Below are 83,273 nucleotides of genomic sequence, written 5' to 3'. Positions count from 1 at the left end.
ATGCGGGCCAGCACGGAGCCGACCTCGGCGATCTCGTCCTCGGCCACCAGGATCTCCGTGAGCACGCCCGCGAAGGGCGACGGGATCTCGGTGTCGACCTTGTCGGTCGAGACCTCGAGGAGCGGCTCGTCCGCGTCGACGGAGTCGCCGACCGCCTTGAGCCAGCGGGTGACGGTGCCCTCGGTGACGGACTCGCCCAGCGCGGGAAGGGTCACGTCGCGGCCGCCTGCGGCCGGGGCAGCGGTGGGCGCCGGTGCGGCGGGAGCCGGGGCCGGCTCCTCGACCGGGGCGGGCGCGGCCTCGGGCGCCGGGGTCGCGGCCTCGGGGGCCGGAGCGGCGGCAGGCGCCTCGCCGGCCTCGCCGATGCGCGCGAGGATCGCGCCGACCTCGGCCTCCTCGTCCTCCTGGACGAGGATCTCGAGGAGCGTGCCCGCGAAGGGCGACGGGATCTCGGTGTCGACCTTGTCGGTCGAGACCTCGAGGAGCGGCTCGTCCGCGGCGACGGTGTCGCCGACGGCCTTGAGCCAGCGGGTGACGGTGCCCTCGGTGACGGACTCGCCGAGAGCGGGAAGGGTGACGTCGTTGCTCATGGGTTCTTCTTCCTCAGTCGAAGCGGATCAGTCGTGGGCGTGCAGGGGCTTGCCGGCGAGCGCGAGGTGCGCCTCTCCGAGAGCCTCGTTCTGCGTCGGGTGGGCGTGGATGAGCGGGGCGACGTCCTCGGGGTGCGCCTCCCAGCTCACGATGAGCTGCGCCTCGCCGATCTGCTCGCCCACGCGGGCGCCGAGCATGTGGACGCCGACGACGGGTCCGTCCTGGACGCGCACGAGCTTGACGAAGCCGGTGGTGCCGAGGATCTGGCTCTTGCCGTTGCCGCCGAGGTTGTACTCGAGGGTCTGGACCTTGTCCTCGCCGTACTGCTCCTTGGCCTTGGCCTCCGTGAGGCCCACGGACGCGACCTCGGGGTCGCAGTAGGTGACGCGCGGGATGTTCGCCTCGACGATCGGCTGCGGCGCGAGGCCCGCGATCTGCTCGGCGACGAAGATGCCCTGCTGGAAGCCGCGGTGCGCGAGCTGCAGGCCGGGGACGATGTCGCCGACCGCGTAGATGTTGCCCACGCCCGTGTGGAGGCGCTCATCGGTGAGCACGAAGCCGCGGTCGACGCGGATGCCCTGCTCCTCGTAGCCGAGGTCCGCGGTGCGCGGGCCACGGCCCACGGCGACCAGCATGACGTCGGCCTCCAGGACGGTGCCGTCCTCGAGGGTGACCTTGACGCCCGCATCGGACTGCTCGACGCCCTGGAAGCGGACGCCGACCTTGAAGTTGATGCCGCGCTTGCGGAACGCGCGCTCGAGCCCCTTGGACAGCGCCTCGTCCTCGTTGGGGGCGAGGTGGGGGAGCGCCTCGACGATGGTGACGTCCGCGCCGAAGGACTTCCACACGGAGGCGAACTCGACGCCGATGACGCCGCCGCCGAGCACGATCGCGCGCTGCGGGACCCACTCCATGCCGAGCGCCTGGTCGGACGTGATGACACGGCCGCCGATCTCGAGGCCGGGGAGCGAGCGCGCGTACGAGCCCGTGCCGAGGATGATGTTCGAGCCGGTGTAGCGCTCGCCGTCCACCTCGATGGTGTCGGGGCCGACCAGACGGCCGTGGCCCTCGATGACGTGGACCTTGCGCGACTTCACGAGGCCCTGGAGGCCGCGGTAGAGGCGGTCGATGACACCCTGCTTGTAGGAGTTCACCTTGGTCATGTCGATGCCGTGGAGCTGCGAGTTGACGCCGTACTTCTCGCCCTCGCGCGCGTTGTCCGCGAGCTCCGCGGCGTGAAGAAGGGCCTTCGTCGGGATGCAGCCGTTATGGAGGCACGTGCCCCCCACCTTCGACTCCTCGACCAGTCCGACCGTGAGGCCGAGCTGGGAGGCGCGCAGGGCAGCGGCATAGCCGCCCGACCCGCCGCCGAGGATGAGGACATCAAACGAGCGTGGGGTGGACTCGGACACTATGGGATCTCCTTGTAAGGGATGTCTGTACCGCCTCATCTTGCCACGGTGCGAGTCGCCCGAGAACCGTGCGCGTTGCGCGCCGTGACGATACCCGGTGGCTACGCTGGGCTCATGGGTCTGTTCTCGTGGATGTCGCGGTCGAAGCACACATCGTCTCCCCAGGGAGGGGGGCGAGATGCGAAGGCCGAGACCATCGCTCACCTCAAGGACTTCGTCGCGTCCCACACCGGTTGCGAGGCCTTCATCGAGCCGCCGACGCGCGTGACGCAGACGACCATGGTCATCGTCGCCGACACGGGCGAGTGGACGCGCCGACGGGTCCCCGACGAGGCCGCCGCGCGCAAGCTCGCGCAGCAGCTCTCGCTGCCCGCCTTCGACGTCAACCTGTCGGGCTACCCGTCGCGCATGCGCGAGTGGAACGAGAAGCAGCGCAAGAGCCACGGCTGACGCCCGCACGACGCGCGCCGACAGTCACAACGGAGGGCGTCCCGGTTTCGCGGTGTGTCGCCACGGTTGCGGCCCGACACGCCCGCGATCCGGGACCAGCTCCGTTCGGACTGTCAGAGGAAAGGCCCGGCCCCCTCGCGGGGGCCGGGCCTTCGCGGCGTTCAGCGCGTGATCACGCCTGCGCGCGCTCCTCGAGGAAGCGGAACAGGGTGCGCAGCGAGTGCCCGGTCGAGCCCGCGACGTTCTCGGCCCACGGCTTGCCCTCGTTGTAGGACGGGCGCGCGATGTCGAGGTGCGCCCACGGGGTGTCGCCCACGAACTCGCGGAGGAAGATGCCGGCGGAGAGCATGCCGCCGCCCTGCGGGTCGCCGATGTTCTGCAGGTCCGCGATCTTGGAGTCGATCGACTCGCGCAGGTGCTCGGGCAGGGGCATCGCCCACATCGCCTCGTCGACCTCGTTCGCGCGGGCCACGATCTCGTCGCGGATCTCGGCGGTGCCCATGACCCCCGAGGTGCGGGTGCCGAGCGCGACGCCCTGCGCGCCGGTGAGGGTCGCGACGTCGAGCAGCACGTCCGGGTTCTCCTCGCGTGCCTTGACCAGGCCGTCGGCCATGACCAGGCGGCCCTCGGCGTCGGTGTTGAGCACCTCGACGGTCTGACCGCCGTAGATGCGGATGACGTCGGAGGGACGCTGCGCGGTGCCGGAGGGCATGTTCTCCGCGATGCACAGCCAGGCGGTGACCGCGATGGGGAGCTCGGCACGCGCTGCCGCGATGACGGCGTGCAGCACCGTGGCGGCGCCGGTCATGTCGGACTTCATGGTCTCCATCGACTTCGACGGCTTGAGCGAGATGCCGCCGGTGTCGAACGTGATGCCCTTGCCCACGAGCGCCACGGTCTGCGTCGCACCCTCGGGCTTGTAGGCCACCTTCACCAGGCGCGGCAGGCGGGAGGAGCCCATGCCGACGGCGAGGATGCCGCCGAAGCCCTCCGTCGCGAGGCGGTTCGCGTCCCAGACCTCGACCTCGGCGCCGACCTGGGCGCCCAGCTGCTCGGCGACCTCGGCGAACGAGCCGGGGTAGAGGTCCAGCGGCGGGGTGTTGACGAGGTCGCGGATGCCCGCGGCGGCCTGCACCAGGATGGTGGCGCGCTCGATCGCGGCCTCCGAGGCGCCGGCGACGACCCACTCGGTGTCGGTACCGGCGTTCTCGTCGGACTTGTAGTCGGTGAACGTGTACGCGCCGAGCACGGCGCCCTGCGCGATGGCGACGGCGTCCGTGTCCGATGCGATCGGGAGCGCGACGACGACCTTGGACGGCTTCTTGCCGACCTGGCGCGAGGCCTCGCCGGCGGCGGCACGGAGGTCCGCGTCCGAGCCCGAGCCGATGCCGACGACCACGATGCGGCGGGCCTCGGTGCCGGCGCCCGGCACGACGGTGACCTTGCCGGCCTTGGAGGAGGCGTCGAGGAGCTCGGCGCCGGCGGCGATGGTCTCGCGCGCCTCGTCGGAGAGCAGCGGGTGGGCTGCGACGGTGCTGTCGGCCGTCCAGCCGACGATGATGGCGTCGGCCTCGAGGGACGCGACCTGGTCCTGGGTGGTGGTGATGGAGGTCATGGCGTCGAGCCTAGCCCCGGTAGTTTGGGACTCGTGTACGTCCCCCTCTACCGCCATGTCCTCTCGCACGTCGACGCCGAGCGTGCGCACCGCTTCGGGGTCGCCGCGATCGGCCGCAACGCCTGGGCCTTCCGGACCATGCGTGCCGTCGGCCTCGTCGCCCGGCCCCACCGCGCGGGTGCGGTGGAGACGCTCGGGCTGACCTTCCCTGCCCCCGTGGGTCTCGCGGCGGGCATGGACAAGGACGCGGAGGCGGTCGCGGGGCTCGCGGCCGCGGGCTTCGGGTTCGTCGAGGTGGGGACCGTGACCCCGAAGGGCCAGCCGGGCAACGAGAAGCCGCGCTCGTGGCGCGAGAAGGACGTCAGCGGCCTGCGCAACCGCATGGGGTTCAACAACGAGGGCGCGGATGCGATGGCGGCCCGCCTCGCGGCGCTGCGCGCCACCGCAGCCGGCCGACGCATCGTGCTCGGCGTGAACCTGGGCAAGAACAAGACGACGGCACCCGAGGACGCGGCGGCAGACTACGCGTACTCGGCGCGGCTGCTCGCGCCGTATGCCTCCTACCTGGTGGTGAACGTGTCCTCGCCCAACACCCCTGGCCTGCGCGACCTGCAGTCCGTCGAGACGCTGCGTCCCATCCTGGCCGCGACCCGTGCGGCCGCGGACCAGGCGGTCGCCGACCGCAAGGTGCCGCTGCTGGTGAAGATCGCCCCCGATCTTGCGGACGACGACGTGGACGCCGTCGCCGCGCTCGCTCTCGAGCTGGGGCTCGACGGCATCGTGGCGTCGAACACGACCATCGCGCACGACCGCGGACCAGGCGGCCTCTCCGGCCCCGTGCTGCTGCCGCGCCTTCTCGAGGTGGTCGCGCGCCTGAGGGCGCGCGTGGGTCCCGACATGTGCCTCATCGGCGTGGGCGGGATCTCCTCCGAGCCGGACGCGCGCGCGGTCCTCGCGGCAGGGGCCACGCTGCTCCAGGTGTACACGGCCTTCGTCTACCAGGGCCCGTGGTGGGTCGCGCGTCTCAACCGGTCGCTCACCGCCTCCTGATCCCGCCTCCGGAGCCGGGACGCGCACCTGCACCCCTAGGCCGCGACGAGCTCCTGCGGGCCGCTCACCTTGCGCGCGTCTCGCACGGTCCCCCTCGCAGCCACGCCCCACCCGGCGAGCAGCAGGGCGAACAGCGCGACCGCGACCGCATCGAGAGCCACCGCGCCGGTGTGCGAAGCGAGGGACGATGCCCCGGTCACCATGGTCCCCACGGGGAACGTGAACGCCCACCACGCGAGCGAGAACGGCAGGCCCTCCCGCGCCGTGACCGCGGTCACCGCGCCCGCGATCGCGAGCCACAGCAGCGCGAAGCCCATCACCGGGATCCCGTACAGCAGCGCGAACAGCGTGAGCGCGTGCTCGGTCACCCCCAACGCCGGGCCCGCATGGTCCGCGAGCAGACCCGCCGCGGTCACCGACTGGCCCAGCGGTCCCAGCACGATCCACATGGTCGGCACCGTCCGCAGCTCGGCGCGCCCGTGGTGGGCGAGGCGGGACCAGACCTGGGGGATGAGGGCGAGCGCGGCAAGCGCGGAGGCGCCGAACATCGCGTAGCAGGCGAGCGCCATGGTCTGCGCCGCCGTCCCCTCGAGGTGGGGCAGCAGCAGCGCGCCGGCGGCGGCGGACACCATGGGCGGGACGACCGGCATGAGCCACGCTCCCGTCGCGGCGTCGGCCTCGACGCGGTGGCGCGTGAAGGCGAGCACCGGCACCCCCACCGCGGTGGCGAGCCCGAGCGCCGTGCCGAGCGTCCAGAGCGCGATGTCGATCGCGAGCGCCGCGTCCCCGAGCACGGGCGACGCGACCAGCAGCGTCGCGGTCCCGAAGGCGAGCAGGCCCATCGCCGGTGCGCCGTAGAAGTGCGCGACCGCGGGGTCGAGGAGGTATCCGCGCAGCGCCGCGGGGTCGCTGCGCAGGTGCGCGACCGTGCCCGCGACGGCCGCCACCAGCAGGATGCCGGCGAGCGCCCATGCGGTCCACGCGAGCGCCGCGAGGCCTGGGAGCCTCACCGGGAGGGAGTGCGCCGCGGTGGCGATGATCGACGTCCCCATCACGGCCGCGAACCAGTTCGGCGGGACGGGCACGATGCGGGAGATGGTCATGGACCCACCATCCCAAGCGCAGCATGCGGTCGGTAGTGCGAGAATCATGGCGAACCACAAGCACAGGTTGTGACGGAGGATGCATGGCGGCGACGTCGATCGAGGAGCTGCGGATGCTGGTCGAGGTCGAGCTTCGGGGGAGCCTCACCGGCGCCGCCCAGCAGCTCGGTGTGAGCCAGCAGGCGGTGTCGCAGCGGATGCGCGCGCTCGAACGACGCTGGGGCCTCGCATTGTTCTCGCGCACCGCGCGCGGCACCGCCCTGACCGACCACGGCGTGATGGTGGCGGGCTGGGCGGGCACGGTGCTGCAGCACGTCGACGGCTTCGAGTCGGCCGTCGCGGCTCTGAGGTCGGACCGCGCGGCGCATGTGCGCATCGGCGCGAGCCTCACCGTCGCCGAGCATCTGCTCCCGGGCTGGCTCGTCGCCTATGCGGCGGAGCCGGACGCGGCGCAGGTGGAGCTCACGGCGGTCAACAGCGCGACGGTCGCCGAGCGCGTCCGTGCCGGCACCTACGACCTCGGCTTCGTCGAGACGCCGGAGCCGCCCGCGCGGCTCGCGGCGCTCGTGGTCGCGCACGACGAGGTCGCGATCGTGGTCGCCGCGGGGCATCCCTGGGCGCGTCGCACCTCGGTGTCGGCCGCCGAGCTCGCGCGCACGCCGCTCCTCAGCCGCGAGCCGGGCTCCGGCACGCGGCTCACCCTCGAGCGTGCGCTCGAGAGCGTCCTCGGGCCGGACTCCGTGGCCGCGCCGGCGGCGGAGCTGTCGACCACAGCAGCGATCCGGGCGACGGTGCTCGCGGGCGGGGGAGTGGCCGCGCTGAGCGAGCGCGCCGTTCGCGACGACGTCGAGGCGGGCCGCCTGCATCGTGTCCGTGTCGACGGGCCGCTGCTCACGCGCCCGCTCGCGGCCGTGTGGGACCCCCGTCGCCGCCTGTCGCCTGCGGCGTCACGCATCCTCGCCATCGCCGACAGCGGGCGCTGACCCCGCCTCGGCGAGGCGGCGCAGCACCTCGGCATCGGGGGTCTGCGAGAAGTCGAGGTACCACTGACCCACCGCCATGAGCCGGTCCGGGATGAGAGCTGCGAGGGCGAGATCCGCGCTGCCGTCGCGCATGAGCGCGTGGAGGGAGTCGGGCGCGGCGACGCCCGCGGCGACGATGACCCGCGTCGCCCCGGCCGCGCGCGCGACGCGGGCCGCCGCCCTGGCCGTGCCTCCCGTCGCGATCCCGTCGTCGACCACGATCGCGGTGCGTCCGCCGAGCGGTACCCGGGTGCGGACCGCGCGGTACCGCGCCACCGCATCGTCCAGGCGCGCCCGCTCCCGCGCCTCGACCGCCGCGACGTCGGCCTCGTCGAGCTGGAGCGCGCGCATCGAGTCCTCGTCGACCACCCGCACCCCGCCCTCGCCGATCGCGCCGAAGCCGTACTCGGGGTTGCCCGGCGCGCCCAGCTTGCGCACCACGCACACGTCGAGCGGGAGCCCCAGGCCGCGCGCGATCGCGGCGCCGACGGGCACCCCGCCGCGCGGCAGCGCGAGCACCACGGCCTCGGTGCCTGCGCCCTGCGTCACGAGGGGCGACAGGAGCCACGTGAGCCTCCCGCCCGCATCGTCGCGGTCGCGCAACATGTCCACGCCTCCAGTGTGCGCCCGGGGCGGGAACAGACGCGAGGGTCCGTGCGTTCCCCTCATGCACGCACCTGCCAGGCGTGCACGCATTGTTTTCTCCTTTGATGCAGCGAAGGCCCCGGGGTCACCCCCCGGGGCCTTCGTCATGCGGGACGGCTCAGCGGTGCGCGGGGCCGGCCTCCGTGGTGCGGGCGGGGTCGCGCTCGACCACGTCTCCCAGGACCTCGTCGATCCTGGTCATGAGCTCTGCGGGGATCTCCACGCCGGAGGCCTTCGCGTTGTCGCGCACCTGCTCGGGGCGCGAGGCGCCGATGATCGCCGCGGCGACGTTGTCGTTCTGCAGCACCCACGCGATCGCGAGCTGCGCCATGGTGAGGCCCAGCTCGTCCGCGATGGGCTGCAGCCCCTGGACGCGCGTGAGGATGTCCTCGCCCATCCAGCGCTCGATGAAGCGCGCTCCGGACTTCTCGTCGGTCGCGCGCGAACCCGCGGGGGCCGGCTGGCCGGGCTTGTACTTGCCGGTGAGCACGCCCTGCGCGACGGGCGACCAGACGATCTGGCTCACGCCCACCTCCTTCGAGGCGGGCACCACCTGGTCCTCGATGACGCGCCACAGCATCGAGTACTGGGGCTGCGAGGACACGAACGGGATGCGCAGCTCCTTCGCGAGCGCGGCGCCCGCGCGGATCTGGTCCGCGGTCCATTCGCTGACGCCGATGTAGTGCGCCTTGCCGGCGTGGACGATGTCCGCGAACGCGCTCATCGTCTCCTCGAGCGGCGTGTCGTAGTCGTAGCGGTGCGCCTGGTAGAGATCGACGTAGTCGGTCTGGAGCCGCTTCAGCGACCCGTTGATGGACTCCATGATGTGCTTGCGGGACAGGCCCATGTCGTTGGCGCCGCCGGGGCCGGTGGACCAGAACACCTTGGTGAAGATCTCGAGGCTCTCGCGCCGCTCGCCCTTGAGCGCCTCGCCCAGGACCACCTCGGCCTGGGTGTTCGCGTACACGTCCGCGGTGTCGAAGGAGCTGATGCCCACGTCGAGGGCGGCCTGCACGCACGCCTTCGCCTGGTCGTTCTCGACCTGTGATGCGTGGGTGATCCAGTTGCCGTAGGTGAGCTCGGTGATCTTGAGCCCGGAGTTGCCGAGGTAGCGATAGTTGACCATCCCTCGACCCTAGGACACATCTCCGGCACCAGGGTGCGCCGCGAAGCGCGAAGGGCGCCCAGGGCACAGGGATGGACCTGTGCCGAGGACGCCCTTCGGGACGATGCGGTTCAGACGGGGTACTCGCCCCGCTTGACCTTCGGCTTGGGCGCGCGGAAGCGTCGCAGGTTGAGGTGGCGCGCGATGACGTAGAACGTCCAGCCGCGGGGGAGCTTGTTCTCGCCGAACTTCGCGATGAAGCGCTTCTTGAGGCGGCGCGTCATGATGAAGGTCTCGATGCCGACCACGAGCACCATGAAGTAGAACAGCGCGATGAGCGCGACCGCCGCGGCGCCCGTCACCGCGAGCGACAGGATCACGAAGACGATCGACAGGGGGAGCAGGAACTCGCCCGGCGCGGTGCGCGCGTCGACGTAGTCGCGGAGGAACCGGCGCTCGGGGCCGCGGTGCTCGAGCGGCATGTGCCGCTCGTCGCCCTCGCGCATCGCCTGCCACTCCTTGTCGCGCGCCGTCCGCTGCTGCTCGCGCTGCTGCTTCTTGGCCGCCTTGGTGTCGGCGATGACCGGGCGCCTGCGCAGCGCCTCCTGGTCCTTGCGCTTCGGGGTCGGCTTGCCCTTCTTACCGGGGACCTCGACGCCGGGGAGGTCGGTCTCGGGGGTGTTCTTGTCGCTCATGGTGTCTAGATCAGTCCTTGGCAGGGTTCTTGGCGGGAAGCGCGAGCATACGGTCGAGCGCGATCTTCGCGAGCCGCTGGGTCTCGTCGTCCACGACGATGACGTTGGGCACATCGCCGGCGACCAGCGACTCGAGCGCCCACACGAGGTGCGGGAGGTCGATGCGGTTCATCGTCGAGCAGAAGCAGACCGTGTCCTCGAGGAAGTGGATGTCCTTGTCCGGGTGCGCGTTCGCGAGGCGGCGCACCAGGTTGAGCTCGGTGCCGATCACCCAGGACGAGCCGGGCTCGGCCGCGTCGAGGGCCTTGATGATGTACTCGGTCGAGCCGACCATGTCGGCCGCCGTGACCACCTCATGCGTGCACTCCGGGTGCACCAGCACGTTGATGCCGGGCACCTCCTCACGGAAGCGGTCGACGTGCGCCTTGCGGAAGCGGCCGTGCACCGAGCAGTGGCCCTTCCACAGGATCATCCGGGCAGCCTCGACCGCCTCGGGCGTGTTGCCGCCCAGCGGCTTGCGGGGGTCCCAGACGATGCAGTCGTCGAGGGACAGGCCGAGCTGCAGGACCGCCGTGTTGCGTCCCAGGTGCTGGTCGGGCAGGAACAGCACCTTGCCGTCGCCGTCGACGCCGCCCACCTGGCCGAAGGCCCAGTCGAGCGCGACCTCGGCGTTGGAGGACGTGCAGACCACGCCGCCGTGCTCCCCGCAGAACGCCTTGATCGCGGCGGTCGAGTTCATGTACGTGACGGGCACCGTGCGGGAGGCGATGCCGGCCTCCTCGAGCTGGGCCCAGGCATCGTCCACCTGGTTGATGTTGGCCATGTCGGCCATCGAGCAGCCGGCTGCCATGTCCGGCAGGATGACCTGCTGCACGTCGGACGTGAGGATGTCCGCGGACTCCGCCATGAAGTGCACGCCGCAGAACACGATGAACTCAGCCGCGGGACGCGCGGCCGCGTCGCGCGCGAGCTTGAACGAGTCGCCCGTGACGTCCGCGAACTGGATGACCTCGTCGCGCTGATAGTGGTGACCGAGGATGAACACGCGGTCACCGAGCGCCTCCTTGGCGGCGCGGGCGCGGTCCACCAGATCGGGATCCGAGGGCGACGGCAGGGTGCCCGGGCAGTCGACGCCACGCTCCGACAGCGGGTCGCGACGCTCGCCCAGGAGCATCAGCGCAGACGGCGAGGGCTCGTGGAAGGTCTGGGTCATTCGCACATTGTCGCATGCATGGCAGGGCACACTTGAGGCCATGCGTGCCGTCATCGCCGCCCAGAGCTGGCCCCGTGGGGGTGCTGGGACACTCCCTCCTCCCGACACCGCCCGGATCGTCCGAGATGCCTGGTCCGCCACTGCTTCGCACGTGTCGCTCGACGTGGTCCCGACGCCCTCGGGCGGCCCGCGCAGCGCCGATGCGCTGATCGGCACGGAGCATCGCGTCGGCGGGGCGCTCGCTCGCCGGGTGGGCCCGGCGCTGGTGCTGGCGCCGGCCTCCGGCGCCCGCTGGGAGCCGTCCGCGCTGCGCGCCGCGCTGCTGGGGCTCGCCGCGGCGGGGGAGAAGGGGCCCGTGGTGGTCCCGCTCGGCGATGAGGCGCCCGCCGGGGACGCCGTCGACGTCTGGGGCGGCGGGCTCGAGGCCGCGCGCGCCGCCGTGGCGGACCTGGATGTGGTCGCGCTCGTGGGCGCGGACCGCCCGCTCCTCGGGTTCACCGGGATGAGCGCCGCCGTGCGCGACGGACGGGAGCACGATGCGGCGCTCGCCCTCGCGGCGCAGGAGCAGGAGGAGCGCTGGACCGCGGTGGCTCGCGAGGCCGATGCGGTCGCGTCGCGTCGCGCGCTGATCGGCCCGTCACGCCTGTCCGACCAGCCCGGCTCGGGCGCCGCCGGAGGGCTCGCCTACGTCCTCGGTGCGATGGGAGCGCGGCTGGCGCCGGCGGCGGCGGCCCTCGCGGCCCTCACCGGCCTCGAGGCGGCCGCAGCGGACGCGGATGTGGTGGTCGCCGTCGTCGGGCGCCTTCATGCCTCGGACCTGGACCACGGCGCCGCCTCGGCCGCAGCAGCCCTGGCTGCGCGTCGCGGCGTCCCGTGCGTGGTGGTCGCCGCCGAGCTCGGCGTCGGCATGCGGGACCTGATGGCTGCGGGCATCGTCTCGGCGCACGAGGGAGCCCCGGGGGAGGACGGTCTCAGGGATCAGATCCGCCGCGTGGCGCAGACCTGGACGCCGAATCGGTGACATGTCCACCAATTCGCGAGCCGGGGGTACGGAATACCTGCGGACCGGCGTACGCTTGAATCAACACCGAGAGAGAGGAGGCGTCAGTGACTGATATCGCAACCGAGACCAAGTCGCACGGCGTCGTCATCACCGATGCTGCGGCGGCCAAGGTCAGGAGCCTGCTCGAGCAGGAGGGCCGCGACGACCTTCGACTGCGCCTCGCGGTGCAGCCCGGCGGTTGCTCGGGCCTCATCTACCAGCTCTACTTCGACGAGCGTGCGCTGGACGGGGACGCGATCCGCGACTTCGACGGCGTGGAGGTCGTTGTCGACAAGATGTCGGTCCCGTACCTCGACGGTGCGACGATCGACTTCGCGGACACCATCGAGAAGCAGGGTTTCACCATCGACAACCCGAACGCCTCGAGCTCCTGCGCGTGCGGAGACTCCTTCAGCTGATCTGATTCAGCGCAGACGGACGGTGAGGGCTACGCCTTCACCGTCCGTTTCGCTTTCCCCCACGAACTCGTTGCCGGTCATGCGGGCCCATGCGGGCACGTCGATCCGTGCAGCGAGGTCGGTGCACAGCACCGTGAGCTCGGTACCGGGCTCCCGACCACGTGCCGCCTTCGCGAGCTCGATGATCGGCAGCGGGCACAGCAGCCCGGTCGCGTCGACCGTGACGTGGGCGCCGTCCCCGACGGCCGCATCGTCCGCGGTCACGTCACAGCTCCGGCGCGCCGGCCTCGGCGCGAAGATCGGCGAGCACCCGGGGCATGAGGGCGAGCAGGCGCGAGACGTCCGCGTCGGTGACGCCGGGGTGCAGGCCCAGCCGCACGTTGCCGTGGCTCAGCGCACCGACCGCGGCGAGGACGCGGCTCGGCTCGAGCGTGCTGGTGGTGCACGCGGAGCCGGATCCGACCGCGATGCCCTCGCGATCCAGACGTGACAGCAGCGCCTCGCCGTCGACGTAGAGGCACGAGAACGTCACCACATGGGGGAGCCGCTCATCCGGGTCGCCGACCACGTCGACGCCGGGCCACGTCGCGGCCGTCGCCCGCACCCGGTCGACGAGCCCTCGCAGGCGCCCCTGCGTCGCGTCGCGCTGCTCGAGGCGCTCCTGGAGCGCGACCGCCGCGGCGAGCACCGCGGGCACGAGCAGCCCGCCCGGCGCCCAGTCGTCGCCCTCGGGCCACGCGGGCAGCCAGCGCGTACGCGGGCGCATCGCGACCACGCCGAGACCGGCAGGGCCGCCCCAGTCCGCGGGGTTGGCGACCATGGCGTCCCAATGCTCGGGCGCAGGTCCGTGACCGATGCTCGCGGTCGCGTCCACCACGAGCGGCACCTTGGCGGCCGAGGCCGCCTCCATGACCGCGTCGAGCCGCTGCACGGTGCCGATCTCGTGGTTCGCGTGCTGCACCGCGGCGAGCGCGACGTCGGGAACGCCGAGCTCGTGCGACAAGGCGTCCAGGTCGACATGGCCGAGCCGGTCGACCGGCACCGTGGTGACGCGGCCTCCGGTGAGGTGGTGCGCGGCGTGCAGCGTCGCGTCGCGCTCGACCGCCGAGGCGACGATGCGGTCGCGCCCCCGACGCGCCGTGAAGACGCCCGCGAGCACACGCTCGATCGCCAGGTGCGGCGACTGCGACAGGAAGGTGTGCTCGGGTCGCGAGCCGAGCGCCTCGGCGAGCGCCTCGCGCGATGCATCGACGAGCTGCCTGGCACGTCGCGACTCGGTGTGCAGACGGCTCGGGTCGGCCCACCCGTCCGCGAGACCGGAGTGGAACGCCTCGAGCGTCCTGTTCGTCATAGGGGAGGACCCCGAGGCGTCCAGGAACATGCGTGCGGCCTGCATGGCTTCACCGTACAGCGCGCTACACTGCCCGTGTGTCCCTGCTTTCACGTCCCCGCGTGCCCGGAAAAGCCCTGGCAGGCATCGCTGTCCTGGGACTGACGTCCCTCCTGGCAGGATGCGCCAACGGCATCGAGAACGGCGCCCTCCCGAGTTCCCCTGACATCACCAACCACACGGGTCGGATCATCACCCTGTGGAACGGCTCCTGGATCGCCGCGCTCGCCGTCGGCGCCATCACGTGGGGCCTGATCCTGTGGTGCGTGGCGGTCTACCGCAAGCGCAAGGGGGACAACAAGCTCCCCATGCAGACGCGTGCGAACATCCCGCTCGAGCTGATGTACACCATCGTCCCGCTGCTCATGATCGGCGTGCTGTTCAAGTACACCGCCGAGGACATCGCCGCGATCCAGGACACGTCGGCCGAGCCCGACATCCAGATCAACGTGGTCGGCAAGCAGTGGAGCTGGGACTTCAACTACATCGACGACGATGTCTACGACCCGGGCGTCCAGGCGACGCTCACCGGCGAGGAGGGTGTCGAGGAGACGCTCCCCACGCTCTACCTCCCGGTCGACGAGAACGTCGAGTTCACCATCGAGTCGCGCGACGTCATCCACTCGTTCTGGATCCCCGCCTTCCTCTACAAGGTCGACGCGGTCCCCGGCCGCACCAACACCTTCCAGGTGACCCCCACCGAGGAGGGCACGTATCAGGGCAAGTGCGCCGAGCTCTGCGGCGAGTACCACGCCTCGATGCTGTTCAACGTCAAGGTCGTCTCCCGCGAGGAGTACGACGCGCACATGGATGAGCTCCGCGCTGCGGGCTACGAGGGTCAGATCGGCGTCGACGAGTACAGCCGCGACCAGGTGGTCCAGCTCACCGAGGAGCACGAGGAGGCTCAGTCCTGATGGCCACCGTCCCCTACGAGGCCGCTGACACCCAGCGCACCGTCTCCATCCCCGCCGCGCCCACGCGTCGCGGCTCGCTGGTCATCAAGTGGATCACCTCCACCGACCACAAGACCATCGGGTACATGTACCTGATCACGTCGTTCTTCTTCTTCGTCGTGGGCGGTCTGCTCGCGCTGCTGATCCGCGCCGAGCTCTTCGAGCCCGGCATGCAGGTGGTGCAGTCGGCCGAGCAGTACAACCAGCTGTTCACGATGCACGGCACGATCATGCTGCTGCTGTTCGCCACCCCGCTGTTCGCGGGCTTCGCGAACTTCATCATGCCGCTGCAGATCGGTGCGCCCGATGTCGCGTTCCCGCGACTCAACATGCTCGCGTACTGGCTCTACCTCTTCGGCGGCGTCATCGCGATGGCGGGCTTCTTCACGCCCCAGGGCGCGGCGTCGTTCGGCTGGTTCGCCTACGCGCCGCTGTCGAACTCGATCTACTCGCCCGGCGTGGGCGGGGACCTGTGGGTCTTCGGCCTCGCGCTCGGCGGCTTCGGCACCATCCTCGGCTCGGTGAACTTCATCACCACCATCGTCACCATGCGCGCGCCGGGCATGACCATGTTCCGCATGCCGATCTTCACCTGGAACATCCTGGTGACGTCGATGCTGGTGCTGCTCGCGTTCCCCCCGCTCGCGTCGGCGCTGTTCGCGCTCGGCTCGGACCGCGTGCTCCACTCGCAGGTCTTCAACCCGGACAACGGCGGCGCCATCCTGTGGCAGCACCTGTTCTGGTTCTTCGGCCATCCCGAGGTGTACATCATCGCGCTGCCGTTCTTCGGCATCGTCTCCGAGATCTTCCCGGTGTTCTCGCGCAAGCCGCTGTTCGGCTACCACGGCCTCGTGTACGCGACCATCGCGATCGCCGCGCTGTCCGTGACCGTGTGGGCGCACCACATGTACGTCACCGGCGCGGTGCTGCTGCCGTACTTCTCGTTCATGACGATGCTCATCGCGGTCCCGACCGGTGTGAAGTTCTTCAACTGGATCGGCACCATGTGGAGGGGCAAGATCACCTTCGAGACGCCGATGCTGTGGTCGATCGGCTTCCTGGTCACGTTCCTCTTCGGCGGCCTCACGGGCATCATCCTGAGCTCGTCGGTGCTCGACTTCCCGCTGTCCGACTCGTACTTCGTGGTCGCGCACTTCCACTACGTGGTGTTCGGCACCGTGGTGTTCGCGATGTTCGCCGGCTTCTACTTCTGGTGGCCCAAGTTCACCGGCAAGATGCTCGATGAGCGGCTGGGCAAGATCCACTTCTGGCTGCTGTTCGTCGGCTTCCACACCACCTTCCTGGTCCAGCACTGGCTCGGTGCGTGGGGCATGGCGCGTCGCTACGTCGACTACATGCCCGAGGACGGCTTCACGTGGATGAACCAGCTGTCGACCATCGGCGCGTTCGTGCTCGCCGCCTCGACGCTGCCGTTCTTCTGGAACGTCTACATCACCTCGCGCAAGGCGCCCCGGGTGGAGGTCGACGACCCGTGGGGCTTCGGCAACTCGCTCGAGTGGGCGACGTCCTGCCCGCCGCCGCGCCACAACTTCACGTCCATCCCGCGCATCCGCTCGGAGCGCCCCGCGTTCGACCTGCACCACCCCGGTGCCGCGGCACGGGACCACCACCAGGCCGAGCGCGACTCGACCGACCACGCGCCGGTCGCGTAAGGAGGATCCAGCATGCGTACCGAAGCCAACGTCTTCATCGTCCCCGGAGCCTTCTTCTTCCTTGCCGGCACCGCGTACGGCATCTTCACCCACTGGTCCGAGTGGGTCGGGTTCCTCGCGATCTACCTGACCGGCGGCATGTTCGCGATGGTCGCGGTGTACTTCAAGATGCTCGAGAAGCGTCACGGGAAGCGCGCCGAGGACCGTGAGGACGCCGAGATCTCCGAGGATGCGGGCGTGCAGGGCACGTTCGCGCCGTGGAGCTGGTGGCCGCTGCTGTGCGGCGCCGGCGCAGCCCTCGCGTTCGTCGCGATGGCCGTGGGCTGGTGGATCATGGCGCCCGCTGCCGTGGTCGGCGTCTTCGGCCTGGTCGGCTGGGTCATGGAGTTCTCGCGCGGCCAGCACGCGCACTGACCTCAGGCGTTCTCGGAAGCGGCCCGTCCCCGGTGGGGGCGGGCCGCTTCCGCGTGCGGTCCCGGTCGCGGTTGATCATCATCGGCACCCGACCTAAGGTGCCAGCAGGGCGTCGGGGAGATGCCCGGAACGGAGCCGCTCGTGTCCTTCCAGGCGTATCTCGACGCGGTCGAGGCCAAGACCGGCCTGACCCCGCGCCAGCTTGTCGATCTGGCTCATGCCAAGGGATGGGGGCCGGGCACCAAGGCCACGCCTATCGTGGAGTGGCTCCGCGACGACTACGGCCTCGGGCGCGGGCATGCGATGGCGATGGTGCACGTCATCACCAAGGGGGACGCGGTCGATCCCAAGCACGTGGGCTCGGGCGGCACTCACGCGGATCCCTCCGCCCGGCTGTGGCTCGACGGCAAGGACTCGAAGCCCGCCGGCTACTGAGGCGGGCCGCACGCGCGGCGCGGCCCCGTGTGCCATCATCGGCGCCATGCTGATCCGTGACCTCGACGGCGATCCCGGGCTCGAGCTCCTCCCGTTCGTGGTCGACGCCTTCGACTGGAGGGGCAACCAGGGCTGGACGCTCGAGTCGGTCCTCGCCCATCCGCACGTGTCGGCGTATGCGGCCGAGTGGGGGTCCAGGGCAGGTGACCTGGCCCTGGTCGCCGTGGACGATGCGGGGTCACCGGTGGGCGCGGGGTGGTGGCGGTTCGCGGAGCCGGGCCGTCCCGGCTACGGCTACGTCGCGGCCGACATCCCCGAGCTCGGGCTCGGCGTGTCGCGCTCCCACCGCGGCCGCGGGATCGGGAGCGCGCTGCTCGACGCGCTCGTGGCTCGGGCCCGCGAGACAGGGCTGCGCGGCCTCAGCCTCAGCGTCGAGGACGGCAACGACGGTGCCCGGCGCCTGTACGTCCGGAGCGGCTTCGTCACGGTCGGCAGGTCCGGCGAGGCGGACACGATGGTGCTCGACCTCGCGCCCTGAACGCGCGATGTCGGTGCGCCACGCCACAATGGTGACCGTCGCATCGTCCCCCACGACGGGAGCCCCCATGCCCGAGCCCGCGCACGTCGCCGACACCCACGACCTGATCCGGGTCGAAGGTGCCCGTGAGAACAACCTCAAGGACGTCACGGTCGCGATCCCCAAGCGCCGTATCACGGCGTTCACCGGGGTGTCCGGCTCCGGCAAGAGCTCGTTGGTCTTCGACACCATCGCCGCGGAGTCGCAGCGCATGATCAACGAGACCTATTCGGCGTTCGTGCAGGGGTTCATGGACACGCTCGCGCGGCCCGATGTCGACCGGCTCGCGGGGCTCACCACCGCGATCATCGTGGACCAGGAGCGCCTGGGCGCCAACGCGCGCTCGACTGTCGGCACGGTGACCGATGCGAACGCGCTCCTGCGGATCCTCTTCAGCAGGCTGGGCGACCCTCACCTCGGCTCCCCGCAGGCGTACTCCTTCAACGTGCCCTCGGTCTCGGGCCAGGGCGCGATCTCCGTCTCCGGGGGCAAGAAGGAGGTCCGGCCGTTCTCGCAGCTGGGCGGCATGTGCCCGCGCTGCGAGGGCATGGGGAACGTCTCCGACATCGACCTCGGCCAGCTGGTGGACGAGTCGCTGACGCTCAAGGAGGGCGCGATCACGGTCCCCGGCTACACCGCCGACGGCTGGGCCGTGCGGCTCATCGCCAACGTGGTGCCTGGGGACGTGCCGGTCAAGGACTTCACCGCGAAGCAGCGCGAGGAGTTCCTTTACGCGAAGCCCCGGAAGGTCAAGGCCGAGGGCATCAACCTCACCTACGAGGGCCTGGTGCCCAAGATCCAGAAGTCGATGCTGTCCAAGGACGTCGACTCGATGCAGCCGCACATCCGTGCGTTCGTGGAGCGTGCCGTCACCTTCCAGACGTGCCCCGAATGCGTCGGCACGCGGCTCGCGGAGGGCGCCCGCGCATCGCGGATCGCGGGCGTGAGCATCGCCGACGCGTGCGCGATGCAGATCACCGACCTCGCGACGTGGGTGCGCTCGCTCGAGGAGCCGACCGTCGCGCCGCTGCTGCGCTCGCTGGCGGACCTGTGCGAGGGCTTCGTGGAGATCGGGCTGGGCTACCTCTCGCTCGACCGGCCGTCCGGGACCCTGAGCGGCGGCGAGGCGCAGCGCGTCAAGATGATCCGGCACCTGGGCTCCTCGCTCACCGACGTGACCTACGTGTTCGACGAGCCGACCGTGGGCCTCCACCCGCATGACATCCGCCGGATGAACGACCTCCTGGTACGTCTGCGGGACAAGGGCAACACCGTGCTCGTGGTCGAGCACAAGCCCGAGGCGATCGCGATCGCGGACCACGTGGTGGACTTGGGCCCCGGTGCCGGCGCCGGGGGAGGGACCGTGTGCTTCGAGGGCAGCGTCGCCGCGCTGCGCGCGAGCGGCACCCTCACCGGTCGTCATCTGGACGACCGCGCCCGGCTCAAGGAGGCGGTGCGCGACGCCACCGGGACCATCCAGGTGCGCGGCGCGGCGTCCCACAACCTCAAGGACGTCGACGTCGACATCCCGCTGGGCGTGCTGTGCGTGGTGACCGGTGTGGCGGGATCCGGCAAGAGCTCGCTGATCCGGGACTCCATCCCGGCCGGGGAGGACGTGGTCTACGTCGACCAGACGGCCATCAAGGGCTCGCGGCGGTCCAACCCCGCGACCTACACCGGACTGCTCGAGCCGGTCCGCAAGGCCTTCGCCAAGGCCAACGGGGTGAAGCCCGCGCTGTTCAGCGCGAACTCCGAGGGCGCGTGCCCCGTGTGCAACGGCGCGGGCGTGATCTTCACCGACCTGGGCCCGATGGCGACCGTGTCGTCGACGTGCGAGGAGTGCGAGGGGCGTCGCTTCCAGGCGTCGGTGCTCGGGTACACCCTGGGCGGCCGCTCGATCGCCGACGTGCTCGAGATGCCCGTCACCGAGGCGCGCGAGTACTTCGCCGAGGGCGAGGCCCGCACGCCGGCCGCAGCCGCGATCGTCGAGCGGCTCGCGGCGGTGGGGCTCGGCTACCTGAGCCTGGGACAGCCGCTGTCGACGCTGTCCGGCGGGGAGCGGCAGCGCCTCAAGCTCGCGGTCCACATGGGGGACAAGGGCGGCGTGTACGTGCTCGACGAGCCGACCACCGGGCTGCACCTCGCGGACGTCCAGCACCTGCTCGGGCTCCTCGACCACCTGGTGGACTCCGGGCGCTCCGTCATCGTGATCGAGCATCATCAGGCCGTCATGGCGCATGCGGACTGGATCATCGACCTCGGACCGGGTGCCGGCCACGACGGCGGGCGCATCGTCTACGAGGGGACCCCGGCGGACCTGGTCGCCGCGCGGTCGACCCTCACGGGCGAGCATCTCGCCGAGTACGTGGGGGCGTAGCCCGTCAGGAGGGGTCGGTGTCGCGCGGGGCGAAGCCCGCGACGCCCACCAGGCGGGCGATGACCACAGCCACGTAGAGGGTCCCGAGCACCGCCTCGAAGGACCATAGCGAGCGCGCCCACGGTGTCACCGGGACGATGTCGCCGAAGCCGAGCGTCGCGAGCGTCACGTAGCTTCCATAGGTCAGGCCCTGCCAGGTGAGGGTGCCGGTCGCTGCGTTGGGATCGGCGAAGCTGCCGGGGTGGGCGAGCTCGATGAGGCTGGACACGACGCCGAAGACGCCGCCGAGCAGCAGGTACGTGCACACCGCCACGAGCAGGAGGTCGATGGTGCGGACGCCCGGAGGCGGGCTCACGAGCGAGCGCGCAAGAGTCACCACGAGCGCGAGCTGGAGCACCCCCATGCTGGCGAGCATCGCTGCGACCGCGGTCGCGTCCTGCTGCTCGAACGCGTACCACGTGGTCCCCACGACCAGGCCGAGCGAGGCGATGAAGAGCGGCCAGTACCGGCGGCGGTCGGCGTTCGCGCGGCGGATGCTGAACACGACGATGCCGATGTAGGTCAGCAGGTAGACGAGCGTCCACGCGGTGCCCCCGTACGTCACCGGGTACCCGAACTGCAGGACCACCAGCGTGACGAGCAGCAGCCACATCATGGGGCGGTGCTCGATCTCGTCCTCGGCGGTCTCCTCGAGGTGCGAGCCGGTGGTAGCCATGCTCCCACCGTAGCGTCCTCCCTGGTGCCGGAGCAGGAGCGGGGCTGGGACGCACGCTGGGGCGGCCTCCCCTGCGGGAGACCGCCCCTGCGGACGATGCGCGGGCGCCTAGGCGACGATGAGCCCCTGCGTGGCCGTCGCCGTGATGAAGCGCTGCTGGACGTTGGCCCAGTCCACGACGTTCCACCACGCGTTGACGTAGTCGGCCTTGACGTTCTTGTACTGCAGGTAGAACGCGTGCTCCCACATGTCGAGCATGAGCAGCGGGATGAGGCCCACGGGGACGTTGCCCTGCTGGTCGTAGAGCTGGACGATGATGAGCTTCTTGCCGATCGTGTCCCACGCGAGGATCGACCAGCCGGAGCCCATGATGGTCATGGCGTTGTTGGTGAAGTGCGCGCGGAAGCCGTCGAACGAGCCGAAGTGCTCGTCGATCGCCGCGGCCAGCTCGCCCTCGGGCTTGTCGCCGCCGTCGGGCGACATGTTGGTCCAGAACACCGAGTGGTTGGTGTGGCCGCCCAGGTTGAAGGCGAGCGCCTTCTCGAGGCCCGCGATGGCGCCGAAGTCGCCGGACTCGCGCGCGCCCGCCATCTTCTCGAGCGCGGTGTTCGCGCCGGCGACGTAGGCGGCGTGGTGCTTGCTGTGGTGGAGCTCCATGATCTCGCCCGCGATGTACGGGTCGAGGGCACCATAGTCGTAGCTGAGGTCCGGCAGCGTGTAGTCGGCCATTCTTCCTCCAAGGTCGGGCCGCGCTGCCAGGGAGGCGACGCGGCCGGTTTTCCGGGAACGTTCCGAGCCTAGCGGTGACCGGGGACGGAACGTGATGGGACATCCACTCCAACCGGGCCGCATGCCAGGGCATTCCGACACCCCGCAAGCCCTCCCCGAAGTGGTAGGTGATGGTCGGTTCCAGCAGAATCCGCCGCCGCAGTGGTCGCTGGTTGTCGTGAGCACGTGTCGCTGCCTTGCCGGTCGCCTCGCCGCACCGGCGACCAAGGACCACCGCTGCGACGCGTGGACTGCCGCACGCCGGCATCGACCTACCGCTTCGGGGTGGGGAGCGCCTCATGCATCGTCCCCTGGAACGCCGAAGGGGCGCCCGGCAGATGCCGGACGCCCCTTCGATCGGATACCTCAGTGGTGCGCGTGCTGCGCCTCCGCGAGCTCCTCCGGGGTGACGGGGGAGATGCGCTTCTCGAAGTAGAGGCGCGAGAGCCGCTGCTTGAAGCGGTCCCAGCGGTAGCCCTTGCGGCGCACGCCGCGGTCGTTGTACTCGGGCTCGATCTCGAGCGGCGCGATGTCGTCGTAGGACACGAGGACCCAACGCTCCTGATCGGTGAGCGGCTCGTGGACCTCCTGGTACTCGCCGTGCTCGTGACGGACGATGCGGCCCGTCTCCTTGCCGTGCAGCACCAGCTCGCGGTCCTTGCGCTGGAGACCGATCGCCAGGCGGCGGGTGATCCAGAACGCGAGGACCGGGATCACGAAGATGCCGATCCGGAAGAAGTAGGTGAGGTCGTTGAGCGACAGGTGGAACAGGTTCGCGATGATGTCGTTCGAGCCCTCCATCACGAGGATCACGTAGAACGAGATCAGCGCGACGCCGATGCCCGTGCGGACCGGCGCGTTGCGCGGGCGGTCGAGCACGTGCTTCTCGCCGCGGTCGCCCGTGGCCCATGCCTCGATCCACGGGTACAGCGCCAGGAAGCCGAAGAACAGGCCCGGCAGGATCAGCGCGGGGGTGAGGATGTTGAGGGACAGCGTGTAGCCCCAGAACTCCCACTCCATCGGGATGACGTCGAAGAGCCAGCCCGGCATGAGGCGGAGCGCACCGTCGACGAACAGGATGTACCAGTCGGGCTGGGTGCCCGCGGACACCGGCGACGGGTCGTACGGGCCGTAGTTCCACACCGGGTTGATGGTGAAGATCGCCGCGACCAGCGCGATGACGCCGAACACCACGAAGAAGAAGCCGCCGGCCTTCGCGGTGTACACCGGGAAGAGGGGGAGGCCCACGACGTTGGTGTCCTTGCGGCCGCCACCCGGGTACTGCGTGTGCTTGTGCAGGAACACCAGGAACAGGTGCAGCGCGACGAGCACGAGGATGAGGCCCGGAACCAGCAGCACGTGCATGGTGAAGAGGCGGGGGATGAGGATCTCGCCGGGGAACTCCCCGCCGAAGATCCAGTACGAGATGTACTCGCCGACGATCGGCACCGAGCGGGTGACGCCCTCGATGATGCGCAGGCCGTTGCCGGAGAGCACGTCGTCGGGGAGCGAGTAGCCGGAGAAGCCGGCCGCGAGCGACAGGATCATCAGGGTGAAGCCGACGAGCCAGTTGAGCTCACGCGGCTTGCGGAACGCGCCCGTGAAGAACACGCGCGCCATGTGCGTGACGATCGCCGCGGTGAACAGCAGCGCCGACCAGTGGTGGATCTGGCGCATGAGGAGGCCGCCGGGGACCTCGAAGGACATGTGCAGCGTCGAGGCGAAGGCCTCCGACATCTCCACGCCCTTCATGGTCGCGAGCGGGCCGTCGTACTCGACGATGGTCATCGACGGCACGAAGAAGGCTGTGAGGAACACGCCCGAGAGCAGCAGGACCACGAACGAGTACAGCGCGATCTCGCCCAGCATGAACGACCAGTGGTCGGGGAACAGCTTGCGCGCGAAGAACTTGACGAAGCCTCCGATGGAGGTGCGCTCGTCGACCCAGTTCGCGGTGCCGGCGGCGGCGGTGTTGACGCGAGCGCCCATCAGTGGCTGCTCCCCTCGGAGTCGTCGGCGTGCATGCCGTCGGACGTGTCCTTGAGGCGCGTCCAGTAGGACGGGCCGATCGGCTCGTGGAAGTCGCTCTGCGCGACGATGTAGCCCTCGTCGTCGATCGCGATCGGGAGCTGCGGGAGCGGGCGCTTGGCCGGCCCGAAGACCACCTTGGCGCCGTCCGAGACGTCGAACGTCGACTGGTGGCAGGGGCAGAGCAGGTGGTGCGTCTGCTGCTCGTACAGCGCGACGGGGCAGCCGACGTGCGTGCAGATCTTGGAGTACGCGACGATGCCGTCGAACGACCAGTCCTCGCGGCCCTCAGGGATCTTGAGGTCGCGCGGGTCCAGGCGGAGAAGGAGGACGACGGCCTTGGCCTTCTCCTCGATCTTGTGGTGCTCGAGCTCGTTGAGCCCCTCGGGGATCACGTGGAACGCCGAGCCGATGGTGACGTCGGACGCCTTGATGGGCGTGCCGTCGGGGTCACGCGTCAGACGCATGCCCTTGCGCCACATCGTGTGGCCGAAGTTCGACGTGTTCCAGTCGGCGCCCATGTTGCCGATCTGCGGCCACAGGACCGCGAGCGGGGCGAGCAGCAGCGCGGACAGGCCCGTGCCGACCAGGACCGGGCGACGCTTGACGCCGATGCCGGAGTCCTCCGCGCCGTCCTTGAGGTTCTGGATGGCCCCGGCGCGCGCCTCCTCGGAGGAGCGGAGCTCGTGGCGCTCCTCGACCATCTCGTGGTCCCGCATGAGCGTCTTGGCCCAGTGGATCGCACCGAAGCCGATGCCGATCATCGCGAGGAAGATGCCCAGGCCGATCATCATGTTGACGAACCGGATCGAGTCGATCTCGTCCGTCATGTCGAGGGCCATGTAGGCGCCGACGGCGACGATGGTGCCCACGATGGACACCCCGAACAGCGCGGCGACCTGGCGCTCGGCCTTCTTCTCCGCCTTCGGGTCGACGTCCGCGCGGCGCGGACGGTGGTAGGGGAGGCCCGGGTCCTCGAAGGACTCCGGGGTGGTGTGCTCCGACTCGTGCGAGGTCGGGTTCTCAGTGGTGCTCATGAAGAACGTGCTCCGATCCACACGGTGCTGGCGATGATGAGTCCGAGGGCGACGAGCCACCCCCACATGCCCTCGGCGACGGGGCCGATGGTGCCCAGGCGGAGACCGCCGGGGGAACCCTCGTCCTGCGCCTTGAGGTAGGCGATGATGTCGCGCTTGCCCTCGGGCGTGATGTTGGCGTCGTTGAACACCGGCATGGACTGCGGGCCGGTGAGCATCGCCTCGTAGATGTGGGTGGGAGTGGTCTCCCAGAGGTTCGGCGCGTACTTGCCCTGCGTGAGGGCACCGCCGCCGCCGACCGAGCCGTGGCACATCGCGCAGTTGGTGCGGAAGAGCTCCATGCCCTTGGCCGCGTCGCCCAGCTCGGGGTCGACCTGCTCGGCGGTGGGGATGGCGGGACCGGCGCCCAGCGAGGCGACGTAGGCGGCGAGCTGCGAGATCTCCTCCTCGGAGAACTGCGTGCGCTTGGCGATGGCCTGCGGGCCCGAGGACTGCATGGGCATGCGGCCGGTGCCGACCTGGAAGTCGACGGCCGCGGCGCCCACGCCCACGAGCGACGGCGCGACGCCGTCGGTGCCGGTGGCGTCGAGGCCGTGGCACGAGGCGCAGTTGGCGGCGAAGAGCTTCTGGCCCTCGGCGGCGTCCTCAGCGGTCGTCGCGGTGGCGGCATCGGCGGACGATGCGGTGGAGACGGCCGCTGCGACGCCCGTGATGAGCGCGAGCAGCAGCAGGACGAGGACGACCGGGGCCGCGCGGTGGTAGCGGTGACGTGCGAGTGCGTTCACGGTGGGCCCCTTACTGCAGGATGTAGATCACGGCGAAAAGCGCGATCCACACCACGTCGACGAAGTGCCAGTAGTACGAGACCACGATGGCCGTGGTCGCCTCATGCGTCCCGAACTTCTTCGCTGCGAACGAGCGCGCCAGCACGAACAGCATGGCGATGAGACCGCCGAGCACGTGGAGGCCGTGGAAGCCGGTGGTGAGGTAGAAGACGGAGCCGTACGGGCTCGACGAGATGGTGAGGCCCTCGGAGATCAGCATCGCGTACTCGTACACCTGGCCGGCGATGAACACCGAGCCCATGATGTAGGTCAGCACGAACCACTCATGCATGCCCCAGCCCTTGAGCTGGTAGAGCTTGCCGGTGCGGCGGCGCTGGTAGCGCTCGGCCGCCCACACGCCCGCCTGGGCCGTGAAGGAGGAGAGCACCAGCACCGAGGTGTTGAGTGCGGCGAAGGGGATGTTCAGCAGCTCGGTCTTGTCGGCCCAGACCTCGGGTACCTGAGCCCGGAGGGTGAAGTACATCGCGAAGAGGCCCGCGAAGAACATCAGCTCGGAGCTCAGCCACACGATGGTGCCGACGGCTACCTGATTGGGCCTGGTCGCGTGGATGGGCGACGGCGCAGTCGTGGCGTGGGACATAGGTCCCATTAAAGCGTACGGAGCAGCCGGGACTCACCAACCAACGTGCAGGCGTGCCGCGGTGTTCCCGTGGCCGTCCCGGTATGCCCGTGCCGGGGCGCCGGATGGGCCGGGAGCAGGGGCGGGCCGTGCCAGAATGGGCGCCATGAGCGACGTGGTCAAGCACGAGTCCGGGGACGTCTCCGTCCGCAAGGCACGCATCCTTCTGTACAGCGACGATCGCAACGTGCGGGAGAAGGTGCGCTTCGCGGTGGGCCCGACCACCCACGGACAGCCGATCGAGTGGACCGAGACCGCGACCCACGCCGCGGTGACGCAGCAGCTGGACGAGGGCTCGTTCGACCTGGTGATCCTCGACGGCGAGGCCGCGAAGGTCGGCGGCATGGCCGTCGCCCGCCAGATGAAGAACGAGCTCTACACGTGCCCTCCCATCCTCCTGCTCGTGGGACGTCCCGGCGACGCCTGGCTCGCGACGTGGTCCGAGGCGGATGCGGCCGTGTCCCACCCGCTCGACCCGTTCGTCCTGCGCGACGCGGTCGACGCCTTCTTCGCGCCCGCGAGCGCCTGAGGCGCGCGACGATGGCGACGCTCCAGGACCTGCTCGCGCGCCTCGTCGAGCATGAGGACCTCACCGCGGAGGAGACCGCGGCGGTGATGGACTCCGTCCTCACCGATTCCGCGTCGCCCGTGGCGATGGGTGCGTTCCTCGCGGCCCTGCGCGTCAAGCGCGAGACGCCTGCCGAGGTCGCCGGCCTCGCCCAGGCGATGCTCGCCCACGCCGTGCGGTTCGAGGTGCCCGGCCGCACCGTCGACATCGTCGGCACGGGCGGCGACGGTGCGCACACCGTGAACATCTCGACGATGGCGTCGATCGTCATCGCCGGAGCCGGCCCGACGGTGGTCAAGCACGGCAACCGGGCGGCCACCTCGAAGTCGGGCTCGGCTGATGTGCTGGGCGCGCTCGGCGTGCGGCTCGACCTTCCGGTCGACCGGGTCAAGGAGCTCGCGACGGAGGTGGGCATCACCTTCTGCTTCGCGCAGGTGTTCCACCCGTCGATGCGGTTCGCGATGCCCATCCGCAAGGAGCTGGGCGTCCCCACCACCTTCAACATCCTGGGCCCGCTCACCAACCCCGCGCAGCCTCAGGCGACCGCCATCGGGTCGTCGTCCCTGCGCGTCTCGCCCGTCCTGGCGGGTGTCATCGCGCAGCAGGGGCGGGAGGCGCTGGTCTTCCACGGCGACGACGGCCTCGACGAGCTCGCACCCACCGGTGCCGCCACCGTCTGGGAGGTCCGTGGCGGGGGCGTCACCGAGCTCCGCCTCGACCCGGTCGGGGATCTGGGCCTGGCGCGTATCACCATCGACGACCTCCGCGGTGGCGAGGCGGAGGAGAACGCGGCCGTGGTGCGTCGTGTGCTCGCGGGCGAGCCCGGCGCCGTCCGCGACACGGTGCTGCTCAACGCTGCGGCGGGCCTTGTCGCGGATGCCACGCTTTCGGGCACGTCGAGCGGCACGCTCGTCGAGCGTTTCGAGGCGGGCCTGGAGCACGCGGCACGAGCCGTGGACTCCGGCGCGGCGGCCGATGTGCTGGACCGCTGGGTGGCCGCGACGCAGGCGTAGCCGCCTCGACCGTTCGTGGCCTGCTCGACACCGGACGTTTGCCTGGACGTCACCTGCCCTTAGACTGCGGCGGTGATCGATTCTGTACGCGAGGACCCCGCTTCGCCCGACATGGTGAGTCCGCGGCCCTCGTGGAGGTCGTGGCTGGGTTCCGGCGCGGCGCGGGAGATCGTGTTCGTGCTCCTGCTCTACGGGATCTACTCGCTCGCGCGCCTCGCGGCGCAGGGCGACTTCGGGGTCGCCACCGCCACGGCGACCGACATCCATCGCTTCGAGCACTGGCTCGGCATCGACATCGAGCAGTCGTGGAACCGCTGGGCGGCCGGCACCCCCGGTGTCGCCTTCGCCACCGCGCTCTGGTACGCCACGTGGCACTTCGTCGCGACCATCGGGGTCCTCGTGGTGCTGTGGACGCGGCATCGTCCGCTCTACCGGCCGCTGTTCGTGGCGCTTGCCGGCACCACGCTCACGGCGCTGGTGATGTTCATCGCGCTTCCTACCGCTCCGCCGCGGCTCATGCGCGGCTTCGTCGATGTGCTCGAGGAGACCGGGCGGATGGGCTTCTGGGATCGGGGCCCGCAGGGTGCCGACGGGCTCTCGAGCACCACGAACGAGCTTGCGGCCTTCCCGTCGTTGCATGCGGGGTGGTCGCTGTGGGTCGCGCTGGCCGTGTGCATCATGACGCGCCGCGTCTGGCTGCGCGTCGTGGCCGTGTCCTACGCGCTCATCACAGGCGCGGTGGTGATCCTGACCGCGAACCACTGGGTGATCGACATCTGGGCGGGGTGGGCCATCACCGGCGTGTGGGTGGTCGTGGCCATGAGCGTCTACCGCAGGCGCGGCGCCACCGTGACGGCGGGGGCGACCCTCGCACCAGCGGCCGCCGCCGCATAGGAGCCCGCCTCACCCCTCCGCACGCTTGGCGAGCGGGCGGGCGTCGCGGTCCGCGCGGCGGGCCTCGACCCAGCGGGCATGGCGCCCGGCGCCGTTGACGGGGTTGGACCACTCGCCGTCGACGTAGAGCAGCCGCGTGCCCGGCGCCTCGATCCATCGGGCGACCAGCTCGCGCTCCTCGACCAGGACCTCCTGGGCGACGTCGAGGTCGTCGGTGAGCGTGCGAAGGCGATCGGCCGCGTCCCACACGCCCTCTGTCACGCGTTCCGTGCCTGCGAGCGCGCCGCGGCGGAAGGCCGCGACGTCCCATGAACCGTCCACCGGTCGCACCGCGACGATCGAGCACCGCGCGAGCGCGGCGAGCCGCTGCGCCCGCATCGCGCCGTCGACCACGGCGCTCACCCCGTCCCGGAGCTCGGCGGCACGCTCGTAGTCGAGCGACTCGGCGCGTTCGGCGATCTGCTGCTCGAGGGCGCTCACGACGGGTGATGGATCGGTGCCGAGAGCGTCGCGCATCGCGGCCGTGGTCTCGTCGTAGCCCGACCCTTCGCCGCGCACGCACGGTGCGGCGCATGCGCCCAGGTCCTTGAGCAGGCATGCGCGGGCGTTCGCGCGCGGGGTGATGGGCAGGCGGGTGGTGCACGTGCGCACCCCGAGCGCCGATTGGACCGCCTCGATCGCGAGCCTCGCGTCCGCGCCCGAACGCATCGGTCCCAGCGAGCCCTCGGGTCCGGCGACGGCGCGCGACACCGCGAGCCGCGGATAGCGCTCCTCGGTGATGCGGACCCAGGGCGTGCGTTCCGGCCGGGCGGAACGGCGGTTGTAGCGCGGGCGGTGCTCGGAGATCAGGCGTACCTCGCGCACGTTGGCCTCGAGCTCCGTGGCGCACACCAGCGTGTCGACATCGACGGCGAGCTCGAGCATGTCCCGTACCGACCGACGCTGCTCGCCGGTGGTGAAGTAGGACTTCACGCGCGAGCGGAGGTTCTTCGACGTGCCCACGTACAGACGCTCGCCGCGGGGGCCGCGGAAGACGTAGACGCCGGGCTTCGCGGGCACGCGGTCGGCCATGGTGGCCTTCTTGCGGATGCGCTCGGGCATGGGGTTCCGCAGCGACTCCAGGTCCTCGCGGTGCGTGATGCCGAACGCCGCGACGCGCTCCAGCATCCGATGCAGGATCTCCGACGTCGCGCGCGCGTCCTCGAGGGCGCGGTGGTTCGGCTCGACCACGGTGCCGAAGACCCGCGCGAGGGTCGACAGCTTCTTGTTGGGCGCCTCCTCCTTGGTGGTGGCGCGCCGTGCGAGCGTGACGGTGTCCACCACCTGGTTGCCCGGCCACCGGTAGCCGTGGGCGCGGCACGCGGCACGCAGGAAGCCCGTGTCGAAGGGCGCGTTGTGGGCGACCAGGACCGCATCACCCAGGAACTCGAGGAAGGAGGGCAGGACCTGCTCGATGCGGGGCGCGGCGACGACCATCGCGTCGGTGATGCCGGTGAGCGCGACGATGAACGGCGGGATGGGGGAGCCCGGGTCCACGAGCGTCTGGAACTCGCCGACCACCTCGCCCCCGCGCGTCTTGACCGCGCCGATCTCCGTGATGCCGGCCTTGTCGGGCGAGGTGCCGGTGGTCTCGAGGTCGACCACCACGAACGTGGTGCGATGCAGAGGCTCGCCGACGTCCTCGAGCGAGCGCTGCTGATGGAGCAGCTGCTCGACGGTCTCGGCGGGGGAGGTCACACGACGACGGTACGGCCACCCACCGACAGCGCCGTCCACGGGCCGTCGCACCAGCCATGACGTTGCGATGTCGGACCCCCTCCCTAGCGTGGGACGCATGGTGATCGACCGTGATCCGTGCCCCATGCACGGCGTGCCGAGAGGACGCGGCGCGCACCGGCGCAGCACCGGAGGAAGGGAAGGGCATGGCCATGCTGATCGACTGCGACTCATGCGAGATGAGGGGCAGGAGCTGCGGCGACTGCGTCGTCTCCTTCCTCACCATCGAGGTGCGGCCATCGGACCGCTCGACGGTCGAGCTCGATGAGGAGCAGGCGCATGCGCTCGACGCGCTCGCCGCAGGCGGTCTCGTGCCGCCGCTGCGCCTCGTGAGGCCCCCGCGAGCCTCCTGACCGTCCTGTGCGCCGACGTCGCGCACAGACGCGCCGCGCGAGCCGTGGTGCTCGGCGCGGCGCGTCGACCGACGCTGCGCGTGCCGTCAGTGCGCCGCGCCGTGGCGGCGCAGCATCGTGCCATCCGGATCGTAGGACAGGCGGATCGTGTCGAGCCTGTCGTGCGCGGCGCCGACCAGGACGCCCTCCTCGACGGGGTGCTCCACGAAGTTGGCGTACTGGTGAGCGCTCGCCCAGGGCTCGAGAGCGGCGAGCGCGGTCTCGACGGCGCGGGTAGCCGCGGCGAGGTCCGCCACGGGGGTCGCGGGTGCGACGGCGACCGCCGCGACGGCGCCCGCGAGCCCGGTGAGGGCGGCATCGTGCCCGGACTCGGGCGACAGCGCCCCGCCCAGCTGGCGTAGGTCCGCCGCGACGACGCCCGCGCAGGCCGGGGCCTCGAGCGCCTCGAGCCACGCGTCGACCGCTGCCTCGCCGAACGAGGCGAGCACGACGCCTTCCGCGGCGCCCTCCGAGGGGTCCGGGGGGTCCATGGCCAGGTGGCCGAGCGCGTCAGGGGAGACCGGGGCGACGTCGTCCATCACGGGCTCGAGCGCGCGCAGCGGCGCAAGCAGCCGGTCGGCGAGCGCGACCGGGCCTGCCACCGCGGCCTGGACGAGCACCATCCGCGCGCCACGCAGGTGCGGCGGGAGGGGATCGATGTCGGGGAAGGTCAGCACGCGCGCGACCGTGGTGATCTCGCGGGGAAGGACGGGGATGAGGCGGGCCCAGGCCTTGAGCACCTCCGCGGCACGCTCGCGCGGCCACCAGAGGCTGCCGGCGACCAGCTCGGGGACCTCGACCAGGCGCAGCGTCAGCTCCGTGACCACCCCGGCGCCGCCGCCTCCGCGAAGCGCCCACCAGAGGTCGGCGTGCTCCGACGGCGAGGCGATCACCACGGCGCCGCCGGGAAGGGCGACGCGCGCCGCCAGGATCGACCCCGCGCCCAGGCCATGCAGGCGCCCCAGCCAGCCGAGGCCGCCGCCGAGGCAGTAGCCGACCACGCCGACGGTGCGCGACGAGCCGGCGAGCCCGGCAAGGCCGTACGGGGAGGCGGCGTCGGACACGTCCCCCCAGGTGGCGCCCGCGCCGACGGTCGCGGTACGGGCGACGGGATCGACGGCGACCCGCGAGAGCGCGCTCGTGCGCAGCAGGATGGCGCCGTCGAGCGGGCCGAGCGCGACCGCGCCGTGGCCCGACGACTGCGGTGCCACGCGCACCCCCATGCGGGTCGCGAGCCGCAGCGAGCGAGCGACGTCGGCCTCGCTCGCGGCGAGCACCACCGCGACGGGGCGCTGGTCGGCGCCGAGCTGCCACGCGGCGCGCGCCGCGTCCCAATCGGGATCGGAGCGGCGGACGATGCCGCCGTCGAGACGCCCGGCGAGCTCGTCGAGCGCGGCCTCGAGCGCGGTGCCGACGAGGCGGCTCGACAGGGTGGTGCGACGGGGATTGGAGACGGTGGTGCGCTCGGGGGCGGCGAGCGACGGCGCATCGGTGGACAGGGACATGGTGAGAACCTCCGGTCTGGATTCCGGATCATGCTCGCGCTGTCCGGAATGTCCTGCCAGACCCGAGTTGTGGTGCCACCAGCGCGGGGGGCATAGGGCACGCCATGCCGTCGCACGCGACGATGCCCGCGTTCCGTATGGAAGGCGGGCATCGTGGGGTCGGACGGGCGTCCGCGCGGTGTCGGCGTGCGGGTGTCAGCGCGCGAAGCGCGCCCCCACGGGTCGGGGCCTGGGCGAGGCGATCGGCACCAGCACGAGCTCGAGCTCGGCGCGCGCAGCCGCGTCGCGTCGCGGGAACCGTGCGCCGATGGGGTGCCGGGGCCGGAGCGCTCGCCGGTAGAGCCTCACGTGCGTGGTGGGTTCGCCTCCGCGGCGGAAGCGCGCGCCGATCGGCGCAGGCACGCGGCGCGAGCGGGCTACCGGCAGCTCACGCGTGACGGATGCGACGGCGGTGTCGGGTGCTGACGTGGTGGAGATGACGTAGGGCATGTGATCCTCCGGGTCGGTGGTGCCTCCAGGCTCACCGGAGGACCCCGCCCATGACAGCCCCGACTTGTGGTGCCACTACCCCTGGGGGCATACGGCACCTCGTGCCCCCGCCGGCGCCCGTCAGCGCGCGGACGTCGCGTACAGCGCCTCGACGTCGGCCGCGAAGTCGCGCAGCACCTGAGCACGCTTGACCTTGAGCGACGGCGTCAGGTGCCCGGCCTCGACGGTGAAGTCGGTGGGCAGGATCTCCCAGCGGCGGATCGACTCGGCGCGCGAGACGGCGCCGTTCGCCCTGGTGACGGCGTTGTCGAGGTGCTCCCGCACCACGGGGTGCTGCGCTGCCTCGGCGGCGGGCATCGGGGGCAGCCCGTGGCTGGTGAGCCAGCCCGGAAGGGCCTCCTCGTCGAGCGTGAGGAGCGCCGCGATGAACGGCTTCGCCTCGCCCACCACCACGCACTGGCTGACGAGCGCGTACCCGCGCACGCGGTCCTCGAGCACGGCGGGCGCGACGTTCTTGCCCGCGGCGGTCACGATGATCTCCTTCTTGCGGCCCGTGATGGTGAGGAAGCCCTCGGCGTCGAGCTGCCCGATGTCGCCCGTGTGGAACCACCCGTCGCGCATCGCCTCGGCCGTCGCCTCGGGGTTCCGGTGGTAGCCCTGGAACAGCATGTCGCCGCGCATGAGCACCTCGCCGTCCTCGGCGATGACGGTCTCGAAGCCGGGCAGGGCGGGTCCGACGGTGCCGATCTTCGACCGGGTGGTGCGGTTCACGTGGGCCGCCGCGGTCACCTCGGTGAGACCGTAGCCCTCCATGACCTGGAGCCCGAGCCCGTTGTAGAAGTGGCCCAGGCGCTCGCCGAGCGGTGCCGAGCCCGAGATCGCGTGGACGGCCTTGCCGCCCAGCACCTCGCGGATCTTCGCGAGCACCAGGCGGTCCGCCACCGCGTGGCGCGCCTTGAGGGCGAGCGACGGGCCCGGGTCCGTGTCGAGCGCGCGCGAGTAGTCGATCGACTGCTTCGCGGCCCACCGGAAGATCCGCACCTTGCCGCCGGCCGCGGCCTTCTGCTCGGCCGCGTTGTAGACCTTCTCGAACACGCGCGGCACCGCGAGCAGCAGCGTGGGCTGGAACGTCGCGATGTAGGGCACGAGCTTGCGCGAGTCGGGGCAGAAGCCGATGGTGGTGCCGCACGCGAGCAGCACCACCTCGACCAGCCGCGCGAGCGAGTGGGCGAGCGTGAGGAACAGGACGGAGCTCGACTCCTCGCGCAGGAGGACATCGGGGAGCGCCTGCTGGATGCCGCGCGTGTGGACCACGAAGTTCCGGTGGGTCAGCACAGCGCCCTTGGGGCGGCCGGTGGTGCCCGACGTGTAGACGATGGTCGCGGGGGTGTCGAGCGTCGCGAGGGCGGCCCGCTCCGCGACGAGCGTGTCCGGGATCCCGGCGCCACCGGCCCGCAGGTCCTCGACGCAGCCATGGTCGATCACAAGGATGTCGCGCAGCGGGCTCTCGGGGTCGCTCGCGACCTGGTGCGCGAGCGCCGCGTGCGCCTCTGTCTCGACGAACAGCACCGCGATGTCGGCGTCGGACGTGATCCAGTCGATCTGGGAGGCCGACGATGTGTCGTAGATGGGGACGGGGAGGGCCCCCACCGTCCAGATGGCGACGTCGAGGATGGACCACTCGATGCGGGTACGGGCCATGATCCCGACGCTCTGGCCCGGCTGGATCCCGCGCGCGATGAGCCCCTTCGCCACCTCGGTGACCCAGGCCTGCGCCTGCGCGCCCGTGACGTCGATCCACTCGTCGTCGGCATCGGTGTGACGCATCACCACCCTGTCGGCGTGGGTGCGCCACGCCTGCGAGATGAGGGCGACGATGTTCTCGGCGTCGTCGGTGTGCGCGGGCTGGCTCATGCTTTAGGACTCCCATGGCAGTAGGGGGGACGCGTCAGACGATAGCCTTGACTGAGTCCCAGCGAGGTAGCGGAAGGCCATAGAGAATGCATGCAATCGGCGTAGACATCGGCGGCACCAAGATCGCGGTCGGTGTGGTCGACGAGGACGGCGCCATCATTGCCAAGACCAAGCGCAAGACCAAGCCGCAGGATCCGGCCGGGATCGACGCGGCCATCGCCGATGCGGTGGCCGAGCTCGCGGTCGACCACGAGTTCCACGCGGTGGGCCTCGCCGCGGCAGGATTCGTCTCCTCGGACCAGGAGAACGTGCTGTTCGCGCCGAACATCGCGTGGCGCGACTACCCCCTCGCCGCGAACGTGGGCGCGCTCATCGGCCGTGACGATGTCGCCGTGGTCGTCGAGAACGATGCGAACGCGGCCGGATGGGCCGAGTTCGCCTTCGGTGCGGCACGGGACGCGAAGCACATGGTGCTGCTCACCATCGGCACGGGCCTGGGTGCCGCGCTGGTGGTCGACGGCAAGCTGGTGCGTGGCGCGTACGGCTTCGCGGCGGAGCTCGGTCACCTGCGCGTGGTCCCGAACGGTCATCCGTGCGGCTGCGGCCTCCACGGCTGCTGGGAGCAGTACGCCTCCGGCTCCGCGCTGACCCGCGAGGCGCGCCGCGCCGCGATGGACCGCCCGGTGCGCGCCGCCGGCCTGCTCGAGCTCGCGGACGGCGATGCGGCTGCGATCACCGGCCCGCAGGTGACCCAGATCGCCATGGACGGCGACGAGCTGGGGCTCGAGCTCCTCGCCGAGCTCGGCCGCTGGATCGGCGAGGGCTCCGCGTCCCTCGCCGCCGCGCTCGACCCCGAGCTGTTCGTGATCGGCGGTGGCGTGGTCGCCGCCGGCGACCTGCTGCTGCACCCGGCCCGCAAGGCGTTCGAGGCGAACCTGCCCGCGCGCGGCCACCGCCCCATCGTCCCCATCGTCGCCGCAGAGATGGGCAACGATGCCGGCATCGTCGGCGCGGCCGACCTCGCCCGCATCGCCTCCGCCAACCGCTAGGAACCTCCCCGGACATCATGAGCGACACCTACTACCGCCTCTTCAAGCACGTGCTGCTGGGCCCCGCGCTCAAGGGCGTGTACAAGCCCTGGGTCGAGGGGCAGGAGCACATCCCCGAGACCGGGGGCGCGATCCTCGCCTCCAACCACCTGTCCTTCTCGGACTCGGTGTTCCTGCCCGTGGTCATCAGCCGCAAGGTGGTGTTCCTGGGCAAGGAGGAGTACTTCACCGGCAAGGGCGTGAAGGGCTATGCGACCAAGGCCTTCATGGAGGGCGTGGGCACCATCCCCGTCCACCGCGGCGGTGGGCGGGCGTCCGAGGCGGCGCTGCGCACCGGCCTCCAGGTGGTGCAGGGCGGCGAGCTGCTCGGCATCTACCCCGAGGGCACGCGCAGCCCCGACGGCCGGCTCTACCGGGGCAAGACGGGCGTCGCACGCCTCGCGATCGAGTCCGGCGCTCCCGTGATCCCGGTCGCGATGATCGACACGCACATCGCGCAGCCCATCGGCCAGAAGGTGCCCAAGCGCCATCCGATCGGCGTGCGCATCGGTGCTCCTATCGACCTGTCGGAGTTCGACGGCCGTCAGGAGGACCGCGCCGCGCTGCGCGAGGCGACCGATCGGATCATGGCGGCCATCGCGGAGCTCTCCGGCCAGGAGTACGTCGAGCGCGACGCCGCGATCGTCAAGCGCGAGCTCGCGAAGGAGCAGCAGTCCTCGGAGGCGGGGGAGTAGGTCTCCCGTCCCGGCTCCCGGCGCCTTGTCGCGCGCCTAGAATGACCACGAAATCCGCAAGACACACAACGAAAGGTCCGTCATGTCGGTTCGCCGCGTTGCACTCCTGACCGCCGGTGGGTTCGCCCCCTGCCTCTCCTCCGCGGTGGGAGGCCTGATCGAGCGCTACACCGAGATCGCCCCCGAGGTGGAGATCATCGCCTATGAGCACGGCTACTGGGGCCTGCTGCTCGGCAAGAAGATCGTGATCGACGACGAGGTCCGCAAGCACGCGGGCCTGCTCCACGAGTTCGGCGGCTCGCCCATCGGCAACTCGCGCGTGAAGCTCACCAACGTCGCGGACTGCGTCAAGCGCGGCCTGGTCAAGGACGGCGAGGACCCGCTCGCGGTCGCCGCGGAGCAGCTCAAGGCCGATGGCGTCGACGTCCTCCACACCATCGGTGGCGACGACACCAACACGACCGCCGCGGACCTTGCCGCGTACCTCGCGGAGAACGACTACGGCCTCACCGTGGTGGGCCTGCCCAAGACCATCGACAACGACGTGGTGCCCATCCGCCAGTCGTTGGGCGCGTGGACCGCCGCCGAGGAGGCCGCGAAGTTCGGCCGCAACATCATCGGCGAGCACCGTTCGGGCCCGCGCATGCTGATCATCCACGAGGTCATGGGCCGTGCGTGCGGCTGGCTCACCGCCGCCGCCGCGATGAAGTACCGCGAGGACCTCGAGACGCGCACGTTCCTCCCGGGCATCGGCCTCACCAAGGAGCGCTGGGACATCCACGCCGTGTACGTGCCCGAGCAGAGCCTCGACATCGACGCCGAGGCCGCGCGCCTGCGCACCGTCATGGACGAGGTCGGCAACGTCAACATCTTCCTGTCGGAGGGCGCCGGCGTGCCCGAGATCATCGCGGAGATGGAGGCCTCGGGCCAGGAGGTCAAGCGTGACCCGTTCGGCCACGTGCGCCTCGACGAGATCAACCCCGGCCAGTGGTTCGCCAAGCAGTTCGCGGAGAAGCTGGGCGCCGAGAAGGTCATGGTCCAGAAGTCGGGCTACTTCTCGCGTGCCGCTGCGGCGAACGCCGAGGACCTGCGTCTCATCAAGTCGATGACGGACTACGCGGTCGAGTGCGCCCTGCGCGGCGAGCCCGGCGTGATCGGCCACGACGAGGAGGACGGCGACCGCCTCAAGGCGATCCCGTTCCCGCGCATCGCGGGCCACAAGCCGTTCGACACCACGACCCCGTGGTACGTCGAGACCCTCGAGGCGATCGGGCAGGCGTAATCAGATGACAGAGGCTGCCCTGGCGGCGGCGGGCGTCGACTCGTACCTCTCCAAGGAGGCGAGGCAGCAGCCGCAGTGGCCCGATGCCGCTGCGCTGCGACGCGCGACCGACCGTCTCACGCAGGTCCCCCCTCTGGTGTTCGCGGGCGAGGCGGACCGGCTGCGCGCGCAGCTGGCCGCCGCGTCCCGCGGCGAGGCCTTTGTCCTCCAGGGCGGCGACTGTGCCGAGATCTTCGCGGAGGCCACGGCCGACCGCATCCGCAACAAGATCAAGACCATCCTCCAGATGGCCGTGATCCTCACGTACGGCGCCTCCACGCCCGTGGTGAAGATCGGTCGCATGGCGGGCCAGTACGCGAAGCCGCGCTCGTCCGACACGGAGACCCGTGACGGCGTGACGCTGCCCGTGTACCGCGGCGACATCGTCAACTCCTCGGGGTTCACCGAGGAGGAGCGGATCCCGAACCCGGATCGGCTGGTCGACGCGTACCACGTGTCCGCGTCGACGCTGAACCTGATCCGCGCCTTCACCCAGGGCGGCTTCGCGGACCTGCGCCGCGTCCACCAGTGGAACAAGGGCTTCGCGGCGAACCCGGCCTACGCCAAGTACGAGCAGCTCTCCCAGGAGATCGACCGTGCGGTGCGCTTCATGGGCGCGGCGGGTGGCGACTTCGAGGCGCTCAAGACGGTCGAGCTGTTCTCGAGCCACGAGGCGCTGCTGCTCGACTACGAGCGGGCGCTCACGCGCATCGACTCGCGCTCGGGTCTCGCGTACGACTGCTCCGCCCACTTCCTGTGGATCGGGGAGCGCACGCGTCAGCTCGACGGCGCGCACGTCGAGTTCCTGTCGAAGGTGCACAACCCCCTTGCGGTGAAGCTGGGCCCCACGGCCACGTCGGCCGATGCCGTAGAGCTCGCGGAGCGCCTCAACCCGGAGAACATCCCGGGCCGCCTCACGTTCGTCGCCCGCATGGGTGCGGACAAGGTGCGCGAAGCGCTCCCCGGCATCGTCGAGGGCGTGCGCGACTCGGGCGTGACGGTGACGTGGCTCACCGACCCCATGCACGGCAACACGTTCACGTCGGACTCGGGCTACAAGACCCGGAAGTTCGACACGATCCTCGACGAGGTCACGGGCTTCTTCGAGGTGCACGAGGCGCTGGGCACCGTCCCGGGCGGCCTGCACGTGGAGCTCACGGGCGACGACGTCACCGAGGTCATGGGCGGCACCGAGAAGATCGACGACGAGGGGCTGGCCCGTCGCTACGAGACCAAGGTGGACCCGCGTCTCAACCACCAGCAGTCGCTGGAGCTCGCGTTCCTCGTGTCGGACCTGCTGGCCCGCCACAACGCGCTCCGGCCGCATGAGGTCGAGGAGCTCGCGTAACCCGCGCATCGACCAGCGGCACGACGACAGAGGCCCCGTCCCGGTGATCCCGGGCGGGGCCTCTGTCGTCGGACGATGCGCCGCGTCAGTTGTACTTGAACGTGATGGTGGTGCCGCGTTCGACCTGGTTGCCGGGGATGAGCGACTGGTCGACGATCGACCCCTTCGAGCTCCACGGCCAGAAGGCGTACAGCTGGACGTCGAGCCCGGCCGCGCGTGCGGCGCTCTCCGCCGCGTCGACATCCATGCCGACGTAGTCGTCGACGGTCACGAGGGGAGGGCCGTCCGACACCGTGATGGTGATGGAGTCGAGGCGGTGCCCGGTCTCGTCCGCCGCGGGGGACTGGGCGAAGACGATGCCCTTGTCGGCCTCGTCGGTGCGCTCGTGGTCGACCGTGACGTCCAGGGCGTACTCGTCCTCGAGCAGCGCGACCGCGTCCGCCTCGGTCATGTCGGCGACGTCCGGGAACTCGATGGGCGCAGGGCCGTCCGAGACGACGAGGTCCACCGGGGTGTCGTGCCGCACCGACTCGCCCGCGGCGGGGGAGATGGACATGACCTCGCCGACCGGGACCGTGTCGGAGCTCTTGCCCGCGACCTCCCCGAGCGGCAGGCCCAGCTCCTCGAGGCGCGCCTCGGCATCGTCCTGCTGCTCGCCCACGAGCTTGGGGACGGTCGTCATGCGGGGTCCGTCGGAGACCGTGATGGTGACCACCGCGTTGTTGAGCACGCGTTCCTGGGCTGCCGGCGTCGCGGAGATCACGATGCCCTCGGGGACGTCGTCGTCGAACGTATGCTCGACCGACGGGGTGAGGCCGGCGCCGCGGATGATCGCGGTGGCATCGTCCTCGGTCTCGCTCACCACCGACGGGACCGTGGTGTACGCGCCCGGGCCGATCGAGTTGTACCACCACAGCCCGCCGCCGCCGAGGACCAGGAGCGCGACGACGACGGCCGCGATCCACCAGCCGGCGCGCCGTTCGGTGCGCTTGGGATCGCGCGCCTCCGGGTCGTCGTCGGGCAGCGCCGCGAGGTCGGTGCCGACGGCGGGGAACGGGTGGCCGAGGCCGATGGGGAGGGCCACGGTGCTCCCGGGGGATGCGGTGGTGAGCACCGCCGTGGCGTCGTCGTCCTTCACCACCGGCGTCGCGCCCGAGGGCGGGTCGGCGCGCCGGTCGAGGGTGGGCTCGTCGAGCAGGCCATGCGTGCGCCGCATGAGCTGCAGCGCCGCGCCGGCGTCCTGCGGGCGCTGGTCGGGGTCGCGTGCGGTGAGCGCGGCCACGAGGTCGTCGATCTCGGTCGGCAGCCATGCGACGACGCTCGAGGGCGCGGGCACGTCGTCGTGGACGTGCTTGGTCGCGACCTGGATCGCGGTGGTGCCCGTGTGGGGCTGGCGTCCCGTGATGAGCTCGTACAGGAGCACGCCGGCGGCGTACACGTCGGTGCGCGCGTCGGAGACCCCGTTCGAGATCAGCTCCGGCCCCAGGTAGGCGACCGTGCCGAGGATGGTGCCGGAGGTGCTCGACGTCACCTCGGTGACGGCGCGTGCCAGGCCGAAGTCGGCGACGCGCGGGCGCCCCTCGGAGTCGATGAGGACGTTCTCGGGCTTGACGTCCTGGTGGACCAGGCCCTGGCGGTGGGCGGAGCCGAGGGCGTCGAGCACGTGCTCGACCGTGGTGAGGGCCACGCCGAGAGGCAGGGTGGCCTCGTGCGCGAGGACCTCGCGCAGGTTCTCGCCGTCGACGTACTCCATGGTGAGGTAGGAGATGTCCTCGTCGACCCCCTGGTCGTACACCCGCACCACGCCCGGGTGGGTGAGCCTTGCCGCCGCCTTGGCCTCGCGGCGGAACCGCGCGACGAACTCGCGCGAGTTCGGGTCGACCTCGAGGTGGCGGTGCATGACCTTGAGCGCGATGTCGCGCTCGAGCCTCCGGTCGAAGGCGAGGTACACGGTCGCCATCCCCCCGGCGGCGATGCGCTCGCACACCTCGTACCGGCCGTCGATCACGCGGCCGAGCAGGGGATCGGTGAGGGTGCTGGACACGGGGTCCATTCTAGGCGGGACGTCGGGCGGGTCCGACGGTGCGTGCGCGGCGCGTCCCGCGGCTCGCGCACGCACCGCGGCCGGTTCAGCGGAAGCGGGACATGAGCGCCTTGACGCTCGCGACGTAGCCGACGGTGTCGTGGTGGTACCCGTGGTCGATGACCGCCGCGGCGCCCTGGTAGTAGCCCGCGATCGCGTCGTCGACGCTGGTGAAGGTGCGGTCGAGCGCGCGCAGGATCAGCACGCCCGCGAGCACGTTGTCGCGCGGGTCCAGGAGATCGAGGCGACGTCCGGCCATGTCCGAGGCCCACTCGCCCGAGGTCGGGATCACCTGCATGACGCCCACGGCGTTCGCGGGGGACACGGCGCGCATGTCGAAGCCCGACTCCTGGTACGAGATCGCCTGCGCGAGCGCGGGGTCGACGCCGTGCTCGCGTGCGGTGGCGACCACGATGTCCTGCATCTTCTCCCGGGACGGCACGGTGCGGCTCAGCAGCACCGCCTTGTTCTGGTTCGCGGCCCGCACCACGTCGTTCGCATAGGTGCGGCCCGCGAAGGTCGAGCCCACGAGCGGCTCGGTGGCGTCGCCGGGCACCGCGAGCCGCTGGCCGACGCGGATCAGGGAGGCGTTCGCGAGGGAGTTCTGCTGGGCGAGCACCGCGACGGTGGTCCCGTGGCGCTGCGCGATCGCGGCGAGCGTGTCGCCCGTCTTGACGGTGTAGTAGGACGATGCCGTCGCCTGCGGGGTGCTGCGCGCCTTGGTCGCGGTGGAGCGCGCGGGCGTCGAGGAGGTCCCCGGGATGGTGAGGCGCTGGCCGATCGTGATGAGGGAGGCGTTCGCGAGCGTGTTCGCCTTCGCGAGCGCCGCGACGGTGGTGCCGTGGCGGTGGGCGATCTCCGAGAGGGTGTCGCCGGCCTTGACCGTGTAGCCGGTGCTCGCCCGCGCGGGGGTCGCGGCGGGCTCCGGAGCCTGCCGAGCCTGGCCGCCGCCGCCGATGGTGAGGCGCTGACCGGGGAAGATGAGCGAGGAGTTCGCGAGGCGGTTGTCGCGCGCGAGGGTCGCGACGGTGGTTCCGTGGCGGTGGGCGATCTCCGAGAGGGTGTCGCCGGCCTTGACCGTGTAGGTGGCGGACAGGCTCGTCACGCTCGAGCGCGCCGCGGAGGGCTTGCCGTCGGGCACGGTGACGGTCGTGCCCACGTAGATGGTCGCCCGCGCGTCGAGGTCGTTCGCGGCCACGATCGCGGGGATGGTGCTGCCGTAGCGGTCGGCAAGCGCCGAGACGGTGTCGCCGGGTTGGACGCGGTGCTGCTCGTCCGCCCAGGCGGGGGAGGCGGACGCGAGGCCGACCACCGTGGCAAGAGCGGCGGTGGTCGCGGCGGGGCGGGTCTGCGCGAGGGGGGACGTCGCTGCCATGCGTGCCTCCAGTGTGAGTGATGGTGCCGATGTGACAGATGTGACAAAAGTGACGGTAACCCCCGGACCGCGCAGGCCGCAAGACGTGCGCCAGGTGTCAGTACCCTGGAGCCATGACTGACGCCGCCTGGCTTACCGTGCCCGACTTCGCCGACCGCCTGGGGACCACCCCGAGCAAGGTGCGCGAGATGCTCCGCGAGGGCGAGCTGCTCGCGGTCCGCCGCGGTGAGCGGCAGACGATCCAGGTGCCCGCCGGGGTGATCGTCGACGGCGAGCGCGGGCCCGAGGTGCTCGCGACGCTCCGCGGCACCCTTACGCTGCTGAGGGACGCGGGGATGGACGACGCCGAGGCGGCGGAGTGGCTCCTCGCCGACGAGCCCGAGCTGGGCATGGCGCCCCTCGACGCGCTGCGCGAGGGACGTCGCGCTCACGTGCGCCGCATCGCGCAGTCGCTCCTGTAGCGCGCCGTCGCGGGGCTCGGGAGGGCCCTGGGGCTCAGGCGGTGCGGTCGACCGCCGCGTCGACGAGCGCGAGCACCGGTGCGGGCGCATCGAGCGTCTCCGTCAGCGCCGCGCGGGCGAGGCCGGCCTGCGCCGAGATCTCGCGCTCGGCGGCTGCCAGCGCACCCGAGGACCCGATCGCCGCGATCGCCGTGGCGGTGGCCTCCGCGGTCGCGGAAGGGTTGCCCAGCACCGCGTGGACGGCGTCGCGCTCCGCGCGGTCCCCGTGCGCGAGCGCGTGCCACACGAGGAGCGTCCGCTTGCCCTCGCGGAGGTCGTCGCCGACGGGCTTGCCGGTGGTCTCGGGGCTGCCGGTGAGGCCGAGCACGTCGTCGCGCAGCTGGAACGCCACGCCGAGCGGGAGCCCCGCCGCGCGCAGCGCCACGACCGTCGCAGGGTCCGCACCCGCCGCGGCCGCACCGAGCGCGAGGGGGAACTCGGCGGTGTAGGAGGCGGTCTTGGCGCGCATCACGGCGCGGATGTCGCGCTCGAGCGAGCCGAGGTCGGCCCACGGCGCGGCCGCGACGCGCATGTCCAGGTGCTGGCCCGCCGTGACCAGCGCGGCCATCTCGTCGAACAGGTCCGCGACCGTGTCGCCGGCACGGCGCGCCGCGACCGAGGCGCCGCGCATGGCCGCGACGAGCGCGACGTCTCCCGCGAGGATCGCACCTGCCCGACCATAGGCGGCTGAATCGCCCGGCCACTTGGCCTCGCGGTGGAGCTGCTCGAAGGCACGATGCGCGGACGGACGGCCCCGCCGGGTGTCGGAGCCGTCGAGCACGTCGTCGTGCAGCAGCGCCGCCGTCTGGAACAGCTCGAGCGCTCCCGCGAGCTGCTCCGCGGGGAGCCGGTCGCCGCCGCCCGCAGCCTCGAAGGTTGCGAGCAGCAGCCGGCCGCGGAACACCTTGCCGCCGTCGGAGGAGACCATCAGCTGCTCGGCGAGCTCGTGCCCGGCCTCCAGGCCGGGCGCCATGGCCTGTGCCGCCCACGCGAGCAGCTCGGCTGTGCGCTCGGCGATGACGGCGCGGGTGTCCGTGGGTGTCGCGTGCATGGCATCAGGGTAGGGGTGGGGGAGAGCGCGATGTCCCCAGGCCGCGCCGGTCGGTCCTCCGTCCACGGCCGTGAGCGGCGCCGACAGGATCGGGTCCCATGGCGGCGACGCTCGTGCCATGACGACGATCACCGGTCCTGGCGAGCTCGCCTCGCTCGTCCCCTCCCTCATCGGCTTCCAGCCCGAGGACTCCGTGGTCGCCGTGCTCATCCGCGAGCGCGGCGAGCTCGGGGCGCTCGTGCGGCTCGACGAACGTGACCTGGTGGGGGAGGACGGCCATGAGGTCGCGCACGCGCTCGCGGTCCACGCGATGCGTGAAGGCGCGCGCCGGGCGGTGGTGCTCGCGTACACCGAGGACACGGAGACCGTGCTCGACGCGATCGACGTCGCCATCCGCGCGCTCGAGGAGACGGTCGCGACGGTCGAGGGTTGGGTGGTGGCGGGCGGCCGCTACTTCAGCCCCGGCTGCGAGGACGCGCGGTGCTGCCCGCCGGGCGGCAGGCCCGTGCCCGCGGGAGGGCGGGGGCCCGTAGGCGACGTGCGGCTGCGCCGCGATCCAGGCTCGTCGAGGGCGCCCGCGCCGCAACGGCGCCTCGCCGCTCGCGCCGCACGCCGGTGGGAGGCGCGGGCGGCGCGGGACCTGTCCGCGTGGCGCCAGGCGTCCGCGTCGCGATGGCGGCGGGCCCTCGACGATGCGCCCGACGGGCCCGCGGCCTGGGGTGCGCTCGCGGCGGGTCTCGCCGACGTCCGCGTGCGCGACGCCGTGCTCCTCATGCTGGTCCCGGACGCCGAGGACGCGGTGCGGGACGCTCTTGCGGGCCACGACTCCGACGCGGTCGCACAGGCGTTGGGGCACGGCCTTGTCCCTTCCGCTCCGCCGCGCCCCGAGCGCGCCGATCAGGCACGACGGCTGCTGATCGCGGTGCTCGAGCATGCGCCTGGACGCCTGTGCGCGCCCGCCGCCGCGACCTTGGCCGTGATCGCCTGGTGGTGCGAGCCCCCGGCCGTCGCACGCGCGTGGTGCGCGATCGCGCTCGACCACGATCGGGAGTATCGTCTAGCGCTCCTTGTGCTCGCGCTCATCGACACCGGGCCCCGCGCGCTCTGATCGGCGCCGGCCGCCGCCGGACGCGCTCATCGATGTGTCGCGGTGGGAACCAACCGCTTGACGTGGGCGTTACAATCTAATGGATTTGCGCGAGGCGATCAGCGGGGCCTCACCATCCACTCCGTGACAGGTCGAGAGGGAAGCCGTGTCGCCACAGCTGCACAGTCGCGCCGACGGCGCACCCGGAGCCGGCCAGCCGCGCGCCCGGGTGAACCCTGCCGACGCATCCCGCGCATCGTCCGACGCTTCGCTGCCTGCTCACGGCAGCTCTACCGAGAAGGAGAAGGCCACGACTACGTCAGCCGCATCCAAGTCCCCCGGCGCTTCGACCACCACCGCGCGCAAGCGCGCGGCGAAGGCCGAGCCGGAGGCCACCGAGGAGACCACCGACACCGTCGCGGCTCCGAAGCGCAAGGCCGCACCCAAGCGCACCACCAAGGCGACCCCGAAGACCGCCAAGGGTGCGAAGGGTGCCGAGGACGTCGAGGACGCCGAGCCCACCGACCTCGAGGAGGTCGAGCCCGGCGACGAGGAGGTCGAGGCGGGCGAGGACGCTTCCGACGCGGAGTCGAAGCCCGCCGGCAAGGAGGACGAGACCGAGAGCCGTGGCTTCGTGCTCGGCACCGGCGACGACGATGCCCCGGTCCAGCAGGTCATGACCGCGGGCGCCACCGCGGACCCGGTCAAGGACTACCTCAAGCAGATCGGAAAGGTCGCGCTCCTCAACGCCGAGCAGGAGGTCGACCTCGCGAAGCGCATCGAGGCGGGCCTGTTCGCCGAGGAGAAGCTCGGCTCGGGCGAGAAGCTCGCCCCGAAGCTGCGCCGCGAGCTCGAGTGGATCGCGAACGACGGCCGTCACGCCAAGAACCACCTGCTCGAGGCGAACCTGCGCCTCGTGGTCTCGCTCGCCAAGCGCTACACGGGTCGCGGCATGCTGTTCCTGGACCTCATCCAGGAGGGCAACCTCGGTCTGATCCGTGCGGTCGAGAAGTTCGACTACACCAAGGGCTACAAGTTCTCGACCTACGCGACGTGGTGGATCCGCCAGGCGATCACGCGTGCGATGGCGGACCAGGCGCGCACCATCCGTATCCCGGTGCACATGGTCGAGGTCATCAACAAGCTCGCGCGTGTCCAGCGCCAGATGCTCCAGGACCTGGGCCGCGAGCCCACGCCCGAGGAGCTGGCCAAGGAGCTCGACATGACGCCCGAGAAGGTCGTCGAGGTCCAGAAGTACGGCCGCGAGCCCATCTCGCTTCACACCCCGCTCGGTGAGGACGGCGACTCCGAGTTCGGCGATCTGATCGAGGACTCGGAGGCCGTGGTCCCCGCCGACGCGGTGGGCTTCACGCTGCTCCAGGAGGAGCTCAGCAAGGTCATGGACACGCTCAGCGAGCGCGAGGCCGGCGTGGTCGGCATGCGCTTCGGCCTGACCGATGGTCAGCCCAAGACGCTCGACGAGATCGGCCGCGTCTTCGGCGTCACGCGCGAGCGGATCCGCCAGATCGAGTCCAAGACGATGTCGAAGCTCCGCCACCCGTCGCGTTCGCAGGTCCTGCGCGACTACCTGGACTGAGCCTTCGGCACCGATCTTTCGGCACGCCACCTTCGAGGCGCCCTTCCCCGCATGGGGGAGGGCGCCTCAGCGCGTAGGAGGCGCCTGCGCATCGTCCCGAGGTGCCAGCCCCGTGACGGTGCGCTCGTCCTCCCAGACCTCGACGCCGCGCAGCCCGGGCAGCCGATCGCGCGTGAAGACGGGGTCCCGGCCCGCGCGACGCTGCGCGGAGAAGTCCTTGAGCAGCGCGAAGGCGTGGCGTGACAGGGGTGCGAGCGCGAGGAGGTTGACCACCGCGAGCACCCCGAGCAGGAGGTCGGCGAGCGACCAGACCACCGAGGCCGAGACGATGCCTCCCACGAGCACCGCACCCACCACCAGCACGCGGTACAGCCACAGCGCCCACGCGCGTCGCGTCATGAACTCGACGTTCGCCTCGCCGTAGAAGTACAGGCCCAGGATGGTGCTGAACGCGAGCATGAAGACGATGACCGAGAGCAGCGCGCCGGCCCAGCTGCCGAGCGAGCCGACGATCGCGTCATGGGTGAGCGCGATCCCCGGATCCGCCTCGGCGAGGTCGGGACGGGTCACAAGGATGATGAACGCGGTGATGGAGCAGACGAAGAAGGTGTCGAAGTAGACGCCCAGGGTCTGCACCAGACCCTGCTTCACGGGGTGGGTGGTGGCGGCGCTCGCAGCAGCGTTGGGTGCGGTGCCGAACCCGGCCTCGTTCGAGAACATGCCGCGCTGGACGCCCGTGAGGATCACCGTGCCGATCGCGCCGCCCGCCACCGCCTGGCCGGTGACGGCGTCGTGGAGGATCGAGCCGAGCACGGGGCCGATCGCGTCGACGTGGAGCGCGACGATCACCACGCCGAGCACCAGGTAGAGGACGGCCATCGCCGGGACGAGCGTCTCCGTGACCACGGCGATGCGATGGGTGCCGCCGAGCACCACCGCCGCGGTGGCGATCGCGACCAGGCTCGCGACGGCGGGTCCGACCCACGCCGGGGCGCCGCCGGTGACGCTCGAGGTGACCGTCTCGACGATGGTGAACGACTGCAGCATGTTGACCGCGAAGGGCGCCGCGACGATGAGCACGATCGCGAGCACGAAGCCGAGCCAGCGCTGCCCGAGGCCCCGCTGGATGTAGTAGGCCGGGCCCCCGCGGAAGCCCGTGGCGTCCCGATGCTTGTAGAGCTGCGCGAGCGTCGCCTCGACGAAGCCCGTGGCGGACCCGAAGATCGCCATGAGCCACATCCACGCGACCGCGCCCGGGCCGCCGACGGCGATGGCGGTGCCCACCCCGGCGATGTTCCCGATGCCCACGCGCGATGCGGCGGACACGGTGAACGCCTGGAAGGCGGACAGCGACTGCGCCCGCCCCGCCTCGTCGGTCGGGGTGCGATCGGTGAGGCCACGGATCATCTGCGGGAGCATCCTCAGCTGCACCGCGCCCGATCGCAGCGTGAAGGAGACGCCGAGCACCCCGACCAGCGGGAGCACGAGCCAGGTCCACAGGGTGTCGCTGGAGCCGACGATCCAGTTCTCGAGGTCGCTCATAGGACTCCCACGGTAGGCGAGCGTCCGTGTCGGTGCCGGGTCAGGCGCCCAGCACCTTCGCCTTCGCGGCCGCGAACTCCTCGGGGGTGAGCGCGCCGGTCGAGTGCAGCGCGGCGAGCCGCTCGAGCGCCTCCACCGCCGCGAGGTCGGGCGAGGCCGCGGCCGCCGCCTCGCGCGGACGATGCCGGAGCACGATCCCACGCAGGTCCGGCGCGCTGACGCCCTCGGCCTCGCACAGGATCGGGGCGCCGTCACGGGGCTCGATCAGCGCATACGACGCGCCCTCGCGCTTGGGGACCGCGAAGGCGAGGAAGCCGAGAGCCACGAACCGACCCGCGGTGACACGTTCCTGGATCATCGCGGCACCGTCCACGGTGACCTCGGCGAGGTCGGCCCATGCCAGCATCGTGCCGGGTCGGTCGAGCGCGGGGGCCACCTCGAGCCCCGCGGGCCCGGCCCACAGGAAGGCGGGGTCGCCCTCCACGGCGACCACCAGGCCTCTCGCGTGCTCGCGGAAGGCGCGGTGCGCCTCCGGGAGCGCATCGAGCGCGGGCGAGATGTCGTCGAAGTCGACGGGACCGCTGGAGCGGGAGGCGCGGCGGGCCTCGTGGCGGGCCGCATCCAGGGCCCTCTCGCGGCCACGCTCCCGCATGCGTCGCTCGTACTCGGCCTGCTTGGCACGCTCGCGCTGCCAGCGCTGCTCCTCGCGGCTCAGCTCGGTCCCCGTCATCGTCCCCCCAAGGTGGCGCGCGTGGCGCGCGTCGCGTGCTCCGAACGTAACCCATGCCCGGGGCGATAGCATCGTGCCGTTCGAAGCCCAGATCCAAGGAGAGACCTGTGACCGCCCTGCGATACGCCCTGCTCGTGCTCCACTTCGTGGGTCTCGCCGCGATCCTCGGACCGTTCATGGAGCAGCTCAAGGAGCAGACCAAGCGCATCACCATGGTGATGGTCTGGGGTGCGCGGGCCCAGATCCTCACCGGGCTTGCGCTGACGGGCGTCGCCTACGCACGCTCCGACGAGACGGGCTACGAGCCCGACCACGTGAAGATCGCGGTCAAGCTCCTGGTCGCGCTCGCGATCGCGGGCCTCGCGGAGGCGACGCGCAAGCGCGAGAACCCCGTGGTGCCGTTCTGGCTCATCGGCGGGCTCACGCTCGTCAACATCGTCGTCGCCGTCGCGTGGCGCTGAGGTGACGGAGGTCCGTCCCGCCACCGAGGAGGACGCCGCCGAGATCGTCCACCTGGGCGCCCTCATGTACAAGGCGGTCGGCGCCAAGCCGACGCCCACCTGGGCCGTCGAGTCGACGCGCACGGTGCGTGAGCGCCTCGGAACGGACCTCTTCGGGATGGTGATCGATGCGCCCGAGGGGGGTCTCGCGGCCTGCGGACTGGTCAACATCGCGCCGCGCCTGGCACGCCCGGGCGCGCAGGCGCATCAGATGGGCTACATCCAGTGGGTGTCCACGGCGCCCCAGCACCAGCGCAAGGGCTACGCGCGCACCATCATGGAGGCGCTGCTCGCCGAGACCGACAGGCGGGGCATCGAGGTGGTCGAGCTGCATGCGAGCCCTGCGGGCCTCCACCTCTACCAGGACCTCGGATTCTTCATCAAGCATGACAACGTCGCGATGACGTCGCAGCGCCTGCGACCTCGACGCTAGCGCTCGGCGACGTCGCCGCGCCGCCGTCGGGCGCGTCGCAGCGCGCGGATGCCCGCGGCCACCGTCGCGACCGCCGTGGTCAGCACCACGGCGCCGCCCGCGATCAGCGCGGTCCATCCGACGATCGCGTCGAGGGGCCTCCCGTGAAGCCTCCCGTCCGCGATCCACGCGAGCACCCACACGAACCCCACCGTCATCGCCCACGCGAGCACGGGAGCGGGGGACAGGTCGCGCGCGATCGCGATGCCCAGGAAGCCCGTGCCGACGAGGACGCCCGCGGCCGCGGCGACGCCCGCGTCGGGCGGGGTGCCGAGCCACCAGGCCCCGAGCGCGGTCGTATGGGAGACCGTCGCGGCGGCGCCCCAGCCGAGGTAGAGGCCCACCGGCAGGTCGACCGCGGCCGCCTCGAGGATCGACGCCGCCGGAGCGCGTACGAGCACCGCGGCGGCCCATCCGAGGCTCGCGAGGATGCCGGCGTCGATCAGGATCGATGCGGCGAGCGCCTCGTGCTGCACCGCGAACGCCCAGGCGAACGTGAGCATCATCGCGAGCAGCATCGGCAGCGAGGCTGCGCGCACGCGGGCGCGCGAGCCGGGCATCGGCACCGCCTGCGCGACCGCGAACGCCGCGAGGCCGATCCCGATGACGACGCGGATGCCCGCGGACGATGCGGCGGGGGACAGCAGCGTGGCACCGGGGGCGAGCGCGCCGTCCGCGACCTGGTCGAGCGGGGTCCCGCCGAACGAGCCCGTCGCCCAGGCCGCCCCCACGAGCGCGAGCACGGTCGCACCCGCGACGAGGCCGCGCGCGGCCAGGTCTCCTGGAGAGATGCGCCATTGCGTGTCCACCGTCATCGGGCCCCCATCCTGCCAGGCATCACGCTCCCATATCTGGGTCGGATCCGCACGTCCGACGGTGCGGCTGCGCCCGGCCGTCTGCCACCCCAACTAGGATGTCCGCCGTGGCGAACGACTACTCCGCTAGGCATCTGTCCGTCCTCGAGGGCCTCGAGGCGGTGCGCAAGCGTCCCGGCATGTACATCGGCACCACGGACTCGCGTGGTCTCATGCACTGCCTGTGGGAGATCATCGACAACTCGGTGGATGAGGCGCTCGGAGGCTTCGGCGACCGCATCGAGATCGTGCTGCACCCGGACGACTCCGTCGAGGTGCGCGACCTGGGCCGCGGCATCCCGGTCGACGTCGAGCCCAAGACGGGTCTCACGGGCGTCGAGGTGGTCATGACCAAGCTGCACGCGGGAGGAAAGTTCGGCGGCGGCTCGTACGCCGCGTCGGGCGGCCTCCATGGCGTGGGTGCCTCGGTGGTGAACGCGCTGTCCGAGCGTCTCGACGTGTGGGTGGATCGCGGCGGAAAGACCCACCACATGGGCTTCCGCCGCGGCGAGCCCGGCTACTTCCAGGATCCCGCATCCGGCCCCGTGCCGGATGCCGAGTTCGTGCCGTTCGTCACCGGCTCGGAGCTCGCGATCGTGGGCAAGGTCGCGAAGGCGCGCACCGGCACCCGGATCCGCTACTGGGCGGACCGCCAGATCTTCAACAAGGGCGCCTCCTTCAGCTTCGACGACCTCCTGGTGCGTGCGCGGCAGACGGCGTTCCTGGTGCCCGGGCTCGCCCTGGTGGTGCGCGACGAGCGCGATCCGGAGAACGTGAGCGAGCAGACCTTCCGCTACGAGGGCGGCGCCAAGGACTTCGTCGACTTCATCGCGGCCGACGCCGCGGTCACCGACACGTGGGAGCTCACGGGCCACGGCACCTACAAGGAGACCGTCCCCGTGCTCAAGCCCAACGGGCACCTGGTGTCGGAGGAGGTCGAGCGCGAGTGCGCGGTCGACATCGCCCTGCGCTGGGGCACGGGCTACGAGTCGGAGGCCCGCTCGTTCGTCAACATCATCTCGACGCCCAAGGGCGGCACCCACCTCGCCGGCTTCGAGCAGGGGATCGTCAAGGTGCTCCGTGCGCAGATCAGCGCGAACGCCCGCCGTCTCAAGCTCACGGGCAAGGACGGCGCCGAGCGCATCGAGAAGGACGACATCATGGCGGGTCTCACCGCCGTGGTGACGGTCCGGATCCCCGAGCCGCAGTTCGAGGGCCAGACCAAGGAGGTGCTCGGCACCGGACCCGTCCGAGGCATCGTCGCCAAGGTCGTCGAGCAGGAGCTCACGGCCATCCTCACGTCCTCCAAGCGTGACACCAAGGCGCAGGCCAACACCGTGCTCGAGAAGGTGGTCGCGGAGATGCGTGCGCGCGTCGCGGCGCGCAAGCAGAAGGAGATCTCGCGGCGCAAGAACGCGCTCGAGACCTCGTCCCTGCCCGCGAAGCTCGCGGACTGCCGCTCGAACGACGTCGAGCAGTCCGAGCTGTTCATCGTCGAGGGGGACTCGGCGCTCGGCACCGCCAAGCTGGCGCGCCGCTCCGATTTCCAGGCGCTGCTGCCCATCCGCGGCAAGATCCTCAACGTGCAGAAGGCATCCGTCACGGACATGCTGCACAACGCCGAGTGCGCATCGATCATCCAGGTGGTCGGCGCGGGCTCGGGCCGCACGTTCGATCTCGACGCCGCGCGCTACGGCAAGATCATCCTCATGACCGACGCCGATGTGGACGGCGCCCACATCCGCACGCTGCTGCTCACGCTGTTCTTCCGCTACATGCGGCCGCTCGTGGATGCGGGTCGCGTGTTCGCCGCGGTACCGCCGCTGCACCGCATCGAGGTGTCCGGATCCGCGCGTCGGGAGAAGGAGTACCTGTACACGTACTCCGAGAAGGAGCTCACGGACACGCTGCGCGAGCTCAAGCGGGCCGGCCGCCGCTACAAGGACGACATCCAGCGCTACAAGGGACTCGGCGAGATGGACGCCGACCAGCTCGCGGAGACCACCATGGACCCGACCAAGCGGACGTTGCGCCGTGTCACCAGCGCCGACGCGGCCGCCGCGGAGCGCGTGTTCGAGCTCCTCATGGGCAACGACGTCGCACCGCGCCGCGACTTCATCATCGCGGGCGCCGCGTCGCTCGACCACTCGAGGATCGACGCATGAGCGGCCTGCCGCAGCGCGCCCCCGAGGCGCATGAGGGAGCACCTGCGTGCCCCGTGCATCCCTACGGCTACCACCTCACGCCGCGGGTCAACCCCGCGGGCAGGCATCGTGTGTTCCGCGATGCGTCGCTGCTGGGTGTCCCGCGACGCTGCGCGCTGCTCGAGGAGGAGCTCATGGAGGCCGAGCGCGAGCTCGACCTGCTCGACGAGCTCTGGGTCCGGGAGCGTGCCTCCTCGGGCCGCCCGCTCACGGCCCTGGCGGGCATGGGCGCGACCGCCGCGCTCGTGATCGCCGTGGTCGCGGAGGTCCCCGCCGGTGGGATCGTCGGCGTCGCGCTCGGCGCGGCGGCCGCGATCGTCGGAGTCTCGCGGGCGGAGGCGGTGCTGCTGCGCACGCGTCTGTGGCGCATCCGCGACTGGCACAAGCGCGTGGGCGTGCCCCGCTGAAACTGCCACAATGAAGTCCCCGGAGAACCACACGGCCCTGCGGCCGCATCGATACGAGGGGTGACATGGCAGATCCAGCCGCCGAGCACCGGGATCCCGAGCATTCGCTCGAGCCCGTCGGGCTGATCGGGCAATCCGGCGCGATCCTTCGGATGGGCCGCATGATGCTCGCGGCCGGGACCGCGAGCTATCGCGTCAAGGAGGCGATGGGGGCCGTCGCGCATGCGCTCGGCGTCGACCGCCATACGGCGGCGGTCACGCTCACGGAGATCACGGCGACCACGCACCGAGGGGCGATCTTCCGTACCGAGGTCACCGAGGTGCGCAAGTTCGGCGTCAACGCCGAGCGGATCAAGCTGCTCGACGACTTCCGCTCGGGTCTTCCGGAGCACATCACGGTCGAGGAGGTCCACGCCGAGCTCGACCGGATCGAGGCGCGGCCCGCGCTCTACCCGGCGGTCGCCAACGCGCTCTCCGCGGGTGCGGCGTGCGCGGCGTTCGGCGTCCTCAACAACGCGCGCCCGCTCGAGGTCATCGCGGTGCTCGTCGCCGCCACGGCAGGCCAGTTCCTGCGGCGCGCCCTCGCGCATCGCGGCTTCAACCCGTTCGGCACCACCCTGGTCGCCGCTGCGCTCGCATGCGGCCTGTACCTCGCCTCGGTCGCGCTCTACGGCGCGTTCGGGCTCGGCGTGGATGTCCATGCGTCGGGGTACATCGCCTGCACCCTGTTCCTGCTGCCCGGCTTCCCGCTCATCACGGCCGCGCTGGACATGGCGAAGCTCGACTTCTCCGCCGGCATATCCCGGCTGGTGTTCGCGACCATGATGATCGTGGGCGCGGCGTTGTCGGTGTGGGGCATCACGCTCATCGGCGCGCTCGACGCGAGCACGCGCGCGCCCATCCCCTTGGACGCGGTCCCGCACTACGCGATGATGGCGGCCGCGAGCTTCGTCGGTGTGCTGGGCTTCGCTTTCATGTTCAACTCGCCCGTGCGCATGGCGGTCTCCGCGGCGCTCATCGGCATGGTGTCCAACACCGCGCGTCTGTACATGGCGGACCACGGGGTGATGATCCAGATGGCGACCGTGCTCGCGTGCGTGCTGGTCGGCGTGCTGGTCGCGCTTGCGGCGCCGCGGACCCCGTCGCCGATCATCACGCTGCAGGTGCCCGCCGTGCTCGTGATGATCCCCGGGGTGCTCGCATTCCAGTCCGTGGTGAGCCTCAACGAGGGCGACTACACGGCGACCATCGGTGCGATCCTCCAGGTGGTGCTGGTGGTGCTGTCGATCATGGTCGGGCTCGTGATCGCGAAGCTCTTCACCGATCGCCAGTGGGCGTTCGACCGTGGGTGAGCAGGACGGCGCGGAGGTCCTCGAGACCACCCGCAGCATCGCGGTGCTGGACGCGCATCGGCTGAGCCCGCGCGCGGCGGTCAGGCTTGCGGCCGCGGCGTCCCGGCTGGTGCTCCTGTCCACCGATGCGCTCTTCGACGCCACCGAGCGTTTCCACGACATCGCCCCGGACCTCGAGGTGGTCGACGGCGGGCTGGTCCGGGGAGACGTCCGCGAGGCCGTGTCCCGCGCCGCCGAGCTGGGCTGTGTGCTGCTCGCGGTCCCGCCGCCCCCGCGTCGCCGCAGGTTCCTGCACCTCGCGGTCAACGGCGCGATCGATGCCGCCGACGCCGGCTTCCCGACGGTGGCGGTGCTGGTGCTGCGCGATCACGAGGTCCCGGGCGACGTCGCCGTCTTCTCCAACACGGGGGAGGCCTCGGGCTACGGGCTGGCCTTCGCCGCGGAGATCGCGATGCGTCGTGGCGTGGACGTCGCACGGATCCTGCCCAAGAAGGGCCTCTACGTGCGGCGCACCGCCGAGGTGGGCCACCTCGCGGACGTCGAGGCCGGGCGGCGGGGCGTCAAGGTCCGCTACCGCAAGGTCGCGAACCCGCTCGAGACCGTGCTGCGCGGCCAGTACACGCTCGCGGTCCACTCGGTGCTCGATGTGATCGGTCGTCGTTCGTCGCGGGCCGAACCGGGCGCGCCCGCGCGCCTCCAGCACGATGCGAACGTCGATGCGGTCCTGTGGCTGCTGCGCTTCTTCCGCGGCGACGTGCTGCTCGTGGGCGACACCGTGCGGCTGCGGTCGAGCGCAGGCTCCTCCGACGCGCCGCTCGCCTGACGGACGTCGGGTCCGAGGTCAGCCGAGCGGATCTCCGGGCAGGAGCTCCCACGAGCGGTCGTGGCGACGGTAGCCGAGGGCGGGGTAGTAGCCCGCCGCGTCGGGTGCGGCGGACAGGCGGACCTTGCAGTGCGGCCCGAGCTGTGCGCGCATGAGGCGCTGAAGCTCGAGCCCGATGCCGCGGCGCTGGTAGGCGGCATCGACCCCGAGGTCCTGGAGGTAGCACATGAGCTCGAAATCGGTCAGCGCGCGGGCGAAGCCCACCAGCAGCGCCCCGTCCCACGCGGTCACCAGCAGGTTCGAGGCCGCAAGGGCGCGCTCGAACACGGCGGGATCGTCAGTGGGCCTGCGTTCGCCCAGGGTCGAGCGGTCGAGCGCGTCCAGGTACTGCGCCGCGGTGACGGGCGCATCGGTCCGGTAGGAGAGCGTCACCCGATCCCGCCGACGGGCGTGGGCATCGAGGTGCCCGACCCGTCGCGCTTGCCGGGCTCCGCGGGAAGGTCCACCGGCTGGCCCGCGGAGGTCGAGGCGCGCGGGGGAGTGGGGCCCACCCAGGCGAGGAGGAGGGTGTCCTCGCCCTTGAGGAAGCGGTGCGCCCGGACGCCGCCGGTCGCGCGGCCCTTGGCCGGGAACTCCTCGAGAGGCGTCCACTTCGCGGATCCCGCGGCGACCCCCGGGAGGCCGTCGGACGGTCCCGCGATGGTCGCGACCGCGCCCTCCGTACCCGCCCGCGCGATGCCGAAGAACAGCACGCGCGCGCCGTCACCAAGCTTGATGCCGGCCATGCCGCCGCCCGCGCGGCCCTGGGGGCGCACGTTCTTGGCATCGAAGTGCAGCATGCTCGCATCGGTCGAGACGAAGATGAGGTCGTCGCCGTCGGATGCGGCACCCGCTCCCACCACCACATCGCCGTCGGCGAGCGCGATGACCTCCCATTCGTCCTTGTTCGGGATGTCATCGGCCTTGACGCGCTTGACCACGCCCTGGAGGGTGCCGAGCGCGAGCGGGGTGGTGCCGTCGAGCGGCACGAGCCCCACCACCTCCTCGCCCTTGGCGAGCTCGACCAGCTCGGCGACGGGGGTGCCGCCGCCCAGCGACGGCGGCTCGGTGGTGGGTGCCAGCGCGGGGACCTCGAGGAGCGAGACCCGCACCACGCGGCCCCGGTTGGTGACGATGCCCACGTCCGCGCGGGCCGAGGCGTGCACCACGCTCCGCAGCGCGTCGTGGGGCGAGCGACGACCGTCGCGGGCCGGCGCCTCGTCCTCGGCCGTGCGCGCGATGAGTCCCGTGGTCGACAGCATCGCGTAGCAGGGGGTGTCCTCGATCTCGAGCGACAGGGCGGGTGCCTTGGCGCCGGTGCGCGTCCCGGCGGCACCCACGGACGCGGCCGAGGACACGGCGCCTCCGTTGGCGAGCAGGATGGTGCGGCGCGGCGTGCCGTACTGCGTGGCGGCGGCCTCCATCTCGCGGCCGACCACGTCCCTCAGGACCACGTCGGAGCCGAGGATCTCCTGGAGCTCCGCGATCTCCGCGAGCAGCTGGGCCTTCTCGTTCTCGAGCTCGACGCGCGAGAACTTGGTGAGGCGGCGCAGGCGCAGCTCGAGGATGTACTCCGCCTGGATCTCGGACAGGTCGAAGGCGGTGCGGAGGCGCTCCCGCGCGACCGAGGCATCGTCCGCGGCGCGGATGATCTGGATGACCTCGTCGATGTCGAGGATCGCGATGAGCAGGCCGTCGACCAGGTGCAGGCGGTCCTGGCGCGCCTTGAGGCGGAACGCGGAGCGGCGCCGGACCACCTCGAGGCGGTGGTCGACCCACACGCGCAGGAGCTCCTTGAGGCCCAGCGTGCGCGGCTCGCCGTCGACGAGCGCGACGTTGTTGATGGAGAAGGACTCCTCGAGCGGGGTGTACCTGTACAGCTTCTCGAGCACGGCCTCGGGGTTGAAGCCGTTCTTGATCTCGATGACCAGGCGCAGGCCGTGGTGGCGGTCCGTGAGGTCGGTGACCGCGGAGATGCCGTCGAGCTTCTTGGCGGAGACGCCGTCCTTGATCTTCTCGATGACCTTCTCGGGGCCCACGCCGTACGGCAGCTCGGTGACCACGATGCCCTGGCGGCGCGCGGTCACCTTCTCGATGCGGGTGGTGGCGCGGGTGATGAACTTGCCGCGGCCCGACTCGTAGGCCTCCTTGACGCCTTCGAGACCGACGATCTTGCCGCCTCCGGGGAGGTCGGGACCCGGCACGAAGCGCATGAGCTCCTCGAGCGTGGCGCCGGGGTGGGACAGCAGGTGACGCGCGGCGGAGACCACCTCGATGAGGTTGTGCGGCGCCATGTTGGTCGCCATGCCGACCGCGATGCCCGCGGCGCCGTTGACCAGCAGGTTCGGGACGGCCGAGGGCAGCACGGCGGGCTGCGTGAGCTTGTTGTCGTAGTTGGGCACGAAGTCCACGACGTCCTCGTCGAGGTTCTCCGTCATCACCATCGACGCGGGCGCCAGGCGGCACTCGGTGTAGCGCGAGGCGGCAGGGCCGTCGTCGAGCGAGCCGAAGTTGCCGTGGCCGTCGACCAGCGGCAGGCGCAGCGACCAGGACTGCGCCATGCGCACGAGCGCGTCGTAGATGGCGCTGTCGCCGTGCGGGTGCAGCTTTCCCATGACCTCGCCGACCACACGGGCCGACTTCACATAGGCGCGCTCGGGGCGCAGCCCCATGTCCTGCATCATGTAGACGATGCGTCGCTGGACGGGCTTGAGCCCGTCGCGGGCGTCGGGGAGGGCGCGGGAGTAGATCACCGAGTAGGCGTACTCGAGGAACGACGTCTCCATCTCGGCGCTCACGTCGATGTCGACGATCTGCGAGTCGGGCGCGTCGGTCATCAGTCACCTCGGATCTGCTCGGTCGGTCAGGGCCAGCCCGTATTGTCTCGCGTCCGTCGGACACGCGCGCACAGGCTCGCGGGGCGGACCCGCGCATCGTCCGTATGGATCGCGGCCGGCCGCCCCCGAAGGTGAGACAATAGCGGCCATGTCACAGACCCTCGACCAGGCCGTACGCATCGCGGGCTACTACCCGGCGCTGGCGACCTCCGTCCTCCGTTCCGCGATCGGCGCCGAGAAGGTGCTGGGGCACTTCGTCCACGCGGAGACCACGTTCGACGACCGCGAGGTCCGCCGCCACATGACCGTGCTGGTGATCACCGGGACCCGGCTGCTGCGTGTGCACATGGACGACGGCGCAGGTCACGGCGCGGAGGGCGGGCACGAGGCGTCTGCCACGGTCGAGGCCACCGCGCTGAGCGCGATCCGCAACACCGCGATGACCCACGTGGTGCACGAGCCCGAGCACTTCAAGGACGGCGACCTCCCGAGCGAGCTCGTGCTCGCGGTCGGCGGCTCCGTCCACTCGCGCCTCGACCTCGAGCCCGCGACCTGCGGGGACCAGAGCTGCGAGGCGGACCACGGCTACACCGGCACGCTCACGTCGGACGACATCCTGGTGCGCGTGAGCCTCATCGCCGACGGCGAGGCCTCGATCCGTGCGCTCCAGGACTTCTCGTCCGTCCTGCAGGGGGCGATCGGGGCCCGGGGGTGACTCCGGGGGAACGGCTGGCCGCCGCGGGGCTGTCCGTCCCCGACTACGGAGGCCTCGAGCTCGGTGCGGTCCTGCCGGGCGCCCTCGCGGCGGTCGGCGCAGCCGATGCGGTCGCGGCCCGCGACGCCGAGGCCGACCGCGTCCGCCTGGGCATCCCGCGTGCCGAGCACGTGGTGGTGGTGCTCATCGACGGGCTCGGCCACCGTCAGCTCGACGCGCGCAAGGGGCACGCGCCGTTCCTGCGGACCACCGAGTCCGCCGTCATCACCGCAGGCTTCCCGACCACCACGGCGACCTCGCTCGCGCTGTTCGGCACGGGCCGCGCGTCGGGCGCGACAGGCATGACGGGGTACACGGCGCACAACCCGCGCACCGGCGCGGCCGCGAACCTCGTCTCCTGGGAAGGGGCGGACGCCCCCGAGCACTGGCAGCGCGAGCCCTCCCTGCTGCGGACGGCCCACGAGGGAGGCCTCGCGGTGTCGACGCTGGGCAAGGCCAAGTTCGCCGGCTCGGGCCTCACGCGTGCCGCTCTCGCCGGCGGCGAGTTCGTGGGCCGCGCGCGCCTGGCCGAGCGCGTCGACGAGGCGATCAGGCGTGCCCGGACGCCGGGCCTCACCTACCTCTACTGGGGCGACATCGACCGCATGGGCCACAAGCACGGCTGGCAGTCCGAGGCCTGGACCGCCGCGCTCGAGGACGTGGACCAGGAGCTGCGGCGTCTGCGCGCGCGGCTCCCGCGGCACGCCGCCGTCGTGGTGACCGCCGACCACGGGATGGTCGATGTCACGGGCGCACCGCGATGGGACATCGCCGCGCTGCCCGCGCTCGGGAGCGATGTCCGCCTGGTGGCAGGGGAGCCGCGCATGCTGCACCTCCACACGGACCATGCGTCGCTCGCCCCCGCGGTCGCGGAGCGGTGGCGCGGCGTGCTCGGGGCGGACGCCGCGGTGCTGCTGCGATCCGAGGCCGTCGCGCTGGGCCTGTTCGGGCCGGTGGTGGCGGAGCACGTCGAGGACCGGATCGGCGACGTGGTCGTCGCGATGGCCGGCCGCGCCACGGTGGTCGACTCGCGCACGCAGACGCCCGAGGCGGTCGCGCTCGTGGGCGTGCACGGCTCGCTCACGCTCGAGGAGCTCGAGATCCCGCTGCTGGTCGCGTACGACGGCTGAGCCAGGCCACCCCCATCCCACCGCACCCGAGCCCCCACCCCCATCTCGAAAGTGGTACGTGGTGGTCGGTTTCGCAAGGTCGCGGCTTCACAGTGGTGGCCTGTGGTCGCGGTTCCTTGCCGACGCTGAGCCCACCGGTGACGGCGTGACGGGCGGCTCAACGGCGTGCGCACCGCCCGGACCGGCAACCATCCACCACTGTGAGGGCGAAACGTCGCAGAACCGACTCTCACCTACCACTTTCGAGATGGGGTGGGGACGGTGCGGGCGGCAGGGGAGGGTCGCTCAGCCCTGGTCGTTCTTGGCGCCGAAGACGATCTCGTCCCAGCTGGGCACGGAAGCGCGGCCGCGCTTCGACGACCGCCGGTCCGCAGGCTCCTCGGGCTTCGCCGGGGCCGGCGCGGGAGAGGGCTCCGGCGCGTTCTTGCGCGTGGCGGGGTGAGCGAACCCGGTGTCGGCCTGACGGGCGCGCTGCGCGGGACCGAAGCCCTCGAACGCATCGTCCTCCTCGTCGTCCTCCTCGGGCTCCGCGATGGCCTCGCGCGTTCCCCGGCGCAGGTCGAGGTCGTTGAGCAGCAGCTCGGTCTGCGTCGGCTCGGGAGCGCGCACGGGCTCGGGGACCTCCGCCTCGGCGGCCTCGAGGTCCTCGACGAGCGGCACCGGCTCGGTGGGCGCCGGGGGGCGCGTGGCCTGGAGCGGGCGGGCCGCGTCGGCCTCGGCGTCCCGCACCGCGCTGAGGTGGCGCCGGGGGATCGGCACGTCGAGGAGCTCGGTCTCGGAGAGCCAGCGCGCCTCCTCGTCCTCGGCGGTGAGCGTGCGGGCCGAGTGGTCGAAGGTCCACAGCGCGCGCACGCCGCGACCCGACACGCGGTAGTCGGCCGCGACTCGCCACGGCTCGTCGATCTCACGCCAGGCGTCCCACGTCACCGACTCCGGATCCACACCACGTGCCGCGAGGCGGTCCGTGACCAGGTCGCCCAGCTGGGGAGCGCTCGGGTCGCGACCGATGCGCGTCTCGCGTGCGAGGTCCGCGATGTACTGACGCTCGGCGACCACCGGACCCTCGTACTTCTCGATCGAGGACAGCGAGGCGCCCGTGAGCTCCGCGAGCTCGGCCGCACTGAGACCTGCGCGGATGCGCTGCTGGATCTCGCGTGGCGTCATGGTCGGGCCGTCGGCATCGTCCGCAGGGGCCGATGCCACGGTGCTCGCCGGCCGCGTGTAGCGCACGGCGTGGCGCAGCTCGTCGGAGAGGGGAAGCTCGAAGCGGTCGCCGGACTCGGTCTCCACCACGAGGTGGAGGCCATCCTCGGAGGGGCCCACGAGCGAGAGGCGCGTCATGGCATCAGGGTGCCACGGGCTCGCGCCCGTGCCGGCACGACACCCCGGTTCGGGTCGATTGCCGGTATCGCGCTCGGCGCCTCCTCCTACGATGGGCGCATGACTGCTCCCTCCGCGCTGCTCGACGTCGCCTCGGCCCTCGCGGAGGAGGTGGGTGAGCTCATCGTCACGGGGCGCGGCTCCGCGCATGTGGCCGACACCAAGTCCTCCGATGTCGACATCGTCACCCAGATGGATCTCGCCGCGGAGCGCCTGCTGCGCGAGCGGCTCGCGGAGCTCCGCCCGGACGACGGGATCCTGGGGGAGGAGGGCGAGGACGTGGTGGGCACCTCCGGCATCACATGGGTCCTCGATCCCATCGACGGCACCGTCAACTACCTCTACGGGATCCCGCACTACTCGGTGTCCGTCGCGGCGGTCAGCGGGGATCCCGATCCGCGCCGCTGGACGGTCGAGGCGGGCGCGGTGAGGGACGGGTCGGGCGTGCTGTGGGCCGCCGCCCGGGGCCTCGGGGCCTGGCGCGACGGCGAGCGCCTGCACCGCGACGGCGCCCCGCCGCTCGAGCGCACGCTCGTCGCGACCGGCTTCCAGTACACCGCGGAACGTCGCGCGAAGCAGGGCGCGCTCGTCGCGCGGCTGCTGCCCCAGGTGAGGGACATCCGGCGCCTCGGCTCCGCGTCGGTCGACCTGTGCAACGTCGCGGCGGGGCTGGTGGACGCGTACTACGAGCAGGGTCTGCACCCGTGGGACTTCGCCGCCGCCGCGCTCATCGCGTCGGAGGCAGGTGTCCGTGTGGCGTCCGTCGACGGTGGACCGCCCGACGAGTCGCTGGTGATCGCGGCGATGCCCGGGGCCTGGGAGGAGCTGCGGGACGCGCTCGTCGCGGCGGGCATCCAGCCGTTCTGAGGCGTCGCACGCGCTACAGGTCGCAATCTTCCCCGGGATGGTGCAGAATGCGTCAGCCGCGCGGGAACAAAAGGTCCTCGCCGGGCATTAGACAGCCACAGGATACGTGGAAGGGACTTCAGCCGTATGGCAACCGATTACGACGCGCCGCGCAAGACCGACGACGAGATCTCGGCCGACTCCATCGAGGAGCTCAAGGCCCGTCGGGCGGACAAGACCTCCGGCGTGGTCGATGAGGACGAGACCGAGGCCGCAGAGGGCTTCGAGCTCCCGGGCGCCGACCTCTCCGGCGAGGAGCTCTCGGTCCGCGTGCTTCCGGCGCAGCAGGACGAGTTCACGTGCATGTCGTGCTTCCTGGTGCACCACCGCAGCCAGCTCGCGACCTTCAAGAACGATCAGCCGATCTGCTCGGAGTGCGCGGCCTGACGCATGGCCGACCTCGAGATCCTCGTCAGCACGACCGAGCCGGACGTGCCGCTGCCGCGATACTCGCATCCGGGTGACGCGGGAGCGGACATCACCACGCGCATCGACGTGCAGCTCGCTCCCGGTGAGCGGGCCACCGTGCCGACCGGGCTGCGCATCGCGCTCCCGGCCGGCTACGCGGCCTTCGTCCACCCGCGCTCGGGGCTCGCGGCGCGCCACGGTGTGACCGTGGTCAACGCGCCGGGCACCGTGGACGCGGGCTATCGCGGCGAGATCGCGGTGACCCTGCTCAACACCGACGCCCACGAGCCTGTCACGCTGGCCCGCGGCGACCGCATCGCCCAGCTGGTGATCCAGCGGGTCGAGCTCGCCGAGTTCGTGGCCGTGGAGGACCTGCCCGGGTCGCATCGCGGCGAGGGCGGCTTCGGCTCGACCGGCGTCGCGACCGCGGAGGCACCGGCGTGACCTCCGCCGGCGGCACCTGCGCGATCGCCGACGTCGAGCCGCGCGGGGTCGCCCGCGTGGAGGGCCGTGTGGTGGCCATCCAGGTCGAGCCGAGCGACGCGCCCCCGGCCTTCACCGTGAGGCTCGAGGACCGCACCGGGCGCATCGACGCCGTCTTCATGGGGCGCAGGGACGTGCCGGGCATCGCGCCCGGCGTCGAGCTCGCCGTCGAGGGCCGCGTGTGCGCGACCGAGTCCGTGCCGCGCCTGTACAACCCGCGCTACGAGCTGATGCACGCATCATGACCGGCGAGCGACCGACCACCGAGAACCGGGCCGCGAGCCTGCTCGGTGGCGAGTCCTTCGACCTGCACGCCGCGATCGGCGGCTGGCGCGGCTTCGTCGAGTCGTCGCTGCCCGGCATCGTGTTCGTGGTCGCGTACCTCGTCTGGGGCGGCTTCCGGATGCCCGTGCTGGCTGCGGCCGGCGTCATGGTCGTCCTCGTCGTGGTCCGGCTGGTCCAGCGCACGCCCATCACGCAGGCCCTCGCCGGCGCGGCCGGAGTCGCGATCGGCGCGATCTGGGCCTGGCGCTCGGGGGACGCCGCGGGCTACTTCGAGCCCGGGATGTGGATCAACGCCGCGTACCTCGCGGGGATCCTCGTGTCGATGATCGCGGGGTGGCCCGTGGTCGGCATCGTCATGGGCCTCATCCACGGCGAAGGGACCTCGTGGCGTCAGCGCCCGGGGGAGCGACGCCGGTACCAGCTCGCGTCCGGGGTGCTCGCCGCGATGTTCGCGCTTCGCCTGGCGGTGCAGCTGCCGCTGCTCCTCGCGGGTCAGCTCGCGGTGCTCGGCACCGTCAAGCTCGCGATGGGCGTGCCGCTGTTCGCGCTCACGCTGTGGGGCGTATGGCTGCTGTCCCGCGACGCAGGACCTGCTCGAGAGCCTCGGGATCCGCCTCCGACGACACGATGAAGAGCAGCTCGTCGTGAGCCTCGAGGGTGTCGTCCGGCGTCGGCGCGATGGTGCGGTCGCCTCGGATGATGCACGCGAGCACGATGTCGACGGGCCACTGGATCTCGCGCAGGAGCACGCCCACCACGGGTGACGATGCGGGCAGGGTCACCTCGACCATCGCGGCGCCGGACTGGCGGAAGGTGAACACGCGCACGAGGTCGCCGACCGCGACCGCCTCCTCGACCATCGCGGTCATGATGCGCGGCGTCGACACCGCGACATCCACGCCCCACTGCGCGTCGTACATCCACTCGTTGCGCGGGTTGTTGACGCGCGCGACGGTGCGGGGGACCCCGAACTCCGTCTTGGCGAGGAAGGACACGACGAGGTTCGCCTTGTCGTCGCCCGTGGCCGCGACCACCACGTCCATGGTCTCGATCTGCGCGTCGCGCAGCGCGGACATCTCGCACACGTCCGCGAGCATCCACTCGGCCTCCGCGACCTGCGCGACGCGCATGGCGGCGGGGTTGGAGTCGATGAGCAGCACCTCGTGCCCGTGCTCGAGCAGGTCGCGCGCGATCGAGCGGCCGACCGAGCCGGCCCCGGCGATCATGACCTTCATCGCGTCACCTCCGGGGAGCGGCCGGCGACGCGCGCGGGCACCGAGCCGGCGCCGGGGAGCATCGTGAAGTAGGTCTCGTCACCCTCCTGGACGAGCGTGCCCGCATCGGGAAGCAGCGCCTCGCCGAACCGCACGAGGTACGCGACGCGAGCCCGCGTCTGCGCCTCGAGCTCGGTGTAGCGCCTGCCCACCCAGCCGGAGTCGATCGGCAGGCGGCTGAGGCTCACGCCCGCGCTCGGGTCGTGATAGAGCGCGTCGGAGCCGCCGGGAAGGAGCCTGGAGACGATCTGCGCGGCCGTCCACGGGACGGGCGCGACGGTCGGGATGCCCAGCCGGCGGTACACCTCGGCACGGCCGAAGTCCGCGATGCGCGCGACCACGTTGTCGATGCCGTACGTCTCGCGCACCACGCGGGCCGCAAGGATGTTCGAGTTGTCGCCGTCGGAGACCGCGGCGAAGGCGTAGGCGTCCTCGACTCCAGCGGACACGAGCGTGTCGCGGTCGAAGCCGATCCCGGTGATGCGCTGGCCCGCGAAGCCCGACGGCAGCCGGCGGAACGCGTCGCCCGACTGGTCGATCACCGCGACGGTGTGGCCACGGGCCTCGAACTCGGTCGCCAGCGTCGCGCCGGTGCGGCCACAACCCATGATCACGATGTGCACGGCAACCCACCGTATACCCCTTGAGCCTAGGATGGTGCGACGTGCGAAGGTTTCTGTCGACCCTGAAACTGCTGGTGTTCGGGCGGCCCATCGCGACGGGGCGGATCCAGCGTGCGCAGCTGCGCACCCGCCTCGCGCTACCCGTGTTCGGCGCGAGCCTGCTGTCCACCGTGACGTACGCGCCCGATGCGGTGGTGGACGCGCTGCGCAAGGGAGGCGTGCAGTCCACGTTGCCGCTCATGGCGCTCGGCGTCGTGGCGATCATGCTGCTGCTCGGCTTCGCCTACCGCTCCAACGTGCGCAAGCGTCCCGATGCGCGCGGCGACTACGGGCTCGTGTCGGACAAGCTCGGTCCGGAGGCGGCGCTCGTCACGGGCGCCTCGCTGCTGGTCGACTACGTGTTCACCGTCGCGGTGTCGGTCGCGGCCATCGCGCAGTTCATCGCGTTCGTGGTGCCCGGGCTCGACAACGCGCACGCCTCGATCGCCGTCGGCGCGATCCTGGTGATGACGCTCGCCAACCTGCGCGGCGTGCGCGAGCGTGCGCACCTGCTGCTCATCGTCTGGTTCGGCTTCCTCGGCGTCATCCTGCTCCAGCTCATCGTGGGGGCGACCCGCGACGACATCGCGCCGCTCACCACCACCCCGCCCGAACCGACGTGGTCCACGGCCCTCGCCTTCGCCGGCGCCATCGCGTCCGGCGCGGTGATGCTCACCGGCATCGAGCACCTCGCCTCCTCGGGGCCCGCGCACGCGGAGCCGCGCGGCAAGCGGGCCGGCCGGACCCTCATCCTCGCGGTGCTCGCCGGTGCGATCGCCTTCTCCGCGGTGATCGTCATGGTGTGGCGCTACCGGGTCTCTGGTTGGGCCTCGGGGCCGGTCCTGCTGCAGACCGCGGAGCGCATCTTCGAGTCCTCGTGGCCCGTCTGGCTGGTGGCGATCCCGTCCGTCGCGATCCTGTACGCCGCCGCATCGGCCGTGTTCCGACGCTTCGCGGACCTCACGTCCCTCCTCGCGAGCGACTCCTACCTCCCGCGCCAGCTCTCCCAGCAGAACGACCGCCTGGTCCTGCGCGGCGGAGTCCTCTGGGTGGCGCTCGCCTCCGCGGTGATCGTCGTGGTGACGGGGGCGCGGCTCCAGCAGCTCGTGCACATGTACCTCATCGGCGCCTTCGCCGCGATCGTGCTGAGCCAGGTCGCGATGGTGCGCTACCAGAGCCTCCGCATCGCGCTCGAGCCGAGCGGACGCACGCGCCTGCGGATGAAGGGGACGCGGGTGCTGCACGCCTCCGCGGCCGTGGTGGCTGCCGCGGTCTGGCTCGTCATCGCGATCTTCAACTTCCTCGCGGGCGCGTGGTTCGCGCTCGTGCTCGTGACCGCTCTCGTGTTCCTCATGCGGGGGATCCACCGCCACTACGCGAACGTGAAGGAGCAGCTCGCGATCCTTCCGGACGACCCTGCGTCGGCACGTCCGAGCGCGACCCACGGCATCGTGCTGGTCGCGCAGCTGCACCGCCCCGCGCTGCGTGCCATCGCCTACGCGAAGGCCGCGCGCCACTCGTCGCTCGAGGCCGTCGCGGTGCAGGTCGACCCCGCCGCGACCCGCGTCCTCCAGCGGCGCTGGGGCGAGCTCGGGCTCAGCATCCCGCTCGTGGTGCTCGACTCGCCCTACCGCGACCTCGTGGCACCGGTGCTCGACCATGTGCGGTCGATCCACCGCGAGTCGCCCCGGGACATGGTCGTCGTGTACGTACCCGAGTACATCGTGGGACGCTGGTGGGAACGGTTCCTGCACAACCGCGCGACCATGCGTCTGCGCGCCAAGCTCCTGTCCGTGCCGCGCGTGGTGGTGGCGGCGGTGCCGTGGCACCTGTCGTCGTCGCTCGCGGTCCTGGACGGCGAGCCGCTCACGCGGGAGCTCCCGCGACTGGAGAAGGACGAGGCCACCCATGCGTGAACTGCTCGAGCTCGAGATCGGCGCGGTGGCCCACGGCGGCCACTGCGTCGCACGGCACGAGGGCCGCGTGGTGTTCGTCCGTCACGCGCTGCCAGGCGAGGTGGTGCGCGCGCGTCTCACGGAGGCCGGGGACGATGCCCGGCTCTGGCGCGCGGATGCGGTCGAGGTCCTCGAGGCGTCGCCCGACCGCGTGCCGAGCGCATGGCCCGATGCCGGCCCCGGCGGCGTGGGCGGGGGAGAGCTCGCCCACGTCTCGCTCCCGGCGCAGCGGCGCTGGAAGCATGACGTCCTGCGCGAGGCGTTCGCACGCTTCGCCGACCGCGAGTTCCCGGGCGACGTGTCCGCGGCGCCCGGCGACGACGAGCGCGGTGGGCTCGGATACCGCACGCGCGTCACCGTGGTGGCCGGACCCGACGGGAGGGCGGCCATGCACGTCCACCGGTCCCGTGCCGTGAAGGCGCTCGACACGCTGCCCATCGCGGCGCCCGCGCTCGAGGAGCTGGTGCTGGGCACACGCTTCCCCGCCGCGTCGCACATCCAGGGCGTCGCGCCGGCGGGCGAGGACCCACGGCTCGTGGTCGACGGCACGCCGTGGAAGGGTGGACGTCCCGATCGCCGCACCAACGCCCCGCGCCGGGTCCGGGAGCGGGTCGTGTCGGCGCATGGCGAATGGGGCTACCAGGTCGACGCCGAGGGCTTCTGGCAGGTCCACCGCGAGGCGCCGGCCGTGCTGGTCGACGCGGTGCTGTCGCGCGTCGGTGAGGCGGAGACCGTGCTCGACCTCTACGCCGGAGCGGGGCTGTTCACGGTCCCCCTGGCAGCCGGCGGCCGTTCCGTCACCTCGGTCGAGTCCGATGCACGTGCCTCCCGCGACGCGCGCCGCAACGCGCACGACGTCCCCGGCGCGAGCATCGTCCACGCGGACACCCGCGCCTTCCTCGACGCCACCGGCGTGACCGCTGATGCGGTGGTGCTCGACCCGCCGCGCTCGGGCGCGGGGGCGAAGACCATCGACGTCCTCGCGAAGGTGGGCGCGGGCCGCATCGTCTACGTGGCGTGCGACCCGGTCGCGCTCGCACGCGACACGGCCCTGCTCGCCCACCATGGGTACGCGCTCGAGGAGGCGCAGGGCCTCGACCTGTTCCCGATGACGCATCACATCGAGACGGTCGCCACATTCGTCAAGGAGTAGGGCGCGCGGGGAGAATGCCGCTGGCATCCGCCCCGATAGGATGACGCCAGACCCGAAGATGGGACACCCCGAACCACGGAGGAGACGCATGAGCGCGAACACCCTTGGATCCAAGTCGACGCTGCAGGTAGGACCGCAGCAGTACGAGATCTTCCGACTCGACGCGGTTCCAGGGCTCGAGCGCCTGCCGTACTCGCTGAAGATCCTCGCCGAGGCGCTGCTGCGCACCGAGGACGGCGCGAACATCACGGCGGACCACGTCACCGCGCTCGCGCAGTGGGAGCCCACCGCGGACCCCGACACCGAGATCCAGTTCACCCCGGCCCGCGTGGTGATGCAGGACTTCACCGGCGTCCCCTGCGTGGTGGACCTCGCGACCATGCGTGAGGCCGTGAGCGCCCTGGGCGGCGACCCCTCGGTCATCAACCCGCTCGCGCCCGCGGAGATGGTCATCGACCACTCGGTGGTCATCGACATCTTCGGACGCAAGGACGCGCTCGAGCGCAACACCGACCTCGAGTACGAGCGCAACCGCGAGCGCTACCAGTTCCTGCGCTGGGGCCAGACGGCCTTCGACAACTTCAAGGTGGTGCCGCCGGGCACCGGGATCGTCCACCAGGTCAACCTCGAGTACCTCGCGCGCGGCGTCATGACGCGCGAGCTCGACGGCGCGACGCAGGCGTACCCGGACTCGTGCGTCGGCACCGACTCGCACACCACGATGATCAACGGCCTCGGCGTGCTCGGCTGGGGCGTGGGCGGCATCGAGGCCGAGGCGGCCATGCTGGGCCAGCCCGTGTCCATGCTCATCCCGAAGGTGGTCGGCTTCAAGCTCACGGGTGCGATCCCCGCGGGCGCGACCGCCACCGACGTGGTGCTCACCATCACCCAGATGCTCCGCCAGCACGGCGTGGTGGGCAAGTTCGTCGAGTTCTACGGCGAGGGCGTGGGCGCGGTCCCGCTCGCCAACCGCGCGACCATCGGCAACATGAGCCCCGAGTTCGGCTCGACCGCGGCGATCTTCCCCATCGACGAGGTCACGGTGGACTACCTGCGCCTGACCGGCCGCTCGGCGGAGCAGGTCGCGCTGGTCGAGGCCTACTGCAAGGAGCAGGGCCTCTGGCACGACCCGTCGCGCGAGGCCGCGTACTCCGAGTACCTCGAGCTCGACCTCTCGACCGTGGTCCCCTCGATCGCCGGCCCGAAGCGTCCGCAGGACCGCATCGAGCTCACCGACGCGAAGGCGTCGTTCGGCCGCTCGATCCTCGACTACGCGCAGCACGAGGAGATGCACGGCCTCGACGAGTCGGTCGAGGAGACCTTCCCGGCCTCCGACCCCATCGCTGCCGAGGCGCACGCGGGCGAGGCGGACGCGCCGGCCCACGGATCCTCCACGGCGGTCAAGACCCGCCCGCACAAGCACGCGCCGGTCACGCTCGCCGACGGCACGGAGACCGCGCTCGACCACGGCGCCGTGGTGATCGCCTCGATCACCTCGTGCACCAACACGTCGAACCCGTCGGTCATGCTCGCGGCGGCGCTGCTCGCGCGCAACGCGAACGCCAAGGGCCTCACGTCCAAGCCCTGGGTGAAGACCTCGATGGCGCCTGGCTCGCAGGTGGTCACCGACTACTACGAGAAGGCCGGGCTGTGGCCCGACCTCGAGGCGCTCGGCTTCCACCTGGTCGGCTACGGCTGCACCACGTGCATCGGCAACTCGGGCCCGCTCCCGCAGGAGGTCTCCGACGTGGTGAACGAGAACGACCTCGCGGTCGTCTCGGTGCTGTCCGGCAACCGCAACTTCGAGGGTCGCATCAACCCCGACGTGAAGATGAACTACCTCGCGTCGCCGCCGCTCGTCATCGCGTACGCGCTCGCCGGCACCATGGACCACGACTTCGAGGCGGACCCGCTGGGCACCGACTCCGACGGCAACGACGTGTACCTGCGCGACATCTGGCCCGACGCGGCCGAGGTCGAGCAGATCGTCGGCTCCTCCATCACCCAGGAGATGTTCGAGAAGGACTACGCGGACGTGTTCGCGGGCGACTCGCGTTGGCAGAACCTGCCCACGCCGGCCGGCAAGACCTTCGAGTGGGCGGACGACTCGACCTACGTGCGCAAGCCCCCGTACTTCGAGGGCATGGGCCTCGAGCCCGAGCCCGTCGAGGACATCGCCGGCGCCCGCGTGCTCGCGCTGCTGGGCGACTCGGTCACCACCGACCACATCTCTCCGGCCGGCTCGATCAAGGCGGACAGCCCCGCGGGCGTCTACCTGGCCGAGCACGGCGTCGAGCGCCGCGACTTCAACAGCTACGGCTCGCGCCGCGGCAACCACGAGGTCATGATCCGCGGCACGTTCGCGAACATCCGCCTCAAGAACCTGCTGCTGGACGGGGTCGAGGGCGGCTTCACCCTCAACCACCTCACCGGCGAGCAGACCACCATCTACGACGCGTCGGTCGCGTACCAGGCCGCGGGTGTGCCGCTCGTGGTGCTCGCCGGCAAGGAGTACGGCTCCGGCTCGTCGCGCGACTGGGCGGCCAAGGGCACGTCGCTGCTGGGCGTCCGCGCGGTCATCACCGAGAGCTTCGAGCGCATCCACCGCTCCAACCTCATCGGCATGGGCGTGATCCCGCTCCAGTTCCCGGCGGGGGAGAGCGCCGCGTCGCTCGGGCTCGACGGCACCGAGACCTTCGACATCGCCGGCGTCTCGGCGTTCTCCGCAGGCGAGCACCCGCGCACGCTCGCGGTGAAGGCGACCAAGGCCGACGGCTCCGTGGTCGAGTTCGATGCGGTGGTCCGGATCGACACGCCCGGCGAGGCGGACTACTTCCGCAACGGCGGCATCCTCCAGTACGTGCTGCGGTCGCTGGTGAAGTAGCCGCGACCAGGCCCGAGCGGCCCCGCCCGGCGCGAGCCGGGCGGGGCCGCTTCCTTGGGTCGGGCGCCCGGCGCCGTGGGCCCGCAGGGCGAGGCCGTACAGTGGAACGTCATACAGCAGTGAGGAGCACCAGGTGCTGGAACGCATCGGGTCGCCCGCGGACCTCCGCGGCCTGACCTACGAGGAGCTGGCGGAGCTCGCCGCGGAGATCCGCACCTTCCTCGTCGACAACGTGTCGCGCACGGGCGGCCACCTCGGGCCCAACCTCGGGGTGGTCGAGCTCACCATCGGGATCCACCGGGTGTTCCACTCGCCGCACGACTCCATCGTCTTCGACACCGGTCATCAGGCGTATGTGCACAAGCTGCTCACGGGCCGCCAGAACTTCTCCACGCTGCGCCGTCGCGGCGGCCTGTCGGGGTATCCGGATCGGCAGGAGAGCGTCCACGACATCGTCGAGAACTCGCACGCGTCGACCGCGCTGTCCTGGGCCGCCGGCATCGCACGAGGGCACACGCTGCGGGGCGAGAGCGCTCGCAGCACGGTCGCGGTGATCGGCGACGGCGCTCTCACGGGCGGCATGGCGTGGGAGGCGCTCAACTCGCTCGGCGCCTCGCGCGACCGCGTGGTCGTGGTGATCAACGACAACGGACGCTCCTACGCGCCGACCATCGGTGGCCTCGCGCGCAAGCTGGACGGGATCCGCACGGACCGCCGCTACGAGGACTTCCTCGGATGGGGCAAGCGGACCTTCGAGCGCCGTGGGCGCCTCCGCAACTTCACGTACCAGACCGTGATGCACGCGAAGCGTGCGCTCAAGGGCCTGCTCACCGACGACGGCGTGTTCTCCGACCTGGGTCTCAAGTACATCGGCCCCATCGACGGTCACGACCAGCGCCAGGTCGAGCGCGCGTTGCGTCAGGCGCATGAGTTCGGCGAGCCCGTGATCGTCCATGTCCTCACGGACAAGGGGCGCGGCTACTCGCCGGCGGAGCAGGATGTCGCCGACAGGTTCCACGCCGTCGGGAAGATCCACCCCGAGACGGGCCTGCCGATCGAGCGGTCCCGCTTCGGATGGACGTCGGTCTTCGCGGACGAGATCCTCGCGGCGGCCGAGGAGCGCCCCGATGTGGTGGCGCTCACGGCGGCGATGCTCGCCCCGGTGGGGCTCCAGCCGCTTGCCGATGCCTACCCCGATCGCGTGATCGACGTCGGGATCGCGGAGCAGCACGCGGTGACGAGCGCCGCGGGCCTCGCCTATGCGGGCCTGCACCCCGTGGTCGCGGTGTACGCGACGTTCCTCAACCGCGCCTTCGACCAGGTGCTCATGGACGTGGCCCTCCACCGCGCCGGGGTGACCTTCATGCTGGACCGCGCGGGCATCACGGGCGACGACGGCCCCAGCCACAACGGCATGTGGGACATGGCGCTCCTGCGCCACGTCCCCGGGCTGCGGCTCGCGGCGCCGCGCGACGAGGCGACGCTCCGGCAGGCGTTCCGGGAGGCGCTCGACGTGGACGACGCGCCCACGGTGGTCCGTTACCCCAAGGGCGCGGTGGGCGAGCCGCTCCCCGCGGCGAGGACCGTCGGCGACCTCGAGGTGCTCGCGGAGCATGGCGACGGCCCGCGCGTGATCGTGATCGGGCTCGGCTCCATGGCGGCGACCGCGATCGCGGCCGCGGACAAGATCGCCGCCGAGGGGATCGACACGCTCGCGGCGACCGCGACGTGGGTGCACCCCGTGCCTGCGGGCCTCGAGGAGCTGGTCCGCGACGCCGAGCTCGTGGTGACAGTCGAGGACGGGCTCACGGACGCGGGCCTGGGCGAGGAGTGGGCGTCCTACGCGCGCCTGCACGGCCTCACGGCGGCGTGGGCCCATCACGGCGTCCGGCGTGAGTTCCTCCAGCACGCGTCCCGCGCTCAGCTCATCGACGACATGGGGCTCGACCCCTCCGCGATCGCGGCGGGCACCATCGCGCAGCTCGACGCGCGCTGACGAGCGGGACAACTCGCCCAAACCGCGCGGAACGGCTCTGACCAGGGGTGATCCCCGTCACGGTGCGTTGCCTGCGCTTCTCGCGGATCGCTAGAGTGCTCGGCGATGAGGACGGGATCGCAGCTCGCCGAGCTGCCGCTCCCGCTGAGCTGAGGGGCATCCTGTCATGACCGAGCACGACACCGCACGCCGTTCCGACGGACCGGACCAGGGCTTCTACACGCTCCAGGCGGACGGCACCTACGGGTACCACGAGCCTCAGGCGGACGGCTCGTACGTCTACCACCAGAAGCTCGCGGACGGCACGTACGGTTACTACCTCCCGCAGCCCGACGGCACGCAGCTCTACCACCGGCGCCTCGCGGACGGCTCGTTCGAGCAGTGGCGCCTGGGGTTCGACGGGACGTTCCAGGCGGTCGCGCCCGCGCCGGCCGTGGACGCTGCCGCGGTCGCCGCGCCTGCGGCCCCCGCCGCGGACCCCGCATCGTCCCCCGCGACGGTGCCCGTGCCCGCCGTGCCCGTGCGCTCCCGCAGGCCGGCGGTCATCGCGGGCGTGGCCGCTGGCGTCGTGGTGCTCCTCGCCGGCGGTGCGGTCGGCGCCTACGTGCTTCTTGGCGGAGGCGACGATGCGGCAGGCGACGATGTCCCGGTGCTCGCCGACATCGTCGACAAGCCGGGCGAGGCCTGGTCCGTCGACCTGCTGCTCGGCGACGACGCTCCCTACGTGTCGTACGCCGGCTCCTGGGCGATCGGCACCGATGCCCTGGCCGTGAGCCCGGTGTTCGACTACTACGCCTTCGAGGCCGACCACTCCTCCGACTACTGGTACGACGGTGTCGAATGGACCCCGGAGTACGACGCGCAGTACGACGAGGGCTGGGAGGCCGGCGCGGAGTACTACCTGGCGTACGAGAACTACGACTGGTACACGGACGACTACCCGTACCTCGAGGACTTCTGGCCTGGCGCGTCCGACTACTACGACGCCGACCCCGCCGTCGACGGCGGGATGATCCACGGCTTCGCTGACGGCAGCAACGGCGAGGCCCTGGGCGCGCACAGGCTCCCCGAGCCCGTCGAGCCCGACTTCGCGCCGCAGGCCTCGCTCATCTCGCTCGAGACGGGCGAGGAGCTGTGGACCACGCCCCTCGGCGACTACGCGGGCTCCGGCGAGGTGTCGGTCATGCTACGCGAGGGATCCGACGGCTCCTCGGTGGTCGCCATGGTGAGCACCGTCGGCGACTCCGACGTGGCCAACCGGCTGGTGGTGCTCGCACGCGACGGCGGCACGGTCATCGGCGAGACCCGGCTGCCGGACGGCTACATCAGCGTGCAGTCGGAAGGCGACGACCTGTACGTGATGATCGAGACGAGCGCGGACGACGACTACTTCACCACGGTGTCCCGCTACTCGCTCCTGGATCTCGAGTCGGGTGAGGCCTGGTCCGCGGACGTCGACGGGAGCGTGTACTCGCTGGGCCTCGAGGACGGCATCGTGTCGGTGTACGCCAACGAGGTGGTGCTGCTGGACCAGCTGACAGGCGACCCGCATCCGCTCAGCAGGCTGACGGACGAGGACACCTCGGTGACGCGCATCGGCGACGTGTATGTCCGCATCGATCGCGAGGACGACGGCGACGTCACGCTCATGGCCGTCGACGAGGAGCGCAACGAGCTCTGGGACGATGCCGTGGAGGCCGAGATGTACGGCGTCGTGGGCGGCGTGCTGTTCGTGGGCGATGAGTCCGACGACTACGGGTTCGAGGACCTCATGCGTGTGGACGTCGCCACCGGCGAGGGCGCCTGGGAGCAGGCGGTCGACGGCGATGACTGGCGTCTCGAAGGCGTGCACGACGGGAAGGTGTACGTCTCCTCGGACGACGCCCTGGTGCAGCTGTCGCTCAAGGACGGCGAGGAGCTCGGCGGCTTCCCGACGGATGCGGACCAGGTCTACCTCGCGGAGTCCATGCTGTTCGTGGTCGAGGGCGACGAGATCGTGGCGGTGAGCACGGAGGACATGAAGGACGTGTGGTCGTACAGGTTCGACGACGACTCGTACTCGGTCTCGAGCCTCGGGACCTTCCTGGTCCTGTGGAGCAACGCGACGAGCGAGCTCATCGGGCTGGGAGCCGCCTCGGGCGCGGACGCCTGACGCTGCTCCGGCGCGATCAGCCCTCGGGCGCCTCCTGAGCCTCCGCCGCGGCGGCCTGTGCCTCGATGAAGGCGGCGGCGAGCTCGGGCGCGGTGAGGTCGATCTGCCACGGGCGCGCGCCGCGGGAGGCGAGGAAGTCGCGGATCCAGGCCTCGCCGCCTCCCGTGTACTCCCAGCACGTGCGCCGCATGGCGTCTGGCTGGAGCAGGTTCTCCGCGGGGACCTCGTGGGTCTCGACCAGGGCCGCGATGCGTTCGCGCGCGGCGCCGAGCCGGGCGAAGGCCTCGGGGCGCTTGTCCTTCCACACACGCTGCTGCGGCGGGCCGTCGCCGGCAGGGGCGCGCCGCGCGGGAAGCTCCCGCTCGGTCAGCGCCATGGCCTTCTCGATGGCCGTGTACCACTGCGGCGCACGACGCTTGGTGCCCTTCGACTGGAACTCTCGCACGCCCAGGAGCGCGTCGAGCGACGCGGGCTTCGCCATGGCGGCCGCCACGATCGCCTGATCGCGCAGCACGCGACCCGGGGAGATGTCCCTCCGGCGGGCCTCCTTGTCGCGCGCCTCCCACAGGGAGCGCACGATCGCGAGCCCCCGCGGGTCACGGACCTGGTGGCAGCCCGAGGTGCGACGCCACGGCTCCTCGCGCGGCTCCGGAGGAGGAGCGAGGCGCACGGCCTCGAACTCCTGCTCCGCCCATGCGAGCTTGCCCGCGGCCTCGAGATGCGCGCCGAGCCGTTCGCGGAGGTCGAGGAGCACCTCGACGTCGAGCGCCGCGTAGACGAGCCAGTCGTGGGGGAGGGGGCGTGTGGACCAGTCCTGCGCGGAGTGCTCCTTCGCGAGCGCGAAGCCGAGCTCGCGCTCGACCACGGCGGCCAGCCCCACACGCGGCCACCCCAGGATGCGCGCGCCCAGCTCCGTGTCGAAGACGCGTGCGGGCGTCATCCCGAGCTCGCGCATGCCCGGCAGGTCCTGGCTCGCGGCGTGGAACACCCACTCCGCGTCGCCGAGCGCCGCGCCGAACGTCGAGAGGTCAGGGAGCGCCGCCGTGTCGATGAGCGCGATCCCGGCACCCGCGCGCTTGAACTGCGCGAGGTAGGTGCCCTGGCCGTACCGGAAGCCCGAGGCGCGCTCCGCATCGGCCGCGACGGGTCCCGTGCCCGCCGCGAAGGCGGCGCAGGCCGCCGCGAGCGCCTCGGGTGTGTCGATGATCGGGGGGACGCCGCCCTCGGGCTCGGTCAGAGGGATGGGCGTGATCGCATCGTCCTCGGTGGACGATGCGGTGGTCGGCTCGGTCACAGGGTCCTTCCCGGCAGCGCACGCACCCCGTCCTGCGTCGGAGGGACGCCCGCGCATGCCGCCATGAGTTCCGTCCAGGCCGCGATGTGCGGCGCCAGATCGGTGGTGGTGGGCGTCCAGGACGCCCGTAGCTCGATCGAGACCTCGCCGGGACGCTCGGCCAGCTCGCCGAACGACTCGGAGGTCACCTTGGTCACGGTACCGCCGCGAGCGTGGTGAGGTGCGCTCGCGAGGGCCTCCGTGAGCCATGACCACGCGACCGCACCCCAGAGGTCGTCGCGCCCGACCTCGGGATCGGCGACGGCCTTCACCAGGGCGACGATGCGCATCGTCCCGTCCCAGGCGGGCTGGCCGTCGGGATCGTGCAGGATGACGAACCGGCCCGAGGCCTCGGCGCCGTCCACCTCGCCCTGCACCGCGGCCGCGAACGGAGCGATGCGATGGGGGGCCGGGACCTCCGCGAGGCGCACGGCGGGATGCGTGGGGGCGTCACGAAGCGACAGCAGCGCGGCCCGGAAATCCGCGGGCGCCGAGTCGAGGTCGCTGGCCATAGTCGGAGCCTAAGCCCGGCTCCTCCAGGCGGGACGTACGCCACGCGCACCGTGAGCGTCTAGGCTGGGCCGGGTATCCCCGGAACGAGAAGGATGGACGATGGCGCTTGCTCAGATCGGTGTGACCGGACTTGCGGTCATGGGGCGCAACCTGGCCCGCAACTTCGCTCGCAACGGCTTCACGGTCGCGGTGCACAACCGCTCGCCCCAGAAGATGCACTCGCTCCTGGAGGAGCACGGCGACGAGGGCACCTTCATCGGCTCCGAGACGCTCGAGGACTTCGTCGCGTCGCTCCAGAAGCCCCGCACCGTGGTCGTCATGGTGCAGGCAGGCGGCCCGACCGATGCGGTCATCGACCAGCTCACGGGTCTGCTCGAGCAGGGCGACATCATCGTCGATGCGGGCAACGCGCTCTACACGGACACGATGCGCCGCGAGAAGGACCTTGCGGCCAAGGGCCTCCACTTCGTGGGATCCGGCGTGTCCGGCGGCGAGGAGGGTGCGCTGCTCGGCCCGTCGATCATGCCCGGCGGCCCGGCCGAGTCGTACGTGACGCTCGGCCCGATCCTCGAGAAGATCGCCGCGAAGGCGGAGGACGGCACGCCGTGCTGCGTGCACATCGGCCCCGATGGCGCCGGCCACTTCGTCAAGATGGTCCACAACGGCATCGAGTACGCCGACATGCAGCTCATCGGTGAGGCCTACGACCTCCTGCGCACGGGGCTCGACCTCGAGCCCGCGGAGATCGCGGACATCTTCGCCGAGTGGAACCAGGGCGACCTCGAGTCCTTCCTCATCGAGATCACCGCCGAGGTGCTGCGTCAGACCGACGCGATCACCGGCAAGGCGCTGGTCGACGTCATCAAGGACGAGGCGGGCCAGAAGGGCACCGGTCGCTGGACCGTGAAGTCCGCGCTCGACCTGGGCGTCCCCGTCACCGGCATCGCCGAGGCGACGTTCGCCCGCGCGATCTCCTCGCAGGTGTCGCAGCGCGCGGCCGCGCGCAATGTGCTGACCGCGTCGACCGGCGACTTCCACATCAACAACCGCGAGGGCTTCGTCGAGGACGTGCGCCTCGCGCTCTACGCGTCCAAGGTGGTCGCGTACGCGCAGGGCTTCGACCAGATCCGTGCCGCGTCCGAGGAGTTCGGCTGGGACATCACGCTGGGCGACATGGCGAAGATCTGGCGTGCGGGCTGCATCATCCGCGCGCGCTTCCTCGACCGCATCACCGACGCGTTCACGCGTGATGCAGACCTGCCCACGCTCCTGGTCGACCCGTACTTCTCGGACGAGATCGCCGGCGGCGTGGGTGCATGGCGCCGCGTGGTCGCGCAGGCCGCCCTCACCGGCGTGCCGGCGCCCGCCTTCGGCTCGTCGCTCGCGTACTACGACTCGCTGCGCGCCGAGCGCCTGCCGGCCGCGCTGATCCAGGGACAGCGCGACTTCTTCGGCGCGCACACCTACAAGCGCGTCGACCGTGACGGCACGTTCCACACGCTGTGGTCGGGCGACCGCACCGAGGTCGAGGCCTGAGCGCACGGATGACGATGCGAGGCGCGCTGGGGTTCCCCGGCGCGCCTCGCGCCGTCTCGGGGAGCCTCCGGTGACCCTCCAGCTGATCGGGCGTCGGCCCGTGGTCGCTCCCGAGGACCTCATCGCGGGGCTGGTGCCGCCGCCGCACTTCGGGCAGGCGTCGTTCTCGACGTACGTGCCCGATCCCGAGCATCCGTCGCAGGCGGCCGCGCTGGCGGCCGTGCGCGACTTCGCGGCGCCTCATCTGCGGCGGCTGCGGGCACGCAAGGGTCCCGGTGCCGGGCTGTACCTGGACGGCGGCTTCGGAGTAGGCAAGACGCACCTGCTCACGTCGCTCGCGCATGCGCTCGGGCCGTCGCGCGCCGTGTTCGGGACGTTCGTCGAGTACACCAACCTGGTGGGCGCGCTCGGCTTCATCGCCGCCCGTGAGGCGCTGTCGACGTTCGCCGTGGTGTGCATCGACGAGTTCGAGCTCGACGACCCCGGCGACACCCTGATCATGGCGCGGCTCATGCGCGAGCTCACCGACGCGGGCGTATGCGTCGCGGCGACGTCGAACACGCTGCCCGACGCGCTGGGGGAGGGGCGCTTCGCGTCGGAGGACTTCCAGCGCGAGGTCCAGACGGTGGCCCGGGTCTTCACCACGGTCCGGATCGACGGGCCCGACTACCGCCACCGCGGGGAGCTGGACTTCCCGCCGCCGGCGTCCGCGGAGGTGGTCGCCGCGGTGGCGGGCGCGCCGCGCGGCGCTCAGGTGGCGTGGCCCGACCTGCTCCAGGACCTCACCCAGGTGCATCCTTCCCGCTACGGCGCTTACGTCGACGGGATCGCCGCGCTGGCCGTCACCGACGTGGGGCCGCTCGACGACCAGAACCAGGCGCTCCGAGTGGTGGCGCTCGTGGACCGGCTCTACGACCGCGACGCTGTGCTGGCCGCGTCCGGCTCGCCGCTGGACACCGTGTTCACCCCCGAGATGCTGCGGGGCGGGTACCGCAAGAAGTACCTGCGATGCCTGTCGCGGCTCTCGTCGATGACGCATGCCGCGATGGAGCACACCCGGCCGGTCTGACGCGGGGACCGCCCGGCCGCGCGCGCCGTTTGCGCCGCCCACGCATCGTCCCGTTGCGGCGCGCGGCGGCGCCTGATAATCAGGAGTCGGGTCCCCGATGATCCGACAGGGGGGTGTGGCATGGCGAGCAACACAGGTGCGGCCGCGGGTGGCGGCGGGTACTTCCTCGCGATGATCGGCTCTGCGGTGTGGTTCTGGAACCAGGCCGACGGCTTCTGGGAGCACGTAGGCGCGTTGCTGCAGGCGCTCGTGTGGCCCGCGTTCCTCATCTACGACATCTTCGCGTTCCTCAACACGTAGGCATCTCAGGCGGGGATGTCGACCACCATGGTCCCGCCGTGGTGCGGCGTGATCGCGCCCGCGGTCGCCGCTGCCAGGTCGGCATCGAAGGTCGCCACGTCCGCCGGCGGCACGCGGACGACGAGCCGCGCCATGGCGCCGTACTCCGGCTCCGCCAGGGTGCCCGCATGAGCCGCGACCCAGGTGTGGCAGAAGGCGAGCAGGCGGCCCGCCTCGGCGTGCGGCACGTCGAGCGTGACGGCGGTGAGGCGCCTCCGGTGCACGGGGCGGGCGACGTCGAGCGTCTCCGCGACCGCGGCGGTGTAGGCGCGGACCAGGCCGCCCGCGCCCAGGAGGACACCACCGAACCAACGGCTCACGATCGCGACGACGTCGGTGACCTCGCGGCGTCTCAGGACCTCGAGCATCGGCACTCCTGCGGTGCCGGCGGGCTCGCCGTCGTCGCTCGAGCGCTGGCGGTCGGCGTGCGTGCCCAGCACCATCGCGACGCAGTGGTGGCGCGCGTCCCACCGCTCCTTGCGGATCCGGGCGATGATCGCGTCCGCCTCCTCCATCGAGGCGACCGGCGCGAGATGGGTGAGGAAGATCGAGCGCTTGATCTCGAGCGTGTGCTCGACCGGCTCCGCGATGGTGGAGGGGAGGTCGGCGTCGGAGGTCACCTAGGCAGGGTAGCCGGGCCTCTCCGGCGTGATGTCACGCCGCGATGCTGCGTAGCCAGCTGAGGGTGGGCTTGTCCGTGTCGATCTCGTGGAAGTCGGGGTGGAAGCTCAGACGCTTGGCGCTCTCCGCGAGGCTCAGCGCCGTGGACGCAGCGGTGCGCATCGTCCGCTCGTCGCCCACGGCCTCCGCGGAGCGGATCAGGGCCACGTGCCACCGGAACATCAGCGTGTCGAGGTGAAGCGGGCGTCGCTTGCGCCAGGTCTGGAGCAGGTCCACCGCCTCGTCGACGTCGCCGTGCGCGCTGCGGTCCAGCAGCAGCTCCGCCAGCGCGACCTCGACGCCGCCTGAGGTGCCGACGCCGTCCGGGTGCTCGGTGAGGAGCTCGCGATAGCGGTAGATCGCACCGGCCCGGTCGCCGCGATCCGCCGCGATCTGGGCGAGGGCCTCACGCGCGCCCGGGTGCGGGTCTGCGCCGGGGACCGTGACGGAGCGGTCGAGGAGCGCGCGGGCTTCGTCCGTGTGGTCGTCGTGCTCCGTGCACAGGTGGAGGGCCAGGCCTGCGAGGCGCAGGGCCTCCTCGCGCCCGGCCGGGTTCTCGCGTGCGACGCGGGCTTCGAGGGCGGTACGTGCCGCATCGTCCCATGTGACATGGATCACACGCGCAGATGACATGCCTGCATCTTGGCCCTTCCCGGGCGTGGGCGCCAGGCGGCGCGCGGGAAGAGGCGGACTCGAGTGCCTGTCGAGGCGGGGTGGTGCGGTGTTCGTGTGCCGGCGGCGGGCGAGACCTGCTTTGCGGCATGGTGTGACAATTCACACAAGCTCGCGCGATGGGTCCCGGGATGACGAACTCTCCAGCGGGTGACCGGAACCGAAGGCGATCTCGCGCTGAGGTACCTGCGGTGCGTTCCATGGGCCGTGCGGGGATTCCTGCGTCTCCGGGGTCGGGTGGTGCGAGGCGCCCGCCGGGGCTGGCGGCAGGGCCGGTCGACGCCGTGCCGTTGTCGGCGCAGGTCGATACGGTCGCCAAGGGAGCATGTCGCTCCTCGATGCTCGAGCACCGCGTAGGCGGCGTCGGTTCACGACCGTGTTCGGGCGCGCGTATCAGCCGGGGGTGCTGGCGCAGGAGGTATTGCCGTGAAGAACTTCATCAAGCCGATGCTCGCTGCCGTGGTGGGCGTCGCGCTGGCGGTAGGTACGGGACCGGTCGCGCTTGCGGATTCGAGCCCGAGCATCGACCGCAACGAATACGCGCAGATCAAGCGGGGCATGACGCTCAAGCAGGTCAAGGACATCGCTGACTCGTGGGGCACCGTGACCAGCGAGTTCAGCACCAGCCTCAATCGCTACCAGTTCCGAGAGTGGGCGGTGACGACGTCGACGAGCCCCGTCGCGTCGGCGGACATCGACTTCGTCCGCAAGAACGGGGCGTGGATCGTCGACGAGAAGTCGGTGTGGTGGACGTTCGATCCCAAGCAGACGGCCGACAAGGTGACCAAGTCGGAGTTCCGGAGCGTGTCGCGCAACATGCCCTACTGGAAGGTGAAGCGCGTGTTCGGCACCTGGGGAACCAAGTCCTATGAGCGCTCCAGCGAGTACGGGCGCACCTTGTCCGTGCTGTGGCCTGTGCCCGGCTCGATCTGGGGTGACGTCGAGGTCGATTTCGAGTGGCGCAACGGGCGCTGGGAGCTTGAGGGCAAGAGCGCGTACTGGGGCTGATCCTGGGTCACCTGCCCGCGGGGTGATGTCCCCAGGCCGAAAACTGGTGTTGTTTTCCACATCTACCAGGGT

The 83,273-nt window shown here is 71.4% G+C and carries 79 protein-coding genes; 44 read left to right on the top strand and 35 right to left on the bottom strand.

The window, feature by feature from the left end; genetic code table 11:
• Together AOM00_RS11995 and lpdA are read right to left on the bottom strand one after the other, a co-directional pair.
• The coding region (locus AOM00_RS11995) for a biotin/lipoyl-containing protein (protein ID WP_304524076.1) at positions 1-590 on the bottom strand (590 nt) is incomplete at its 3' end.
• A 27-nt stretch (positions 591-617) separates the two neighbouring features.
• Positions 618-2,003: a dihydrolipoyl dehydrogenase gene (gene lpdA / locus AOM00_RS11990; RefSeq protein ID WP_439644931.1), complete on the bottom strand. Its 1,386-nt coding sequence runs from the start codon at positions 2,001-2,003 to the stop codon at positions 618-620.
• Positions 2,004-2,117: 114 nt separating this feature from the next.
• On the opposite strand from lpdA, the gene AOM00_RS11985 reads away from it, so the two are divergent.
• Positions 2,118-2,453, top strand: coding sequence for a hypothetical protein (locus tag AOM00_RS11985; protein WP_062518004.1), 336 nt, complete (start codon positions 2,118-2,120; stop codon positions 2,451-2,453).
• A 172-nt stretch (positions 2,454-2,625) separates the two neighbouring features.
• On the opposite strand, the gene AOM00_RS11980 is transcribed toward AOM00_RS11985, so the two are convergent.
• Positions 2,626-4,068 carry a leucyl aminopeptidase gene (locus AOM00_RS11980; RefSeq protein ID WP_062518003.1) on the bottom strand — a complete coding sequence of 481 codons (1,443 nt, stop codon included), beginning with the start codon at positions 4,066-4,068 and terminating at the stop codon, positions 2,626-2,628.
• A 33-nt stretch (positions 4,069-4,101) separates the two neighbouring features.
• Here AOM00_RS11980 and AOM00_RS11975 point away from each other — a divergent pair, with 33 nt between their 5' ends.
• A complete protein-coding gene (locus AOM00_RS11975; RefSeq protein ID WP_062518011.1) occupies positions 4,102-5,118 on the top strand; it encodes a quinone-dependent dihydroorotate dehydrogenase in 1,017 nt (338 codons plus the stop codon).
• Positions 5,119-5,153: 35 nt separating this feature from the next.
• Here AOM00_RS11975 and AOM00_RS11970 read toward each other — a convergent pair whose 3' ends face one another.
• Positions 5,154-6,221 (bottom strand): TDT family transporter, encoded by a 1,068-nt coding sequence (locus tag AOM00_RS11970; protein WP_062518002.1) that lies wholly within the window; start codon positions 6,219-6,221, stop codon positions 5,154-5,156.
• An 83-nt stretch (positions 6,222-6,304) separates the two neighbouring features.
• Between AOM00_RS11970 and AOM00_RS11965 the strand changes: the two genes are divergently transcribed.
• A complete protein-coding gene (locus tag AOM00_RS11965; protein WP_062518001.1) occupies positions 6,305-7,204 on the top strand; it encodes a LysR family transcriptional regulator in 900 nt (299 codons plus the stop codon).
• Here AOM00_RS11965 and AOM00_RS11960 read toward each other — a convergent pair.
• The 4 genes from AOM00_RS11960 to nadA all read right to left on the bottom strand — a co-directional run bounded on the left by AOM00_RS11960 (position 7,169) and on the right by nadA (position 10,901).
• A complete protein-coding gene (locus AOM00_RS11960) occupies positions 7,169-7,849 on the bottom strand; it encodes a phosphoribosyltransferase (protein WP_062518000.1) in 681 nt (226 codons plus the stop codon). The genes AOM00_RS11965 and AOM00_RS11960 overlap by 36 nt on opposite strands.
• Positions 7,850-8,006: 157 nt before the next feature.
• On the bottom strand, positions 8,007-9,014 hold the full coding sequence (locus AOM00_RS11955; protein ID WP_062517999.1) for an aldo/keto reductase family protein: 1,008 nt from the start codon (positions 9,012-9,014) through the stop codon (positions 8,007-8,009).
• Positions 9,015-9,124: 110 nt separating this feature from the next.
• Positions 9,125-9,688 (bottom strand): DUF3043 domain-containing protein, encoded by a 564-nt coding sequence (locus tag AOM00_RS11950; protein WP_062517998.1) that lies wholly within the window; start codon positions 9,686-9,688, stop codon positions 9,125-9,127.
• Positions 9,689-9,698: 10 nt separating this feature from the next.
• A complete protein-coding gene (gene nadA / locus AOM00_RS11945) occupies positions 9,699-10,901 on the bottom strand; it encodes a quinolinate synthase NadA (protein ID WP_062517997.1) in 1,203 nt (400 codons plus the stop codon).
• A gap of 151 nt (positions 10,902-11,052) precedes the next feature.
• On the opposite strand from nadA, the gene AOM00_RS11940 reads away from it, so the two are divergent.
• Both AOM00_RS11940 and erpA read left to right on the top strand, forming a co-directional pair.
• Positions 11,053-11,922 (top strand): glycerate kinase, encoded by an 870-nt coding sequence (locus tag AOM00_RS11940; RefSeq protein WP_062517996.1) that lies wholly within the window; start codon positions 11,053-11,055, stop codon positions 11,920-11,922.
• An 86-nt stretch (positions 11,923-12,008) separates the two neighbouring features.
• Positions 12,009-12,362, top strand: coding sequence for an iron-sulfur cluster insertion protein ErpA (gene erpA / locus AOM00_RS11935; RefSeq protein ID WP_062517995.1), 354 nt, complete (start codon positions 12,009-12,011; stop codon positions 12,360-12,362).
• 6 nt (positions 12,363-12,368) lie between these two features.
• Here erpA and AOM00_RS11930 read toward each other — a convergent pair whose 3' ends face one another.
• Both AOM00_RS11930 and AOM00_RS11925 read right to left on the bottom strand, forming a co-directional pair.
• Positions 12,369-12,626 (bottom strand): sulfurtransferase TusA family protein, encoded by a 258-nt coding sequence (locus AOM00_RS11930; RefSeq protein ID WP_062517994.1) that lies wholly within the window; start codon positions 12,624-12,626, stop codon positions 12,369-12,371.
• Between the two features lies 1 nt (position 12,627).
• A complete protein-coding gene (locus tag AOM00_RS11925) occupies positions 12,628-13,758 on the bottom strand; it encodes a cysteine desulfurase family protein (protein WP_062517993.1) in 1,131 nt (376 codons plus the stop codon).
• Positions 13,759-13,790: 32 nt separating this feature from the next.
• Here AOM00_RS11925 and ctaC point away from each other — a divergent pair, with 32 nt between their 5' ends.
• The 6 genes from ctaC (at position 13,791) to AOM00_RS11895 (ending at position 20,181) form a co-directional block, all read left to right on the top strand.
• Positions 13,791-14,666 carry an aa3-type cytochrome oxidase subunit II gene (ctaC, locus tag AOM00_RS11920; RefSeq protein WP_169746849.1) on the top strand — a complete coding sequence of 292 codons (876 nt, stop codon included), beginning with the start codon at positions 13,791-13,793 and terminating at the stop codon, positions 14,664-14,666.
• Positions 14,666-16,378 carry an aa3-type cytochrome oxidase subunit I gene (gene ctaD, locus AOM00_RS11915; RefSeq protein ID WP_062517992.1) on the top strand — a complete coding sequence of 571 codons (1,713 nt, stop codon included), beginning with the start codon at positions 14,666-14,668 and terminating at the stop codon, positions 16,376-16,378. Before ctaC ends, ctaD begins: the two co-directional genes overlap by 1 nt.
• A 12-nt stretch (positions 16,379-16,390) precedes the next feature.
• Positions 16,391-16,792, top strand: a complete 402-nt coding sequence (locus tag AOM00_RS11910; RefSeq protein ID WP_062517991.1) for a cytochrome c oxidase subunit 4 — start codon at positions 16,391-16,393, stop codon at positions 16,790-16,792.
• A gap of 141 nt (positions 16,793-16,933) precedes the next feature.
• Positions 16,934-17,227: a DUF4287 domain-containing protein gene (locus AOM00_RS11905; protein WP_062518009.1), complete on the top strand. Its 294-nt coding sequence runs from the start codon at positions 16,934-16,936 to the stop codon at positions 17,225-17,227.
• Between the two features lie 46 nt (positions 17,228-17,273).
• Positions 17,274-17,765, top strand: coding sequence for a GNAT family N-acetyltransferase (locus tag AOM00_RS11900; RefSeq protein WP_062517990.1), 492 nt, complete (start codon positions 17,274-17,276; stop codon positions 17,763-17,765).
• A 28-nt stretch (positions 17,766-17,793) separates the two neighbouring features.
• Complete coding sequence (locus tag AOM00_RS11895) at positions 17,794-20,181, top strand: ATP-binding cassette domain-containing protein (RefSeq protein WP_174442342.1); 2,388 nt, start codon at positions 17,794-17,796, stop codon at positions 20,179-20,181.
• 4 nt (positions 20,182-20,185) lie between these two features.
• On the opposite strand, the gene AOM00_RS11890 is transcribed toward AOM00_RS11895, so the two are convergent.
• The 6 genes from AOM00_RS11890 to ctaE all read right to left on the bottom strand — a co-directional run bounded on the left by AOM00_RS11890 (position 20,186) and on the right by ctaE (position 26,154).
• Complete coding sequence (locus AOM00_RS11890) at positions 20,186-20,896, bottom strand: potassium channel family protein (RefSeq protein ID WP_062517988.1); 711 nt, start codon at positions 20,894-20,896, stop codon at positions 20,186-20,188.
• 108 nt (positions 20,897-21,004) lie between these two features.
• Positions 21,005-21,625, bottom strand: coding sequence for a superoxide dismutase (locus AOM00_RS11885; RefSeq protein WP_062517987.1), 621 nt, complete (start codon positions 21,623-21,625; stop codon positions 21,005-21,007).
• A gap of 405 nt (positions 21,626-22,030) precedes the next feature.
• The gene (qcrB, locus tag AOM00_RS11880) at positions 22,031-23,653 is read right to left on the bottom strand and encodes a cytochrome bc1 complex cytochrome b subunit (RefSeq protein WP_062517986.1); all 1,623 of its coding nucleotides are present in this window, start codon (positions 23,651-23,653) and stop codon (positions 22,031-22,033) included.
• Entirely contained in the window at positions 23,653-24,729 is a 1,077-nt protein-coding gene (gene qcrA / locus AOM00_RS11875; protein WP_062517985.1) for a cytochrome bc1 complex Rieske iron-sulfur subunit, read from the bottom strand. The genes qcrB and qcrA overlap by 1 nt, the downstream gene beginning before the upstream one ends.
• Complete coding sequence (gene qcrC / locus AOM00_RS11870; RefSeq protein WP_062517984.1) at positions 24,726-25,514, bottom strand: cytochrome bc1 complex diheme cytochrome c subunit; 789 nt, start codon at positions 25,512-25,514, stop codon at positions 24,726-24,728. Before qcrC ends, qcrA begins: the two co-directional genes overlap by 4 nt.
• 10 nt (positions 25,515-25,524) lie before the next feature.
• Positions 25,525-26,154, bottom strand: coding sequence for an aa3-type cytochrome oxidase subunit III (gene ctaE / locus AOM00_RS11865; RefSeq protein ID WP_062303633.1), 630 nt, complete (start codon positions 26,152-26,154; stop codon positions 25,525-25,527).
• A 145-nt stretch (positions 26,155-26,299) separates the two neighbouring features.
• Here ctaE and AOM00_RS11860 point away from each other — a divergent pair, with 145 nt between their 5' ends.
• The 3 genes from AOM00_RS11860 to AOM00_RS11850 all read left to right on the top strand — a co-directional run bounded on the left by AOM00_RS11860 (position 26,300) and on the right by AOM00_RS11850 (position 28,668).
• Positions 26,300-26,722, top strand: a complete 423-nt coding sequence (locus tag AOM00_RS11860) for a response regulator (RefSeq protein WP_062518008.1) — start codon at positions 26,300-26,302, stop codon at positions 26,720-26,722.
• 11 nt (positions 26,723-26,733) lie between these two features.
• The gene (trpD, locus tag AOM00_RS11855) at positions 26,734-27,774 is read left to right on the top strand and encodes an anthranilate phosphoribosyltransferase (protein ID WP_062517983.1); all 1,041 of its coding nucleotides are present in this window, start codon (positions 26,734-26,736) and stop codon (positions 27,772-27,774) included.
• A 72-nt stretch (positions 27,775-27,846) separates the two neighbouring features.
• The gene (locus tag AOM00_RS11850; RefSeq protein WP_156159150.1) at positions 27,847-28,668 is read left to right on the top strand and encodes a phosphatase PAP2 family protein; all 822 of its coding nucleotides are present in this window, start codon (positions 27,847-27,849) and stop codon (positions 28,666-28,668) included.
• Between the two features lie 9 nt (positions 28,669-28,677).
• Here AOM00_RS11850 and AOM00_RS11845 read toward each other — a convergent pair whose 3' ends face one another.
• A complete protein-coding gene (locus AOM00_RS11845; protein WP_228373493.1) occupies positions 28,678-30,405 on the bottom strand; it encodes a DEDD exonuclease domain-containing protein in 1,728 nt (575 codons plus the stop codon).
• A gap of 185 nt (positions 30,406-30,590) precedes the next feature.
• Here AOM00_RS11845 and AOM00_RS11840 point away from each other — a divergent pair, with 185 nt between their 5' ends.
• Positions 30,591-30,797 (top strand): hypothetical protein, encoded by a 207-nt coding sequence (locus AOM00_RS11840; RefSeq protein ID WP_228373492.1) that lies wholly within the window; start codon positions 30,591-30,593, stop codon positions 30,795-30,797.
• 86 nt (positions 30,798-30,883) lie between these two features.
• Here the strand turns inward: AOM00_RS11840 and AOM00_RS11835 are convergent, their stop codons facing one another.
• The 3 genes from AOM00_RS11835 to AOM00_RS11825 form a co-directional block, all read right to left on the bottom strand.
• Entirely contained in the window at positions 30,884-32,341 is a 1,458-nt protein-coding gene (locus AOM00_RS11835) for an FAD-binding oxidoreductase (RefSeq protein WP_062517981.1), read from the bottom strand.
• Positions 32,342-32,536: 195 nt separating this feature from the next.
• On the bottom strand, positions 32,537-32,830 hold the full coding sequence (locus tag AOM00_RS11830; RefSeq protein WP_062517980.1) for a hypothetical protein: 294 nt from the start codon (positions 32,828-32,830) through the stop codon (positions 32,537-32,539).
• A 120-nt stretch (positions 32,831-32,950) separates the two neighbouring features.
• Positions 32,951-34,744, bottom strand: coding sequence for an AMP-dependent synthetase/ligase (locus tag AOM00_RS11825; RefSeq protein ID WP_062517979.1), 1,794 nt, complete (start codon positions 34,742-34,744; stop codon positions 32,951-32,953).
• Between the two features lie 86 nt (positions 34,745-34,830).
• Here AOM00_RS11825 and AOM00_RS11820 point away from each other — a divergent pair, with 86 nt between their 5' ends.
• From AOM00_RS11820 to AOM00_RS11805, 4 genes are all read left to right on the top strand, one after another.
• Positions 34,831-35,793, top strand: a complete 963-nt coding sequence (locus tag AOM00_RS11820; RefSeq protein ID WP_062517978.1) for an ROK family glucokinase — start codon at positions 34,831-34,833, stop codon at positions 35,791-35,793.
• A gap of 17 nt (positions 35,794-35,810) precedes the next feature.
• Positions 35,811-36,527, top strand: a complete 717-nt coding sequence (locus tag AOM00_RS11815; protein WP_062517977.1) for a lysophospholipid acyltransferase family protein — start codon at positions 35,811-35,813, stop codon at positions 36,525-36,527.
• Positions 36,528-36,609: 82 nt separating this feature from the next.
• Positions 36,610-37,809, top strand: a complete 1,200-nt coding sequence (locus AOM00_RS11810; protein WP_062517976.1) for a pyrophosphate--fructose-6-phosphate 1-phosphotransferase — start codon at positions 36,610-36,612, stop codon at positions 37,807-37,809.
• A gap of 4 nt (positions 37,810-37,813) precedes the next feature.
• A complete protein-coding gene (locus AOM00_RS11805) occupies positions 37,814-39,196 on the top strand; it encodes a class II 3-deoxy-7-phosphoheptulonate synthase (RefSeq protein WP_062517975.1) in 1,383 nt (460 codons plus the stop codon).
• Between the two features lie 85 nt (positions 39,197-39,281).
• Here AOM00_RS11805 and pknB read toward each other — a convergent pair whose 3' ends face one another.
• Together pknB and AOM00_RS11795 are read right to left on the bottom strand one after the other, a co-directional pair.
• The gene (gene pknB, locus AOM00_RS11800; protein WP_062517974.1) at positions 39,282-41,240 is read right to left on the bottom strand and encodes a Stk1 family PASTA domain-containing Ser/Thr kinase; all 1,959 of its coding nucleotides are present in this window, start codon (positions 41,238-41,240) and stop codon (positions 39,282-39,284) included.
• 85 nt (positions 41,241-41,325) lie between these two features.
• Positions 41,326-42,654 carry a lytic transglycosylase domain-containing protein gene (locus tag AOM00_RS11795; RefSeq protein WP_082097008.1) on the bottom strand — a complete coding sequence of 443 codons (1,329 nt, stop codon included), beginning with the start codon at positions 42,652-42,654 and terminating at the stop codon, positions 41,326-41,328.
• 113 nt (positions 42,655-42,767) lie between these two features.
• Here AOM00_RS11795 and AOM00_RS11790 point away from each other — a divergent pair, with 113 nt between their 5' ends.
• Positions 42,768-43,115, top strand: coding sequence for an Rv2175c family DNA-binding protein (locus tag AOM00_RS11790; protein WP_062517973.1), 348 nt, complete (start codon positions 42,768-42,770; stop codon positions 43,113-43,115).
• Between the two features lie 34 nt (positions 43,116-43,149).
• Here AOM00_RS11790 and AOM00_RS11785 read toward each other — a convergent pair whose 3' ends face one another.
• A complete protein-coding gene (locus AOM00_RS11785) occupies positions 43,150-44,205 on the bottom strand; it encodes a polyprenyl synthetase family protein (RefSeq protein WP_169746848.1) in 1,056 nt (351 codons plus the stop codon).
• A 118-nt stretch (positions 44,206-44,323) separates the two neighbouring features.
• Here AOM00_RS11785 and AOM00_RS11780 point away from each other — a divergent pair, with 118 nt between their 5' ends.
• Together AOM00_RS11780 and AOM00_RS11775 are read left to right on the top strand one after the other, a co-directional pair.
• Complete coding sequence (locus AOM00_RS11780) at positions 44,324-45,313, top strand: DUF4192 family protein (protein WP_062517971.1); 990 nt, start codon at positions 44,324-44,326, stop codon at positions 45,311-45,313.
• A 145-nt stretch (positions 45,314-45,458) separates the two neighbouring features.
• A complete protein-coding gene (locus AOM00_RS11775) occupies positions 45,459-46,889 on the top strand; it encodes an RNA polymerase sigma factor (RefSeq protein WP_082097003.1) in 1,431 nt (476 codons plus the stop codon).
• A gap of 66 nt (positions 46,890-46,955) precedes the next feature.
• On the opposite strand, the gene AOM00_RS11770 is transcribed toward AOM00_RS11775, so the two are convergent.
• Both AOM00_RS11770 and AOM00_RS15830 read right to left on the bottom strand, forming a co-directional pair.
• On the bottom strand, positions 46,956-48,431 hold the full coding sequence (locus AOM00_RS11770; protein ID WP_062517970.1) for an alanine/glycine:cation symporter family protein: 1,476 nt from the start codon (positions 48,429-48,431) through the stop codon (positions 46,956-46,958).
• Positions 48,432-48,471: 40 nt separating this feature from the next.
• Entirely contained in the window at positions 48,472-49,161 is a 690-nt protein-coding gene (locus tag AOM00_RS15830; protein ID WP_062517969.1) for an SHOCT domain-containing protein, read from the bottom strand.
• A gap of 107 nt (positions 49,162-49,268) precedes the next feature.
• On the opposite strand from AOM00_RS15830, the gene AOM00_RS11760 reads away from it, so the two are divergent.
• On the top strand, positions 49,269-49,622 hold the full coding sequence (locus AOM00_RS11760) for a hypothetical protein (RefSeq protein WP_062517968.1): 354 nt from the start codon (positions 49,269-49,271) through the stop codon (positions 49,620-49,622).
• Between the two features lies 1 nt (position 49,623).
• Positions 49,624-50,094: a GNAT family N-acetyltransferase gene (locus tag AOM00_RS11755; RefSeq protein WP_062517967.1), complete on the top strand. Its 471-nt coding sequence runs from the start codon at positions 49,624-49,626 to the stop codon at positions 50,092-50,094.
• Here AOM00_RS11755 and AOM00_RS11750 read toward each other — a convergent pair.
• Complete coding sequence (locus AOM00_RS11750) at positions 50,091-50,948, bottom strand: TspO-related membrane protein (protein WP_062517966.1); 858 nt, start codon at positions 50,946-50,948, stop codon at positions 50,091-50,093. The genes AOM00_RS11755 and AOM00_RS11750 overlap by 4 nt on opposite strands.
• 98 nt (positions 50,949-51,046) lie before the next feature.
• Here AOM00_RS11750 and AOM00_RS11745 point away from each other — a divergent pair, with 98 nt between their 5' ends.
• From AOM00_RS11745 to AOM00_RS11730, 4 genes are all read left to right on the top strand, one after another.
• Positions 51,047-53,152 carry a DNA gyrase/topoisomerase IV subunit B gene (locus tag AOM00_RS11745; protein WP_062517965.1) on the top strand — a complete coding sequence of 702 codons (2,106 nt, stop codon included), beginning with the start codon at positions 51,047-51,049 and terminating at the stop codon, positions 53,150-53,152.
• The gene (locus AOM00_RS11740; protein WP_062517964.1) at positions 53,149-53,598 is read left to right on the top strand and encodes a hypothetical protein; all 450 of its coding nucleotides are present in this window, start codon (positions 53,149-53,151) and stop codon (positions 53,596-53,598) included. The genes AOM00_RS11745 and AOM00_RS11740 overlap by 4 nt, the downstream gene beginning before the upstream one ends.
• Before the next feature lie 65 nt (positions 53,599-53,663).
• Positions 53,664-54,950, top strand: coding sequence for a threonine/serine exporter family protein (locus AOM00_RS11735; RefSeq protein WP_062517963.1), 1,287 nt, complete (start codon positions 53,664-53,666; stop codon positions 54,948-54,950).
• Complete coding sequence (locus tag AOM00_RS11730; RefSeq protein WP_062517962.1) at positions 54,943-55,773, top strand: hypothetical protein; 831 nt, start codon at positions 54,943-54,945, stop codon at positions 55,771-55,773. The genes AOM00_RS11735 and AOM00_RS11730 overlap by 8 nt, the downstream gene beginning before the upstream one ends.
• 18 nt (positions 55,774-55,791) lie before the next feature.
• Here the strand turns inward: AOM00_RS11730 and AOM00_RS11725 are convergent, their stop codons facing one another.
• Both AOM00_RS11725 and AOM00_RS11720 read right to left on the bottom strand, forming a co-directional pair.
• The gene (locus tag AOM00_RS11725) at positions 55,792-56,205 is read right to left on the bottom strand and encodes a GNAT family N-acetyltransferase (RefSeq protein WP_062517961.1); all 414 of its coding nucleotides are present in this window, start codon (positions 56,203-56,205) and stop codon (positions 55,792-55,794) included.
• A complete protein-coding gene (locus tag AOM00_RS11720) occupies positions 56,202-58,649 on the bottom strand; it encodes a DNA gyrase/topoisomerase IV subunit A (RefSeq protein WP_062517960.1) in 2,448 nt (815 codons plus the stop codon). Before AOM00_RS11720 ends, AOM00_RS11725 begins: the two co-directional genes overlap by 4 nt.
• Before the next feature lie 148 nt (positions 58,650-58,797).
• On the opposite strand from AOM00_RS11720, the gene AOM00_RS11715 reads away from it, so the two are divergent.
• Entirely contained in the window at positions 58,798-59,364 is a 567-nt protein-coding gene (locus AOM00_RS11715; RefSeq protein ID WP_156159149.1) for a DUF5998 family protein, read from the top strand.
• Complete coding sequence (locus tag AOM00_RS11710; RefSeq protein WP_062517959.1) at positions 59,361-60,533, top strand: alkaline phosphatase family protein; 1,173 nt, start codon at positions 59,361-59,363, stop codon at positions 60,531-60,533. The genes AOM00_RS11715 and AOM00_RS11710 overlap by 4 nt, the downstream gene beginning before the upstream one ends.
• 285 nt (positions 60,534-60,818) lie before the next feature.
• Here the strand turns inward: AOM00_RS11710 and sepH are convergent, their stop codons facing one another.
• Entirely contained in the window at positions 60,819-61,874 is a 1,056-nt protein-coding gene (gene sepH / locus AOM00_RS11705; RefSeq protein WP_062517958.1) for a septation protein SepH, read from the bottom strand.
• 99 nt (positions 61,875-61,973) lie between these two features.
• Between sepH and AOM00_RS11700 the strand changes: the two genes are divergently transcribed.
• From AOM00_RS11700 to AOM00_RS11680, 5 genes are all read left to right on the top strand, one after another.
• Positions 61,974-62,780 carry an inositol monophosphatase family protein gene (locus AOM00_RS11700; protein WP_062517957.1) on the top strand — a complete coding sequence of 269 codons (807 nt, stop codon included), beginning with the start codon at positions 61,974-61,976 and terminating at the stop codon, positions 62,778-62,780.
• A gap of 126 nt (positions 62,781-62,906) precedes the next feature.
• Positions 62,907-63,206 carry a DUF4193 domain-containing protein gene (locus AOM00_RS11695; protein WP_062293544.1) on the top strand — a complete coding sequence of 100 codons (300 nt, stop codon included), beginning with the start codon at positions 62,907-62,909 and terminating at the stop codon, positions 63,204-63,206.
• 3 nt (positions 63,207-63,209) lie between these two features.
• Positions 63,210-63,671, top strand: coding sequence for a dUTP diphosphatase (gene dut, locus AOM00_RS11690; RefSeq protein ID WP_062517956.1), 462 nt, complete (start codon positions 63,210-63,212; stop codon positions 63,669-63,671).
• The gene (locus tag AOM00_RS11685; protein WP_062517955.1) at positions 63,668-63,955 is read left to right on the top strand and encodes an OB-fold nucleic acid binding domain-containing protein; all 288 of its coding nucleotides are present in this window, start codon (positions 63,668-63,670) and stop codon (positions 63,953-63,955) included. The genes dut and AOM00_RS11685 overlap by 4 nt, the downstream gene beginning before the upstream one ends.
• Positions 63,952-64,626 (top strand): DUF3159 domain-containing protein, encoded by a 675-nt coding sequence (locus AOM00_RS11680; RefSeq protein WP_062517954.1) that lies wholly within the window; start codon positions 63,952-63,954, stop codon positions 64,624-64,626. Before AOM00_RS11685 ends, AOM00_RS11680 begins: the two co-directional genes overlap by 4 nt.
• Here the strand turns inward: AOM00_RS11680 and AOM00_RS11675 are convergent.
• Both AOM00_RS11675 and AOM00_RS11670 read right to left on the bottom strand, forming a co-directional pair.
• A complete protein-coding gene (locus tag AOM00_RS11675; protein WP_062517953.1) occupies positions 64,544-65,230 on the bottom strand; it encodes a potassium channel family protein in 687 nt (228 codons plus the stop codon). The two genes, AOM00_RS11680 and AOM00_RS11675, sit on opposite strands and share 83 nt — an antisense overlap.
• Positions 65,227-65,892 (bottom strand): potassium channel family protein, encoded by a 666-nt coding sequence (locus AOM00_RS11670; protein ID WP_062517952.1) that lies wholly within the window; start codon positions 65,890-65,892, stop codon positions 65,227-65,229. Before AOM00_RS11670 ends, AOM00_RS11675 begins: the two co-directional genes overlap by 4 nt.
• Before the next feature lie 41 nt (positions 65,893-65,933).
• Here AOM00_RS11670 and AOM00_RS11665 point away from each other — a divergent pair, with 41 nt between their 5' ends.
• The 5 genes from AOM00_RS11665 (at position 65,934) to AOM00_RS11645 (ending at position 76,071) form a co-directional block, all read left to right on the top strand.
• Positions 65,934-67,847, top strand: a complete 1,914-nt coding sequence (locus AOM00_RS11665) for an APC family permease (RefSeq protein WP_169746847.1) — start codon at positions 65,934-65,936, stop codon at positions 67,845-67,847.
• Entirely contained in the window at positions 67,840-69,039 is a 1,200-nt protein-coding gene (locus AOM00_RS11660; RefSeq protein ID WP_062517950.1) for a class I SAM-dependent RNA methyltransferase, read from the top strand. Before AOM00_RS11665 ends, AOM00_RS11660 begins: the two co-directional genes overlap by 8 nt.
• Positions 69,040-69,127: 88 nt before the next feature.
• Positions 69,128-71,923, top strand: a complete 2,796-nt coding sequence (gene acnA / locus AOM00_RS11655; protein ID WP_062517949.1) for an aconitate hydratase AcnA — start codon at positions 69,128-69,130, stop codon at positions 71,921-71,923.
• 133 nt (positions 71,924-72,056) lie between these two features.
• Positions 72,057-73,919 (top strand): 1-deoxy-D-xylulose-5-phosphate synthase, encoded by a 1,863-nt coding sequence (gene dxs / locus AOM00_RS11650; RefSeq protein WP_062517948.1) that lies wholly within the window; start codon positions 72,057-72,059, stop codon positions 73,917-73,919.
• 166 nt (positions 73,920-74,085) lie between these two features.
• A complete protein-coding gene (locus AOM00_RS11645) occupies positions 74,086-76,071 on the top strand; it encodes an outer membrane protein assembly factor BamB family protein (RefSeq protein ID WP_062517947.1) in 1,986 nt (661 codons plus the stop codon).
• A 16-nt stretch (positions 76,072-76,087) separates the two neighbouring features.
• Here AOM00_RS11645 and AOM00_RS11640 read toward each other — a convergent pair whose 3' ends face one another.
• Together AOM00_RS11640 and AOM00_RS11635 are read right to left on the bottom strand one after the other, a co-directional pair.
• A complete protein-coding gene (locus AOM00_RS11640; protein WP_062517946.1) occupies positions 76,088-77,365 on the bottom strand; it encodes an HRDC domain-containing protein in 1,278 nt (425 codons plus the stop codon).
• A complete protein-coding gene (locus tag AOM00_RS11635) occupies positions 77,362-77,916 on the bottom strand; it encodes a DUF3000 domain-containing protein (protein ID WP_062517945.1) in 555 nt (184 codons plus the stop codon). The genes AOM00_RS11640 and AOM00_RS11635 overlap by 4 nt, the downstream gene beginning before the upstream one ends.
• A 100-nt stretch (positions 77,917-78,016) precedes the next feature.
• Between AOM00_RS11635 and gnd the strand changes: the two genes are divergently transcribed.
• The 3 genes from gnd to AOM00_RS11620 all read left to right on the top strand — a co-directional run bounded on the left by gnd (position 78,017) and on the right by AOM00_RS11620 (position 80,822).
• The gene (gene gnd / locus AOM00_RS11630; RefSeq protein ID WP_062517944.1) at positions 78,017-79,453 is read left to right on the top strand and encodes an NADP-dependent phosphogluconate dehydrogenase; all 1,437 of its coding nucleotides are present in this window, start codon (positions 78,017-78,019) and stop codon (positions 79,451-79,453) included.
• 70 nt (positions 79,454-79,523) lie between these two features.
• Positions 79,524-80,522 carry a cell division protein ZapE gene (zapE, locus tag AOM00_RS11625; RefSeq protein ID WP_062517943.1) on the top strand — a complete coding sequence of 333 codons (999 nt, stop codon included), beginning with the start codon at positions 79,524-79,526 and terminating at the stop codon, positions 80,520-80,522.
• A 120-nt stretch (positions 80,523-80,642) separates the two neighbouring features.
• Entirely contained in the window at positions 80,643-80,822 is a 180-nt protein-coding gene (locus AOM00_RS11620) for a hypothetical protein (RefSeq protein WP_062303492.1), read from the top strand.
• A gap of 5 nt (positions 80,823-80,827) precedes the next feature.
• On the opposite strand, the gene AOM00_RS11615 is transcribed toward AOM00_RS11620, so the two are convergent.
• Both AOM00_RS11615 and AOM00_RS11610 read right to left on the bottom strand, forming a co-directional pair.
• On the bottom strand, positions 80,828-81,481 hold the full coding sequence (locus tag AOM00_RS11615) for an IMPACT family protein (protein WP_062517942.1): 654 nt from the start codon (positions 81,479-81,481) through the stop codon (positions 80,828-80,830).
• A gap of 34 nt (positions 81,482-81,515) precedes the next feature.
• A complete protein-coding gene (locus AOM00_RS11610; protein WP_156159148.1) occupies positions 81,516-82,154 on the bottom strand; it encodes a tetratricopeptide repeat protein in 639 nt (212 codons plus the stop codon).
• Positions 82,155-82,619: 465 nt separating this feature from the next.
• Between AOM00_RS11610 and AOM00_RS11605 the strand changes: the two genes are divergently transcribed.
• Positions 82,620-83,201 (top strand): hypothetical protein, encoded by a 582-nt coding sequence (locus tag AOM00_RS11605; protein WP_062517940.1) that lies wholly within the window; start codon positions 82,620-82,622, stop codon positions 83,199-83,201.
• Positions 83,202-83,273 lie beyond the last annotated feature (72 nt).

Origin of the sequence: Demequina gelatinilytica, assembly GCF_000971115.1 — a bacterium.
GTDB classification, from domain to species: domain Bacteria; phylum Actinomycetota; class Actinomycetes; order Actinomycetales; family Demequinaceae; genus Demequina; species Demequina gelatinilytica.
The sequence above is the reverse complement of the archived record's forward strand: the minus strand, read 5'-3'. Positions and strand labels throughout refer to the sequence as shown.

Coding starts and splice junctions, on each gene's coding strand:
- AOM00_RS11985 (WP_062518004.1), top strand. CDS start 2,118: ATGGGTCTGTTCTCGTGGATGTCGCGGTCGAAGCACACATCGTCTCCC.
- AOM00_RS11980 (WP_062518003.1), bottom strand. CDS start 4,068: ATGACCTCCATCACCACCACCCAGGACCAGGTCGCGTCCCTCGAGGCC.
- AOM00_RS11970 (WP_062518002.1), bottom strand. CDS start 6,221: ATGACCATCTCCCGCATCGTGCCCGTCCCGCCGAACTGGTTCGCGGCC.
- AOM00_RS11965 (WP_062518001.1), top strand. CDS start 6,305: ATGGCGGCGACGTCGATCGAGGAGCTGCGGATGCTGGTCGAGGTCGAG.
- AOM00_RS11960 (WP_062518000.1), bottom strand. CDS start 7,849: ATGTTGCGCGACCGCGACGATGCGGGCGGGAGGCTCACGTGGCTCCTG.
- AOM00_RS11955 (WP_062517999.1), bottom strand. CDS start 9,014: ATGGTCAACTATCGCTACCTCGGCAACTCCGGGCTCAAGATCACCGAG.
- AOM00_RS11950 (WP_062517998.1), bottom strand. CDS start 9,688: ATGAGCGACAAGAACACCCCCGAGACCGACCTCCCCGGCGTCGAGGTC.
- nadA (WP_062517997.1), bottom strand. CDS start 10,901: ATGACCCAGACCTTCCACGAGCCCTCGCCGTCTGCGCTGATGCTCCTG.
- AOM00_RS11925 (WP_062517993.1), bottom strand. CDS start 13,758: ATGCAGGCCGCACGCATGTTCCTGGACGCCTCGGGGTCCTCCCCTATG.
- ctaD (WP_062517992.1), top strand. CDS start 14,666: ATGGCCACCGTCCCCTACGAGGCCGCTGACACCCAGCGCACCGTCTCC.
- AOM00_RS11910 (WP_062517991.1), top strand. CDS start 16,391: ATGCGTACCGAAGCCAACGTCTTCATCGTCCCCGGAGCCTTCTTCTTC.
- AOM00_RS11900 (WP_062517990.1), top strand. CDS start 17,274: ATGCTGATCCGTGACCTCGACGGCGATCCCGGGCTCGAGCTCCTCCCG.
- AOM00_RS11895 (WP_174442342.1), top strand. CDS start 17,794: ATGGTGACCGTCGCATCGTCCCCCACGACGGGAGCCCCCATGCCCGAG.
- AOM00_RS11890 (WP_062517988.1), bottom strand. CDS start 20,896: ATGGCTACCACCGGCTCGCACCTCGAGGAGACCGCCGAGGACGAGATC.
- AOM00_RS11885 (WP_062517987.1), bottom strand. CDS start 21,625: ATGGCCGACTACACGCTGCCGGACCTCAGCTACGACTATGGTGCCCTC.
- qcrB (WP_062517986.1), bottom strand. CDS start 23,653: ATGGGCGCTCGCGTCAACACCGCCGCCGCCGGCACCGCGAACTGGGTC.
- qcrA (WP_062517985.1), bottom strand. CDS start 24,729: ATGAGCACCACTGAGAACCCGACCTCGCACGAGTCGGAGCACACCACC.
- ctaE (WP_062303633.1), bottom strand. CDS start 26,154: ATGTCCCACGCCACGACTGCGCCGTCGCCCATCCACGCGACCAGGCCC.
- AOM00_RS11860 (WP_062518008.1), top strand. CDS start 26,300: ATGAGCGACGTGGTCAAGCACGAGTCCGGGGACGTCTCCGTCCGCAAG.
- trpD (WP_062517983.1), top strand. CDS start 26,734: ATGGCGACGCTCCAGGACCTGCTCGCGCGCCTCGTCGAGCATGAGGAC.
- AOM00_RS11840 (WP_228373492.1), top strand. CDS start 30,591: ATGGCCATGCTGATCGACTGCGACTCATGCGAGATGAGGGGCAGGAGC.
- AOM00_RS11835 (WP_062517981.1), bottom strand. CDS start 32,341: ATGTCCCTGTCCACCGATGCGCCGTCGCTCGCCGCCCCCGAGCGCACC.
- AOM00_RS11830 (WP_062517980.1), bottom strand. CDS start 32,830: ATGCCCTACGTCATCTCCACCACGTCAGCACCCGACACCGCCGTCGCA.
- AOM00_RS11825 (WP_062517979.1), bottom strand. CDS start 34,744: ATGAGCCAGCCCGCGCACACCGACGACGCCGAGAACATCGTCGCCCTC.
- AOM00_RS11820 (WP_062517978.1), top strand. CDS start 34,831: ATGCATGCAATCGGCGTAGACATCGGCGGCACCAAGATCGCGGTCGGT.
- AOM00_RS11815 (WP_062517977.1), top strand. CDS start 35,811: ATGAGCGACACCTACTACCGCCTCTTCAAGCACGTGCTGCTGGGCCCC.
- AOM00_RS11810 (WP_062517976.1), top strand. CDS start 36,610: ATGTCGGTTCGCCGCGTTGCACTCCTGACCGCCGGTGGGTTCGCCCCC.
- AOM00_RS11805 (WP_062517975.1), top strand. CDS start 37,814: ATGACAGAGGCTGCCCTGGCGGCGGCGGGCGTCGACTCGTACCTCTCC.
- AOM00_RS11795 (WP_082097008.1), bottom strand. CDS start 42,654: ATGGCAGCGACGTCCCCCCTCGCGCAGACCCGCCCCGCCGCGACCACC.
- AOM00_RS11790 (WP_062517973.1), top strand. CDS start 42,768: ATGACTGACGCCGCCTGGCTTACCGTGCCCGACTTCGCCGACCGCCTG.
- AOM00_RS11785 (WP_169746848.1), bottom strand. CDS start 44,205: ATGCACGCGACACCCACGGACACCCGCGCCGTCATCGCCGAGCGCACA.
- AOM00_RS11780 (WP_062517971.1), top strand. CDS start 44,324: ATGACGACGATCACCGGTCCTGGCGAGCTCGCCTCGCTCGTCCCCTCC.
- AOM00_RS11770 (WP_062517970.1), bottom strand. CDS start 48,431: ATGAGCGACCTCGAGAACTGGATCGTCGGCTCCAGCGACACCCTGTGG.
- AOM00_RS15830 (WP_062517969.1), bottom strand. CDS start 49,161: ATGACGGGGACCGAGCTGAGCCGCGAGGAGCAGCGCTGGCAGCGCGAG.
- AOM00_RS11750 (WP_062517966.1), bottom strand. CDS start 50,948: ATGACGGTGGACACGCAATGGCGCATCTCTCCAGGAGACCTGGCCGCG.
- AOM00_RS11745 (WP_062517965.1), top strand. CDS start 51,047: ATGTCCGCCGTGGCGAACGACTACTCCGCTAGGCATCTGTCCGTCCTC.
- AOM00_RS11740 (WP_062517964.1), top strand. CDS start 53,149: ATGAGCGGCCTGCCGCAGCGCGCCCCCGAGGCGCATGAGGGAGCACCT.
- AOM00_RS11735 (WP_062517963.1), top strand. CDS start 53,664: ATGGCAGATCCAGCCGCCGAGCACCGGGATCCCGAGCATTCGCTCGAG.
- AOM00_RS11720 (WP_062517960.1), bottom strand. CDS start 58,649: ATGACCGACGCGCCCGACTCGCAGATCGTCGACATCGACGTGAGCGCC.
- AOM00_RS11715 (WP_156159149.1), top strand. CDS start 58,798: ATGTCACAGACCCTCGACCAGGCCGTACGCATCGCGGGCTACTACCCG.
- sepH (WP_062517958.1), bottom strand. CDS start 61,874: ATGACGCGCCTCTCGCTCGTGGGCCCCTCCGAGGATGGCCTCCACCTC.
- AOM00_RS11700 (WP_062517957.1), top strand. CDS start 61,974: ATGACTGCTCCCTCCGCGCTGCTCGACGTCGCCTCGGCCCTCGCGGAG.
- AOM00_RS11695 (WP_062293544.1), top strand. CDS start 62,907: ATGGCAACCGATTACGACGCGCCGCGCAAGACCGACGACGAGATCTCG.
- dut (WP_062517956.1), top strand. CDS start 63,210: ATGGCCGACCTCGAGATCCTCGTCAGCACGACCGAGCCGGACGTGCCG.
- AOM00_RS11680 (WP_062517954.1), top strand. CDS start 63,952: ATGACCGGCGAGCGACCGACCACCGAGAACCGGGCCGCGAGCCTGCTC.
- AOM00_RS11675 (WP_062517953.1), bottom strand. CDS start 65,230: ATGAAGGTCATGATCGCCGGGGCCGGCTCGGTCGGCCGCTCGATCGCG.
- AOM00_RS11660 (WP_062517950.1), top strand. CDS start 67,840: ATGCGTGAACTGCTCGAGCTCGAGATCGGCGCGGTGGCCCACGGCGGC.
- acnA (WP_062517949.1), top strand. CDS start 69,128: ATGAGCGCGAACACCCTTGGATCCAAGTCGACGCTGCAGGTAGGACCG.
- AOM00_RS11645 (WP_062517947.1), top strand. CDS start 74,086: ATGACCGAGCACGACACCGCACGCCGTTCCGACGGACCGGACCAGGGC.
- AOM00_RS11635 (WP_062517945.1), bottom strand. CDS start 77,916: ATGGCCAGCGACCTCGACTCGGCGCCCGCGGATTTCCGGGCCGCGCTG.
- gnd (WP_062517944.1), top strand. CDS start 78,017: ATGGCGCTTGCTCAGATCGGTGTGACCGGACTTGCGGTCATGGGGCGC.
- AOM00_RS11620 (WP_062303492.1), top strand. CDS start 80,643: ATGGCGAGCAACACAGGTGCGGCCGCGGGTGGCGGCGGGTACTTCCTC.
- AOM00_RS11610 (WP_156159148.1), bottom strand. CDS start 82,154: ATGTCATCTGCGCGTGTGATCCATGTCACATGGGACGATGCGGCACGT.